The organism is Sphingobacterium sp. R2 (assembly GCF_040760075.1).
GTDB lineage: Bacteria > Bacteroidota > Bacteroidia > Sphingobacteriales > Sphingobacteriaceae > Sphingobacterium.
This window is the reverse complement of record NZ_CP142884.1, coordinates 922743-1038085: the sequence shown is the minus strand read 5'-3', so window position 1 is coordinate 1038085 and position 115343 is coordinate 922743. Positions and strand designations below refer to the sequence as shown.

The 115343-nt window shown below is 39.7% G+C and carries 98 protein-coding genes and 1 tRNA gene (2 of these 99 cut by a window edge); 54 read left to right on the top strand and 45 right to left on the bottom strand.

Going from position 1 to position 115343, the window contains the following annotated elements:
- Positions 1 to 397, bottom strand: partial view of an Lrp/AsnC family transcriptional regulator gene (locus VXM68_RS04285; protein ID WP_046673117.1) — the 5' portion only. The gene continues 74 nt to the left of window position 1, outside the view; only the first 397 of its 471 coding nucleotides appear in the window; it begins with the start codon at positions 395 to 397; the stop codon falls past the left edge of the window.
- A 331-nt stretch (positions 398 to 728) separates the two neighbouring features.
- Between VXM68_RS04285 and sufB the strand changes: the two genes are divergently transcribed.
- The 3 genes from sufB (at position 729) to sufD (ending at position 4369) form a co-directional block, all read left to right on the top strand.
- Positions 729 to 2180 (top strand): Fe-S cluster assembly protein SufB, encoded by a 1452-nt coding sequence (gene sufB / locus VXM68_RS04280; protein WP_293957259.1) that lies wholly within the window; start codon positions 729 to 731, stop codon positions 2178 to 2180.
- Positions 2181 to 2243: 63 nt separating this feature from the next.
- Positions 2244 to 3002: a Fe-S cluster assembly ATPase SufC gene (gene sufC / locus VXM68_RS04275; protein ID WP_367210558.1), complete on the top strand. Its 759-nt coding sequence runs from the start codon at positions 2244 to 2246 to the stop codon at positions 3000 to 3002.
- A 59-nt stretch (positions 3003 to 3061) separates the two neighbouring features.
- Positions 3062 to 4369 (top strand): Fe-S cluster assembly protein SufD, encoded by a 1308-nt coding sequence (gene sufD / locus VXM68_RS04270; RefSeq protein ID WP_367210557.1) that lies wholly within the window; start codon positions 3062 to 3064, stop codon positions 4367 to 4369.
- Between the two features lie 571 nt (positions 4370 to 4940).
- On the opposite strand, the gene VXM68_RS04265 is transcribed toward sufD, so the two are convergent.
- Positions 4941 to 5013 (bottom strand) — tRNA-Gly (locus tag VXM68_RS04265).
- A gap of 59 nt (positions 5014 to 5072) precedes the next feature.
- Positions 5073 to 6617 carry an NAD(P)/FAD-dependent oxidoreductase gene (locus tag VXM68_RS04260; RefSeq protein WP_294186004.1) on the bottom strand — a complete coding sequence of 515 codons (1545 nt, stop codon included), beginning with the start codon at positions 6615 to 6617 and terminating at the stop codon, positions 5073 to 5075.
- Between the two features lie 160 nt (positions 6618 to 6777).
- Here VXM68_RS04260 and VXM68_RS04255 point away from each other — a divergent pair, with 160 nt between their 5' ends.
- The 5 genes from VXM68_RS04255 to VXM68_RS04235 all read left to right on the top strand — a co-directional run bounded on the left by VXM68_RS04255 (position 6778) and on the right by VXM68_RS04235 (position 10653).
- The gene (locus tag VXM68_RS04255) at positions 6778 to 7362 is read left to right on the top strand and encodes a LemA family protein (RefSeq protein WP_367210556.1); all 585 of its coding nucleotides are present in this window, start codon (positions 6778 to 6780) and stop codon (positions 7360 to 7362) included.
- A 142-nt stretch (positions 7363 to 7504) separates the two neighbouring features.
- Positions 7505 to 7933, top strand: coding sequence for a TPM domain-containing protein (locus tag VXM68_RS04250; protein WP_367210555.1), 429 nt, complete (start codon positions 7505 to 7507; stop codon positions 7931 to 7933).
- Positions 7934 to 8075: 142 nt separating this feature from the next.
- Entirely contained in the window at positions 8076 to 8879 is an 804-nt protein-coding gene (locus VXM68_RS04245; protein ID WP_367210553.1) for a YgcG family protein, read from the top strand.
- 74 nt (positions 8880 to 8953) lie between these two features.
- Positions 8954 to 10093, top strand: coding sequence for a TlpA disulfide reductase family protein (locus VXM68_RS04240; protein WP_293957253.1), 1140 nt, complete (start codon positions 8954 to 8956; stop codon positions 10091 to 10093).
- 113 nt (positions 10094 to 10206) lie between these two features.
- Positions 10207 to 10653, top strand: coding sequence for a hypothetical protein (locus VXM68_RS04235; protein ID WP_293957252.1), 447 nt, complete (start codon positions 10207 to 10209; stop codon positions 10651 to 10653).
- Between the two features lie 192 nt (positions 10654 to 10845).
- On the opposite strand, the gene pfkA is transcribed toward VXM68_RS04235, so the two are convergent.
- The 4 genes from pfkA to VXM68_RS04215 form a co-directional block, all read right to left on the bottom strand.
- Positions 10846 to 11820 carry a 6-phosphofructokinase gene (pfkA, locus tag VXM68_RS04230; RefSeq protein WP_209578388.1) on the bottom strand — a complete coding sequence of 325 codons (975 nt, stop codon included), beginning with the start codon at positions 11818 to 11820 and terminating at the stop codon, positions 10846 to 10848.
- Between the two features lie 201 nt (positions 11821 to 12021).
- Positions 12022 to 13728, bottom strand: a complete 1707-nt coding sequence (locus VXM68_RS04225) for a protein-disulfide reductase DsbD family protein (RefSeq protein ID WP_367210552.1) — start codon at positions 13726 to 13728, stop codon at positions 12022 to 12024.
- A gap of 86 nt (positions 13729 to 13814) precedes the next feature.
- Positions 13815 to 14264, bottom strand: a complete 450-nt coding sequence (locus VXM68_RS04220) for a protein-disulfide reductase DsbD N-terminal domain-containing protein (RefSeq protein ID WP_293957250.1) — start codon at positions 14262 to 14264, stop codon at positions 13815 to 13817.
- Positions 14265 to 14420: 156 nt separating this feature from the next.
- Positions 14421 to 15191 (bottom strand): biotin--[acetyl-CoA-carboxylase] ligase, encoded by a 771-nt coding sequence (locus VXM68_RS04215; RefSeq protein WP_312329960.1) that lies wholly within the window; start codon positions 15189 to 15191, stop codon positions 14421 to 14423.
- 47 nt (positions 15192 to 15238) lie between these two features.
- On the opposite strand from VXM68_RS04215, the gene rsfS reads away from it, so the two are divergent.
- From rsfS to VXM68_RS04195, 4 genes are read left to right on the top strand one after another with little or no spacing between them, the layout of a single operon-like run.
- A complete protein-coding gene (gene rsfS / locus VXM68_RS04210) occupies positions 15239 to 15613 on the top strand; it encodes a ribosome silencing factor (protein ID WP_367210551.1) in 375 nt (124 codons plus the stop codon).
- Between the two features lie 44 nt (positions 15614 to 15657).
- The gene (gene ftsH, locus VXM68_RS04205; RefSeq protein WP_293957248.1) at positions 15658 to 17739 is read left to right on the top strand and encodes an ATP-dependent zinc metalloprotease FtsH; all 2082 of its coding nucleotides are present in this window, start codon (positions 15658 to 15660) and stop codon (positions 17737 to 17739) included.
- A gap of 53 nt (positions 17740 to 17792) precedes the next feature.
- Entirely contained in the window at positions 17793 to 18440 is a 648-nt protein-coding gene (locus VXM68_RS04200; protein WP_293885165.1) for a lactate utilization protein, read from the top strand.
- An 8-nt stretch (positions 18441 to 18448) separates the two neighbouring features.
- On the top strand, positions 18449 to 19072 hold the full coding sequence (locus VXM68_RS04195; RefSeq protein WP_293957247.1) for a rhomboid family intramembrane serine protease: 624 nt from the start codon (positions 18449 to 18451) through the stop codon (positions 19070 to 19072).
- Here the strand turns inward: VXM68_RS04195 and VXM68_RS04190 are convergent.
- A complete protein-coding gene (locus VXM68_RS04190; protein ID WP_367210550.1) occupies positions 19069 to 20613 on the bottom strand; it encodes a YifB family Mg chelatase-like AAA ATPase in 1545 nt (514 codons plus the stop codon). The two genes, VXM68_RS04195 and VXM68_RS04190, sit on opposite strands and share 4 nt — an antisense overlap.
- 234 nt (positions 20614 to 20847) lie before the next feature.
- Between VXM68_RS04190 and VXM68_RS04185 the strand changes: the two genes are divergently transcribed.
- Positions 20848 to 21117, top strand: coding sequence for a YtxH domain-containing protein (locus VXM68_RS04185; protein WP_293957245.1), 270 nt, complete (start codon positions 20848 to 20850; stop codon positions 21115 to 21117).
- A gap of 49 nt (positions 21118 to 21166) precedes the next feature.
- On the opposite strand, the gene VXM68_RS04180 is transcribed toward VXM68_RS04185, so the two are convergent.
- Entirely contained in the window at positions 21167 to 21304 is a 138-nt protein-coding gene (locus tag VXM68_RS04180) for a hypothetical protein (RefSeq protein WP_367210549.1), read from the bottom strand.
- Between VXM68_RS04180 and VXM68_RS04175 the strand changes: the two genes are divergently transcribed.
- Together VXM68_RS04175 and VXM68_RS04170 are read left to right on the top strand one after the other, a co-directional pair.
- Positions 21303 to 21722: a hypothetical protein gene (locus VXM68_RS04175; RefSeq protein WP_367210548.1), complete on the top strand. Its 420-nt coding sequence runs from the start codon at positions 21303 to 21305 to the stop codon at positions 21720 to 21722. The two genes, VXM68_RS04180 and VXM68_RS04175, sit on opposite strands and share 2 nt — an antisense overlap.
- Complete coding sequence (locus VXM68_RS04170; protein ID WP_294185976.1) at positions 21712 to 22215, top strand: hypothetical protein; 504 nt, start codon at positions 21712 to 21714, stop codon at positions 22213 to 22215. The genes VXM68_RS04175 and VXM68_RS04170 overlap by 11 nt, the downstream gene beginning before the upstream one ends.
- Before the next feature lie 28 nt (positions 22216 to 22243).
- On the opposite strand, the gene VXM68_RS04165 is transcribed toward VXM68_RS04170, so the two are convergent.
- Complete coding sequence (locus VXM68_RS04165; protein ID WP_367210547.1) at positions 22244 to 23167, bottom strand: GDP-L-fucose synthase family protein; 924 nt, start codon at positions 23165 to 23167, stop codon at positions 22244 to 22246.
- Between the two features lie 203 nt (positions 23168 to 23370).
- On the opposite strand from VXM68_RS04165, the gene trmB reads away from it, so the two are divergent.
- The 5 genes from trmB to VXM68_RS04140 all read left to right on the top strand — a co-directional run bounded on the left by trmB (position 23371) and on the right by VXM68_RS04140 (position 31857).
- The gene (gene trmB, locus VXM68_RS04160; protein ID WP_367210546.1) at positions 23371 to 24027 is read left to right on the top strand and encodes a tRNA (guanosine(46)-N7)-methyltransferase TrmB; all 657 of its coding nucleotides are present in this window, start codon (positions 23371 to 23373) and stop codon (positions 24025 to 24027) included.
- 638 nt (positions 24028 to 24665) lie between these two features.
- Entirely contained in the window at positions 24666 to 27932 is a 3267-nt protein-coding gene (locus VXM68_RS04155; RefSeq protein ID WP_367210545.1) for a SusC/RagA family TonB-linked outer membrane protein, read from the top strand.
- Between the two features lie 11 nt (positions 27933 to 27943).
- Positions 27944 to 29482: a SusD/RagB family nutrient-binding outer membrane lipoprotein gene (locus VXM68_RS04150; protein ID WP_294185968.1), complete on the top strand. Its 1539-nt coding sequence runs from the start codon at positions 27944 to 27946 to the stop codon at positions 29480 to 29482.
- Between the two features lie 64 nt (positions 29483 to 29546).
- Positions 29547 to 31037: a DUF5689 domain-containing protein gene (locus tag VXM68_RS04145; RefSeq protein WP_294185966.1), complete on the top strand. Its 1491-nt coding sequence runs from the start codon at positions 29547 to 29549 to the stop codon at positions 31035 to 31037.
- A 124-nt stretch (positions 31038 to 31161) separates the two neighbouring features.
- Positions 31162 to 31857 (top strand): DUF937 domain-containing protein, encoded by a 696-nt coding sequence (locus VXM68_RS04140; RefSeq protein ID WP_367210544.1) that lies wholly within the window; start codon positions 31162 to 31164, stop codon positions 31855 to 31857.
- Between the two features lie 128 nt (positions 31858 to 31985).
- On the opposite strand, the gene VXM68_RS04135 is transcribed toward VXM68_RS04140, so the two are convergent.
- The 10 genes from VXM68_RS04135 to VXM68_RS04090 form a co-directional block, all read right to left on the bottom strand.
- A complete protein-coding gene (locus VXM68_RS04135; protein ID WP_293957236.1) occupies positions 31986 to 32972 on the bottom strand; it encodes a rhodanese-related sulfurtransferase in 987 nt (328 codons plus the stop codon).
- Positions 32973 to 33067: 95 nt separating this feature from the next.
- Positions 33068 to 33283: a DUF3820 family protein gene (locus tag VXM68_RS04130; RefSeq protein WP_046673143.1), complete on the bottom strand. Its 216-nt coding sequence runs from the start codon at positions 33281 to 33283 to the stop codon at positions 33068 to 33070.
- On the bottom strand, positions 33283 to 34038 hold the full coding sequence (locus VXM68_RS04125; RefSeq protein ID WP_367210543.1) for a glycosyltransferase family 2 protein: 756 nt from the start codon (positions 34036 to 34038) through the stop codon (positions 33283 to 33285). Before VXM68_RS04125 ends, VXM68_RS04130 begins: the two co-directional genes overlap by 1 nt.
- A gap of 5 nt (positions 34039 to 34043) precedes the next feature.
- Positions 34044 to 34958, bottom strand: a complete 915-nt coding sequence (locus tag VXM68_RS04120) for a sugar transferase (protein ID WP_367210542.1) — start codon at positions 34956 to 34958, stop codon at positions 34044 to 34046.
- Positions 34959 to 34961: 3 nt separating this feature from the next.
- On the bottom strand, positions 34962 to 35834 hold the full coding sequence (locus VXM68_RS04115; protein ID WP_367210541.1) for a glycosyltransferase family 2 protein: 873 nt from the start codon (positions 35832 to 35834) through the stop codon (positions 34962 to 34964).
- On the bottom strand, positions 35835 to 37295 hold the full coding sequence (locus VXM68_RS04110; RefSeq protein WP_367210540.1) for a lipopolysaccharide biosynthesis protein: 1461 nt from the start codon (positions 37293 to 37295) through the stop codon (positions 35835 to 35837). It abuts the gene before it with no gap.
- Positions 37296 to 37318: 23 nt separating this feature from the next.
- Complete coding sequence (locus tag VXM68_RS04105) at positions 37319 to 38062, bottom strand: DeoR/GlpR family DNA-binding transcription regulator (RefSeq protein ID WP_046673148.1); 744 nt, start codon at positions 38060 to 38062, stop codon at positions 37319 to 37321.
- 64 nt (positions 38063 to 38126) lie between these two features.
- The gene (locus tag VXM68_RS04100; protein WP_367210539.1) at positions 38127 to 39230 is read right to left on the bottom strand and encodes a hypothetical protein; all 1104 of its coding nucleotides are present in this window, start codon (positions 39228 to 39230) and stop codon (positions 38127 to 38129) included.
- 120 nt (positions 39231 to 39350) lie between these two features.
- Entirely contained in the window at positions 39351 to 40076 is a 726-nt protein-coding gene (locus tag VXM68_RS04095; RefSeq protein WP_209578414.1) for a YebC/PmpR family DNA-binding transcriptional regulator, read from the bottom strand.
- 2 nt (positions 40077 to 40078) lie between these two features.
- Positions 40079 to 41026 carry an NAD-dependent epimerase/dehydratase family protein gene (locus VXM68_RS04090; protein ID WP_209578416.1) on the bottom strand — a complete coding sequence of 316 codons (948 nt, stop codon included), beginning with the start codon at positions 41024 to 41026 and terminating at the stop codon, positions 40079 to 40081.
- Between the two features lie 574 nt (positions 41027 to 41600).
- Between VXM68_RS04090 and VXM68_RS04085 the strand changes: the two genes are divergently transcribed.
- Positions 41601 to 42590 (top strand): aspartate-semialdehyde dehydrogenase, encoded by a 990-nt coding sequence (locus VXM68_RS04085; RefSeq protein ID WP_209578418.1) that lies wholly within the window; start codon positions 41601 to 41603, stop codon positions 42588 to 42590.
- Between the two features lie 446 nt (positions 42591 to 43036).
- On the opposite strand, the gene VXM68_RS04080 is transcribed toward VXM68_RS04085, so the two are convergent.
- Both VXM68_RS04080 and VXM68_RS04075 read right to left on the bottom strand, forming a co-directional pair.
- A complete protein-coding gene (locus tag VXM68_RS04080) occupies positions 43037 to 43528 on the bottom strand; it encodes a hypothetical protein (RefSeq protein WP_367210538.1) in 492 nt (163 codons plus the stop codon).
- Positions 43529 to 43533: 5 nt separating this feature from the next.
- Positions 43534 to 45030, bottom strand: coding sequence for a hypothetical protein (locus tag VXM68_RS04075; RefSeq protein ID WP_367210537.1), 1497 nt, complete (start codon positions 45028 to 45030; stop codon positions 43534 to 43536).
- A 52-nt stretch (positions 45031 to 45082) separates the two neighbouring features.
- Here VXM68_RS04075 and VXM68_RS04070 point away from each other — a divergent pair, with 52 nt between their 5' ends.
- Entirely contained in the window at positions 45083 to 46201 is a 1119-nt protein-coding gene (locus tag VXM68_RS04070; protein WP_367210536.1) for a clostripain-related cysteine peptidase, read from the top strand.
- Between the two features lie 226 nt (positions 46202 to 46427).
- Here the strand turns inward: VXM68_RS04070 and def are convergent, their stop codons facing one another.
- On the bottom strand, positions 46428 to 47654 hold the full coding sequence (gene def, locus VXM68_RS04065) for a peptide deformylase (RefSeq protein WP_367210535.1): 1227 nt from the start codon (positions 47652 to 47654) through the stop codon (positions 46428 to 46430).
- Positions 47655 to 48284: 630 nt separating this feature from the next.
- On the opposite strand from def, the gene ruvX reads away from it, so the two are divergent.
- Both ruvX and ybeY read left to right on the top strand, forming a co-directional pair.
- Entirely contained in the window at positions 48285 to 48698 is a 414-nt protein-coding gene (gene ruvX / locus VXM68_RS04060; protein WP_209578422.1) for a Holliday junction resolvase RuvX, read from the top strand.
- 48 nt (positions 48699 to 48746) lie between these two features.
- Positions 48747 to 49175, top strand: a complete 429-nt coding sequence (gene ybeY / locus VXM68_RS04055) for an rRNA maturation RNase YbeY (protein ID WP_046671590.1) — start codon at positions 48747 to 48749, stop codon at positions 49173 to 49175.
- Between the two features lie 143 nt (positions 49176 to 49318).
- Here the strand turns inward: ybeY and VXM68_RS04050 are convergent, their stop codons facing one another.
- On the bottom strand, positions 49319 to 49738 hold the full coding sequence (locus tag VXM68_RS04050) for a nucleoside-diphosphate kinase (RefSeq protein ID WP_209578426.1): 420 nt from the start codon (positions 49736 to 49738) through the stop codon (positions 49319 to 49321).
- A gap of 279 nt (positions 49739 to 50017) precedes the next feature.
- On the opposite strand from VXM68_RS04050, the gene VXM68_RS04045 reads away from it, so the two are divergent.
- The 5 genes from VXM68_RS04045 to galK all read left to right on the top strand — a co-directional run bounded on the left by VXM68_RS04045 (position 50018) and on the right by galK (position 55549).
- Positions 50018 to 50866: a 4-hydroxy-3-methylbut-2-enyl diphosphate reductase gene (locus VXM68_RS04045; RefSeq protein ID WP_294185097.1), complete on the top strand. Its 849-nt coding sequence runs from the start codon at positions 50018 to 50020 to the stop codon at positions 50864 to 50866.
- Positions 50867 to 50957: 91 nt separating this feature from the next.
- Positions 50958 to 51992: a ferrochelatase gene (hemH, locus tag VXM68_RS04040; protein ID WP_294185098.1), complete on the top strand. Its 1035-nt coding sequence runs from the start codon at positions 50958 to 50960 to the stop codon at positions 51990 to 51992.
- A 12-nt stretch (positions 51993 to 52004) separates the two neighbouring features.
- A complete protein-coding gene (locus tag VXM68_RS04035) occupies positions 52005 to 53279 on the top strand; it encodes a metallophosphoesterase (protein WP_367210534.1) in 1275 nt (424 codons plus the stop codon).
- 67 nt (positions 53280 to 53346) lie between these two features.
- Complete coding sequence (locus tag VXM68_RS04030) at positions 53347 to 54426, top strand: UDP-glucose--hexose-1-phosphate uridylyltransferase (protein WP_367210533.1); 1080 nt, start codon at positions 53347 to 53349, stop codon at positions 54424 to 54426.
- Positions 54398 to 55549 (top strand): galactokinase, encoded by a 1152-nt coding sequence (galK, locus tag VXM68_RS04025; protein ID WP_367210532.1) that lies wholly within the window; start codon positions 54398 to 54400, stop codon positions 55547 to 55549. Before VXM68_RS04030 ends, galK begins: the two co-directional genes overlap by 29 nt.
- A gap of 82 nt (positions 55550 to 55631) precedes the next feature.
- Here galK and VXM68_RS04020 read toward each other — a convergent pair whose 3' ends face one another.
- The 5 genes from VXM68_RS04020 to VXM68_RS04000 form a co-directional block, all read right to left on the bottom strand.
- On the bottom strand, positions 55632 to 56822 hold the full coding sequence (locus tag VXM68_RS04020) for a PLP-dependent aspartate aminotransferase family protein (protein WP_367210531.1): 1191 nt from the start codon (positions 56820 to 56822) through the stop codon (positions 55632 to 55634).
- 199 nt (positions 56823 to 57021) lie between these two features.
- Complete coding sequence (gene mfd, locus VXM68_RS04015; protein ID WP_294348508.1) at positions 57022 to 60357, bottom strand: transcription-repair coupling factor; 3336 nt, start codon at positions 60355 to 60357, stop codon at positions 57022 to 57024.
- Between the two features lie 291 nt (positions 60358 to 60648).
- On the bottom strand, positions 60649 to 61233 hold the full coding sequence (locus tag VXM68_RS04010) for a hypothetical protein (RefSeq protein WP_367210530.1): 585 nt from the start codon (positions 61231 to 61233) through the stop codon (positions 60649 to 60651).
- A gap of 82 nt (positions 61234 to 61315) precedes the next feature.
- Complete coding sequence (locus VXM68_RS04005) at positions 61316 to 62608, bottom strand: HAD-IB family phosphatase (protein WP_293957219.1); 1293 nt, start codon at positions 62606 to 62608, stop codon at positions 61316 to 61318.
- A 172-nt stretch (positions 62609 to 62780) separates the two neighbouring features.
- Positions 62781 to 63752, bottom strand: a complete 972-nt coding sequence (locus VXM68_RS04000) for an NAD-dependent epimerase/dehydratase family protein (RefSeq protein ID WP_293957218.1) — start codon at positions 63750 to 63752, stop codon at positions 62781 to 62783.
- A 105-nt stretch (positions 63753 to 63857) separates the two neighbouring features.
- Between VXM68_RS04000 and VXM68_RS03995 the strand changes: the two genes are divergently transcribed.
- Both VXM68_RS03995 and rmuC read left to right on the top strand, forming a co-directional pair.
- Positions 63858 to 65045, top strand: a complete 1188-nt coding sequence (locus tag VXM68_RS03995) for a formimidoylglutamase (protein ID WP_293957217.1) — start codon at positions 63858 to 63860, stop codon at positions 65043 to 65045.
- Positions 65046 to 65258: 213 nt separating this feature from the next.
- Positions 65259 to 66581 carry a DNA recombination protein RmuC gene (gene rmuC, locus VXM68_RS03990; RefSeq protein WP_367210528.1) on the top strand — a complete coding sequence of 441 codons (1323 nt, stop codon included), beginning with the start codon at positions 65259 to 65261 and terminating at the stop codon, positions 66579 to 66581.
- A 90-nt stretch (positions 66582 to 66671) separates the two neighbouring features.
- Here the strand turns inward: rmuC and VXM68_RS03985 are convergent, their stop codons facing one another.
- A complete protein-coding gene (locus VXM68_RS03985) occupies positions 66672 to 67748 on the bottom strand; it encodes a DUF4407 domain-containing protein (RefSeq protein ID WP_367210527.1) in 1077 nt (358 codons plus the stop codon).
- 168 nt (positions 67749 to 67916) lie between these two features.
- On the opposite strand from VXM68_RS03985, the gene VXM68_RS03980 reads away from it, so the two are divergent.
- The 5 genes from VXM68_RS03980 to VXM68_RS03960 all read left to right on the top strand — a co-directional run bounded on the left by VXM68_RS03980 (position 67917) and on the right by VXM68_RS03960 (position 74147).
- A complete protein-coding gene (locus VXM68_RS03980) occupies positions 67917 to 70028 on the top strand; it encodes a M3 family metallopeptidase (protein WP_367210526.1) in 2112 nt (703 codons plus the stop codon).
- Between the two features lie 119 nt (positions 70029 to 70147).
- Positions 70148 to 70468: a hypothetical protein gene (locus tag VXM68_RS03975; RefSeq protein WP_367210525.1), complete on the top strand. Its 321-nt coding sequence runs from the start codon at positions 70148 to 70150 to the stop codon at positions 70466 to 70468.
- Between the two features lie 250 nt (positions 70469 to 70718).
- On the top strand, positions 70719 to 72722 hold the full coding sequence (dnaG, locus tag VXM68_RS03970) for a DNA primase (RefSeq protein WP_294185121.1): 2004 nt from the start codon (positions 70719 to 70721) through the stop codon (positions 72720 to 72722).
- Between the two features lie 9 nt (positions 72723 to 72731).
- Positions 72732 to 73088, top strand: a complete 357-nt coding sequence (locus tag VXM68_RS03965; protein WP_367210524.1) for a YraN family protein — start codon at positions 72732 to 72734, stop codon at positions 73086 to 73088.
- A gap of 30 nt (positions 73089 to 73118) precedes the next feature.
- Positions 73119 to 74147, top strand: coding sequence for a glutaminyl-peptide cyclotransferase (locus VXM68_RS03960; RefSeq protein ID WP_367210523.1), 1029 nt, complete (start codon positions 73119 to 73121; stop codon positions 74145 to 74147).
- Between the two features lie 424 nt (positions 74148 to 74571).
- Here the strand turns inward: VXM68_RS03960 and VXM68_RS03955 are convergent, their stop codons facing one another.
- Positions 74572 to 75594 (bottom strand): Kelch repeat-containing protein, encoded by a 1023-nt coding sequence (locus tag VXM68_RS03955; protein ID WP_367210522.1) that lies wholly within the window; start codon positions 75592 to 75594, stop codon positions 74572 to 74574.
- Positions 75595 to 75597: 3 nt separating this feature from the next.
- Positions 75598 to 76962 (bottom strand): DUF4270 family protein, encoded by a 1365-nt coding sequence (locus VXM68_RS03950; RefSeq protein WP_367210521.1) that lies wholly within the window; start codon positions 76960 to 76962, stop codon positions 75598 to 75600.
- Between the two features lie 119 nt (positions 76963 to 77081).
- On the opposite strand from VXM68_RS03950, the gene VXM68_RS03945 reads away from it, so the two are divergent.
- Together VXM68_RS03945 and VXM68_RS03940 are read left to right on the top strand one after the other, a co-directional pair.
- Entirely contained in the window at positions 77082 to 78515 is a 1434-nt protein-coding gene (locus VXM68_RS03945) for a sensor histidine kinase (protein WP_367210520.1), read from the top strand.
- A gap of 122 nt (positions 78516 to 78637) precedes the next feature.
- Positions 78638 to 79312: a response regulator transcription factor gene (locus VXM68_RS03940; RefSeq protein WP_367210519.1), complete on the top strand. Its 675-nt coding sequence runs from the start codon at positions 78638 to 78640 to the stop codon at positions 79310 to 79312.
- A gap of 40 nt (positions 79313 to 79352) precedes the next feature.
- On the opposite strand, the gene VXM68_RS03935 is transcribed toward VXM68_RS03940, so the two are convergent.
- Complete coding sequence (locus VXM68_RS03935; protein WP_367210518.1) at positions 79353 to 82094, bottom strand: outer membrane beta-barrel protein; 2742 nt, start codon at positions 82092 to 82094, stop codon at positions 79353 to 79355.
- 217 nt (positions 82095 to 82311) lie between these two features.
- Between VXM68_RS03935 and VXM68_RS03930 the strand changes: the two genes are divergently transcribed.
- Together VXM68_RS03930 and VXM68_RS03925 are read left to right on the top strand one after the other, a co-directional pair.
- Entirely contained in the window at positions 82312 to 82854 is a 543-nt protein-coding gene (locus VXM68_RS03930; RefSeq protein ID WP_293884240.1) for a TetR/AcrR family transcriptional regulator, read from the top strand.
- A 265-nt stretch (positions 82855 to 83119) separates the two neighbouring features.
- Positions 83120 to 84826, top strand: coding sequence for a glycoside hydrolase family 3 protein (locus tag VXM68_RS03925; protein ID WP_367210517.1), 1707 nt, complete (start codon positions 83120 to 83122; stop codon positions 84824 to 84826).
- Between the two features lie 93 nt (positions 84827 to 84919).
- On the opposite strand, the gene VXM68_RS03920 is transcribed toward VXM68_RS03925, so the two are convergent.
- Complete coding sequence (locus tag VXM68_RS03920; protein ID WP_367210516.1) at positions 84920 to 86467, bottom strand: glycoside hydrolase family 10 protein; 1548 nt, start codon at positions 86465 to 86467, stop codon at positions 84920 to 84922.
- Positions 86468 to 86682: 215 nt separating this feature from the next.
- On the opposite strand from VXM68_RS03920, the gene VXM68_RS03915 reads away from it, so the two are divergent.
- From VXM68_RS03915 to VXM68_RS03890, 6 genes are all read left to right on the top strand, one after another.
- Complete coding sequence (locus tag VXM68_RS03915) at positions 86683 to 88110, top strand: L-serine ammonia-lyase (protein ID WP_367210515.1); 1428 nt, start codon at positions 86683 to 86685, stop codon at positions 88108 to 88110.
- Positions 88111 to 88182: 72 nt separating this feature from the next.
- On the top strand, positions 88183 to 88995 hold the full coding sequence (locus VXM68_RS03910; RefSeq protein ID WP_294185142.1) for an MBL fold metallo-hydrolase: 813 nt from the start codon (positions 88183 to 88185) through the stop codon (positions 88993 to 88995).
- Between the two features lie 378 nt (positions 88996 to 89373).
- Entirely contained in the window at positions 89374 to 90090 is a 717-nt protein-coding gene (locus VXM68_RS03905) for a DUF4198 domain-containing protein (RefSeq protein ID WP_294185143.1), read from the top strand.
- 112 nt (positions 90091 to 90202) lie between these two features.
- Entirely contained in the window at positions 90203 to 92629 is a 2427-nt protein-coding gene (locus VXM68_RS03900; RefSeq protein WP_367210514.1) for a TonB-dependent siderophore receptor, read from the top strand.
- A gap of 372 nt (positions 92630 to 93001) precedes the next feature.
- Positions 93002 to 93280, top strand: a complete 279-nt coding sequence (locus VXM68_RS03895; RefSeq protein ID WP_367210513.1) for a hypothetical protein — start codon at positions 93002 to 93004, stop codon at positions 93278 to 93280.
- A gap of 6 nt (positions 93281 to 93286) precedes the next feature.
- Positions 93287 to 94930, top strand: a complete 1644-nt coding sequence (locus VXM68_RS03890; RefSeq protein ID WP_367210512.1) for a PepSY-associated TM helix domain-containing protein — start codon at positions 93287 to 93289, stop codon at positions 94928 to 94930.
- Between the two features lie 257 nt (positions 94931 to 95187).
- On the opposite strand, the gene VXM68_RS03885 is transcribed toward VXM68_RS03890, so the two are convergent.
- A complete protein-coding gene (locus VXM68_RS03885; RefSeq protein WP_367210511.1) occupies positions 95188 to 96603 on the bottom strand; it encodes a PLP-dependent aminotransferase family protein in 1416 nt (471 codons plus the stop codon).
- Positions 96604 to 96605: 2 nt separating this feature from the next.
- Positions 96606 to 96977, bottom strand: a complete 372-nt coding sequence (locus VXM68_RS03880; RefSeq protein ID WP_294348444.1) for a hypothetical protein — start codon at positions 96975 to 96977, stop codon at positions 96606 to 96608.
- Positions 96978 to 97402: 425 nt separating this feature from the next.
- Between VXM68_RS03880 and VXM68_RS03875 the strand changes: the two genes are divergently transcribed.
- The 3 genes from VXM68_RS03875 to VXM68_RS03865 all read left to right on the top strand — a co-directional run bounded on the left by VXM68_RS03875 (position 97403) and on the right by VXM68_RS03865 (position 98537).
- Positions 97403 to 97600: an AAA family ATPase gene (locus VXM68_RS03875; protein ID WP_367210510.1), complete on the top strand. Its 198-nt coding sequence runs from the start codon at positions 97403 to 97405 to the stop codon at positions 97598 to 97600.
- A gap of 22 nt (positions 97601 to 97622) precedes the next feature.
- Positions 97623 to 97805 carry an AAA family ATPase gene (locus VXM68_RS03870; protein ID WP_294185161.1) on the top strand — a complete coding sequence of 61 codons (183 nt, stop codon included), beginning with the start codon at positions 97623 to 97625 and terminating at the stop codon, positions 97803 to 97805.
- 300 nt (positions 97806 to 98105) lie between these two features.
- The gene (locus tag VXM68_RS03865; RefSeq protein ID WP_367210509.1) at positions 98106 to 98537 is read left to right on the top strand and encodes a DUF4143 domain-containing protein; all 432 of its coding nucleotides are present in this window, start codon (positions 98106 to 98108) and stop codon (positions 98535 to 98537) included.
- Positions 98538 to 98569: 32 nt separating this feature from the next.
- Here the strand turns inward: VXM68_RS03865 and VXM68_RS03860 are convergent, their stop codons facing one another.
- The 3 genes from VXM68_RS03860 to VXM68_RS03850 form a co-directional block, all read right to left on the bottom strand.
- On the bottom strand, positions 98570 to 99067 hold the full coding sequence (locus tag VXM68_RS03860) for a hypothetical protein (protein ID WP_367210508.1): 498 nt from the start codon (positions 99065 to 99067) through the stop codon (positions 98570 to 98572).
- A gap of 32 nt (positions 99068 to 99099) precedes the next feature.
- Positions 99100 to 100260 (bottom strand): HEPN domain-containing protein, encoded by a 1161-nt coding sequence (locus tag VXM68_RS03855; protein WP_367210507.1) that lies wholly within the window; start codon positions 100258 to 100260, stop codon positions 99100 to 99102.
- A gap of 127 nt (positions 100261 to 100387) precedes the next feature.
- A complete protein-coding gene (locus tag VXM68_RS03850; RefSeq protein WP_367210506.1) occupies positions 100388 to 101164 on the bottom strand; it encodes a hypothetical protein in 777 nt (258 codons plus the stop codon).
- Positions 101165 to 101352: 188 nt separating this feature from the next.
- On the opposite strand from VXM68_RS03850, the gene VXM68_RS03845 reads away from it, so the two are divergent.
- From VXM68_RS03845 to VXM68_RS03835, 3 genes are all read left to right on the top strand, one after another.
- Positions 101353 to 101769: a hypothetical protein gene (locus VXM68_RS03845; RefSeq protein WP_293957191.1), complete on the top strand. Its 417-nt coding sequence runs from the start codon at positions 101353 to 101355 to the stop codon at positions 101767 to 101769.
- Positions 101770 to 101797: 28 nt separating this feature from the next.
- The gene (locus VXM68_RS03840) at positions 101798 to 102178 is read left to right on the top strand and encodes a hypothetical protein (RefSeq protein WP_293957190.1); all 381 of its coding nucleotides are present in this window, start codon (positions 101798 to 101800) and stop codon (positions 102176 to 102178) included.
- 215 nt (positions 102179 to 102393) lie between these two features.
- Positions 102394 to 103614, top strand: a complete 1221-nt coding sequence (locus VXM68_RS03835) for a hypothetical protein (protein ID WP_367210505.1) — start codon at positions 102394 to 102396, stop codon at positions 103612 to 103614.
- Between the two features lie 181 nt (positions 103615 to 103795).
- Here VXM68_RS03835 and lipB read toward each other — a convergent pair whose 3' ends face one another.
- The 4 genes from lipB to VXM68_RS03815 all read right to left on the bottom strand — a co-directional run bounded on the left by lipB (position 103796) and on the right by VXM68_RS03815 (position 109117).
- Positions 103796 to 104491 (bottom strand): lipoyl(octanoyl) transferase LipB, encoded by a 696-nt coding sequence (gene lipB / locus VXM68_RS03830; protein ID WP_075995011.1) that lies wholly within the window; start codon positions 104489 to 104491, stop codon positions 103796 to 103798.
- 63 nt (positions 104492 to 104554) lie between these two features.
- On the bottom strand, positions 104555 to 105745 hold the full coding sequence (gene hflX, locus VXM68_RS03825) for a GTPase HflX (RefSeq protein ID WP_293889339.1): 1191 nt from the start codon (positions 105743 to 105745) through the stop codon (positions 104555 to 104557).
- Between the two features lie 516 nt (positions 105746 to 106261).
- Entirely contained in the window at positions 106262 to 108367 is a 2106-nt protein-coding gene (gene recG, locus VXM68_RS03820; protein WP_367210504.1) for an ATP-dependent DNA helicase RecG, read from the bottom strand.
- Positions 108368 to 108403: 36 nt separating this feature from the next.
- Complete coding sequence (locus tag VXM68_RS03815) at positions 108404 to 109117, bottom strand: hypothetical protein (protein WP_367210503.1); 714 nt, start codon at positions 109115 to 109117, stop codon at positions 108404 to 108406.
- A gap of 208 nt (positions 109118 to 109325) precedes the next feature.
- Here VXM68_RS03815 and VXM68_RS03810 point away from each other — a divergent pair, with 208 nt between their 5' ends.
- Both VXM68_RS03810 and VXM68_RS03805 read left to right on the top strand, forming a co-directional pair.
- Positions 109326 to 109607 carry an AAA family ATPase gene (locus tag VXM68_RS03810; protein WP_367210502.1) on the top strand — a complete coding sequence of 94 codons (282 nt, stop codon included), beginning with the start codon at positions 109326 to 109328 and terminating at the stop codon, positions 109605 to 109607.
- Positions 109577 to 110518 (top strand): AAA family ATPase, encoded by a 942-nt coding sequence (locus tag VXM68_RS03805; protein ID WP_367210500.1) that lies wholly within the window; start codon positions 109577 to 109579, stop codon positions 110516 to 110518. The genes VXM68_RS03810 and VXM68_RS03805 overlap by 31 nt, the downstream gene beginning before the upstream one ends.
- A 135-nt stretch (positions 110519 to 110653) precedes the next feature.
- Here VXM68_RS03805 and VXM68_RS03800 read toward each other — a convergent pair whose 3' ends face one another.
- On the bottom strand, positions 110654 to 112324 hold the full coding sequence (locus VXM68_RS03800) for a RagB/SusD family nutrient uptake outer membrane protein (RefSeq protein WP_367210499.1): 1671 nt from the start codon (positions 112322 to 112324) through the stop codon (positions 110654 to 110656).
- 10 nt (positions 112325 to 112334) lie between these two features.
- Positions 112335 to 115343, bottom strand: the 3' portion of a protein-coding gene (locus VXM68_RS03795; RefSeq protein WP_367210498.1) for a SusC/RagA family TonB-linked outer membrane protein. It continues 51 nt past the right edge of the window; the window shows 3009 of its 3060 coding nt (coding positions 52-3060); its start codon lies off the right edge, out of view — the gene reads right to left on this strand; its stop codon occupies positions 112335 to 112337.

The following is a 115343-nucleotide window of genomic DNA, read 5'->3' as shown; positions in this document are numbered from 1 at the left end:
AAGGGATTTTGGATATTTTTTCCATAATAACGCCTTCATAAGCTTTGATATCTTTCACGTAAACTTTGAGGATGAAATCGCAATTTCCTGTAACGTGGTGGCACTCGGTTACTTCAGGTATCATTTTTACTGCGGCAACAAACTCCGGTATCGCATTGTGTGTATGGAAGTCGAGTGAGATTTGAATGAACGATTTGATTCCAAGACCTAACTTCTCTTCGTCTACAAACGCATGATAACTTTTGATGAAGCCTGAATTTTCCAGCTTTCGCACGCGCTCTAATGTTGGAGCGGGAGAAAGTCCAATGCTGGAAGCGAGCTGCAAATTTGTTATACGACCATTCTCTTGTAATAGTTTAAGAATTTTTAAATCTGTTTTGTCCGGTGCAAAGGGCATATCTTAAGTCTTAATAATCAATACTATTTGTAAATATACAAAATTAAATTTGGAAATTTAAAAATATACAAAATTATTAATGATTAATAGATTTTAGCTATAGAATTAGTTGTTCCCTATAGCTTTAATCGATGGAAAATCATTTGACTGTCATAATCGTTTGAAATGTGTTCATTTTAATTAAATAGAGTGACAAATATCATTTTTTATTAAAAATGCTAGCGTATAGCCGTATAAAATGCTGTTTTATTGGCTTTGAAATTGTAACTTTGCAGTTCGATAGGTGGGGAGGTGAAGCCCTCCCAAATTAGTTAAACCGTGAGAGCGCAATATGAGTACTAAAGACGACGATTTGTTAAAAGAGCTGGAGCTCGAAGAATATAAATACGGGTTCACGACAGATATTGAAATGGAAATTGCAGCCAAAGGCCTTAGTGAGGATACGGTGCGTTTTATTTCGGCAAAGAAGAATGAGCCTGAATGGTTATTGGAGTGGCGATTAAAAGCTTTCCGTCATTTCTTGACGTTGAAAATGCCTACTTGGCAAAATTTTAAAGCTCCTGAAATTGATTTTCAAGAGATTTCTTACTACGCAGCTCCTAAAGCAAAACCACAGCTGAATTCAATGGATGAAGTTGATCCTGAATTAATTGCTACTTTCGAGAAATTGGGGATTCCTTTGGATGAGCAGAAAGTATTAGCTGGGGTTGTTGCCGTAGATGCTGTCTTTGATTCAGTATCCGTCAAAACAACGTTTCGTGAGAAGTTAAAAGAACAAGGAGTCATTTTCTGTTCATTTGGTGAAGCTGTGCAAGAGCACCCAGAGTTGGTAAAAAAATATTTAGGCACAGTTGTCCCACAGACAGACAATATCTATGCGGCCTTGAATTCTGCTGTTTTCTCCGATGGTTCATTTGTTTATGTCCCAAAAGGAGTAAGATGTCCGATGGAATTATCGACCTATTTCCGTATCAATGCACAAAATACTGGACAGTTTGAGCGTACGTTGATCGTTGCGGATGAAGGGGCTTATGTATCTTATTTGGAGGGATGTACAGCGCCTATGCGTGATGAAAATCAACTGCATGCTGCAGTCGTTGAACTGATTGCGGAACGCGATGCGGAGATTAAATATTCAACAGTACAGAACTGGTATCCTGGTGATAAGGATGGAAAAGGCGGGATTTATAATTTTGTGACTAAACGTGGAATCTGTAAGGGGGACAACAGTAAAATTTCCTGGACTCAGGTAGAAACTGGTTCTGCAATTACGTGGAAATATCCGGGGGTGATTTTAAAAGGTAATAACTCGATTGGTGAATTTTACTCTGTGGCCATGACGCGTAATTATCAGGTGGCCGATACAGGTACGAAAATGATTCATTTGGGCAAGAACACAAAATCTAAAATTGTCTCTAAAGGTATCTCTGCCGGTAAGAGCCACAACAGTTATAGAGGTTTGGTAAAGATTGGACCGAATGCAGACAATTCGCGTAATTTTACACAATGTGATTCCTTATTGATTGGTGATAAATGCGGAGCGCATACGTTCCCTTATATCGAAAATAGAAATAAGACGGCTAAGTTAGAGCATGAAGCGACTACTTCTAAAATTGGTGAAGACCAAGTATTCTATTTGAATCAGCGTGGTATAGATTCAGAAAAAGCTGTTGGTCTAATTGTCAATGGTTATGCGAAGGAAGTATTAAATCAGTTGCCGATGGAGTTTGCGGTAGAGGCTCAAAAATTATTGGCAATTTCATTAGAAGGTTCAGTAGGATAGATAAAAAAACATTGGAAATGTAGTTTAATAATACTGCATTGTACCATACTCAATACGAATAAAATGTTAAGCATTAAAAATTTACATGCGTCTGTAGAAGACAAACAAATATTAAAAGGGTTAAACCTAGAAGTAAAAGCTGGAGAAATTCACGCGATTATGGGGCCAAATGGTGCTGGTAAAAGTACTTTGGGCAATGTATTGGCTGGACGTGAATCGTATGAAGTAAATGGAGGTTCGGCACTATTGGATGGTATAGATTTATTGGATCTTTCACCCGAGGATCGTGCACGTGAAGGGCTGTTCTTGGCTTTTCAATACCCTATTGAAATTCCGGGTGTATCGAATATCAATTTCTTGAAGACAGCTGTAAATGATATCCGCGAATACAAAGGGCTTCCTCCGATGGAAGCAAAGGAATTTTTACAGATGGTTAAAGACAAGCAAAAATTAGTAGAGTTTTCAGCTAATTTAGCTAACCGTTCTTTAAACGAAGGGTTTTCCGGCGGTGAGAAAAAGCGTAACGAGATTTTTCAATTGGCCATGTTAAATCCAAAATTGTCTATTTTGGATGAGACGGATTCTGGTTTGGATATCGATGCACTTCGTATCGTTGCAAACGGTGTGAATCAATTGCGCTCTAAAGACAATGCTTTTATTGTTATTACACATTACCAACGTCTGTTGGATTATATCGTTCCAGATTTTGTTCACGTATTGTATAATGGCCGTATCGTGAAATCGGGACCTAAAGAATTGGCTTTGGAGCTCGAAGAAAAAGGATACGATTGGTTAAAAGAATATGATACACAAAACGCCTAATCTTTTACCTGAGTAAATAGGATTGGAAGAGAATTTTGGCGATTTGATTAAAAAATAACATGAGTACATTAGTTTCAGAATCATTACTTCAACAAGTGTTGGGAGCATACAATGAGCAAGGCGTTTCGGACGAACCTTCGTTTTTTGTACAGGCCCGTCAACTTGCATTCGAGCGTTTCGAAGCAGCAGGCTTTCCCACCGTTAAGAATGAAGAATGGAAATATACAAACATCCACAGTATTATCAATAAGTCCTATGCGCTTGATGTTGATGTGGATATCGAAGGTTTAGACTTTAGTGCTGGTGAGATCCCTAAGCTGGATGCCTATCGCATTATCTTGGTAAATGGCCAATATGTATTGGCAGTAAGCGAACTAGAGAGTGTGAAAGGACTTTCGGTTGTTCCTATGGATGAGGCCGTGTCGGACCCTGCTTTTGAAGCGCATTTTGCCAAGTATGCCGATAAGTCAGACAATATTATGGTAGCGCTGAATACCGCTGCTTTCACGAATGGTGTTTTTATCCATGTAAAGAAAGGCACCGTAATTGATAAACCCATTCAGATTATTCATGTGGCAACAGGTAAGGAGGATTTCTTTGCACAAACACGTAATTTGATTGTTGTCGAACCAAATGCAGAGCTAGAGTTGATCGAAAGCTTCATCACTGCAGATGGTACTGCAAATAACGTTCACAATAAGGTTTCTGAGATTATCGTTAAAGAGAATGCAAAGATGCAACATTATTATTTGCAACTCGCTGGATCTGTAAGCCGATACTTTAATCATACAGAGGTACACCAAGAAAAATATAGCCTTTATAATAATTACAATTGTAATTTCCCTGGAGCACCATTTATTCGTAATAATATCAATGTACGTTTGGATGCAGAAAATGTGGAAAGCCATTTATATGGCATTAACTTAACTGCTGGAGAGCAACTGGTCGATAATCATACTATTGTAGATCATCTTAAGCCGCACTGTGAGTCTTACGAATGGTATAAGAATATTACGCAGGATAAATCCGTTGCTGTTTTCAATGGGAAAATTTTTGTTCGCGAAGATGCTCAAAAAACCAATGCTTTTCAACAGAACAATAACATGTTGATGTCAGATAATTCAGCTGTGTACACTAAGCCACAGTTGGAGATCTTTGCAGATGACGTAAAATGTTCGCATGGGTGTACGATTGGTCAGTTTGACAACGAAGCGCTGTTTTATCTAAGAGCAAGAGGGATTGGTGAAGAATCTGCACGTATCCTGTTGGTTCATGCCTTTGCATTTGATGTAACCACACGTTTCTCTAACGAAATTGTTCGGAAATATGTTGAAGAGCTTGTAGAGGAAAGCCTGAGAACAAGTTAAATCCATATTGGATTATACTGATTTTAAAATATGGCGTTTACTAATGAAGTAGACGCCATATTTTTTTTATGCGACCGATGGAATCGTAGTCATTATATCAATTGACATTTTCCTTCTTGTTGCTTTTAGTTGGATGGAAGAGCTTGTAATTGTATTGAGAAGAAATGCCCAAAAGATGTTGTACATCGCGGGGTATATATGGTATGATGCATGGGGACCAAATTCGCCCTTCTCACGGTGTTACAACGGATCTTAGTCGGAGTTTTAACGTTACTTGTTCGCTTGTAACCGAAGAAGCACCGAGCAAGCACCGAAGAAGCACCGAGGAAGTGTCGAACAAGATACCCATTAGGTCTTTCTTTCTTCCCTAGATAGAATCACAATTGAAATTTATATTTTCTTTGGTACCCGGTCGAAGTTTTGCTAATACTTCTTTCGTAAATTTAAACTCAAATTTGGCAAGGAGAGAAACGAAAGCGTTACTGGATGTAAATAGAAGGAAAAGAGACTATTATTAAAAGGAGACTATTATTAAATGCAAAAAGCTTCCAAATTTTGGAAGCTTTTTTAGAGCGAAAGACGAGATTCGAACTCGCGACCCCAACCTTGGCAAGGTTGTGCTCTACCAACTGAGCTACTTTCGCGTTGATGCTACAAAAATAACGCATTCATTCGTATTCTGCAAGAGAAAAAGCAAAAAATGTTAATTTAAATCGATCGCATCAACGCAATTAATACCATCTATTGCAGCAGAAATGATACCTCCGGCATAACCAGCACCCTCACCACACGGATAAAGCCCCTTGACCTGAGGATGTTGTAAATCTTCTTTATTTCTAGGAATACGGATCGGTGAAGACGTACGGGATTCGACCCCAACCAAAATAGCTTCATTGGTGTAATAACCTTTCATCTTTTTGCCAAAGATAGGCAAAGCACCTTGTAAGGCTTTGTGAACAAAAGACGGCAATACTTCGGTTAGGTCTGCGGAGGCTGTTCCGGGTTTGTAAGAATTCTCTGGTAAGTCGAAAGACACCCGACCTTCGACGAAATCAACCATGCGTTGTGCTGGAGCAATCAGGTTGCCACCGCCTATCGCAAAAGCTTTTTGTTCAATCTCCTTCTGAAAATTGAGTAATGCAAACGGATCTGTTTGTGCGTCGGCAACATCCGCTAGGTTTATTTGGATAACAGTGCCTGAATTAGCGTGCGGGTTATTTCGTTTAGATGGGGACCATCCATTGACAACAATTTCGTTTAAATCAGTCGCACAGGGAGCAATGACACCTCCAGGGCACATGCAGAAAGAAAATACACCACGGTCATTAACCTGTTCCACTAAGCTGTAATAGGCAGGCGGCAAATGCTCGCTTCTAACCTGACAGTGGTACTGTGCCTGATCAATAATTTTCTGAGGATGCTCGATGCGCACTCCTAAAGCAAATGGTTTGGCTTCAATCAGCCAATTATTACGGTGGAAAAGCTCGAAAATATCGCGAGCAGAGTGCCCTGTCGCTACGATAACGTGATCGGCTTTGATGTGTTCGCCACTGGCTAACTTGACGCCACGAACTTGCCCAAAAGATTCTAAAATGTCGTCCACACGCTGGTCAAAGTGAAATTCACCACCAAACTCAAGGATACTGTCGCGCATGGCTTCAATAATATGCGGTAGTTTGTTTGTGCCAATGTGTGGTCGGGCATTGACTAGAATATCTGTGGTGGCACCATGAGAGACAAATAGTTTGAGAACTTTGTCTACATCCCCCCTTTTATTGGAACGTGTATATAGTTTTCCATCCGAGTATGTCCCCGCGCCACCTTCACCAAAGCAGTAATTCGATTCGGGATTTACAATGCCTTCACGATTTAGCTTCGCAAGATCACGTCTACGGTCTTGTACTTTCTTACCACGCTCAATGACAATTGGTTTGAGGCCACGTTCAATGCAGCGGATCGCGGCAAATATACCAGCAGGCCCTGCGCCTACAATAATAACCGATTTTCCATCTTTGACAGACTTGAAATTATTTTCGTAGATTTCAGGGATAGGCAGTTCATCGATGTAGTAAATAATGCGGGTGCGATAGATTACCTGCCTACTGCGGGCATCAATTGAACGTTTTCTGATTTTGTATCCTTTGATTTGCTGGGGTTGAACGCGTAGGGTCTTTATACCTTGTTGTAGAATATAGTGTCCATCCTCCATTTTTTCAGGTGGTATCGCAATTTCAATTTCTTTTTGCATAGTGTAAGGGGCTGGGTTTTTATCCCAAAACCGATACAAAGTTAATGAATATTGACTATTTGGAGATTTGGAAATAAAAATATTCTTATCTTAGTAAGAGCTTGGTATATGCTTTGATAGTGTAACCGTATAATTTGAATAGTATTTAATTCTTTGAACAATGAAAATTAAAAGATTTTTGGTCGCCCTATGTGGTTTATTTGCATTAGTATCCTTAAACTCCTGCGGCTATAATACAATGGTCTCGCAAGATGAGAATGTTAAAGGAAAATGGGCACAAGTTGAAAATGCGTATCAACGTCGTGCAGATCTTGTTCCGAATTTGGTCAATACCGTAAAAGGAGCGGCAAAACATGAAGAAAGCACCTTGACCGCAGTTGTTGAAGCGAGAGCTAAAGCAACCTCTGTAACGATTAATGCGGATGATTTGTCTGCAGAAAATATCGCTAAATTTCAAAAAGTTCAAGACGAATTCAGTGGTTCATTGAGTCGCCTTTTGGCTTCCGTTGAAGCTTATCCTGACTTAAAGGCGAACCAAAACTTTTTGGAACTTCAAGCGCAATTAGAAGGTACTGAAAATCGTATTTCGACAGAGCGTAGAGCCTATAATGAAGCTGTACAGCAATATAACACAACAGTACGTAGCTTTCCCAACAATTTAATGGCCGGCATGTTTGGATTCAAAGCAAAAGGTACATTTACCGCTGCTCCAGGTTCTGATAAAGCGCCAACGGTGTCATTCTAAGCAACTTGACAGCAATGAATGGGACGATGGATGATGCGGCTTTCGTAGAAGCTCATCATCCATTTTTTTTCGTTTCTTAATTAGGAAATATTTTTTGGACATCGATTAACCTTTTGGTTACTCGTTAAAGAATATATAGATTATGGCTTTAAATTTTGAAGAACAAGATAAAATCGTACACGCCATTAATGTGGCCGAGAATGAGACTTCTGGTGAAATCCGTGTGGTAGTCGAAAATCATTGCCCCGATGAGGTACATGATCGCGCAACTTATTATTTTTCCAAATTAGGCATGTATAAAACAGTATTGAAAAACGGTGTTCTTATTTATATTGCATTGGAAGATCACAAGTTTTCCATTATTGGAGATAAAGGAATTCACCAGCGCGTCGAAAGCGATTTTTGGAACAGTACCAAAGATCTGATGGTGGCTGAGTTTAAGGAGGAGCGTATTGTTGAGGGCTTAGTTAGAGGGATCGAACATGCAGGCAAACAGTTAGCAAAATTCTTTCCCCGAGAGCATGATGATATCAATGAACTGCCCAATGATGTCGTGTTTGGGGATCGTTAATAATCAACTAACAAGCGACAGCCGCGCAGCTAATGCTTGTGTCATAAATGAATAAAAATAAATAGCCCCGAAACTTCGAGGTTTACCGATCTCGCCGATAGAAGCACGATGAATTGCTTAAGGCGGACAAAAAAATAATAGAATGAAATTTGTATTGAAATTATTTTCCCTGATTCGAATAACCGCTTTGGCAATATTGCTTTGCACATTGTCCATAGCTTCCGTATCGGGCCAAGATTTCCCGGAAGCACCAAACAGACTTGTCAATGATTATACCAATACGTTGACAGCGAATCAAAAGCAATTATTGGAACAAAAGTTACTGGCTTTTGAGGATTCTACATCTACGCAAATCGCGGTGGTTATGATGAATTCTACGGGAGGCTATGATATTTCTGATTACGCAGTACGATTAGCGAAGAAATGGGGAATTGGCAATAAAAAATACAACAACGGTATTTTATTGTTGGTCGCACTTGGGGATCGCGCGGTGACCATTCAGACTGGATATGGGATAGAGGGAGCTGTTCCCGACGCGATTGCCTACCGCATTATCGAGAATGATATTAAGCCTGCATTTCGTCAAAGAGATTATTACAAGGGAGTGGATGATGCGACCAGCTCCTTAATATCCTATACAAAGGGTGAATATAAAGCTGATCCAAAGCAACCAAAGGGAAAAAGCTCGGGATCTGTTATGTTCGTGATCATTATTGTGATCATCTTAATTGTTATTTTCTCGAATCGAGGTGGCGGCGGCGGTGGTGGCCGGCGCGTCATGAATGGGCGTGGTGCTTCTGATGTATTTTGGTGGACATTGCTGAGTGGCCTTGGTGGTGGCGGCGGACGAAGTGGTGGCGGCGGATTCGGTGGTGGATCGGGCGGTGGATTTGGCGGATTCGGCGGTGGTGATTTTGGCGGTGGCGGTGCATCTGGCCGTTGGTAACATCTTTGCTAAAAAATGTTAAATAGCGCTTCCATGAACTGGAAATGTTTTACATTTATGTGGAGTATATAATTATGAAAAAGAGAATATTAATGGGTTTAAGCTTTTTACCAGCCATATTAATGGCGCAAGAAAGCTACACAGTGACAGGGAAAGTAAACGCTACTTCGGATAAAGCGAAGGTGTTTATGCAATACATTACCAATGCAACCCGGCAGACAGATTCTGCGATGGTCGTAAAAGGTGAGTTTAAGTTCAATGGGCAGGTGGCCTCACCAACCAAAGGTATGATGATCTATTCACCAGAAGGCTTATCTTTTGCTGAACTTAGAAATAGTCAAAAGCAGCCTGAAACGGCACAGCTATATCTTTCTAAGGGAGTTATCAAAGTCGATGCAACCAAAGGGTTTAAAGATGCAACTATTTCGGGTACAACGCTCAACGATGATCTCATGCAGTATAGGGCTTTTGTAAAACCTTATTCGGACGCATTCGAAGCGTTGAATCAGCAATATTATGCTGCTTCTGATACACAAAAACAGGATCCTAGTTTCATTGAAAGTTTACAAAAGCAAGCTGGTGAGATTTCTGAAAAAATGGAAAAATCAGATGCAGAATTTATAAGCAAAAACCCGAAGAGCTGGTATACATTGGATTTATTGTCTGACAATCTCAATGGGGAGAATGTTACTGAATATGTAACCTCTTTCGAAAAATTATCTCCGGAATTAAAAAGTTCTGAAAAAGGGAAGGAGTTGGCTGATCGTATTCAGAAATTGAAAGCCGTGGCTGTTGGTGCCATAGCACCGGACTTTACGTTGCCGGATACCACAGGGAAAAATATTTCCTTATCATCTTTAAGGGGTAAATATGTCTTGTTGGACTTTTGGGCAAGCTGGTGCGGTCCTTGCCGTCACGAGAATCCGAACGTGGTCGCAGCTTTCAATAAATTTAAAGACAAAGGTTTTACAGTATTTGGTGTATCTTTAGATAATCCTGGTAAAAAGGATGCATGGGTGAAAGCCATCCATGATGATAATTTACAGCAATGGCCACATGTTTCAGACTTACAGGGCTGGAAATCTGCTCCGGTCAAATTGTATGAAGTGCGTGGTATTCCACAAAACTTCCTGATCGATCCGTCGGGCAAAATTGTCGCATCAAATCTAAGAGGTGAAGCGTTGGAGACGAAGCTGGCTGAATTATTGAAATAACTTAATTTGTTTTCGGTCGCCATGAGACCTTTAATAGCCCCTAATTGTTAAACTCACGTGATATGAGGATGCAATTAGGGGTTTCTTCTTAAGGAAACAAAAAAATTATAATAATGAATAAGATAGTATTTCTGATTATATTTTTGTGGAGTGTGATTGCCTCGTGTAGTGGTGATAAAGTTAAGGGTGTTCCTGTTGTCAACTTAGAAGCACTTCACGCCATTCCTCTGGATCATTCTATTGATCAATTGGCGAAGGACACGACCTTTATTGACGTTACGCTTCCACCAAATGCCAGAATCGATCAGCTCTCCCAAGATGAACTGGGAAAACTAAAAGCTGCTGCCTATCGCTTTTATCAGCATGTCACCTTAGAAGATAATCAATATCGCGTTAACCTTAAAAATCCTGAGGTTTTGCACTTATCTGATCAGGTGGTTCGAGCCTATGAACAAGCTATAAGTAATACGAATCATTTTGCTGACTCGATGGCAAAAGCAGGTCAAGCCATACAATTGCCCCCTGTGTCTGAGCAATATCTAAATAATTTGCTTAAGTAGTCGTTTTTATAAGATCGTGTGCTATAGTAAGTTTTGTGTTAATAAAGCTAAAGTAATTAAGAAGCAAGTAAGTTTCCTCTATAGTTGCAATAGTGTTTTGAGGAGATCTGTATAAAGTCAAAAAAAAGTGGCTATCCAAAAGGTTGGACAGCCACGTTCTTTTTATATTAAGCCAAGACTAAACGATATCTCTTACAGCGAAAGGATCTCGATGATACGAAGCAGATCTTCGTTCATTTTTACATGGTGTTTGATGGCGCTTTTAAAAGGAGTAAATCTTACCTCACTGCAGATTAGTCCGGCCATTTCACCTCTGCGGCCTTGTAGTAAAGCCTCTACGGCAGCTACGCCAAGCCTGCTTGCTAAAACACGATCCATACATGTTGGACTTCCACCACGTTGAATATGTCCTAAAATAGAAAGCCTAACATCGTAATGTGGGAAATTTTCCTTGATTTTTTCTGATACAACCATACCGCCTTCTTTATCACCTTCAGCAACGATAATGATACGGGATGATTTATTTTTACGCGTCTTGTCGAGCCTTTTCATGATTGCGTCATAGTCCACTTCAAACTCAGGAACCAAGACTGCTTCGGCGCCGGTACTGATTCCTGAACGGACGGCAATAAGACCTGAATCGCGTCCCATTACTTCTATCACAAATAGTCTATCGTGAGACTCGGCAGTATCTCGAATTTTGTCTACGGCTTGTATAACAGTATTAATAGCTGTATCATAGCCAATAGTAAAGTCTGTGCCGGCCAAATCGTTATCGATCGTTCCTGGAAGGCCAATAATAGGGAAATCAAATTCTTCAATAAATTTGGATGCGCCCGTAAATGTACCATCCCCGCCGATAACCACCATGGCATCAATACCGTGGCTGCGTAAGTTTTCATAAGCCTGTTTACGTCCTTCTATCGTTTTAAAGGCTTCGCTACGGGCAGTTTTAAGGATAGTGCCGCCACGTTGTATGATATTCGCTACAGATTTGGCATCCATCGGGACAATCTCTCCATTAACAAGGCCATCATAACCTCTTCTTACGCCAAATACTTCAAGATTATTGTAGATTCCTGCCCTAACAACAGCGCGGATACCAGCATTCATTCCTGGAGCATCTCCTCCAGATGTCAAAACAGCAATTTTTTTAATGTTACTCATACGTACTCAAACTTAGCTATTTTCAAGCGTATATACAATTATATTTCCTTTATTACCAGTTGCCAATAATGCTATTGGCTACTGGTAATGGCTTTTTTCAACCACTTTAGTTCGGGTTAAGCTAAAGATAATGCAAATTTAATAATTACCTAATCTGCTCATGTATGCTATTCTTTTCGAATCTCTCCAATCGTATACCGACTATTTCTTTGCCTTAAAAGCGTCAATTCCACTTTGAAGGAAAGCAATATATTCTGTAACGTTATAGTTTGCGCCTGTTTTCGGAACCAATACGGTTCCAGATGAATCGACGATCACGTATAGTGGTTGTGAATTGCTGTCGAAAGCTGATGCTTGGAAATCACTGTTTTTGTTTCCTATAGTTTTGATTTTTTTGCCACTATATTTTGAAACGAATTGTTCGTTTGCCGGTAATTCTGTTTTATCATCGACAAATAATTCAGCCATAATAAACTCTTCTTTCAATAGTTTGGCAACTGCGGGATCAGTCCATACATTGGCTTCCATTTTTCGACAATTGACACAATTCCAGCCTGTAAAATCAATTAATACCGGTTTATTCTGTTCTTTTGAAGCTGCGAGAGCCTCTTCATAATCATAATAAGGATCAAATCCTTTTGGTGTGCCCCGTTCATGAAAGATATCAGCGTATTTTTTAACCTTGCCATCATTGTGTGCAGGAGTGGCTGCCATTCCTGCCGACAGGTCAAAGTCCTGTGTTGCCGAAGGTGGCAAGAAGGCTGAAATTGATTTTAGCGGAGCTCCCCATAGGCCTGGAACCATATAGACAACGAAGGAAAATACAATGATTGCGAGAATAGTTCTCGGTACAGAGAGGAATTTTAATTCGCTGTCGTGTGAAAACTTGATCTTTCCAATAAGATATAAGCCCATCATACTAAAGATAGCAATCCATAGCGATAAGAATACTTCTCGATCCAGCCAATTCCAATGGTAAGCCAAATCTACATTTGATAAGAATTTCAGCGCCAGTGCGAGCTCTAAGAACCCAAGTACAACCTTGACCGAATTTAGCCAGCCACCTGATTTTGGTAGGGATTTTAACATCGAAGGGAACATCGCAAACAAACCAAAGGGAATTGCAAGAGCTATAGAAAAACCAAGCATACCGACTGCTGGACCTAAGCGTTCTCCTTTTGAAGCCGCTTCGACCAATAAGGTGCCAATAATGGGGCCAGTACAGGAGAAAGAGACCAGTGAAAGGCTAAATGCCATAAAGAAAAGTCCCACAAGACCGCCTTTGTCGGATTTGGCATCCATTTTATTGACGAAAGAACTTGGTAGCGTGATTTCAAAAGCACCAAAAAAGGACGCGGCAAAAACAACCAATAACAGGAAGAATAGGAAATTAAATACCCCGTTTGTCGATAAAGCATTCAAGGCATCTGAACCGAAGGAAATCGTAATAATCATTCCCAATGCGACATAAATCACAATAATAAAGAGGCCATAAAGGAGAGCCTTACTGATACCGCTTGCGCGGCTTCCAGCCTGTTTTGTGAAATAACTTACGGTAAGGGGGAGCATTGGAAATATACAAGGCATGAGCAGCGCTGCAAAACCTCCTACTAAGCCGGCAATAAATATGCTCCAAAGTGATTTCTTTCCCGTTTCTGAATTGCCTGAGGAGGCGTTTTTTTTAGCTGGCGCGATTTTACTGCTATCCTGGCTAACCATCGTGTCGGGTGAGGCTGTAAAATTAAGGTCTTCCGGTACTGCTTCAACTGCATTAGATGTATCCGGTGATGATTCAAATTGAAGTCCTTCTGTACTTACTAAGCTATCTTGAGTCGATGCAAGCGCCGCTTTTGTTAATGAAAGACTGAAAAATGCAATAAGAAGTAAAATGAATGTATTTTTTAACATGTGTATGTATTTCAGATGTTAGGTTCAAAAATAAAAAAAGGCGATGAGAATCGCCTTATTAATTTATCCGTATATAATCATTTTTACTATTTGATTGTCACAGCAAAAGCATATTCATCTGGAGGAAGACATTGTGAAGCGTCACATGCTTGCCACTCGACTGTACCTTTAACTGTTGCAGTACCTTTGTTTAAAGTTACTTTTTGTTGAAATATCACTTCATTTGTAAAGTAACCTACATCCATTTTAAATACGTCTTCATGTTTGATTTTTGGTTTTGGCTCAGCAGTTTTACCAACCACGGTATAATCAGCCGCTTTAGCAAAGGTGAAAGAAGTTGGAATAGGTCCCCCATCTTTTATATTTTGTGAATAAATGTGCCATCCATTTTGGATGGTAGCTTTTACATATACGACAGCTTCTTTGTTATTTAACTTTTTGCTGGCCACTGTCCATTTTACTGGTTTGTGAATTTGAGCGAATGCTCCCGTAACTGCAAAAATCACTGCAGTCATTAACAGTATTAATTTTTTCATCAGACTTTAATTTGTTCTTTCCTTTTTCCGCTACAATTATTGCAGTGTGTTATTTTATTAGATACGTTGGGTGAATAAAGGTTTAATCACGCTTTTGACAAAGTTAGAACAAAGCTTTGATATTTCGAAAATGGGTTCTCCTTTTTTTGTAAAAGATTAAGAGATAAGATGTGTAATCTCTTTAATGTCAAATTCTTGTAATCGGTTATCTAATAAAATCTTTAGTTTACCTTCGGCAGATACCTGCTGAATGATTCCTTTTCGCTCGCTTCCTGCGATCAAAAATGGTTTTTCTTCGCCTTTCCAGAATAATAATTCGTTGTATTTGTTTAGTTGATAGTGGGATCCTTTGTTAAAAAGGTTCAAATATTCCTGTTGTATGCTTAGATACAACTCATGCGCTAAATTCTTTATGTCGTAATCGGCTCGATCGGTTAGGCATGCTAAAGAAGTTATTGTTGATGTTGTGTCAAAATTAGTTTGATTAATATTAATCCCTATTCCTATGATAGCGCTATTGATATTATGGCCTTTTAATGAATTTTCAATTAAAATGCCGGCTATTTTCTTTGAATTGATGTAAATATCATTGGGCCATTTTACGGCTACAGGCTGCTCAATTTTAGTTTTTAACCAGTTGGCGGTGGCAATGGCGATAGTAGCCGAAAGTGAGAATTGTTGCGCTATTGGTAAGAAATAGGGCCTTAAAAGGATAGATGTCGTGAGATTCTTCCCCGGTTCACTGATCCATGAGCTTCCTCGCTGGCCTTTACCTTGGAACTGTTCTTCTGCTAAAATGGCAGTCCCTTCCGCTAGTGGCTTGAATTTTGACAATAATTCCCTGAGATAATCGTTTGTAGAGGCGACTTTGTCAAGATATATTGTATTTTGGCCAATGATAAGTCCCGAAATATTGTTATTTTGCAAACTGAAAGTATTAAATAAATATTAAGTCAAAACTATCATATTTTTTAATGAGTAAAAATAAAAGTACAGAATTGTCCCAACGTCTATCAGAAATTATCGTTTACGGTATGCAAGAAAAGAAAGCAAACGAGATTGTTCGTTTGGATTTAAGAGATCTTCACAGTTCTGTTTCTGATTATTTTGTTATTTGTCATGCTGATTCCAACATTCAGGTCAATGCGATAGCAAAAAGTGTCGAAGACGAAGTTTTCAAGACATTTGGTCAAGAACCCCAATATAAAGAAGGACAATCCAATGGTGAGTGGTTGATTTTGGATTTTGTGGATGTGGTTGTACATATCTTTAAGACCGAAAAGCGAGCGCATTATGGTATCGAAGATTTATGGGGAGATGCAGAGATTCAGCATTTCCAAAGCGCCTAATTGTCTTCAATTAAAATTTATCAAGAAAATATAATTACGATATAATGAAAAAAATCCCGAGTAGTAAGGTAAGCCCAAAACCGCCAAAGTTTAATTTTGTGTGGCTTATGATTGCCATGTTTTTAGGTTTTTTTGCCTTACAGTACGTTTTTGGAGAAAACCCAGCTAAGGAAATTAGCTATAGCGATTTTGAGACACGCATGTTGAACACGGGCTCTGTAGAGCGCCTTGTCGCTTATAAGAAGAATGATCTTGTAGAGGTTGAGGTGTATCTGAAGAAAGGCTGGAAGGATAACCCTAGTTTTAAGGATGCTGTAAAGACCTCCGATCCTTTACCAAGTTTATCTGGGCAAGAGGACAAAGGACCACAATATATTTTTAAGGATGCTTCTCCTGATGTTTTGGAGAAAAAGTTAGCTGCCTCGCAAGCTGAGTTAGCACCTGGTACACCAAAGGTACAATTAACGTATGATGACCGTTCTAATCCATGGGCTAGCTGGTTTATCACCTTTATGTTGCCATTATTGGTGTTGGCTGCGATCTGGATTTTCTTGATGCGCCGTATGGGCGGAGGTGCCGGCGGTGGTGGCGGTGCTATCTTCAATATTGGTAAATCAAAAGCTCAATTATTTGATAAAGAGGCTCAGATCAATATTACATTTAATGATGTGGCGGGTCTTGAAGAGGCGAAGCAGGAAGTGATGGAAATTGTCGATTTCTTGAAAAATCCGCGTAAGTATACAAATCTTGGAGGTAAAATTCCTAAGGGAGCATTGCTTGTAGGGCCTCCAGGAACAGGTAAGACATTGCTAGCGAAAGCTGTAGCTGGTGAGGCTCAAGTGCCATTCTTTTCACTTTCGGGATCCGACTTTGTGGAAATGTTTGTGGGAGTGGGTGCATCTCGTGTTCGTGATTTATTTAAACAAGCTAAAGAGAAAGCGCCTTGTATCATTTTCATTGATGAGATTGACGCAATTGGCCGTGCTCGTGGCAAGAATTCAATGATGGGTGGAAATGACGAGCGTGAAAATACGTTGAATCAATTGTTGGTTGAGATGGATGGCTTTGGCACGGATTCGGGTGTTATTATTTTAGCAGCTACTAACCGTATCGACGTATTGGATACCGCATTGTTGCGTCCGGGACGTTTCGACCGTCAAATTTCGATTGATAAGCCAGATTTGATCGGACGTGAACAAATTTTTAAAGTGCATCTTAAGCCGCTGAAATTGTCGGCTGAGGTTGATGCCAAAAAATTATCTGCACAGACTCCTGGTTTTGCAGGAGCAGAAATTGCCAATGTATGTAATGAGGCCGCACTTATTGCTGCCCGTAAAAATAAACCGGAAATTGATATGCAAGATTTTCAGGATGCAGTTGATCGCGTGATCGGTGGTCTTGAGAAAAAGAATAAAATTATCTCTCCGGAAGAGAAACGTATTGTGGCTTATCATGAAGCTGGGCATGCTATTGCTGGCTGGTTTTTGGAACATGCAGATCCTTTGGTTAAAGTATCTATTGTTCCACGCGGTGTGGCTGCTTTGGGATACGCACAATATCTTCCCCGCGAGCAGTTTTTATATACGACCGAGCAGCTTATTGATAGCTTATGTATGACCATGGGTGGTCGTGTAGCTGAAGATATTACTTTTGGAAGGATTTCAACTGGTGCTCAAAACGACTTGGAGCGTATTACGCAGCTTTCGTATGCAATGATTGCGATATACGGTATGAATGATAAAGTGGGAAATGTTTCTTTCAGAGACAGCTCGGAGGCATCGTTCCAAAAGCCATATTCTGACAAAACGGCAGAGTTGATTGATGCAGAGGTTCGTAACTTGATCAGCGATGTTTATGCACGTACTAAACAGTTATTGCTGGATAAACGTGAAGGACTGATCAAAATAGCAGAGAAGCTATTGGAAAAGGAAATCCTCTTTCAATCGGATTTAGAAGAGATACTAGGGAAGCGTCCATTTGAAACCAAAACTACTTACGAGGAGTTTGTGAATGGCGCCGATGGTGGTGGTGTGCCACAAACAGATTTACCCTTAGATATTCATCCTGACGAAGCGCGATCCAGCGATGGTCCGAGTTCAGACAATCCGTCAAAAAAATTGAATTAATTTGAATGTTGCAGCGCTAGATGATTCTAGCGCTGCATTTATATATTTGCGCCATGAACGTGAAGAACGCAACTGCAAAGGAGGTAATGTTAAAACGGGTACGTCAGGCATTACTACAAAAAAATGATAATCCCCATCCGAACTTTAAGGAAACTGCTCTTTACCATGATGAAGATGAATTAGTGGATCTTGTTTTCGTGCGTGAATTGACCGCTGCGGGAGGCAAATTTCTATATTGTGATGGCGAGATTGGTCTGATTGAAAATTTGATTTCGTTGACCGAAGTAAATAGCATTAAAAATATCTATGCTTGGGAACAAGGTATTCAGAATTTACTCAGTCCTTATGGTTTTCCCTTTTTGAAAACAGAGAAGGATTTTGAATTGGCAAATGCCAGTATCACCTCCTGTGAGGCTTTAATAGCTCGTAATGGAAGTGTTATGGTGAGTAATGCAAATGCTTCCGGACGTCGGCTGAGTATATATCCCCCCATTCATATTGTCGTTGCCAAGGCTTCGCAATTGGTCTGGGATTTGAAAGATGCTTTGGCTTATATGCAGAAGCGTTACGGTCAGGAGATTCCGACAATGATCTCTACCATTACTGGTCCGTCCAGAACGGCTGATATTGAGAAGAGGTTGGTTTTGGGAGCACATGGCCCAAAAGAACTTTATGTTTTACTTTTAGAGGATCGATTCTAGAAATTATTATGCTATTAACTTATTTAACAGAAACGCCTGTTGCGAGTATTATCTTTTTTTTTACGATCGCCATTAGCGTCTATACTTTTTCACACGAACAACTTTTCGGCAAACTGATGTTGCATCCCTACAGTATTGCCCGCAACCGCAATGTCTTTACGATCCTGACCAGTGGTTTTGTACACAAGGATTGGGGACATCTGCTGTTTAATATGCTTACTTTTTACTATTTTGGATTTGGTTTAGAAGGTATACTTGCTGCTGCAAGTCCCTTTGGTCATATCTTATTTGCTGTTATTTATGTAGGCAGCTTGATTCTGAGCGATATACCAACGATCGTACAGCAGAAAAATAATCCAGGTTACTATAGCTTGGGTGCTTCAGGTGCTATCTGTGCGGTGCTGTTTAGTTATATTCTTTTCGATCCTAAGGTGACCATTGGGGTTATGATGATTATTCCAATGCCAGCTTACTTATTTGCATTTCTGTTTTTAGGTTATTGTGTATGGGCCTCCAAGAAGGGACATGACGGTATTAATCACGATGCTCATTTCTTTGGTGCGCTGTCGGGACTAATCCTGACAATCATCTGTTTTCCTTGGGTTGTCAAACATTGTCTGGCACAGTTCTAAAATTTTCCGTTCCAGGTTTCCCGATCTAAATTTCTGTATTGGATAGCTTCAGCAATATGGTGGTTGTCGATTGTAGCGCTATTTTCCATATCGGCGATTGTGCGGGCAACCTTCAGTATTCTATCGTATGCTCTTGCGGATAGGCTTAGACGCTCAATTGCAGTTTTGAGCAATTTCCTTCCGGCTTCATCAATCTGACATATTTCTCGCGTTAATCGGGTACTCATTTGCGCATTACAATGTACGTTTGGGAAGGATTTAAAACGTTCTTTCTGGATTTCGCGTGTCTGAATGACCCGACGGCGCACCGTACGGCTATCATCTACAGAGCGTGTCTTACTCAGTTCGTCAAATAGCACGGGGGTGACTTCGATGTGCAGGTCTATACGGTCTAAAAGTGGCCCGGATATTTTGCTTAGATAACGCTGCACGGTGTTAGTGCCGCAGATGCATTCTTTCTCTGGGTGATTGAAATATCCACAGGGGCAAGGGTTCATGGCAGCAATCAGCATAAAACTTGCGGGATACTCGACGGTAAGTTTAGCCCTTGATATCGTAATTTGACGGGATTCCAGCGGCTGACGCATGACTTCGAGGACACTCCGTTTAAATTCTGGCAATTCGTCAAGGAATAATACGCCATGATGAGATAAAGAAATTTCACCCGGCAATGGATTTGAGCCGCCCCCTACCATGGCTACATCGGATATTGTATGATGCGGAGAGCGAAAAGGCCGTGCAGTGACGAGGGAGTCTTTCGCCTTTAGATTTCCAGAGACAGAGTGTATTTTGGTCGTTTCTAGCGATTCGGCCATATTGAGCGGGGGAAGGATCGTTGGTAGTCTTTTTGCCAACATGGTTTTTCCTGCGCCTGGCGGACCTATTAAAATAAGATTATGTCCACCGGCTGCTGCGATTTCCAGCGCTCGTTTGATATTCTCCTGTCCTTGTACATCAGAGAAATCAACATCATAAATTGCCGTATCATCCTGGAAAAACGTTTGTATGTTAACTTTTGTAGGCTCGATTGTTACTGTATTATTGAGGAATCCCACTACTTGGGTCAGATTTTCTACACCAATAACATCGATTTCAGTGACTATAGCTGCCTCTTTTGCATTGGATCTAGGTAATATTATTCCTTTAAATCCTTCTTTGCGCGCCTGTAATGCAATTGGTAGAACACCACGTATGGGTTTAATACTTCCGTCTAACGATAGTTCGCCTAAAATAAGATAGTCTTCCAGATGGATATTTGTAATCTGCCCAGAAGATGCTAATATGCCGATTGCGATTGATAAGTCGTAACTTGAACCTTCTTTACGAATATCTGCGGGTGCCAAGTTGACAACGATCTTTTGGCGAGGCATGTGAAGTTGACAGGAATTAATGGCACTTTCGATGCGTCTTAAGCTTTCTTTAACGGCATTGTCAGGCAGGCCAACGATATAATAATGAAGGCCAGTAGATACGATTACCTCAACGGTAATTGTGCAGGCATTTATCCCATAGACGGCGCTGCAATAGGTCTTATTTAGCATAATTTTTATAATCGATTGATTTAAAGATACTAAAAAATTGAGTAAGTTAGTAATTGTGGGGTGAAATATTGATATCAGATATAAGATTACCAAAAAAATCATTATATTGTTAATATAGTTCCCTATTAATAATAGATAAAAAGCATTGTTTGGCAAACGATTTGCTTTGATAATTGTATTATTAACGAGGACTATATTCGTCTTAATAGAATTAGAACTTTAAAACAAAAAGAAATGAATGACACAAGTAAAGTAGCTTTGGCGTTGTTAGCCGGTCTTGCCGCGGGTGCCGCTTTGGGAGTTTTGTTTGCTCCAGACAAGGGATCAGATACAAGAGATAAAATAAATGATTCATTGAGCGATTTGAGTGATGCTATTCGTGAAAGAGCGGAGGAGCAATTTGATCAGTTGAATGATTTTAAAGAGAAAATTGTTTCTACATTGAAAGGTAAGTTGAATCAGGCAGAAGATGTGCTGGATGATGATATCATCGAACATGCATAGTTTGCAGATTATTCAAAAGAATAATTGGTGTAGAGTACATATTATCAGGCTATTTCGCGACATAGCTGTGTACGATAACTGCACGCTCTTCATAAGTATAGAGTAGTGCTGTGCTGCGGTAATCAGATACAGCGTTTTCGTTTTTTTCGTTATGGGCTGAAGTAGCCTGAATAAATTTTAAATGCATGGAAGAAGAAAAATTTTCACTTAGTGGTACGTTTCAAAAGACCAAGGAGTATATTGACTCCCAATTTAAACTTGTCAAATTAAAAACCATTGAACGTTCTTCTCGTTTAATTGCGAGTTTAGTGGTGGATGCAACTAAGCTTATTTTTAGCTTATTTGTTCTGTTTTTCTTATGTTTAGCGTTAGGTTTTTGGCTTGGTGAGTTATTGGGGAGCTATTCATTGGGTTTTTTGGCAACAGCGGGTATCTTTTTAGTGATCATTATCTTAATACGGGTTTTTGAGCCTATGCTGGAATCAAAATTTATGGATCTTTCCATTCGACGTTTTTTGGCTAAATGGAACGATGAAATTGAAGAAGAAGAGGAAGAAATGCGTACAGAAAAATTTGATAGAGAAAGGGCTACAAATGAACAATAAACAGACCAAAATACGTAATTTACAGGAACTTAAAGCTGAAATATTGCGCTTAAAAACATTAAAGAACGAGCAGGAAATCTACCTAAAGGCTCAGTTTACTTTGCTTAATAATAAAATAGAGGCCCCCATCCGTTTTTTCAATACTTTGAAAAATAATATCCCTGGCGCGAATATTATACAGCAGATGTTTGCTAAGAGTAATAATCCAGATTCTGATTGGTTAACAAAGATTTTACGTATCGGGGTACCCTTTGTAATGAACCGATTGTTTCTAAAAAATACAGGTGTTTTTAAAAAGGCGCTCATGTTGTTGTTATCGGAGCGTGCAGTAGGCCAGATCAATCAAGATAAGATTAGTGGTCTTATTGGAAAGTTAACGAGTTTTATTCGACCTAAAAAGAAGAAAAAGAATAAATTTGCTCAAGCGCAAAATGCAGCTATAAAGGATGAAGTCAATGAATACGGCATTCCTTCTTATAGTGAGACTTACTAATGAGGTGTTATTTTTGCTATTTGGCGATTTATTTTTGCAAAAAATCAGTGTAAGCGAGTTGAATACCCTCCCGAAGGTTGACTCTGTGCTTCCATCCGAGTGCATGTAGCTTTGATACATCCATGAGCTTGCGTGGTGTACCATCGGGTTTAGAACTGTCGAAAGTAATATTACCTGTGTACCCAATTACATCTTTAATCATTTCTGCGAGATCCTTTATACTTATATCTTCACCTATACCGATATTTACAAATTGCTTTTCGTTGTAATGATTCATTAAGAAGACACAAGCGTCTGCTAGGTCATCAGAGAATAGAAATTCTCTTAAAGGTGTTCCTGTACCCCAGATAACAACCTCATCTAAGTTATTGGCTTTCGCTTCATGAAATCTTCTAATCAACGCCGGTAACACATGTGAATTTTGCGGATGGTAATTGTCGTTAATTCCGTAAAGATTTGTTGGCATTACGGATATATAATTGCAGCCGTATTGATCCCGGAATGCTTCTGCCATTTTTATACCTGCAATTTTGGCGATTGCATAGGGCTCATTCGTCGGCTCTAGGATGCCTGTTAGCAACATGTCTTCTTTTAAAGGCTGGGGGGCCATCTTTGGATAGATACAGCTGGATCCTAAGAACATTAACTTTTTAATATTATTGTCGTAGGATGATTTGATGACGTTATTTTGAATGGCTATATTTTCGTAGATAAAATCAGCGCGATAGGTATTGTTAGCCATAATCCCACCAACCTTAGCGGCAGCGAGAAAAACATAATCAGGTCTTTCTTCCTTGAAAAAGTCAGCTACTGCTTGTTGATTGCGAAGATCTAATTCTTGAGATGTCCTAGTAACGATGTTGCTGTATCCCAGTTCTATTAATTTGCGATGTATTGCTGATCCGACCATTCCTCGATGGCCTGCTACGTAAATTTTAGCGTCTTTTTCCACGATAAGTTATTGAGTTTTGCAAACTTAGATAAATTGCTTTTTATATGCAATATAAATCGCCCGTATGAAAGTGATTTATTGATTGCTCTTTCTTTAGTCTATTGGCTTCATGATTTTTCGCCAATCAATGGTATGTTTCCTAGGATAATATTTATTTTTTTAAGCGGGAATATAAGGTTATTTTTGCGGGATATTTATTGAAAATGGGAAAAGACAAACTACGTAAATTTGCTGAAGTTGCTACTTTTGAAAATGTAATTCAACTTGACGCAGGCAAAGAATATAAAGGAAAATGGGCTGAGAAGCAATTTGGTAACAATAATCCGGTTGTTTTGGAGCTTGCTTGTGGTAAAGGTGAGTACACTGTTAATCTAGCAAGATTGTTTCCGGAAAAAAATTTCATCGGTATCGATTTTAAAGGTAATCGTATTTGGCGTGGAGCCAAGACAGCTTTGGAGGATGGCATTCGGAATGTTGCTTTTCTTCGAATACAAATTGAGACTATTCTTGAACATTTTGCTGAAAATGAAATTGATGAAATTTGGATTACCTTTCCGGATCCTCAGCCTCAGGATAGCCGGGAGAAGAAACGGTTGACTGGACCTAAGTTTTTGGATCGCTATAAAATTATCATGAAGCCCGAAGGGATGATGAATCTGAAAACGGATAATGATGGTTTTTATGCCTATACATTGGAGCAGATTGATCTACGGAATCTGAAAAAATATAAAGAAACGACAGATCTTTACCATTCGGAACTAGTGGATAATGTTTTATCCATTAAAACATATTACGAACGGAAGTATTTGGCGCATGACAAGAACATTAACTATGTGAAGTGGAGTTTTGAAAAACGATAACGAATAAATTTACTTCAAAATAGAAAGTCTAAACGAAAGTTTGGACTTTTTTTGTTTTCTTCCGGAGGTGTGGATCTAAAGGCCTGATCGCTCGATTTTAAGCCTTATTGGCAGCTGCGCCCTTGGTGGAATCTATTTTTTCGTATTATACATGAAGGTTGTCTCATGCTTTCTGTATTGTTTGCATATTGTAGTATATATATTTAGTGAGAAGTCCTAATAGCTGCTAAAAGCAGCTGAGAAATTTGCTTAAAACTTTCTTGGAATACCTTCTTCCCTACAGTTGCAGTAATTTTATATGTCCTTTAGGTTCACTTGACTCTTGTGTTGTGTGTTCTGATGTGCGGTTTTAAATAATTTCGATTTATTTCGTTTTTTAAATATTATTAATTATTTTCGATTTGGAAAATAAAAAATAACCAAAAGAAAGAGCACTTTATAGTGTGCCTAATGCGTGATAATCCCTTCATAGTGGGCTTCAAAGCATTTTACTAAAGATTGAAACAGTAATAGTGTGCCTAAAGGAAATGCTATTCGAAATAATTGTTAACAAAAAGAAAACATTAAGTTAAAGCAAACTTTTTGTTAGGGATATATTTTTGTGCCAAATTGAAAATTAACAATTTACACCAATAACTATGTTTAGTATTAACCCTATCCAAATTAATCTAAGGCACTCCTCCTCGAAAGTGCTATTTGTGGCCTTAGCAATTGCCTGCAATATGGATGTAGCTGGGGCAGCGGTTCCATTAGAACGGGGCCACGGCGTTTTTCATTATTTTAATCAGGGGAAGATTAAAATCAAAGGAAAAGTTGTCGATAATAAAACGAAGGAGCCATTGGCTTCAGTATCGATACTTTCAGGTGGGGTGACGAAGGGTTCTACGGATCGAAATGGTAATTTTGAGGTAGATATCGAAGCTGGGGGGAAAGTCCGTTTTCAGATGATCGGATATGAGGCTCAAACAAGGGCATACGATGCTGCGCAAACAAATGTTCACATTGGTTTAAATCCAACATCTGAAGCACTTGATGAGGTTGTGGTCACTGCATTGGGGATTAAAAGACAAGAGAGAGAGTTAGGGTATGCGACAACAGTCGTGAAAGGCGAACAATTAACTGATGCACTTTCCAATAACTGGAGTGACGCGTTGTCGGGAAAAGTGGCTGGATTGAATTTAATGCGTTCAAATGCTGGTCCTACGGGGTCTACCAAAATTATTTTGAGGGGTGAGACGAATTTGAATGGAGACCCTGGGGCATTGATCGTTGTTGATGGTGTCGTTGTAAATGAAGGAAGCGGACGTAAGACGGCAAATTTGGGCGAAAGTACTTATGGTACAGGATCCGATAATATGCCTGCTGACTACGGTTCAGGTATAGATGATCTCAATCCGGAGGACATAGAAAATATAACGGTGCTAAAAGGTGCCAGTGCTGCGGCCTTGTATGGACAACGTGGTGCAAATGGGGCTATTATGATCACAACGAAGTCTGGTGCAAAAGGTAAAAAAGGTATCGGGGTTACAGTAAATTCCAATACTTCGCTTGAAGCCATTAACCGTATGCCTGATTTACAGTATGAATATGGACAGGGATTGGATGGTGCTGATTATTATTCTTATGGTACAACAGAAGATGGTACAAGCACTTCGGGGACAAGTTCCTCCTACGGGCCGAAATTTGATGGTCAATATTTCTATCAATATGATCCGGTTACACAAAAAGTCGGAACGGAACGAACGCTTTGGCGTCCGTATAATAACTTGAAGTCTTTTTTTGATGTCGGAAAAACATTCACCAATTCGGTGAGTATAGACGGTGGAACAGATAAAACATCAGCCCGGTTTTCAGCGACCAATGTAAATAATACCTGGATCGTTCCAAATACGGGTTATAAAAGGAATACCGTAGCGTTGTCGGTCAATTCAAAAGTAAGTGATAAGCTTCAGATCAATGCTAAGGTAAATTATACGAATAAATGGTCTGACAATCTGCCGGGAGCTGGATATGGAAACCAATCTTTGATGTATTGGTTTATTTTCTGGCAGCCAAATGCGGATATGAATTGGTTGAAGGATTATTGGGTGCAGGGGGCAGAGGGACAGAAAATCAAGTATCCATTTTCTTCCTATCCCGAAAATCCGTATGCTATATCTCGAGAGTTTATCAATGGTACTGATCGCCAGGGTGTAACGGGGAATGTTCAAGCCAATTATCAGTTTAATAAACATTGGAATTTGATGTTGCGGAGTTCTTTGGATATGGCTTATGAGAATAGAGAACAAAAAAGGCCTTACGATGCGGGGGCAAAAATGCCTTATGGTAGTTACCGAACCCAGTCCATTTCATCGCGGGAAACCAATTTGGATTTTTTATTAAAATATGAAAATGAGATAAACAAAGATTGGAAGGTGTCCGGAACAGTTGGCGGTAGTACGAATGATAATCGTTATCATAAAGATGAAATGCGTGCAGATTCTCTCACGTATCCAGGAGTTTATGTAATGGCCAATGCAAAAGGACCTATTCTTAACTTACCTTATAAAAGTCATGTGCAAAGAAATGGTGTCTATGGACTTTTTACTGCAGCCTATAAGAACTTCTTATATTTAGACGGAACTTATCGTATTGACTGGGCAAGTACATTGGCGTCTGCAATGGCACCAGATAAGAAAAAATATTTTACTTACCCATCCTTAAATGCAAGCTTAATCGCTTCAGAATTATGGAAATTGCCAAAGGTTATTAATTATGCGAAACTGCGGGGTTCGATTTCAGGTGTGGGAAGTGGTGGAGATGATCCTTATATAATTGATTTTTCTTATGAAAATGCTGGTGGCCAATATCCTGGCGGGCTACAGGTTCCAACATTGATTGTAAATCCTTACTTGCAACCATTACGTACACAATCCATCGAATTTGGTACAGAGGTGCGTATGTTTAAGGATAGATTTGGTTTTGATTTTGCTGTTTATCAGAGTAATACACGGAATCAACAATTGAGAAGGACTATTGATGCTTCTACCGGTGGTAGGCAGAAAGTTGTCAATGCAGGAGAGGTTAGAAATAAAGGGATAGAATTGGCCATGGATGGTACTCCAATTAAAATGAAAGATGGGTTTAATTGGAAAGTATTCGCGACATTCTCTATGAATCAGAATAAAATTATGTCCTTGGCAGACTCGGCTATGATTCTTCAGACAGGACCTGTAGCAGGTGGTCAGTTAGTGGCGAAAGTAGGTGGGTCAATGGGCGATTTATATGGTATTGGTTATAAAAGATCTCCAGATGGACAAATTATTTATGATAGTAAAAGCGGTGTCGCCTTATTGACCGATGATGTGGTTTACTTAGGGAATACGATTCCTAAAGGAAAAGTAAGTTTAGGTAATGAATTTAGATATAAAGGTTTCCGACTGAATTTATTGTTTGATGCACAATTTGGTGGGGTTGCCCATTCCTTGACGCATTATAAATTGGCAGAACAAGGAAAAACAAAAAATACCCTACCAGGACGTTATAGTGGAATTATCGGAAATGGTGTCGTGCAAAATCCGGACGGTACTTATCGTAAAAATGATATCATTGCAACCAATGTGGATGAATATTACCGCTCTCATTACGGGCAGGATAATGCGGAAGGAAGTACCTTTTCTACAAACTTTATCAAGTTTAGGGAAGCTCGATTTGATTACTCCTTTTCAAAAGCTTTTGTTAACCGCTTGAAATTACAAAAGGCCTCAGTCGGTGTTTATGGAAGAAATCTTGTGATTTGGTCAAAATGGCCAAACTTTGATCCGGAATTTGGTACGTTGTCGGGGACAGATATTGTCAAAGGATTTGAAATTGCTCAATTCCCTTCTACGAGAACTTACGGTTTTAACTTAGTTGTAGGCTTTTAACATTATAGACAATGAAACAATCTTTCAATTTCATAGGCATGATCCTAATTGCGATTGCAACGTTTTTGCAATCGTGCGATAAAAATTTCGAAGACATTAATACAAACCCAAATAACAGTGTGAACGCTTATCCATATCAATTAATGCAGCCTGCATTTAGGGATCTCGTTGCATCTAATATGTCTCGTAATCGCTCATTAAATAATGAGTTGATGCAGATAACGGTCAGTATAAGCGATGGTGAGTACCGCATATTCCGTTATGATATACGTAATACAGTTTCTGATGGTCCCTGGAATTCCATCTATCCAGAACTAAAAAATGTGAAAGAAATTTACAGATTAGCGGATGGTGGAATCAATGATAATGCGTCCTACCGTGGGATATCTTTAATTATGCAGACTTGGGGATTTTCTATTTTGACGGATACTTATGGCGATATCCCTTACTCGGAATCCTTAAGGGGATTGGGCGAAGACATCTTAGAGCCTAAGTTCGATACGCAAAAGGAAATTTATTTAGATTTCTTTAATAAATTAGATTCTGCCAATGTATTGTTGTCAAAAAATATGGCAATCAAAGGAGAATATGATCCCATTTATAATGGAAATGTTAGCAAATGGCGCAAGTTTGGAAATTCGTTATTTTTACGGTTATTACTCAGGGTCTCCGGACAATCAGATCCGGCAGTTGCTACATTTGTCCGTTCAAAAATTAAAGATATTCTAGTTGATAATGCATCTTCTTATCCTGTTATGTCAAGTAACGATGATTCGGCTATTCTGCGCTGGACGGGTATGTCTCCCTTGATTTCTCCATTCATGGATGTCAGAGCACAGGACTTTCGCCAGGCATCTTTAGCAAATTATTTTATTGATCATCTGGTTGCTTGGAATGATCCACGGATTAACATTCCTACATACGGTTCAAACGGAGTGAATCGATTGGGAATAGCACCGGTGAGTGGAAATTTTGTCGGTATTCCAAGTGGTTATGCTGCGGGTGAGGGGTGGGAACGTCAGTCCTATTTCTATTCGTACGATCAAACTGTGAATAACCTTCCAGTAAAGACAATGATGAATGAACCGTTGACAGGAATGATTATGAATTGTGCAGAATTGCAGTTTATCAAAGCGGAACTCGCATTGAAAGGATTTTATACGGATAAGGCGGGCGATCTTTATAAAGACGGTGTTATGAAAGGTATTACGACTTGGCTTCCCACTTATACCGAATCTATCGAGGATTACTTAAATAATGGCGATATAAATTGGGACGAAAGCTACAGTTTTGAGAAAAAAATGGAAATGATTCATCTACAAAAGTATTATGCACTATTATTTGTAGACTGTCAGCAATGGTTTGAATTTCGGAGGACAGGCTATCCTTTGTTACCAAAGGGAACTGGCTTAAAAAATGGCGGGGAGATGCCTGCCCGTTTGAAGTATCCAATTTATGTCCAATCGGCAAATCCAACAAACTATAAGCTAGCTATCGCACAGCAAGGTGCTGATGAGATTAATACGAAAGTATGGTGGCAGAGACGATAATAGCTTTTATAATTTTAATGCGTAGATAATGAAAAAATATATTTTTTACATAATAACGGGATTCATGAGCGCGCTAGCTCTCGGCTCTTGTAGCAAAGACGGAAATTATCCAGGTGGGGTAGTTAGTTCGTATATCGGTATTTTTGACGTCAGGAACATTTATAAAGGACAACCTGTACGGATCAATCAAGATAATTTGGATGGATCTACAACAATTGCAGGTGTTGTTGTTTCAGATCATCGGGAGGGAAACTTTCCTGATGGCTACCTGGTTATACAGGACCGTAGACGCTTGCGCCAGTTGCGGGGTATAACGATCCCCTTAGGGAAGGCTGCGGAAAATTATGTGATAGGAGATTCCTTGGAAATTAATATCGTTGGTAGTGAACTGACAAGGGAAAATGGCATTCTTCAGTTAAAAAACGTTGCGGAATCAAATATTGTAAAGATCGCTTCGGATCTGCCAATTCCCAACAATCGCGTAACAGCAAAAGATATTTTGGCAAATCCAGATAAATATGAAAGTACGTTGGTTGCGATCGTAAAGGGCGGTTTTAACCCATTGCCTGCCGCCGGAGATATTCTAGAAGGGCAGAAAACCCTGAATGATGGGTTTGGTAATTTAAATTTGGAGACCAAATCATCGGCAAAATTTGCTAAAAGGAATTTAAGTGTTTTGGCGAATTATTTTGGCGTGATCTTTAATAAACAGGATGCTGAAGGTAAACTCATTCCTTATGAGGTTTTGCGTAAAGAATCGGATATTCAGGAGCTGAGTTCGGTGATTGAACATACCCCTGTGGCTATCTCTGGTTTTGCCAGCGATGTAAAAGGTGGCGATGGAAATTATGAGTATGTTCAGCTTCTGGCAATTGAAGATATTGACTTCTCGAAGACGCCCTATGCTGTCATTGTTAGTAATAATGCGAATGCATCCACGCCGACAGGTGTTCCTGCCAAAGGCTGGGCAACTGGAGGAATGCGGACGTACAAACTGAATATTACTTCTGGAACTGTGACAAAGGGTCAGTATTTCTATGTAGGCGGGAAATATAAATTGATCAATGGCTCAAGCTCAACGGATATTTCTAATGCAAAATGGGTCGTAAATTATGATTACGTTGCAAAAGATGGTTTTGATGGTATAGGAACCAAAACCGGTGGACTTATGGCGAATAGTGGTAACGCATTTGGTATCGCCGTATTTAATACCACAACGGTGACGGAAGCAACAAAACCGGTAGATGTGATGTATATCTCAGGGGGCGGTGCATTGACGGATGGAACGAAAGGTTATCGTATTACAAATAATGATTTTTACGATGTTATCGATCCACTATCTTTAAAGTCCCAACCTTTTTTTATGGCGGGAACCAATAATATCTTTCTAAAATATAATACAGCTGATGTGGGTTATTTTGTGAGTTTGGGAGGGGTATATAATACGTCATTAGCGAGATGGACATCTGCACGGTCTCAGAATAATATAGAGATGACCAAGGCTTCCACATTGAGTGAAATCGAAAATGAATTGTCAACTAAAATTGAACAATAAACGATATAAATAAAGGGGCTGCGGCCCCTTTATTTATGGTATAGATGGCATGCCGTTAGCTAAATATTGGTAGAGCTAAAACATATTTTTATTATCTTCATTATATAACTATAAACGAAGACTTATGAACTTAACAGATTTAGTTACAGGTGGAGTAGGTTCTAAAGCGATAGAGACTATTTCAAAAATTACTGGTGTCAGTGAATCTAAAGCAAAATGGATAGTAGCGGCGGCAGTTCCTTTGATGATTGCAGCATTGAATTACAATGCGAAAAACAAAGGGCAGGCGGAAAATATTGACAATGCCATTGATCAGCATAGCACTAGCGGGATACTCGATAAAATTGGCGATCTATTCGGACAGGGAGGAGCGGAGCAGAATGGATCTGAAGATGGCAATAAAATTGTCAACCATATGTTTGGCCAAAATACTGAAGTCGTGACACAGAATATTGCGGATAAAGCGGGCTTGAGCTCTTCTCAAGTGACAGGCGTACTGGCCACACTTGCTCCAATCGTAATGGGGTATCTAGGACAACAAAAGCAGGCTTCGAGTGGCGGAGGGATTGGTGATCTAATCGGTTCTGTATTAGGTGGCGGAAGTCAGCAAAGTGCAGGTGGCGGTATGTTGGGTGGTATATTAGGCTCTTTTTTAGGCGGTAGCCAAGAAGAACAAGCGCAAGCAACTAAGCAACCGGCATCGGGAGGTGGTGTTACCGACATGTTGGGTGGATTGGCAGGTAGTTTTTTTGATAAAAATAACGATGGACAGGCGAAGGGAAATATTCTTGATTCGATCGCCGGTATGTTTGGCAAGTAAGCTGTGTTCGACTATTATTCGTCATGATAAGAAGCTTGTATGGGATTAAGCTAAGATGGTGCAGATCCTAAACAGGAAGCGGTCGGAAGTTCTACACTTCCGACCGCTTCTTGTTTGTTCAATTTGTATTAATCTTCGGCCGATACTTTCGGTGGAAAATTTTTATGTTTTCTTTTGCTGATTTTATCAATATTGACGGGTTGAGGAACCTTGACATAATATCCTGTTCCGTCATATTCACGCTTATTGGGATTTTCCTTACATGCTGACGAACAGCATCCATCCATTTCCCAGCCGCACTCATCACATTGTGTGAAATGCTCATTACAGGTCGGGTTGGCACAATTGATCATTTTGGTGGTTTGCTTGCCACAGTTAAAACAAGTTGATACCACGGATGGATTGACAGAATTTACATCGACAGTAACGCGATTGTCAAAGACGTAGCATTGACCTTCAAAATCTTCACCACCGGCTTCCTTTCCGTATTTGATAATGCCGCCATGTAATTGATAAACATCCTCGAAGCCTTCTTTTAACAAGAGAGCAGATGCCTTCTCACATTTGATACCGCCTGTGCAGTACGTTAATATTTTTTTTCCTTTATATTGTTCGAGCTCTTTGATTTTCTCCGGGAACTCGCGGAAGTTGTCAATATCTAGGGTAACAGCATTTTTAAAATGACCAACATTGTGCTCGTAATTTGAGCGTACATCCAATACAACCACATCCTCTTGGTCTTTCATGGCCAAGAAATCCTTAGGTTCGAGGTGCACACCGGTTTGACGGTTGGGGTCAATTTCTTTCGGATCACGCAAACCAGAGTGAACGATTTCGGCTTTGTAGCGGCAGTGCATTTTAATGAATGACGGTTCTTCGACATCGTCAATTTTAAATTCTGTTTTGTTAAAACGTCCATCTGCATAAATTGCATCCATGTAGCTTTTACATGCTTCAATAGTGCCGGAAACAGTTCCATTAAGACCTTCGTCAGCTACAATGATACGGCCAACTAAACCCAGTGATTTACAAAATTCTAAGTGATCTGATGCAAATTTTTCGGCATCCTCGATAGGGCTGTAACAATAGTACAGCAAAGTTTGATATTGTGTCATGATATTCATTGATACCGCTGCAAACGGCGTTTAATGCTAAAAATAAATTTAGTGCAAAGCTACAAAAAATAATAAGTGGAATAAAATGACCTTCGTCATCTTTTCTTTAACGGTTCGAGCAGGTATTCCAAGCCATTAAGCTTTATTTCATAGAGTGTCGCTAACTGCTGACCTAGTTTTCCCTTTGGAAAGCCTTTTTGGTTATACCAGACTAGATAGGGCTCAGGAAGGTTACATAACGTGTAGCCCTGATATTTACCAAAGGGCATCTTTACTGTAACAAGTTCGGTTAAAATTTCAGGATTTAACATTAGTCTTGAGGTTTTCCATAATTAAGACGGTACCAAATAGCTTTTAGTGCGATGATGCCATGATTAAATAAATTGGGAATGGTCCCATAGTTTTGTTTGAAAATAGCAAAGCGCTCTTTCAAGGATTCCTTATGTCTTTGCTTTGACATTCCGCCCACAAGATATCGGGCTACATATTGCTGTGCATTGACTGATTTTTTAGCCTTTTTGGCACAACGAATAACCCAGTCAATATCAGCACATAATTTATAATTGAGATCGTATGGCTCGGCAATGTCGCGTTTGATATAGATGGCCTGATGGCATATATTCATACCATAGCGAAAGCTTTTCCAGTTAAAATGAGCTGGGATTTTATGTCTCCGTTCACCAACAATATTCCGGTGTTCGTCTATAAGTATAGTTTCGCCATAAAGAATATCGGCGTTGTCACTCAGCTTAGCTAGGTTCTCAATGCTGTTGAGATCATATATTTCATCACCGGAATTTAGAAAAAGAACATAATCACCTGTTGCTAATGCTAATCCCTTATTCATTGCATCATAGATCCCCTTATCCTTTTCGGAGAGTAGAACGGTGATTTTATCCCTGTATTTTTGGATGATCTCTAATGTCCCATCAGTTGATTGTCCATCAATGACAATATACTCTATATGATCATAGCTCTGATTGACAACAGATTTCAGGGTGTGTTCTATGTCACGCACATTGTTGTAAACGACAGTTATAATCGAAAATTTAGGATGAGCAGACATGTTTTTTATGTATTGAATTTATTCATTTTCTTCTTCAGGAATCGGATGCCACGGTTGAATAAAGATCCTTTCCGATGTGCATAGAAATACTTGATGGCCTCATAAGCTTGCTTGTTTTCTGAAATTTCCGTCGGAAAATACCGTACAGGGCTTTCTGCTAGTGTAACCTGATAAGTTGCTTCCGCAGCTGTATGTGTACCCGAACCATCGTTGCCAATATTCTGTGTCATCGAATTCCTTGGATACAAAACTAACCCATTTTTTTTGAATACAGAAGCATACCAGCGTATCGCCCAAGAGTTGATCTTTCCGGCCTTAAATTCCTGCACTTGTTTCCAGAAGTTTTCTTTACCCTCGATACTGAATTGATGTATCTGCTCGGGCGTAAAATCCGATACAAGTTCATCAATATTCGGATTGAAATGTTGCCAGGCGCGGTCCCAGGTTGCCCAGCCCCAACTATTGGCGACCCGAAAAAAGAAGGTCTCAGGCAGTTTATTTAAATCTTTTAGCGGATAACCATAACCGCTGATCTCCATCACTTGATCTTCATCTTCATAACGCGTAAGGGCTTGATTAAAATAATCCAGGGCAAACGCAGAAGTTTCCAGGTCATCTTCTAAAACAATAATCTTTCCATGTGCATTGACCACTTTTGTAACACCATCGATTACATTGGCTGCCAAACCCCAATTTTCTGTTCGTTCGACAATAATAACTTCTTTGAAGTTCCAGGACTCGTTGATAATCTTTCGGACTTCAGTAACAGCTTGAACAGATTTTTCGTTTTTTGCAGCATCCGAATAGATGTAAAGTGTAGTCTGGTCCGCAAGTTTATTCTTTTCTAAAGCTGAGAGCGTTCTTATCGTATGATCAGGACGATTGTACACAAAAAGTATGACTGGAGCAATACTGTTCATTTATCAATAGATTTTGTTGTATGCTTTTTTGTTGCTTAGACGAGTACGATAAACTGCTCCCGATTTGCCCAGCAATCTAAAAGCAATGTTTAAGTAGCTTTTTGCTTCAAAAATATGACCTTTAAAAATTGAAGCTCCCATTTTCTTCAGACTCGCCAATACGGCCATCGAAAAAGCTATTACAAAAGTATAATTGATATTGCAATATTCAGTCAGATGATAGACATATTCGCTTTTCATAAAAGCTTTACGGTCTGTTTTGCGCTGCTGCCTATCGTGATAAGCTTTAGCTTCTTCTGCCAAAACAATGTTTAATCCGTGGTAATTGATGCGGTTGGCATAATCCTTATCTTCCCCGTAATGAAAAAAGATCGGTGCGAAACCGCCGACTTTTCTGATAACTTTGTTGGGGATAAACCAAAAGGCGGCATTGACAAAAGGACAGATCCGATACGAATTTTTGGTGATGGCATCTTTTGTGTAATCAGCAAAGCCATGGTCCAATGTGGCTTCTGTACCATCGTGGTGAATCGGTGAGATAATGCCGATATTGCTTGTATTAACCTTGATTAAATTGGCGATACAGTTCCGATCCACCCAGGCATCTTGGTTGACCAAAAAAGCATAATCATATTCTTCTTTCAATACAATGTCAAGTCCGATGTTGTTGGCCTTTCCAAATCCCAGATTTTTGGAACTTTCTATTAGTCTTATTGTCGGGTAAGTTTCTTTTATGATCTGAGTGGTATGGTCTCCCGAATTGTTGTCGACAACTAAAATATCTGTAGGGTAGCTCGAATCCAATAGACTGGGTAAGCACTTGTGGATCCAAGGCTCAAAATTATAAGAGACGATTATGGTGAGAATCCTGGCCATCTATTTTTTTCGGATAACTGTTAGGCAATAGTGGAATAATTCCAACAAAATGCTGGGTTTAAACATTCTATTAACGATGATGTAGATACCTACAGCAACTCCAATTGTACTGACAAACCGAAGATAGAGGTTAGGAATAGCGGCGGTGGCGTAATGAGCTGTTAGGCAGCTGATGGTCGCCAATAGTGCATAAGCAAAAATATCCCCTAGAAGGTAACGGACTGAATAGTTCATGTACGGTTTGGCTGATGCATACCAAACAAATATCCAAAGGGCGTTTAATCCCGAGGTTAATCCAATAAGCAGTTCTAAACCTAAGGATTTGCCAAAGAAGAGGATAGCGATTTGCAGCAAACCAAAAATGACTATATTTCGCATATATACTTGAGGTTTTCCCTTGCTAATGATGAGGTTAGAAAAAACGTTGCTAACAGAATCAAATGCCGCTCCAATACAAAATATTTGAAGAAATATGGCACTTTGCGCCCATTTGTCGGTGATCGCAATGGAAATGAAATCCTGTGCTACAGTGGTTAAACCCAATAACATGGGAAATGCCAAAAAAGCAGTAAAAGAAATTAGTTTGCGAAAAACCCGAACTTGTCTATCCTTGTCATCTTCTATCTCCTTTAAAATCGGCTGTGTCACGTTATTGACCATATTGGTCAATATATTCTGGGCCATGATGCTCCAGCGATTTGGATTAACGGTGTAACCTAATTCTTCTGCGGTATAATGACGCCCTAAGATTGCCGCATAGATATTTTTATTCAGGTTGATAAAGATGTTGGTAACCAGTATTTTACTGCTAAATCCTAAAATGTCACGAATGGGTCGGAAATCGAACTGGAAAGTAGGCCTAAATTTGGAAAAATACCAGAATCCGAGCATATTAAAGCCACTGTAGGATACAATTTGAATAGCGTACGCCCAATAAGCATAATCTTTATAAGCAAGATAAACCCCGACCACATTGGATACAATAAGTGCAAAAGTGCCCGTAATAACGCGTTCTTTTATTTTTAGATTTCTGAAGAGGTAGGCGTTATGGGCGATACCAAAACTTCCTAGCCAAAAGGACAAAAAGGTAAACCTGCTTAGTTCTATAAGTACTGTTTGATTATAATATAGAGCGATAAGAGGAGCTGCGAAAAATAAGACGATATAGATGAATGTTCCAATCCCGACACTTGTCCAGAAAACAGCATTATAATCCTTATGTTCAACCTGCTTTTTATTGACGATACCGTAAACAAACCCACTTTCTTGAAAGGCAGAAGCTAGAACGGAAAAGATAGTGATCATCGCTACTAAACCGTAATCTTCCGCTGTTAGTTTACGGTTTAGTAGGATACCGAAACCAAATCCCAAAAACTGCTGTATGATGCTGGCCATGCCACCCCATAAGAGTCCTTTCGTCGTTTTTGATTTTAAAGAGTCCTTTTCCTGATGAGATGACATGCTAAATTAAATGAGCGGCAATATTAAAGTATTGCAATTGTATTCGCAAATTCTTTTAGTGAAACATCAGTTGGATTGACATCGGTAATTAAATAAGAAATATCACGTAACGGCACAACTTTCATTTTTTGAACTGAATTTAGTTTCTCAGCAATACTTAAAATAGCCACTTTTTTTGAGCATTTAATCATCGCACGTTTGATTTGTACCACCTCCCAGTCGGAGTCGGTCACTCCGTCTTCTACGGAAAGAGAATTTGTCCCCAATAAACAAAGATCGACTTTAAGATCCGCCAATTCATTAGCTACCTGGGCTCCGGAAACAATGTTTGTATTGCGTGAAAGTTTTCCGCCAACTAAAATGACTTCAAGATTTGGCTTTTCGGCCAATTCTAGGGCAACTAATGGACTTATAGTAAAAAATGTACACTGAAGGTGATCGGGTATTGTTCTTGCCAATTCGATTAAGGTTGTCCCGCCGCCGACTAAAACAGTCATTCCATTGGAGATTAAAGTGCTTGCTTTCTTGGCAATTTCTTTTTTTGCCTCCTTGGCATATACGTTTCCATCCTGAAAAGGGAATTGAAAAGATTTTGATAATGCCCCACCATAGACTTTTAGAACTTTTCCATTCTCGGCGAGTTCGTTTAAGTCACGTCTAATTGTATCTTCAGATACATTCAATTGAACACTTAGATCTGACGATAAAACTTTGTTATGTAGGTTAATCTGATGTATAATGAATGCTTGTCTTTCTTCCTTTAACATTGGTCTTTGGTTTTTAATCGGAATTTAAAAATAATTAAAAAAATCAGTCTAAATGTAGTGAAAATTATTCTTCCTTTTTGTCAATTTTTGTTACGCCAGCTTTGAACCTCGGTTTGAAGCCTGTGGGTTTACTGGCAGCGGGTTCCTGTGTTTCTGTGCTGCTGTTTTCACGTTCAGCTTTTACGCTGTTATCTAACTTAATTTCGTCTTTCGTATCGGGCAGCTGTGTCTGTTCAGAAGTTTCCGTTTTGGTTATGCCAGCTTTGAACCTCGGTTTGAAGCCCGTGGGTTTACTTGCAGCGGATTCCTGTGTTTCTGTGCTGCTGTTTTCAGGTTCAGTTTTTACGCTGTTATCTAGCTTAATTTCGTCTTTCGTATCGGGCAGTTGTGCCTGTTCAGAAGATTCCGTTTTTGTTACTCCAGCTTTGAACCTTGGTTTGAAGCCTGTGGGTTTTGGAGCGGCTGTTATTGCCTCGTCGGCTTTTTCTTCTGGTACAGATGTGTTTGCGGCTGCGTCAGGAGCTTTAGTAACTCCTGCTTTGAACCTCGGTTTGAAGCCTGTGGGTTTTGGAGCGGAGTTTGTTGTCTCGTCGGTCGTTTCTTCGGATGCAGATGTGCTTGCGGCTGCGTCAGGAGCTTTGGTTACTCCTGCTTTGAACCTCGGTTTGAAGCCTGTGGGTTTTGGAGCGGAGTTTGTTGTCTCGTCGGTCGTTTCTTCGGATGCAGATGTGCTTGCGGCTGCGTCAGGAGCTTTGGTTACTCCGGCTTTGAATCTCGGTTTGAATCCCGTCGGTATTGAATCAGGAGTGGATTCCGCTGAATCAGTTATTTCCTTTTTGGATGTTGCGTTGATTTCATCTTCTCCGGCTGTAGACGGAGCCTTGAATCGCGGTTTAAAGCCTGCTGGTTTTGCGGTATGAATACTGGAGGTCTCGGATGCTGTATCAGTGATAACCTGCTTTACAATAGGTTTTGCAATGACAGTTTCCTCCTCTGCTAGATGGAAACTTTTTCGGAGTTTATTGAACCAAAACTTTTTGCTGTGGTCAAAACTCTTTTCCCCCATAGCAGAATAATGCGCTTTAAACTCTTCAAATAAAGGTTTATCTGCAGCTTGTAAAGCTTTTAAATCAATTTTCTTTTTTATGAAAAATTCTTCAAAAGTCATTCTGATACGAGTTTGATTTAGTCTATTACAAATGTAGTAATTTTTCTGACGGTGCTGGGTGGGGTTTTAAATAAAAAAGAGCGACTAGCGCTCTTTTTTATTATTTGATAGATTACTTAACTATGCCATATTATGGTATACAGCTTGAACATCATCATCTTCTTCGATTTTATCGATCATCTTTAAGACATCCGCTGCTTGTTCTTCGGTAATATCTGAATGCGATAAGGCGATGCGTTCCAATTTCGCAGATTTCACCTCAATTCCTTTCTCTTCCAGTAATTTTTGCATATTACCAAAGTCTTCAAAAGAAGTTTGAACGACAGCAACATCATTTCCCTCTTCATCAGATTCCACGTATAATTCTTCTAAGCCTCCATCGATCAACTCTAATTCCAACTCTTCTAAGTCCAGTTCTTCTGTTGCAGCAAAACGGAAAATGGATTTGCGGTTGAAAATAAAATCCAGTGATCCTGTTTTTCCTAGTGAACCACCTGCTTTCGTAAAATAGCTGCGGATGTTTCCTACGGTGCGGTTGGTGTTATCTGTCGCAGTTTCAATTAAAACAGGTACACCATGAGGGCCATAGCCTTCGTATACATATTCTTCATAACCCTTGGAATCTTTCTCTGAAGCACGTTTGATTGCGGCTTCAATACGATCCTTGGGCATATTAACAGCCTTGGCATTGTGTATTGCTGTACGAAGTCTCGAGTTGGTTTCGGGATGAGGGCCGCTTTCTTTAACCGCCATAGCGATTTCTTTACCTAAACGTGTAAATTGAACGGCCATTTTGGCCCAGCGTTTGAATTTCCGCTCTTTTCTGAATTCGAAAGCTCTTCCCATTGTTATATTTTGTTTTTAAGATTTTCAATCATGTCGACCGTCATCTTTTGGATGTCAAATTCTGGCGTCCAATTCCAGTCTTTTCTTGCATAGGAGTCATCTAGACTAGCAGGCCATGAATCGGCAATCTGTTGTCTCGGATCGTTCTCTACGTAAGAGATTGCAAAATTAGGAAGAATTTTTTTAATTTCTTGTGCAAGTTCTTTTGGAGTAAATGTGATACCTCCAAGATTATAACTGTGGCGAATGCTTAGTCTTTCTTTTGGTGCATCCATTAATTCGAGTGTACCCCGAATGGCGTCCTCCATGTACAACATCGGTAATGCTGTGTTTTCAGATAGGAAGCAAGCATAGGAACCGGTTTTTAATGCTTCATAAAAAATGTCTACTGCATAATCCGTTGTACCACCTCCTGGTTCAGTTTTCCAAGAAATGATGCCAGGATAACGGAGGCTGCGAATATCAAGACCACGGTGTTCTTGATACCATTCTATGAGGCGCTCGCCTGCAAGTTTGCTGATACCATAAATTGTGTTTGGATCCATTACACAATATTGTTCTGTATTATTTTTTGGAGAATGCGGTCCGAAAACAGCAATTGAGCTTGGCCAAAATATCTTCGAAACTTTATAGCTCACAGCTAAATCAAGAACATTTAATAAGCCATTCATATTCAATTCCCAAGCTTTTTCAGGGTACTTCTCTCCTGTAGCCGAAAGCATAGCCGCTAGTAGGTATACTTGAGTAGGTTTATATTGTTGAAATAATTTCTCAAGTCCATTTTTGTCAAGAACATTAGCGATTTCGAAATTTTCGTCAGGGCTTTTAATCTGTGGTTCTCTAATGTCAGTGGTTACAACATTCTCTGCACCAAACTTTTTGCGCAATGCGATAGCTAATTCTGTGCCGATCTGGCCATTTGCACCAATGATAATAATGCTTTCTTTCATTTGTAAGTTTAATTTATGAAGCTACTACTTTTACCATCTTGAGTGTCCATGCTCAACAGTATAAAGGAATCGCTCCGCTCATTTGTTCCCATCGATTAGGACAGGATCTAGCCTGACATAATTTACGTTTCATCGTGTAATGAAAATGAAATTTCAACCATGGCGGTTTATGATGCAAATATAAAGGCTTTTCAGTATCTATCAACTGTTAGATGCTGGATGATGTGTGTAAAAAATGTTAATTTATAGACTCTTGGGGCTGTTTTTATGAGATTTTAAACTGTTTCAATCGTTTGTTCTTTTTTTTTGAATAAGCAGCGAAAATTTTTACTTTTTTTGAATTGCTTTAATATTAAATTTTATCGGCTGGTACGTGATGTAGAGATCGTTCTTCGGCAATTAGCGCCAATAAACTCTAAATGTTGTGACATTTTTAGTAGAGGGACTAATATTTTGTTATTTTAATAGTGAAATTGCTGAATATTTTTTAAATTTGAAGAATTCATTCTTCGAGAATCAACTAAAAAAAAATCAAATAACAAATTTTATATACACAATTTAAACACAGACAAAAATGAAAGTGGCAGTAGTCGGCGCAACAGGCCTTGTAGGTACTGAAATGCTAACCGTGTTGGCGGCGCGAAATTTCCCAGTAACAGAATTAATTCCAGTAGCTTCAGAGCGTAGCAAGGGTAAGGAAATTGAATTCAAGGGAAAGAAGTATAAGGTGGTGACTCCATCTGAGGCTATTGCTTTGAAACCTGATGTTGCTTTGTTTTCCGCTGGCGGTGATACATCGAAAGAATTTGCGCCTAAATTTGCTGAAGCTGGAATTACGGTGATCGACAATTCTTCGGCTTGGCGTATGGATCCTACAAAAAAACTGGTGGTTCCGGAAGTAAACGGTGATGTGTTATCTGCTGACGACAAGATTATTGCAAATCCAAACTGTTCGACGATACAAATGGTAGTGGCATTGAAGCCATTACACGATAAATATAAAATTAAGCGTGTGGTAGTTTCGACTTACCAATCTGTGACAGGTACGGGTGTAAAAGCCGTCAACCAATTAATGGATGAGCGTGCCGGAAAAGATGGTGAGAAAGCTTATCCTTATCAGATTGATCTCAATGTAATCCCTCATATTGATGTTTTCCAAGAAAACGGCTATACAAAAGAGGAGATGAAAATGATTCTTGAAACAAATAAAATCATGCGTGATGATTCTATTAAAGTCACTGCAACGACAGTGCGCATTCCTGTAATGGGTGGACACTCTGAGTCGTTGAATATCGAATTTGAAAATGACTTTGATTTGAATGATGTACGTGCAGCTTTAGCGGCACAAAGTGGTTGTATTGTTGTTGACGACCCATCTTCACTCCAATATCCGATGCCGAAAGATGCACATGGTAGAGATGAAGTTTTTGTTGGACGTATACGTCGTGATGAATCTCAACCTAATACCCTTAATATGTGGGTAGTAGCGGATAACTTACGTAAAGGTGCTGCAACCAACGCCGTCCAAGTAGCCGAGTTATTAGCTGAAAAAGGATTGATCTAACTCAAGTAGATTCCATAATAAATATGGAGCCCTCATGATTACGTTCATGGGGGCTCTTTTTGTGCGCTTAGCATGGGTATAACTCTAGGGTGCAAGTGCCGAACAAATCTTTATAGTTGGAAGCGTTAGCTCAAGACAAGGGTGTCCCCCGTTAGGCGGAGTCTGAAGGAAGTCATCGGCATAGTCTCGGTCTGACTAGAACATGGATAATTGCCATACTCGGAACAACATTAACGAATACGCACTTTACAAAACTAGGCTACGAAGGATTTGCGGATTAGTATTACTGGATAACAACACATCAAACGACGTTATTCTAACAAAACGTCTTGGTACGGATCCATATGCCGGGTGGTGTGAGAGGACAGATAGCCAAATAATGGCTATCTTCCTGCTCGATTTGGACAATGTATCATTGGCAGCTATTAATTATAGAGCAATACCTCCTATTTCCATGAATATCCAATCCCGATGCCAAAATATTGATATGCAGCTTCTCTATCTAAATTAGATCTTAGAGGGTTCCATGTTATTTGTCCTGTAAATCCCTTTGTTCGGGGTGAAAAACGATAACCAATGTCAGGAATGAAAATCGTTCTTGTCGTATTGATGGGTTCAGCATCCAGGGGATATATTCTGGAGAAAACAAATGCCACGTTTGCCCCCAAAAGGAATTGATGTTGTCCTTTACCAAACAGGTAGTTGGTTCCGAGTACTACTGATACTTTGTGGTCACTATCGTCGATCATATCTATAGAACCTAAACCAGCATTTACTCCGAACCCATCGTTCTGTTCTTTAAAAATTCTTGTATCATATTTTAACCCAATTAAAGGCGTTGTGCCTAGTACATTAAGCGTTGCTTGTTGTCTTCTTTGCGCCATTGAGGTACTAAAAAGAATACAAGCCGATAAGGTCATAAAATAGTATTTGAGCATAGTTGTTAGCTTTTGTTTTTAACCAATACGGAAGTTTTCCATACCCCATTTAGTTTTCCTGCACCAAAGGCTGCTCCAGATATTATCTTAGGGGTATTGGAAGGTTTTGCATTGATGTTAAGGTTATTAATACTGTTGCCTGATACACCAATCATCATGGTTTGAAAGCCAAATGTATATTCTATTTTGGCTCCAGTACTAGTCTTCTTTTTTTCTATCAGTGGTATTGTAATGTAATTATTGCTAGGAATTGCAAAACTGAATCTATTGGATGTCGTAATATTATTGCCCAATTGACTCTTCACATAATTTGTAAGGGTTTGAATAGCATTATTTTTTTGTTTATTTAAAAGATCTGAATAAACAGATTGTGGATTATTTAGAAAATCTTCTACAATATTTCTGATATTGTATGGAAGATTTGGAATAGATAGAATATCGGTTAATCGATAAAGATCAAATGGATCATCATCAATCTTTATTGTGAAAAATTTTTTCAAGTATGGATTTGCGCCATTATCTAGTGGATTTTTAGGAGTATTATTTGGCAAATTAGCAAATGAAGGTAGATTATAATCCAACGTCAGGTTAACAAATCCAGCTCTCAGTTCGTCATAGTTTTGTAATGTTCTCCAGCCAAACCAGTATTTCTTTTTATGGTCGATTCTTACAGAAGCTTTTACGTAAGAAAAGATTAAAAAATTCTTAGCTTTTAACTGAACAACTAGTCTATCCTTGGAACCAAAATCATTCAGTACTTCGCCATTTTTTTGTGTGTATGTATAAACTTTTGCATTAGAGAAGTCCAACCCTTCAAAAACAGAGGGAGCAAAATAATTTGAATAGGAAAAAGAAGTTGAATTATTCGCGGAAGTTGAGTTGCCTGACGGTGTATTGCTAGACGGAATGAGGGGGGAAATAGGGCTATCTGCATCGTCAATATGGTCTATTGGGGCATTGTCATACAGATTCTCCTCTATTCCGTCTTTATAATAAACCCCATTACCCAAATAAAAAATTTTATCTTCTTCATCCACAAGAGTAGCGAGGTTTAGATTTGGTTGAGCTGCAATTAAGAATTCAGGAATAGGTTCTTCGTCTGGTTCTGGTTGAGGTAATTGATTTATTAGATCTTCATTCACACTGATATATTGTCCCATATTCTCAGATTGTTCATTTAACGAAAAAAATGTCCCAACATTGGTGACTTTATAGGTTACATCAGCAATTGAGACTTCGGCATCCTCATTAAAAACTGATGCAAAAGCATCATCTTCAACTAACATTTCAACTGGCGCATAGATCTCTGACTGGGCTGAATTTCTAAAGGAAACATTGTCATTATATTTTTCTAGGTAACTGTTAAAATCTTCTAGAGATGCAAAAGTCTTCTTGGGTTTCTTTTGACTTAATTCTACTTTAGGTTCAGGAACTTCAACCTTTTTGGCACAGGATGAGATCAATAAGCTCGTGAATACAAGCATAACATATTTTTTTTTCATAATTTAAATTTATATTTGCGTTAATAAATAATGTTTAAATATACAAATTTAAATGTCAAGACTATATTATCTTATTCTCATTTTTCTAATATTTTTCTCTTGCGGTAAAAATAATGAGGAGCAGGGAGATTTAAATGATTATATATCAATATTCTATATGTCTGGGAATAATAACCTACGATATGACATCGAAAACGCTATTGTCAAATTGCAAAAAGGATATACACCCATAAAAGGTAAAAAGATTCTAGTTTATATAAAAAACAGCGATAATTTTTCATATATATTAGAAATAAGAAATAGCAAGATGAGTTCTATTAATAGCGACACTATAAAGGTTTACCAAAATAGGAATGCTTCTGATCCCAGCCATCTAAAAGAAGTATTATCGGACGTGAAAAAATTATATCCATCAACAAAGTACTCTCTTATTTTATCTTCGCATGCGACCGCTTGGTATCCGCCCACCACCGTAAAATTCAAATCGTTTGGTTTAGATCAAAATCAAGAATTGGAAATTAGAGATTTTAAAAACTCATTAAAAGATATAAAATTCGAATATATCATTTTTGATGCTTGTTATATGTCCAGTATTGAGGTTCTTCATGAAATTCGGAATAGTGCAAAATATGTTGTAGCGTCTCCATCTGAAGTTATTTCCTATGGATTTCCATATGAAAAAATCGCTAACAGGTTGTTTGGAGGAGTGGATGACTTGAAAATTATTTGTGACGAGTATGTAAATTATTACGAATCTTTAGAGGATAAGTATAAATCTGCTAATGTTGCATTAATTGACTTATCAAAAATTCAGAAATTTACTGCCTATCTTAAACCTTTATTCATAGATCATTTAGCGGAAAATATCAGTATTAAAAGCGTTCAACAATTAGTGTTTGATGACAATATTGATTTAGAAGCTTACGACTTCCTAGACTTAATAAAAGCAAGTACTATCGACATAAAAAAAGTAAAGCCAAAATTAGAAGAACTGGTTCTTTATAAGCGATATACTGTTGCATTTAATGGTAAAAGAGTTAACAATTTCTGTGGATTAAGTATTTACTATCCTTTTAAAAATAAAAAAAACATTTTCTACAATAACTATTATAAATCATATTCTTTTTATCAGGATAGTGGGATATCACAATTTTACACTAATATTCTATAAGATAGTAAAGGCCTTTCATCGACGTGGGGCGGGCTTTTAATCTATGTGATAATTACATGATTTTAACTTTCTCATGTGTGAATTATGTAATTTAAGCGTAGTTTTCATACTTTCTGCACAGAAGTTCGTCTTTATTTATCATAATGAATTTTAACTCGTGGAGAAAAATACCAGATAGTGTCCTCTATTGAATTATGGTAATAAATGTACGTCACATGATAAGTGTTTACGGCATCAATGTGCTGGGCTTGATAGAAAACTCAATCTTATCATTTAATGGGGAGTATGCTTCTTGACTTTGCTCTTCGAGTCGATCCGGAAACAAGATCCCGAAGAGATGATCGGTTTCGTGTTGAAAAATAACAGCAGTAAAGCCTTCGATATTTTCTTCGATCACTTTCCCTTCTTTATTGATGTATTGCAAGCGGATCGCGTAACTCCTCAATACGTCTTCTTTACGGTTAGGAATAGAAAGGCAACCTTCGGCACCCGTACGTTTTAATTTGGAGCGCCATAGAATTTTAGGATTGATATAGAACTCAAAAGGTTGATCTGGTTTGTCAAATCGCTGTACCCAGATTAGATTTTTATTTATACCGATTTGTGGCGCAGCGATGCCTACTCCAGGGTGATTGGGATCACGTACCGTCGCAAACATTCTTTTGGAAAGTGATTCAATCAATGGGTCGTTGTATTTGACATCAGTGCTTGTCGCTTTTAAAACTTTCAGATCTTTTTCGTCCGTTGTCTGCAATACACGAAGAATTTCATTTTCACCCCCAGATGAAATGATTTTCTTGTCGGCAGCACTGAATTCCTGGCCTGCATTAAGATTGACCGGCCTTTCGTTTTTTGACTGATGAAATGCTTTTTCTCCTGCCATAATTTTTGTTTCTAAATTGTTTTCAACTGGGGGAACCGGACAACGGTAACCGTTACTATAAGCGCAATAGGGGTTATATGCTTTGTTAAAATCTATCTCAACGTTGTCTCCTTTTATATCTTCTGTGGATAGATCAATATATCGGCCACCACTATAACTTTCCTGGCCATTTGTTAAATCTAGAAATGGCAAAAATAAATGCTTTTTGTATGCTGGGTTTTGAAATAATGCGACGCTTTGGTAGACATTCAGTACACGTTTTTTACCTTGAAGGATAAATGTTATGATTCCGTATCTTTTGTATTCATTGCTTGTGCCGTCGTAGGTCGGCATCCGAAAAACTGGTTCATCAAACAGAATATCAATTTTGCCCTTGACTTTGTAGCTGACGTCTACAGGAAAGTAATCCAAAAATGCCACTTGATCTGATTTCAATGGACCATATTGTTCTTTCGCCAATTCAGCGGCTTTTTCTTCACGAAGAGTGGTAATGTATTGCTCGTATTTAGTTTGTGCATGCGTATTTAAGCATAAGGCCAACAGGAAACTGGCGACAAGTGTTCTTTTCATTTGTTTAAATATCTTTCTGTCCGATTTTTATGATTTAATACTGTGCCACTTCTTGCCAACATTAGAATTTGACTAAGCGTAAAGGAAGAGATTATAGTTTCAAAAATCAATATCTTTTGTCGTAGCAAAATCGACAATCAAAGTTATTACTTGATTTCGACTATTCAAAACGTTGTTTTTCATTGTTTAACACCGTTGTGCCCAATCTTAATGAGTTGAAATTTGACGTATTCAACTATCCATTTCCATGCAATAGCTGTGTTCATTTGCCCAGTGAGTCAATTTCGCTCTCAAGATCGATGTCTCCAAGCCTAAAATCGTCATTGGGATTTGATGAGGTATATACTGGTATAATAAAGATCTGTATGTTTCTACATTACCTTAGGATTTGTATGGCTATAAGTTAGATTTTAGTTAGGGTTTGCTTAGGTTTTACCTATACTATACCTAAACTAACCCTAACTAAACCCTAAATTAAACCTAAGTAAACGTGAAACTAAATAGGACACATAAGAACGTTATTTTAGTGTAAGTAATTTAATCCGATTTTGTTAACGTATAAATGGAACTTCATGCATATATCTCCCAATACTCATATCTAAATTGTACTTTTGTAAAAAAAACATATCCATGAGACTGATGGCATTTGATTACGGTACAAAACGAATAGGGGTTGCAGTGACCGATCCAATGCAAATTATTGCGACGGCATTGACGACTGTACATCCGGAGGATATCTGGACATTTCTAGCAGCGTATTTACAGACAGAGCAGGTAGAAACTTTTGTTGTCGGCAAGCCGCGTCAGTTGGATGGTACCGACTCTGAATCCGCACAGCATGTTGTCGGTTTTATTCGAAAACTGAAAAAGACTTATCCAGCCATTGCTGTTGCTGAAATAGATGAGCGTTTTACTTCTAAAATGGCTTCTGCGGCGATCGCGCAAAGTGGGAAAAAAAAGAAGGACCGTCAACAGAAAGGGTTGATTGATACCGTGTCTGCAACAATCATTTTGCAAAGCTACATGGATAGCCGCAATTTTTAGATACACAACGACTAATACGTCAAACAAGAATGAATAAAAAATAGAAGGATGAAGAGCATATTATTTTTTACCGAGGATACGGATTTCAAATTAAAAGAAAAGGGAAAGATTCGCCAATGGATTGCTGATGCCATCAAAGGAGAAGGATTTAAACGTGTTGGCGAATTGAGCTTTATCCTTTGCTCGGATGCTTACTTGCTTGAAATCAATAAGCAATATTTAAATCACGACACCTATACTGATATCGTTACTTTTGATTCTTCCGAATATGATGACACCATCGCCGGCGATATTTTTATTAGTGTGGAGCGTATTCAGGAGAATGCTGAAAAGTTTAAGGTTGATGTGCGTGACGAGCTTCACCGGGTTATTATTCATGGTGTCATGCACCTGTGCGGTTATCCCGATAAAAAACCGGCAGATAAAGCCAAGATGACCGCCAAAGAGGATGAGTATCTTGGTAAAAGAAACTTTTAAAGATTCCTACGCGGCTTTTTAAACTGCGACTACTGGTATGAGAACGGAATTGAACGCTGGAGCTTGTCGAGAGAGTGGAGGGCAAAACTAAAAAAAGGTCTTTACAAATTTTGTAAAGACCTTTTTTTATGTTGTTCTAAAGATTAAAATCTTTCAAATTGCGAGAAGAAGAAGTTACCCTCGATAGCAGCATTATCATCTGAATCAGATCCATGAATAGCGTTTGCATCGATTGATTTTGCATATTTATTACGGATTGTGCCTTCAGCCGCATCAGCAGGGTTAGTTGCACCGATCAGTGTACGGAAATCTTCAACAGCATTGTCTTTTTCCAAGATGGCAGCAACAATAGGACCTGAGGTCATAAATTCCACCAATTCACCATAAAAAGGACGCTCTTTGTGTACTGCGTAAAATGCACCAGCTGTCTCTTTAGAAAGTTGAATGTATTTCATTGCGATGATTTTAAAACCACCAGCAATGATATCGTTTAAGATTGCACCGATGTGACCATTCGCTACAGCGTCAGGTTTGATCATCGTAAAAGTTCTGTTAGTTGCCATTATTTTAATTTTTATGCAAAATTAGATAAATTGCATTTCATATGCAATATCCTTACGATTCAGATATACACAATTCTTGATAAACTCAATAGGTTCTTACGATTGAAATCTTTGTGTGTCACTTCCGATCGCTATTGGTGTTGAGATAAATGTTTCTTTCTGATCCGTCACCATTGTCTTTTTTGCGCAGCTGGTAACAAGCTTTACAATTTATGGATTGTAGAAAAGTAAAAGAACAATTGATCTAAGTTCAATATGAATATGTAACTTTGTGATATTATGGCATTAAATCTAACAGTAGACATCGATAAGGATTCAGGCTTTTGCTTTGGAGTAGTATACGCTATTGATATGGCGGAAGAGATCTTAGAAGAGGATGGTTATCTTTATTGTTTGGGAGATATTGTTCATAATGATGAGGAAGTTACTCGATTAAAAGCAAAAGGTCTCCGAATTATCGATCATGCTGCTCTTCCCAATTTGAGCAATGAAAAGGTATTGATCCGTGCCCACGGAGAGGCGCCAGAGACCTATCGTATTGCTTTGGAAAACAACATTACCCTCATAGATGCCTCTTGTCCAGTGGTGCTCAAGCTGCAGAACCGTATCAAAACGTCGTTCGATCAAGAGGAGAAAATTTTAATCTTCGGTAAGCATGGACATGCTGAAGTGATTGGTTTGCAGGGGCAGACGAATAATGAAGCCCTGGTTTTTCAGGATATTTCCGAGCTGGATCAAGTCGAGTTGCCATCTTCATTTACACTATATAGCCAGACAACAAAAAGTGTGGATAAATTTTATGCAATCAAAGACGAGCTTATCAAACGTGGGTATGAAGTGAAGGCAAATGATACTATTTGCCGCCAAGTGTCCAATAGATATGAAGATCTTGGAGCTTTTGCCAAACAATATGACAAAATCGTTTTTGTGTCAGGCAAAAAATCGTCCAATGGAAAAGTGCTTTTTGAAGTCTGTCAAAAGGCAAATCCAGCTAGTTATTTTATTTCTGATCCAGCCGAATTGGATGCATCGGTCTTTGCTGAGAATGATCGTATTGGTATTTGTGGCGCCACATCAACGCCAATGTGGTTGATGAAAGATGTGAAGTCAACTTTAGAAGCCCTATAAGAGCAATTACCCGTCACAGATATTTCATAATTCTAAGGTTTAGATCCTGGGTGTATTCTTGGTGTATTCTTTTTGTGTAGCTTTGTAAGCTATGAGCAATAAAGGCAAAAAAGGTATTCTTTTGGTACAACTGGGTACACCTGATAGTCCCACTACTCCTGATGTTAGAAGATATTTAACGGAATTTTTAATGGATCCGCGTGTAATTGATATCCCTTACGTCCAACGAACGTTGTTGGTAAAAGGAATTATAGCACTGACACGTGCTCCAAAATCCGCCAAGGTATACGAATCGATCTGGGATAAAGAAACTGGGTCACCTTTAATGCATTATAGTGTCCTGCAGCGTGACCTGCTTCAGAAAGCGTTGGGAGATGAATACCATGTGGAATTAGCGATGCGCTACCAGAATCCATCGATTGAGTCTGCTTTGAAAAATATGGAAGGTCTATTGTTGGAATCTATTCGGGTCATCCCTTTATTCCCTCAATATGCCTCAGCCACATCGGGATCAGTGATAGACCGTGTTATGGAATTAATTCGCAAATGGAATTATTTGCCAGAAATCAGTTTTGTCAGCAATTTTTGTACGAATGAATTAATGGTAGAGACCTACGCAGATCATGCCCGCAGGCATGATTTAGAAAGTTTTGATCATTTTGTTTTTAGTTATCATGGCCTTCCTGTGCGGCAGCTTGGAAAAGTTGATCCTACAGGTCAGCTAAAATGTCCCGAATCAGGCTGCGAGTCCTGTAAAGTTACAGTTAATTCATACTGTTATCTTTCTCAATGTTATGCAACAACACGCGCTATTGCTACCAAACTAGGTTTAAGAAAGGAGCAATATTCGCAATGCTTTCAATCCCGTTTGGGTAAAGAACCCTGGATACAACCGTATACTTCCGATTTATTGCATGATCTTGCCGCCAAAGGATATAAGAAATTATTAATTTTCAGTCCTGCCTTTGTAGCGGATTGTATCGAAACTATTGATGAAATTGGCGTGGAATATGCTAATGAATTTAAGCAGTTGGGTGGAGAAGAGGTGTGTTTGGTAGAAAGTCTTAATGATGACCCCAAATGGATTGAATCTTTAAAACAAATGGCACTCAATGCCAAAAATTAAAACCGGTAAAAGATGTTGTTAATAAACGCGTGTGTATTACTCCTGTTAGATTTTTATATTTTCTTTGCGCTCCGTGCTACGAAGATTAAGTTCCCCAAAACAAAAGTATTTTCAATCCTCTGGTGGTCTTATTCTGCTTTGCTTCTACTGGGTGTTTTTATCTCCGCAAAATATAGTATTCCTTTAATCGTAAGATCTGTTATCTTGGTCGCCTTTTTTCTAACGGCGGCATCCAAGATATTTTTCTTTTTGATTCTGTTAATTGATGATATCCGACGTGGCGGTGTATGGGTAAAACGTCTTTTTATAAAAAAGAAATCGGTCGATGATTTGGTTGAAAACGCCGGTGATCCTTTGCCAGAAAATCCAGTCAAAGGAATTAGCCGATCTGAGTTTTTGACCAAAGCAGGTATTCTAGTTGGCGCCTCGCCCTTGATCCCGCTGAGCTGGGGTATTATTTCAGGGGCTTACGATTATCGTGTCAGAAGGGTTCCTTTGTATTTGCCTAATTTGCCCAGGGCATTTCACGGCATCACGATAGCGCAGATATCGGATGTGCATTCTGGATCTTTTTACAATAAGAAGGCTGTCAACGGAGGGATTGATATGCTATTGAAAGAAAAGGCTGATGTGACGTTTTTTACTGGAGATATTGTGAATGCACAAGCTTCCGAAATGCGCGGTTATCAAGATATTTTCGCGCGTGTAAAATCTGATTTAGGCGTATTTTCTACATTGGGTAACCATGATTATGGCGACTATTATTATGGTAAAGAAGATTCTCCTGCGAAACGTAAGAACCTACAAGATGTGATCGATGTTCATAAAACCATGGGCTGGGATCTTTTAATGGATGAAAATCGTAAAATTAAAGTAGATGGGGAAGAACTTTGTATCGTAGGTGTTCAAAATTGGGGTACAGGTCGTTTTCCGAAGCATGGTGACATTCAGAAAGCTTTAATGGGCACCGAAGAACAGCCTGTTAAGTTATTGTTATCGCACGACCCTTCTCATTGGCGTGCTCAGGTATTGGATACAGATGTGGATGTGATGTTTGCCGGTCATACGCATGGTATGCAATTTGGTGTCAGGTCTGAAATGTTGCAATGGAGTCCGGTACAGTACATCTATAAAGAATGGGCGGGACTGTATCGCGCAAAACAAAACAAACGACTATATGTCAATGTTGGTTATGGCTTTTTAGGTTATCCAGGACGTGTTGGCATTCTTCCTGAAATTACCATATTCGAATTGTTAAAAGCGCAGGACCCGAAGTTTAAAGCATAAAAATCCCCTTTGACTTTTCAGTTAATATAGCTATAATTGTGTATTCTGTACACCAGTTATACATGACATGCAATCAACTTTAAACTTTGGGGACTCTCCCCACACACGCGTTAATATTCTTACCGGGGAAAAAGTACTTGTGTCTCCCCATCGTAGTAAAAGACCATGGCAAGGACAAGTGGAAGATCTCCCGGGAGATAACAGACCTGAATATGATCCGAAATGTTATTTGTGTCCCACCAATCAACGGGCAGATGGCGATATCAATCCAGACTATAAAGAAAGCTTCGTTTTCGTGAACGATTTTTCAGCTTTATTAAAAGACACAAGCCACCAGGAATTTAATGAGGACGAATTGTTTGTCGCAGAGACTGAAAGAGGGATCTGTAAAGTCATTGCATTCACGCCCCGCCACGATCTCACTCTGCCAGAAATGGACCAGGAGGCAATAAAAGCTGTAGTGGATCTTTGGCAAAAAGAGTTTGTGGATCTTTCCAAGGTTGAATGGATTAAATACATTCAGATTTTTGAAAATAAAGGTGCAATTATGGGGTGCAGTAACCCCCATCCACATGGACAGATTTGGTCACAAAACCATTTGCCTGTAGAAATTCAAAAAGAATGTGTTCAGCAGCAGAACTATTTCGATAAATATCAGCGCACCATCCTGTCAGATTATATTAAAGCCGAACTAAGAAAGCAGGAACGAATTATCGACGAAAATGATTCATTTGTTTCTCTAGTTCCTTTTTGGGCGGCTTGGCCTTATGAGACGATGATTGTCAGCAAACGCTCTATCCAAAACATTGCAGGATTTGACGATAAAGAAAAGGCCGATTTTGCAGCTATACTCAAGCTTTTGACGACACGTTACGACAATCTTTTCAAGACATCTTTCCCTTATTCCGCTGGAATGCATCAGTCTCCAGTGAATGACGGCGACCATCCCGAGTGGCATTGGCATATGCACTTCTATCCACCATTGCTGCGTTCTGCAACAGTGAAAAAATTTATGGTCGGCTATGAGATGTTAGCAAACCCCCAACGTGATATTACACCAGAAGTTGCCGCTGAACAGTTGCGAAATTGTTCGACAGTACATTATAAAGCTAAACAAGATGATAACAAAGGATACAATAGTAAATAAATTTAAAGAACACTATCAAGAAGAACCGCTTGTAGTTTCTTCCCCTGGACGCATTAATATTATCGGCGAACATACCGATTACAATGATGGCTTTGTATTGCCTGCAGCGATTGATAAGGCAATTTATGTTGCTGTAAGTAAGCGATCGGATGATAACATTTTGCTTTATGCGGAAGATTATAAAGAACGTCATGAGGTAAAACTAGCAGAGATTGCAATCTCAGAAAAACACTGGCCAAACTATATCCTCGGAGTAGTTGATCAATATCAGAAACGCGGGGCAGCATTAAGTGGATTTAATCTATATATCGATGGAGATGTGCCGCTAGGAGCAGGCTTATCATCTTCGGCAGCTGTTGAATGTGCGGTAACCTTGGCCCTCAGCGAATTGTTCAATCTGCAGATAGAGCGACTTGATATTCCTCAGATTGCGCAGAAGGCTGAACATACATATGCCGGCGTGATGTGTGGTATCATGGATCAGTTTGCATCGGCTTTTGGTAAAGAAAAAAATGTTATTAAGCTAGATTGCCGTACGTTAGGATTTGAGTATGTCCCGCTAGATCTGAAAGGATATGAAGTTGTATTATTGAATACTAACGTAAAACATTCATTGGCATCCACCGCTTATAATACACGCCGAGAGCAGTGCGAGCAGGCTTCTGCATGGATACAGGAGAAATACCCTGAAGTCAAAAACTTGCGTGACGTAACTGTCGGGATGCTAGATGAATTGGTGAAAGAAAAAGATGCCGATATTTACGCGAAAGCAAGTTTTGTTGTCCGTGAGAATGAGCGTGTAGAGAAATCTTGCGATGCACTACGTTCTGGCGATGTTGTTCAGTTGGGGAAATATATTTTCGAAAGCCACGAAGGTTTAAGCAAAGTATATGAAGTCAGTTGTGCAGAACTAGATTATTTAGTAGATTATGTCAAGCAGTTTCCCGAAGTGATCGGAGCCCGAATGATGGGCGGCGGCTTCGGCGGCTGTACCATCAATATTATTAAAGAGGGGGTATTGCCTTCCATTTTGCCAACACTCGAAAAGGAGTACAAGCAGAAATTTGATAAAGATCTTTCGGTGATTCAGGTCAGGATTGCCGATGGTACTCGTGTACTGTGATTGGATCGTATTAAAGGGGGGATAGCAAGTTCATGTTATCCCCTTTTTTTGTTATCCGCGATAACGATCTCATGAATAGACCCTAGTTAATCTGGTCCAAAGCTTGTTTTAAGTCGGCGATTAAATCATCGATATGTTCGATCCCAACGGAGATGCGTAGCATTCCAAGTGTGATTCCCGAAGCTTCTTTCTGTTCCTTTGTATGATGGCGTCCCCACATACTCGCAGGATGTACAATAAGGGATTCAACCCCACCCAAACTAGCAGCGTTGATAAATATCTGCAAACCATTGATGAGTTTCTGTGCATTTAAAAATGCCTCCTCCTCATCTTTACCCTCGACATCAATGCAAAGCATGCCCGAAAAGCCTTTCATCTGTTGCGCTGCAAGCTCATGTTGTGGATGATTGGGTAATCCAGGGTAACTGACTTTTTTGATTTTTGGATGTTGATCCAAAAATTCGGCCAGCTTCATCGCATTTGTATTGATCTGTTTGACCCGTAGACTTAGCGTTTTCAATCCGCGTAACAATAACCACGAGTCAAGCGGTGCAAGTGATGCACCTAAAGCGACAGACCGTTTCCATACACCCGCAATATAGTCTCGCGTGCCACATACGATACCTGCAGTGAGATCGCTATGTCCGCCCAAATATTTCGTAGCGCTATGGATAACCACATCAATTCCAAAATCTGTTGGTGTTTGGTTAATGGGGGACGCAAAGGTATTATCGACCATGCTCTGAATCCCATACTTTTTGGCGAGTTCTCCGATCGCTTTGAGATCAGTGATATAGAGATTGGGATTGGATGGAGTCTCTATATATATCAGCTTGGTATTTGTCTGAATGGCATTTTCAAAAGCTGAAATATCCGTTTGATCCACAGCAGTAACTGCAATGCCGTAATCCGTTAAGAATTCCTTAAAGAAAATAGCCGTTCCGGAATAATGTGCGTGTTGTGCGACAATATGATCTCCCGATTTAACGATAGCCAATATGGCCGTACTGATCGCTGCCATACCAGTTGCAAATACCAGTGCATCCTCTGTTTTTTCCAACTTCGCTAAGATGGTAGCCACTTGACTATTCGTTGGATTGCCATGGCGATGATAAAAATAAGGATGCTTTGGTTCGGTAGCGGCTTTAATATACTCCATTGGATCTGGGTCTGCAACGTAGGTTGATGTCTGATAGATTGGAGTGGTTACTGCAGATGTCTGGTTGAATTGCTGTCCTTCATGAACGAGGATCGTTTCAGTATTGCTTGTCATGCTAATGGTGTTTATTGATGCTTATGATGCCTTAATCCTCCATACGAAGATTCCTCAATAGCGAGCGTAAGTAAATTTCCATTTGTGTGGAAGTACTTTTGGTGCTAGTCGGAATGAATAAGGCGTTTCCTGCACACCAAATATAAATAAAATCTACAGAAGGAGTAGATTTTATTTATACCTTGGAGATTTAAATATCTTATAACATTTCTCTCAAGAGGTTCAGTGCATATCCAATGGTATTCACATTGTTCAACGCCAAACGGAGCTGGCCTTTAACTTCTTTCAAGTTGCTGATCTCTGGATGGTTTTGTACAAAAGACAATACGCGGCCAAATTGGTCTGACTCAAAGTAGCTTGATTTAGGATTACTGACAAAGTAAGCTTTCAGCGTCTGTTTTTTGTAAGCTATTTTTTCGAAGCCGATCGTTTTACCAAACCACTGCAAACGGAGTGTATTGAATAATTCAAATACTTCACGTGGAATAGGACCAAAGCGATCTTCAAGCTCCTGCTCAAAGGCTGTCAATTGCTGCTCGTTTTCCAGTTTGGACAGTTCGGTATACAGATTATATCGCTCCGTAATACTTGTCACATATTCGTCGGGAATTAATACCTCGAGGTCGGTATCAATCTGTGTAAAGGACACATATTTTCGTTCTTTTTCATCGGCGAATACTTCCGAAAATTCGTCTTCTTTAAGTTCTTGAATTGCCTCGTCTAAGATTTTATGATACATTTCAAAACCAATTTCGGCAATAAAACCCGATTGTTCACCGCCTAGGAGGTTTCCTGAACCACGTATATCCAGATCGCGCATGGCAACATTAAATCCAGAGCCCAGTTCCGAAAACTCTTCTATTGCCGAAAGTCGTTTATAGGCTTCCGACGTTAAAGTCGACAATGGCGGACTTAGTAAATAACAGAAGGCCTTTTTATTGGAACGACCAACCCGACCGCGCATTTGGTGTAGATCGCTCAGGCCAAACATATGCGCGTGATTGATAATGATCGTATTGGCATTTGGAATATCAAGACCCGCTTCAATAATCGTAGTTGCAATTAAGACATCGAAATCATGGTTGATAAACTTGAGCATCACATCCTCAAGCTCATCGCCTTCAAGTTGGCCATGTGCAACACCTACCCGTGCTCCCGGAACCAGCTTGCGAATCAAATTGCCCAGCTGCGGAAGATCTGCGACACGATTATGAATAAAAAATACCTGTCCACCACGATCAAGTTCGTAACTGACGGCCTCTCCAATCAGTGTTTCATTGAAAACGTGGAGTTCGGTCTGTACAGGCTGCCGGTTGGGCGGCGGAGTAGAGATGATACTCAGATCGCGGGCTCCCATCAATGAAAAGTGCAATGTTCTTGGAATAGGTGTTGCTGTCAGTGTCAGCGAATCTACATTCGCACGCATAACTTTCAATTTTTCCTTTACGGCAACGCCAAATTTCTGCTCTTCATCAATGATCATCAGGCCAAGGTCTTTAAACTTAACATCTTTGCTCACAAGACGATGTGTGCCTATAATAATGTCTATTTTTCCTTCGGCAAGCCTTGCTAAGGTATCTTTAATCTGTTTGGTCGTTTTAAAACGATTGATGTAGTCTATATTGCATGGAAGACCTTTCAGTCGCTCCGAAAATGTACGGAAATGCTGCAGTGCAAGGATTGTCGTCGGTACGAGTACGGCAACCTGCTTACTGTCTGCTACAGCTTTGAAAGCCGCACGGATGGCAACTTCCGTTTTTCCAAACCCGACGTCCCCACAGATCAATCGGTCCATTGGATGTGGCGATTCCATATCCTTTTTTACATCGGCAGTAGCTTTCTCCTGATCGGGCGTATCCTCGTAAATAAAGGAGGCTTCCAATTCATTCTGTAAGTAGCTATCGGGTGAAAAAGCATTTCCGTGCTGTGCTTTGCGTTTGGCATAGAGCATGATTAAGTCACGCGCAATATCTTTTACCTTTTTCTTGGTTGTCTTCTTGAGTTTGTCCCATGCATCCGTGCCCAATTTATTCATTTTGGGAACCGTACCTTCTTTTCCAGAATATTTTGATATTCGGTTTAAGGAGTTGATGTTCACATACAAAAGATCATTATCTGCATAGATCAGACGGATCATTTCCTGAGATTTACCGTTAACATCTACCTTTTCCAAACCTCCATATCGGCCGACACCGTGGTCAATATGGGTAATAAAATCACCTGGTTTGAGATCCCGTAAATCCTTCAGCGTAATTGCCTGCGAACGCTCGTAAGCCTTCTTACGTTTGTATTTATAATACCTGTCAAATATTTGGTGATCCGTATAGCATGCCAGTTTTAAACTGTCGTCTCTAAAGCCCTCCCGTAAGGCTTTATGAATCGGGATGAAGGTTGCCGATTTGTCAAGATCTTCTAGAATGGTATAAATACGCTCAACCTGTTTCGTTGAATCTGAAAAGATAAGGTTTTGGATGCGTTGGTCTTCATTCTCCTTGAAATTATGGATTAAAAGATTAAAATCTTTATTGAAAGAGGGTTGCGGATGGATATCGAACTTAAAGGTATTCTCTGCTTTATAAAAGAATTGTTTGCCGAATTCGACGATCGGGAATTCAAAGAATAAGGCATTGAGATTCTTCTCATCTGTAAACTCATGGGCTGGGTTATGCCATTCGGGATTATCCTTTTTCTGCTTATCTGTTAGCCCCACCCATAATTTTTCCGCTTTCTTTAACCCATCTTTTACAATATCTAAAGTGAATTGAGCGTCTTTTATCCAGATCGTGGCGCCCTGATCAATATATTCTAGCAGCGAAATGTGCTGTGATGTCAAGAATTTAGCCTGAACGTTAGGAACAATGGTTACTTTGTGGATCTTTTTGACGGAAAGCTGCGACTCAATGTCAAATGTCCGTATGCTTTCAATATCGTCGCCAAAGAATTCAATACGGTAAGGAAGATCGTTCGAAAAAGAAAAAATGTCTACGATGCCTCCTCGTATCGCAAACTGTCCAGGCTCATACACAAAGTCTACGCGATCAAAATCATATTCAATCAAGAATTCATTGATGAAATCAATACTTAAAGCAGTATTCTCTGTTATTTCCAACGTATTCTTATCCAAATCACTTCGGTTGATTACTTTCTCCGCAATGGCCTCAGGGTACGTAACAACCATTTTAGGTAATTCTGAGGTATGATTAAGCGAACTTAAAGTCTCTGCACGCTGCAATACGTTGGCAGAGTCGGTCTGAGTAAAATCAAATGCTTTTCGATAAGACGAAGGAAAAAAAAGGACCTGCTTATCCAGCAGGCTTTCCAGATCGCTTAAAAAATAAGATGCGTCTTCATGGGTCGGTAAGATAAACACCATTGGACGTTCCTGTAAGTTGTAGGAAGATACCGCTATAAATGCATCAGATGAGCCAATAAGTCCTTTAAGCTGAATCTTCGGATTTTTGGATTGCATAGCCTTGGTTAGCGACTGGACGGATTCGCTTTGACTGTATTTTTCTAATATTTCTTGAATTCCCACGAGCAAAAATTTCGAATAATTGCGAATTTAGCGAAATACTATTAAGTATTAGGTATGAAGTGCTAAATTTTTTGGTAAAAAAATAGCAGGTCTGCTCGTGATAAGGGTGTGGTTTTTGTCCGGACTAGATTAACTAACCGATGAGTCTTGACGAACGTTATCTCGCCAGGTAAAAGGTATAGGCGAAAGCGAGTAAAACTAGCAATGTAGCTAAATAAATTAATTTATATTGCTCGTAAGCAGTAACGTGGAAGGATCCAATTTTAACGCGGTTTTTGCTATTTCTCATAATTAACTTAGGTCGATATCAATCTTCTGTTCACTAATATAGCTTTTTAGCGTCGTATTACCAAAGGCATTCAATGTATTTTGGAAATCTTCCCGATAGTCGAACTGAAAGTCCTCATGAAGTTTACTGTATTTGCCGACCGCATGCTTTATACGCCCTGTGATATATTTATGTAATTTGTGCGCAGCAGATTGATAAGAGGAATCAAAAAGTCTGTCGTAATCCACGATCGTTCTTTTCAGGATATAGATCCGAAATTCCACCTCACTAACTTTATCCTTAGTGACTTTTTCGTGTTCATTGACTAGGCCACTAGCCTGTTTGACAAGTTTACTGAGCCCAATAAAATTACTGTGATGGGGCGTATTGCCAATTTGGCTTACACTAGTATCGAACAGTTGTGCCAATTGCTTGCGTAGTTTTTCAATACGTTCCTCCAAGTCATCTGCATTCTCCAATAATTGGAAATGCAATTGTTTGATCAGCATTTTGTCCTTGCTTATCAGACGTACGAGAAGCTTGTCTTTCTCCTTTTGTGGCAAGTCAAGAACAGCCTTCTTTAATTCGGGATCCTGATGTAAGGACATAACGCGTTTTTTTTATGTGAAAGAGAGCGGTTGAAAATATAATTCAGGCACCGATATGGGGAGCCTGAATTATAGCAATCGTTTAATATAAGATTCTAAATTTTATTGTATTCTCGATCTGTTTGAGTTGTTTCAAAAGATCTTTATCGTATTCTCCTTGTATATCTGTTACCGCATATCCGATGTCACTTTTGGTCATTAAAAATTGGGCAACAATATTGATGTTGTTTTGAGCATATACCTTGTTGATTTGTGCCATGATTCCAGGAACGTTTTTATGGATATGGAGCAATCTGGTTACCTGTTTCACTTTGGGTAGAATCAGATTCGGAAAATTACGGCTAAGGTACGTGTCGCCATTATTAATAAATTCAGCCATTCGACGAGGAATAAACTCTGAATTCTTCTTTTTATTTTTCTTGTCGTCGAAAACGACAATACCTTTGGCGTTACAGATCTCCTTATTGATGTGACCTTTGATATCGCCCAAATACCCGATCGTTTTTAATTTGTCAGCCTGCTGAAGCAGCTCATCACTGATGTCAATATTGCCGCCCAATAGTAGCATACCGACATCTTTGATATACTTTTCTTCAATGGTATCCTTTATCCGAATTGAAAAGCCATCTCTTTTCAAGATATGCGCTGCTATTTCTGGTACATCGCCCACGATCAAACATAGGATACGATTCTTGGGATAGGATATTGCACGGGGAAGATCATTGACATACAGGAACTCGTCAAAACTTGGTGTAATGAAATCGGCTTTATCAGTCACGCTTTTACGTTGAATATTCTCAGTGAATGCAAAAAACTTTTCAATTAACCCCGACTCTTTTAATTGGAAGTCGGAATATCCGTCGCCTATGCCAAATAATTTTCCTTCAATTTTTAATTGTCTCAATAATTGCACTTTTCCACCTTCATTTGATAGTGGATTCTCTTCGTCAAAACCGATAATATTGCCTTTTTCATCGAATCTGAATGTGTTGGCATAGATATTTTCCGTCTTTATATGGTAAGGGGTAACGACAGGTGTTATAAACTCTTTAAAACCACCTGAAACAATCCATGCGGTATCAGCATTTTTTTTGAAGAATTCACGATTTCGCGAAAAAGAAGTTGATACCTTCTTTTTAAGATGTGAAACAAGTTTATCTAGATGAGTTTTATTGGCATTTAAGAGTTTTACGCGGCCGGCCAAAGCTTCGCGAAAAGATAGTTTACCCTCCATCGCGAGATTGGTATACCGCTCGATTTCCAGGTAGATAGCCTCGCGATCGGGATGATTTTCCAAAGAGATTCGTGCAAGTTCATCAAGCGCTTCTACTTGCGTAAATGTACTATCAAAATCAATGATGTAGTAGTTTTTCATTGTATTATTTTTTTATGAAACAATGGTGAATAATGCATCCAAATACTGATCTCCCATATCGGCATTTCCCTTAAAAAATATTGATTAAAGGAAATAAAAACTAGTTAGGGGATCGTTATTGGATGTCTGTTACGCACGATGAATCAAGGTTTGGTTGTTAATATGTTATAGTTTACTGTTTGTTATATAATGCTGCAATTTCTTTTAAGGTTTGTTCCAAAGGGCGATAACTGTGATTAAGAAGTGCTTGGATTTTAGCATTGGAATACTGCAATTTAGCGCTGGAAGCAACTGCCGTTTCTTTTGTTAAGGTTGCATTTGATTTTTTAAATACGGAAAGCAAGCTGGATACTGTAGACGCAATTTGAAGCATCGTTTCTGACACTTCGATTGTCGGTTCAGGCTTGTTCATTAATACACTTGCCACACTCAAAAGATCTTTGTTGCTAATATTCAGATTATTGATGATATAGCGTTCCGCAGTAACATCCTCTTTTTCCATCAACTGAATCATGATTGAAGCAACGTCTTCTACATCAACAACGCCAACGCTTCCTGTAGGATAAAATCGTAAGCCTTTATCGATCTTCGAAAATATAGCTCCAGAGCCTTTATCGCTAGCGGAGGCTCCTAAAATTAAAGAAGGATTCACAATAACTGCATTCAAACCTTCTGTTATACCGCGCCACACCTCCATCTCTGCCTGATATTTGGATAGCGAATAGTTAGATGTCAGTGAATTGTGTTCCCATTGATCTTCTTCGGATACAGGAATGTTGTTCCTATTTGTACCCAAAGCGGCAATAGAGCTTACATGTAAGAGACGAATGCCCTTTTCAAGGCAAAGGTTGACTACGTTTGTCGTACCTTCAACATTCACCTTAAAGAGTGATTTAGCATCCTTTTTTTGGTAGGAAACCATTGCAGCACAATGATACACTTTGTTGACCCCTTCGAGAGCATCCTCGAGTTCAAAATAGTTGTTGATATCTGCGTCGATCCACTGAATCAAAGAAGAAGATAACAACGGGGTAGGAATAGTCGATTGAGCTCTTTTAATGGCAATTACGTCAATTCCTTGGTCTATCAACTGCCTAATTAGTGTAGACCCTAAAAAACCTGTTCCTCCAGTTATTAATATCACTTGATAAAGATACTGTTAAAAATAATGTTTTCAAAAGTTAGTTAATAAATGGATATTTGTGTGAATTGTATCTTGAAAAATTAGATATTTTACAAATTATAGCTTATGTCATCACTGTCCGTATTCTTTCGTCCAATTTCAGTTATAAGTTTTGCACCCGAGCATGGCTTCTTAAGTTCTCAATTAGGAAACGTTATTCAAGCCTATGAATCAGAATTCCCAAATTGGGAAGGAGATAAAAAGCCACACTTAGCTATTGTTGGGGTAGAAGAAGACCGGGCTTCACTGAATAATAACGGAACAGATAAAGCGCCAGATGCTGTACGAAAACATCTATATGCGCTCTATCAGGGAGATTATAAGATGAACATCGTTGATCTGGGAAATATCAAAGCCGGCAATACAATTCAAGACACCTATATTGCTTTAAAATCCGTAGTTGAAGAGTTGGTGAAAGAAAATATTGTCCCCATTATCATTGGAGGAGGGCAGGATCTTACTTATGCCCAATATTTGGGGTATCAAAATTTGGAACGGAAAATAGAACTAGCGGTTATCGATGCACGTTTTGATATTGATCAGGAAAATGCTGAAAATGTAAGCTTAACCTCTCGCTCTTATGTAAATCATATTATTCTACATCAGCCAGACTATTTGTTTAATTTGAATTCCATAGCCTATCAGACCTATCTCGTCAGTAAAGAATCTATTAATATGTATGATAAGCTATTCTTCAACGCAACACGAGTAGGGATGATTGCTGGTAAAATGGATCAATCAGAGCCACTCATTCGCGCAGCCGACCTCATTAGCTTTGACATTGGTGCTATTCGATCTTCCGAAGCGCCAGGGAATGCCAATGCGATTCCGAATGGCTTATATGGCGATGAAGCTTGCCAACTTGCACGTTATGCTGGGATGTCAGATAAATGTTCTTCCATTGGTTTTTATGAATTCAATCCAACATTTGATCCAATGGAGCAAACAGCGATGTTAGTATCTCAAATGATATGGTGCTTTATTGATGGCTACTATAACCGTAAGCAAGATACGCCTTTGTATCCCAAATCATCTTATATCATCTATCGTACGACACTGGAACACGAAGCGCACGAGTTGGTCTTTGTAAAGAGTAAAAAATCAGACCGTTGGTGGATTCAAGTTCCCTATTTTGGTTCAAAATCGGTCAATGAACGCTATTATCTAGTCCCATGCCGGTATGAGGACTACCAATTGGCGATTTCTGGCGAAATGCCCGACTTGTGGTGGAAAACACATCAAAAATTGCAATAATGGCTTTGAATGAAATCTCGCAATTATACTTTCCGATAGAGGGCAACTTCGATTATGAAAATTGTTGACACGCTGTGTGCACTGATAAACGACTAAACTTTATTGCTCTTTACAATCGTGCTCAACCCTTAGGGTATGGTCAGTTATATGTAATTAAACGTGATGGCAAAATATGATTAAGGATAATTTTAGCCATCTTAAGAAATACAAATCATGGAAATAGTTTTCTTCGCAGGAATCGTCTTGTTGTTAGTCATTTTGATTGTCTTGGTGCTAAAAAGGAATAACCAAGCCACTATTGGGCCTGGATACAGTAAAGAAGTGGAAACACTGAAAATTGAACTCGCTAGATCCCAACAGCGGGAGCAAAGCTTGTTGGAAGAGCGTTCGATGCTAAGAAATGAACTGGAAAAGGAACGAGAAAATCTTTTGATTGCCGAACGTTCTTTAGAAAGTACACGTTCATTTTATGAAGCGCAGCTTGATAAATACCAAGAGCAAAAGAATGAAATCGCCGAAATCAAACGACAGTTCAATAATGAATTTCAGGTTATAGCCAATAAAATATTGGAAGAAAAGACACAGAAATTTACAGAAACTAACCATCGTTCACTGGGCTTGATCTTGGATCCATTGAAGGAAAAAATCAAATTGTTTGAAGAGAAAGTCGATAAAAATTACAATCAAGAGGCCGCGGAAAGAAATTCTTTAAAGGGAGTTGTCCTTCAGCTGGTCGAACAGAGTCTTAAAATTAAAGACGAAGCCAATAGCTTAACCAAGGCATTAAAAGGGGATACCAAAAAGCAGGGCAATTGGGGTGAGGTAATTTTAGAGCGGGTTTTGGAGCGTTCGGGACTTATGCGCGATCGCGAATTTAGATTACAGGTCTCTCTGATGGATGCCGAAGGAAGAAGAATGCAACCCGACGCGATTATCGACCTTCCTGAAGATAAACATCTGATTGTGGATTCAAAAGTTTCGCTGATTGCCTACGAACGTTGGGTCAATGCTGAGACGGACGAGGACCGCGCAATTTTCGCAAAACAACATGTACAGTCTGTGGAAAATCACGTGAAAGAACTTTCCGCAAAAAACTATCACGAGTTATATGGTATAGAATCGCCGGAATTTGTCCTGCTGTTTATGCCGATTGAATCTGCATTGAGTATGTCCGTCGCTGAAAAACCGGATCTATTCAGCGATGCTTGGGATCGTAAGGTTGTCATCGTTAGCCCTTCGACATTGTTGGCGACATTGCGTACTATCGCCAGTATCTGGAAACAGGAACGTCAGACCAGGAATGTAATTGAAATAGCGAAAGAAGCAGGGAGCCTCTACGATAAATTTGTGAGCTTTCTGAACGATATGGAACAGGTGCAAAATCAGTTGGAGCGCGCATTAAAAAGCCATGAAGATGCAACTAAAAAGCTCTCTACAGGCGCTGGGAACGTGATCGGAAAAGTGGAGAAATTAAAACGTTTAGGAGCCAAAGCAAATAAACAGATCGATTCCAAATTTTTAGATGGGGAAGATTAACAAAAACGGGCTTGCCGAAAGGTAAGCCCGTTTATAATTTTTAACCGTGCAAAGCAAAGCCTGCTCTGCTAACTTATGCTAGAGGTTTTGCTAAAGCTCTTTCATCCGTTTATTGATGGAAACATCCACATAGGTATCCTTTAAACGATCTACAGCTTCTTTTTGAACAGTGACATTGGTGTCTGATTCGTAATCATGAATAGTTCTTTGGTTTTGGACTTCGTTGTCATAAGGATCCTTTCCTGCCAAGAGCTTGACGATTACCGGAAGACATTCGAGGAAGACAAAAAGCAGCGCAATAAAAAACACAGCATTTGCATTAGATTCGTTGACCTTTCCATTGGCATCGTACCTTAGATTGCCCAGCGCAGAATTACGGTCTGCAAAACCAGCGACATTGACAGCGCTGTCCAGCGAAGCGTTGGATAAGACTTTTTGGTCTAATATCCCTTCAAATTTCTGTTTCTGACGTATTGCATTTTGTTGGGTCGTTATCTTGTTCCGTAAAGTGTCCAAATAGCTCTCTTTTTTCTTCAGCTCTTCTTCTTTCATTTTGGCATAAGGGCCATATCCCATGACACCGGATGTTTCAGTTGTTTTGTTCCCGAATATCTCGTAATTCAATTTTGTACGATCATTTTTAATACTGGCTTCCAATGAATCCCGTTCGACCGTAATCGCTTTTAAAAGCGAAACCTCATTGGCATATTTCTTATTGAAAGTACTGTTGAGCGTGTCGATTTTAGCGCGTTGATCGGCGAGAAACCGTACTCGGAGGTTTTCCCGGATTTCTTTGTCAAAGATTTTTAACTCTAATGGCCTTGAGATTACCAATCCAATCAAAATAGCCAATAGAATTCGAGGGAGAGCCTGTAACAGTTGCATAACGCCACTTTTCGATTTATTTATACTCAGGACAATATAGCGATCCATATTAAATATCGCTAATCCCCAAATGATACCAAATACAAGGGCTAATAGCCAGTCAAATGCTCCCCCACTAAATACAAAATACATGGCATAGCCACCAGAAAGGCTGGCAAATAATCCCGTGAAAAAAATAGTAGCACCTATGGCTGTGTACTTACTATGTTCTTCTGGATATTTTTCAAGAGTTTCTTGATGCACTCCGGCACATCTCCAAAAGAAACGGTTAATATCGCTCATTAAAATATTTTTACTCAAATTGACATATTATTTTTAACAAGATTGCGAATAAGTTTTTGTTTTACAATAGGATGACGTTTTTCCCTCCTCATTTTACAGTGCGCGTTCGAAGCCATTCATTTGTCTAATTTTATTATCTTTGAAAAATAACAGGAATAATCAGATAATATGAAGAAAAGACAACTTTTGCCCTTCTTTGCGATAGTGGCAACTGCATTTGTTGGTTGTGAGGAAAAAAAAGTGATGACAGATAATCCTCTTTTATTGGCTTATGAGACCCCATTTAATGTCCCTCCTTTTGACAAGATCAAAACAGAGGATTTTAGGCCAGCTTTTGATGAAGCTTTAAAAGTACACAATTTGGAAATTGACACAATAGTCAATAATTCGGATAAAGCAACATTTCAAAATACGATAGTTGCACTTGAAAATGCAGGTAGGTTGTTGAACAATGTATCTACTGTATTTTATAATCTAAATAGCGCCAATACAAATGACAGTATTCAGGCAATAGCAAAAGATCTAGCGCCTATTTTATCCAGTCATTCAGATGAAATCTCGATGAATAGTAAATTATTCGACCGTATTAAAACCGTATGGAGTAGTCGAAATACATTGGGACTTGATGAACAGGATAATAAGCTCCTGGAGGAAACTTATAAGAGCTTTGTACGTTCTGGAGCAAATCTTAAAGATGCCGATAAGGAAAAAATGAAAAAGATTAATGCTGAACTTTCAACATTAACAACCCAATTCGGACAGAATTTGCTTGCTGAAACAAATGCGTATATGCTCGTCGTTGATTCAGCTAGTCAATTGGAAGGATTGCCAGAGTCGTTGAAAACAGCGGCTGCAGAGGAGGCCATAGCAAAAGGTAAGAAGGACAAGTGGGTTTTCACTTTACAGAATCCTTCCATTATGCCTTTCCTACAATATTCAAAAAATCGCGAGTTGAGAAAGCAGCTTTGGGAAGCATATCAGCTTCGCGGAAATCAAGATAATACAAACGATAACAAAGCAATTATTCAAAAAATTGTCAACCTTCGTCTTCAGAAAGCAAAATTGTTAGGCTATTCATCCCATGCAGCCTATGTGCTGGAGGAGTCCATGGCCAAGAATCCAGCCAATGTATACGCGTTGTTAAATAAGTTATGGAGTCCAGCGTTGGCGAAAGCAAAAGGTGAGGAAGCAGATATTGCGAAAGAAATAGCCGCTGAAGGTGGGGATTTTGCAGTTGCACCTTACGATTGGAGATATTATACCGAGATTATTCGCAAAAAGCGTTTTGCCTTGGATGAGGATGAGATTAAACCATATTTAAGTTTGCCTGCCGTCCGTGAAGGCGCATTTGGTGTAGCTAATAAATTGTACGGTTTGACATTCGTAGCTTTAAACAATGTCCCAACGTATCATAAAGATGTGGAAGTATATGAAGTAAAAGATAAAGACGGTTCACATTTAGGTCTTCTATACGCTGATTTCTTTCCGCGCGAGTCTAAACGCGGTGGAGCTTGGATGACCTCTTATCGTAGCCAGTCAACAGAAGACGGAAAACGCGTCGCGCCAGTAATTTCTATCGTATGTAACTTTACAAAGCCAGTAGGAAAGAATCCAGCACTTTTAACATTTGATGAGGCTACTACGCTGTTTCACGAATTTGGGCATGCGTTACATGGGCTCCTCTCCAATGTGAGGTACAGATCGATGGCCGGGACTTCCGTACCACGTGATTTTGTTGAACTGCCTTCGCAGGTGATGGAAAATTGGGCAGCTGACCCAGAGGTGTTAAAAACATATGCTAAGCATTATAAAACCAAAGAAGCAATGCCAGATTCATTGATTCAGAAAATGGAAAAGGCCGGTACTTTTGATCAGGGATTTGCAACCGTTGAATATCTTTCTGCCGCGTTGTTAGATATGGATTACCATGCTGCGACCAAGCAGATTTCAAAAGACATCAATGGTTTTGAAAAAGCAGCAATGAAAAAAATAGGTATTATTGATGCGATTATCCCACGCTATAGAAGCACGTACTTTCAACACATCTTCGCAGGTGGATATTCAGCCGGTTACTATGCCTATATTTGGTCTGAAGTATTAGACTCGGATGCTTTTGCAGCTTTCAAGGAAAAATCATTGTACGATCAGGTAACAGCAGATTCTTTCCGCAAAAACATTCTTGAAAAAGGCGGTACAGATGACCCTGCCAAAATGTACCGCACGTTTAGGGGGGCGGATCCAGATCCAAAATTTCTATTGAAGAAGAGAGGTTTAAACTAATCTTTAATAACTAAAAGGCGATATAGAAATATATCGCCTTTTTTTTGTTGATGCACTTGTTATTATAAAAACTATTCTTACATTTGAATATTATTTATAACAAGTCTAAATAAATAGATATGTGTGATACGAAGATACTAAGCCAAAGAGGGAATACCCATATCAGTGTTTGTCTCAAGTGTCAAACCTATTACATCTGGCAACAAAGTTTTGTACTGACATTTACAAGGAATAAGTTTGTTGATTTTTTGAATATGGCGCGAACTGCGGGTGATGAGCTCTTTTTTAGTTCTTTTCCGGACGGCGAATTTCGATTGATCATGAAGACACCCTATCCAGATATTGTATTTTCATTTGACGAGGAACAATGGCAAAATTTTCGAGATGCACTCCAAGAATCTTATTACATGAACGAGTTTTATGGAATGCTGAATAATTAACGTAAAAAGTCCTGTTGCATCGCTTGTGTTTCATCTCTCTTTCCTTATGCGTTGACAACAGGCACAAACAAAACCCTCAGTTATACTTGCATAAGTTGATGCGAATATATCCTGGGGGTTCTTATTTATAACTGTAATTCTTTTTATGTTTCCGAAGTATTATGATATAAGCAAATTGATGGTGCTATTCAATATAACGGCATAGCTTTTTAAAACATTTTATCTAATTTTACATTAAAAAGCAAACGGTTTGATAAAGCAGGAAGTTATTGACAAAGTACTGGAAACAGCACGGATAGAAGAGGTGGTGGGCGACTTCGTTGATTTAAAGAAACGGGGTACGTCTTTGATTGGAAATTGCCCTTTTCATCATGAAAAGACGCCTTCCTTTCACGTATCTGTTTCGAAGGGTATCTATAAGTGTTTTGGATGTGGTGTTGGTGGAGATTCCCTTAAATTTGTGATGGAACTGGAAAAGTTTTCTTATCCGGAAGCCATCCGTTATTTAGCCGATAAGTATTCGATTCAAATAGAAGAGGTTGAGCGTTCTCCTGCTCAGCTTGCAGCACAAGATAAAAGGGAAAGTCTATATGTACTGAGTGCGTGGGCCGGTAAGTTTTTTGCCGAGCAGCTCTGGAAAACTGAAATGGGGCAGGTCATTGGACTTAACTATTTTAAGGAGCGGGGCTACACTGAGGATATCATTAAGAAATTTGAATTGGGCTATTCGCCGGAGGAATGGACAGCATTGGTCGACAAAGCACAAGTAGCCGGTTTTCATCCAGATTATCTAGCAGCAAGTGGCCTGGCCATTGAACGTGACGACAAATCCTTATATGACCGCTTTCGTGGTCGGGTTATGTTTCCTATACATAACTTGACGGGCCGTGTCATTGGCTTCGGAGGGCGGACGCTAAAGACCGATAAAAAGATTGCCAAATATGTAAATTCTCCTGAAAGCGAAATCTACCATAAGTCCGATGTGCTGTATGGATTGAATTTTGCCAAAAAGGCAATTATGGAGGAGGACAACTGCTATTTGGTAGAGGGCTATGCTGACGTTCTTTCTGTGCATCAAGCTGGAGTAGAAAACGTTGTTTCCTCCTCTGGAACGTCATTGACAACCGGTCAGATCAAACTTATTTCGAGATTTACAAAGAATGTCACCATTCTTTATGATGGCGATGAAGCGGGTATTAAAGCTTCTTTGCGTGGTACGGACATGTTGCTCCAAGAAGGCTTAAACGTCAAAGTATTGCTTTTTCCTGATGGAAATGACCCCGATTCTTACGTGCAGAAGTTTGGTGCCGCTGCTTTTAAGGATTATGTCAAATCCAATCAGCAGGACTTCATTTTTTATAAAACGAATATACTGCTTCGCGATGCCAGCAACGATCCAATAAAAAGAGCAGAGGTTATTCGTGATGTGGTCGAAAGTATTGCATTGATTCCTGATGAGATCAAGGTCTCTGTTTTTATACGCGAGTGTAGCAGCTTATTGGATATCGAAGAGCGCATTTTATTGGCCGAGCTCAATAAGATAAGACTCAATAGAGCAAAGAAAGCAGATAAGGATGCCGCTCGCAAAACCCAGGCACCGCCACCAAATGCAGGTATGCCGCCCATGGGGATGGATGGCCCACCGCCTGATTTCTTCATGACCGACGACGAGCGGGGTGGAGTTGCCCCTATGGAGTCTATTGAGCAGCCGGTACAGCTGACGTCGGAAATTCTCCAGGAACGCGAAATTGTACGTATTTTAATCAACTATGGCGACTATCTAGCTACTTGGGAAGGCGATGGAGATATTCCTATAGCAGGCGTATTATTGGGAAATATAAGCGACATTGAGTTTAAAGACAAAGCAGCAGCCTATATTTTGAAAGTGTATCGAGAGGCTGCAGCAAAGTACGAGATTCCTGATGCTAAGCAGTTCTATTCCAACCCGGATCCGTCAATCTCGGATTTGGCAATTAATAGTGTCGCCAGTAAATATTCGCTCAGTGAAAATTGGAACGACGATAAGCGTAAAATTTATGTAACGCAAGAATATGAGCATTTAAAACCGCTTGTTGTTACGGCGATCTATCGAATTAAAAAACGTAAAATTGAAACCGAAATGCATCATATTCGTGAGGAGATGAAACACGAAAAAGATGAAGCAAATTTGGAAGTCCTTATTTTCAAATATCAGAAGCTAAAAGAAGCTGAAAGGTTGTTGGGCGGGTTTCTGGGAAATACTATTGTAAAGTGATCAACTGTTATGGCCAAGCATCTTGAAACGGGCAACTGGGGTGAACAAATGGCGATGGAATACCTCATAGAGAAAGGCTATAAAATAGTGTTAAGAAATTGGCGATTTAAGAATTTAGAGGTAGATTTGATCGTGAGGGACAAGGATACACTAGTATTTGTTGAAGTTAAAACACGGTCGGGAACTGATTTCGGCGAACCTTACGAATTTGTAGATGTAAAAAAGCAACGTCGACTGATTCGTGCTGCCCAGGCTTATATCCTTAAAACCCATTACATCGGTGAGCTTCGATTTGATGTTGTCGCCATAACGAGAACCCACAAAGTTGCACTCCATTATATCAAAGATGCGTTTTGGGATAGTTGATAATACGTACTTATAAATAATTATACATAGATGAGAAAAATCACTTATTTTATGGCAATTGCAGCACTTGCTTTTGCTTCTTGTAAGTCAAAAAAATCCAGTTTGGAATTTGCATCTCCTGGAGCAAATCAAGCTGTTTTAAAAGGTGCTCAAGTGCAATTGAAACTAAAATTTGAATCAGTGACAATGGACTCTGTAGCTTATTTTGTAGACGATAAACACGTGGGCTCATCAACCGACACCACAGCGATTACAGTAGATACAAAAGACATGGCTTATGGTACACGGAATATTTCCGCTTTGGTGTATAACGCCGGAAAGCCTGATTCCGTTTCCAGTACCTTTTACGTTGTGCCCGCAAGTGCAAAAAACTATGGATTTGAGATAGTGAACAAATACCCGCACGATACTACAGCATTTACACAAGGTCTGCAGTTTGCAGATGGTATTCTCTATGAATCGAATGGGCGCTATGGCGAGTCTAACCTGAGAAAAGTTGATCTAAAAACAGGTAAAGTACTGAAAGAGATTAAATTTGATGAAAAGACATTTGCCGAAGGAATGACATTGGTTGGTAATAAGTTATTTATGTTGACTTGGCAACAAGGAGAAGGGTATGTCTTTGATAAAAACTCTTTTGTAAAAGAAAGCTCCTTTAAATATGAAAATAGTAAAGAAGGTTGGGGTCTAACCTACGATGGACAGCACTTGATTAAATCTGATGGCTCCAATAAGCTATACTTTTTAGATGCAACAACCGGTAAGGAGTTGAATGCTATCGGAGTTTACGACGAAGCTGGCCCAGTGGATGAACTTAACGAACTAGAGTATATAGACGGAAAAGTCTACGCAAATGTCTATCAGAAAGATGTTATTGTTATAATCAACCCACAAACCGGAGCCGTAGAGGGGCGGATTAATTTGGTGGGTATTTATGAGCATACGTCGGCTTACGATAATGAATTGAATGGCATCGCTTATGATGAGGCCGGCAAACGCCTGTTTGTTACAGGTAAGCTATGGAATACGTTGTACGAAATCAAAACCATTGAAAAATAATTAAGCATTCTTCTATTTTGATCTTGTTTTAAAGGTTGATAGCCTCATAAGCTTATATAATATCAGAATCCTTGTCAACTAGTCATGGCAGGGATTTTTTCGTTCTTACTCTTATTTGCGTTCGTTATAAAGGGAATGGGCCTACTTTTAATTTCTGTCTTTTGTATATTAAACTACCCAAAGACGAGTAATGTTTTTTTAAGTGATGGCGTCAACAATGTGTCTATCCGACGGAATACTAATGAAGAGAGGAAATCATGCTATTTCTAATAGGGTCGTCGGACATAAGCTGTTTCAGATGATATTGTAGCAATATCAAAAGTTAGCTTCACATCCTTTCTAGTCAATAGAAGCTATTACTTATTATAAAAAAAGGAATGAAGTTCCAAACTTCATTCCTTTTTTTATAATGATTTTATTGTGATTAATAAATCGGAGTAAACATCCATGTATCATCAAAGCGAGAAGAACCGTTTAGTCCTGTAGTGATGTAACCGTTGTTTCCTACGGCGAAACCAATTGCATCCTGACGTGCCGAACCAGCAAATGCGCCGTTATCATTTGTCCAATAGTCACCAGAAATATTATATTTCCATGTGCTGTTGATTACGGCATTTTTGTAACCGCCAACAACGAATGGAGTACCATTGATTGCGAAAGCAGAAGCATTTGAACGAGTCAAATCGTAAGTATATGAATCATCTGCTCTATTTAGATCGTTCAATTTAGTCCATTTGCTACCATCAAATTTATAGAAATCTTTTGGGTAAGAACCGTTAGAGATACCACCACCTACATAGGCTACATTATTGACAACGAAAGAAAATGCCGCTTTTCTTTTTGCAGAAAACGGAGCATCACTGATTGCCTGCCATGTGTTAGCTGCTGGATCATATTTGTAGAACTCATTCGTATTCGTTGTTCCGCCATTAATGACAGTTTCTCCTGTTCCAACATAAGCAGCACCATTTAAGGTAAAAGCTACTGCATTTGATAAAGCAATAGGAAGTGGAGCAATACTTGACCAAGCACCTTTTCCGTTATCAGCTGTAGGGTCAAACTTGTAGAAATCTTTTAGGTTATTTGTCCCGTCATTTCCGCCACCAACATAACCGATATTACCAATGGAAAAACCGATGGCACCGTTTCTCTCAACACCTGTGAAAGGTGCTTTTTCAGCCCAAGTATCTGATGCTGCATCATAAGCATACGTGTCTTTCACACGGAAAGGTTTACCACCAGCATTACTTGCTAGACCAGTAGTGACATATGCAACATTATTTATCAAAAAGCTAGCAGCAGATGAAGTTTGTGGACCTTTAAAAGCAGCTTTTGCAAACCATTCGTCTGATTTGGTCGAGCTGTCGTCACTTTTTTTACAAGAAGAGAAAGTTGTAACTGTAAATACAAAAGCTAATAAAACGAGTAGCCAATTTTTCTTGTTCATAAATTATTGAAATTTAGTATAAAGGATGTTTAATTTAATTTTTGGATCATTCTCATTATCTTTTGCCAATATTAATCTATTTCCAGTTGAAAACAAACCCGATGTTGGTAAAGATAGATATAATGAAGTATTATTGTATGCTGTTGTTTTAATTTTTGTTAAATATTCAATAAGATTGAACGTATATTTTCCATTGGAACCAAAATCATCGCCGCGTACCAATGCTGCCTGTTGTGTTGTTGTCGAATAAGGTGACGTTAACAAACTAATCGGATTCCCATTATTGCTTGCCACCATTAAGACTAAACTTTGGGGCTGGTCGAAAATCGTTGCAGATCCATTAGGGACTTCTATAACGAGTTCAGCTTTATTAATTGCTATTGACGGATTGTTCACCAATTCCAATAACGTTGGAAATTCAATTTTTGCTACAACACCAGTTGATCCCTCTAAAAATACATTTCCATCGGTCTTTTCACTGGAAAGCTGGGGATTTGCTAAGGTCAACGGCGCAAATTTTGTTGCAGAGCGATCTGCTTCAATTTGATTGTACTGATAAGATTTATTATCAATGGAGAAATATTGTTTACCAACAGACTTGGTACCTTCATTATTCAGGAACGAATAGTGAACCTGTAAAAATACGGTATCTTTAAATCCGATCAACGCCGTGCTGTTGTCTGGTACAAGGGCTAAGCCTTTAAAATACTCTTGAAAACTTGTGCTGTTCTGAATCCGGTTGTCATTATTTTTGATCATCGTAAACAGCTCATTGCTAATTGTACTGTTAAATCTGAAAAATAAAGAGTCTGCCGATTGTATCCGCGGTTTAAAAGTGAGTTCTGCCAAAGGCGTATTTTCATAAGCAAACTTTTGTTTGCTGAATATTGCAGCTGAGGTGACAAAAACAGGACGCTCATCAACAGGTTTGGTGAGATCAATCTGTGTTTGGGTAATTTCTTCCGTCACACGATGCACCGAAATCTTTTGTAACTGCGTTGTATCCCCATAGGAGTATTTATTTGGTGTTAATACTAAAGTGACCGAATCCAATACCGCATCATCAGGAATAGAAGCACTGCTTATCGTTCCAATCCCCAGTCGCATATAAGCCGTCGATTTCATGCTGCCTGTAACTGCATTGGTATTTTTCCCAACAAGCATTGTCCCTGTAGCGGAAGTGGGAATGTCGTCCAATTGATAAGTAGAAACTTTGGCGGAAACGGTATCAATAGGTACTAAACCGATTGTTTCGTCTCTCGAACTATCCAATGAGAGCGAAATGTCTTTATTACAACCAACAAAAGCGGCCAATGTAAAAAGTGGAAGTAAAAATTGTATACTACGTCTCTTAAAGTCTTTAATCATATTAATTTTTGAATAGTGCAAAAGTAATCAATGACAACTGTTAATCAGTGTTATATTTTGTTAAATATGGTTAATTACCACAGCGATTGCAAATCTAGTAATTTAAATTTGTTTTAGTTATGGGTAGAAGATTTAAATTACTGATCAGTTTGATCGTTTTAATCGGGTCAGGAATTACTGTAGTTTTGGGGATTTGGCTCTATGGAAGTTATACCAATCGTCGGGATCTATTCCTATCCACTGCTGAGCGTTCACTCTTCAACGCTGTTCAGGAGGCGTACCAAGCACGCAATGGAGATCGGCAGTTAGATGGCCCCGAGGCTGATCGGAACCGCTTGCTCCAGGATGTAAAACAAGAGCTTTCGGGATTATTACCCGCTTCAGAGCTTGATAAGGCTTTACAACGAGTAAATACCGAACGGCCTAAAAACGAGCGTTTTGATCGTGAGAGCCACAATAGGAGAGAAAAAATATTTCCTAAAAATCGCGAAGGACAGGGCGCAATCATTCCACCCTTTTTGTTCCGTGACTTTGATATGAATACAGCCAATCTGAATTTGATCGAAACAAAATTCAAAGAATCTTTAAACAACAAGAGCATATCGGTGCCATTTGAAATGGCTATTGTGACTATTGCACATGATCAAATTAAAGATGTGCGTCGCAAGTACCGAGATGCGAACCTCGCCTGGACGAGGCCTATGATGGTCAATCCGCAAAAAAATGAATTTTTAGTGATCAAATTTCAGGAGGATTGGAAGTATCTGTTGTATAGCTTGAGCTGGCAGCTACTCATCTCGTTGCTATTGATAGGGCTGCTGCTGGGCACATTCTTCTATTTAATGAAAACCATTCTTACCCAAAATAAGATGGCCGAACTCCGTAAGAATTTTGTCGATAACATGACACATGAGCTTAAAACACCAGTATCTACCGTTATGGCAGCCATAGAAGCTATACAAATGTATGGTGTAAAGGATGACAAGGAAAAGTTGAACCGGTATCTGAATATCTCCAAAAGAGAGCTTGAACATCTGTCCAATATGATCGAAAAGGTGCTTCAGATGGATATTGATGCCAACAGAGGGATTGTTCTACAGCGTTCGGATTTCGATCTTGTCGCTATGGTGAAAGGAGCTATTGAAGTTGCCCAGCTGAATAAAGCTAAAAATGTTGATTTTAACCTTATTGTGATACCGGATAAGATCATGATCAATGGCGATGAAGCCCATTTAAAAAATGTGGTTAATAATTTGCTTGAAAATGCGATAAAATATGCTGGACAAGAAGTTTATATTGAGGTGGAAGTGAAGGAAATGAAGGAAAATATCCATATTCGTATTACCGATAATGGCAAAGGGATTTCTTCCGAATACCATAATCAGATTTTTGATATGTTTTTTCGGGTTCCGTCCGGTAATCTACACGATGTAAAGGGATTTGGTTTGGGACTTGCCTATGTCAAGCAGGTGGTCAAAAGACACGATGGGAAAATTACTGTCGACAGTGAGCTTAGCAAAGGAAGTACCTTTCGTATTCTTTTACCTCATTAATACGTAGTGATATATAGGTCTGAAAGCAAATGCCATTATTTAATTGGCTGTTTTCAGGTCGATCGCACTAAATGAGTTTTTGAAAGAGAACCAAAATTTATTTTGATTGAATCATTTACGCTATGATTAAAATTTTATATGTAGAGGATGAGCCGAGCCTCGGAATGATCGTTGCCGATAGCCTAGAAGCCAATGGTTTCCATGTCACCCATTGTTGTAATGGGCACGAGGCCTTGGAAGCGTTTATAGAAGTAAGACCAGATATTTTGGTTGTAGATGTCATGATGCCCGTCATGGATGGCTTTACACTGGCGACAAAGATAAGAGAATCTGATACCCAGGTGCCCATTATATTCCTGACGGCCAAAGTACAGACAGAGGATGTTGTCAGGGGATTTCGTTTAGGCGGGGATGATTATGTCAAAAAGCCATTTAAAATCGAAGAACTTGTCGTACGCATAGAATCCCTATTAAAAAATAGTCCAAAGATGCTATTCGGTCAGAAACTGATGATCGGAGACTATAGTCTAGATAGCTTAAAGCATCAGTTAACTTATCAGGGTGAGGTACTCAAGCTATCTTTCCGCGAAAGTGAACTGCTGCGAAAGCTATACGAGCATAAAGATAAAGTCATTCCACGGGAGGATATTATGCGGGCTTATTGGAGCCATGATAAGTATTTTACGGGGCGGAGTTTAGACGTGTTTATCAGTCGCATACGCAAATACCTCAGTCAGGATGAGCGGATCAAGATTACCAATGTCAGAGGAGTGGGGTATATGCTTACCGTCGATTGAGTGATGTGTTCCACGTGGATTGATCTAATGGGCATTTAGGTTAACGACGATTTTTCATCACCGATTTTCCGCCAAGCCCACGAATATGATAAGTGAAACTTAATACCGCGTAGCGCGTTATGGCATTGGACTCCGAAACGCGTATCCAAAGATCGTTGACCTGCTGATTGATATTTTTATTGTCATTAAATAGATCAAATACCGTGAGATTGATTTCGGCGTTCCTGCGCTTAAAGAGTTTTTTGCCCACAGAAACGTTCCATAGCAAACTTGTTGTACTCGGTGAATTCAGGATACTACCATTGTATAGGTAGTTGAATGTTGAATTGAGTGTCCATGTTTTTAATAGGGTCAATGCAATGGAATTGCCAATGGTATGCTTATAGGACGAATAATTCGATTTCTCGCTTGCGGAGTTCTTGGAGAAGGCGAGGTTTCCATTGTAATCTAATCCAATGATAACGTCTTTACTGAATGCTGAATTGACACCGATGCGTTGACTTATCCCATATGTTTGCGCATTGACCTTTTCCAGATTCAACAAAGTGTAATTCTGGTTGAAATACATATTGTTGTTCAGATTTAAGTTGAGCTTCAACGGTTCAACGCGATACCCAAGACTGTTCTGCCATTTCAGGTTATAAACTCCATCGAAGTTTTCGGGCGTGATATACTGTCCTCCCGGTCCCAATACGACGTCTTCCGTGATTGTAAATGCCGAATCTGTGGTGAAAATGGTATTGGAGATTTTATGTTGAATAAAATCTGCTGTAAAATTAGAGGTGAAGCTTTTGCCGGTGCCCTTATTGATTGATCTGAATTGCAAGACAAGGTTATGGTCATACTCCTGTTTAAGATTTGGGTTTCCGGAGCTGATACGAAGCGGGTTTTGATTGTCTATAAAATCCTGCAATTGCTCGATTGAAGGTGTGTTAGTCTTCGTATTATAACGAAACTCAATCCGTGTGTCCTTATTGAAATTATACTGGAAGTTCAAATTAGGCAGCAGACTGGTAAAGTGACTTTTTGTTGTCAGCGTATTGGGGAATAATTTGTCATTGACTTGCGCTGCAGTCTGATAATCTAAGCCAATCTGAAACCTTATGCTGTCTTTTTTGCTAAATAAGTAGGAGACACCACCGCTATGGTAGACAAAATCATTTCGAAATTCATTGGAAAGACGGTTTTTTAATTCCCCGAGCTGACCTGTTTCAGCTAGGAATCCATAGGTCTTCCGGTCCGAATAACGTGCAGTATTCCGAAAAGTATAATTCCCCTGCACTCGGGAATATTTACCTAACATTTCTGTATAGGCAATTTTGGAACGAAAACCATTATTGTCACCAAGGGAATAATTTCTGTTGTTGACGGTATCGACCCGGCTGAATAGACCATCCTTATAATACGAGTTTAGCGCGAAATTTTCAGCATGGCTTTTATTGCTGCTAAATGAACCATTGATATTAAAACTGATGGTGCGACCTGGTTTGTTGAGTCTACGCATATACGTGAGGTCTCCGCCCCAGTTGAAATTTTCTCCAAAGCTCTTATTCCTGCGGTCAGAACTATTTAGCATCTCGGCAAGATTTAATAAGGTATTACCCATAGAGCTACTGTTCCTGTCGTTATTTTGATAGGAGAAATTAGGTTGAAAGTCCAGCTTTTGAATAGAATCTATCTTCCAGTTTGCGCGGACCGACAGTGCATGGTTGTTGCTGTAAGTATTGTTAAATTGATTCTGATTGTTGATTTGGTTTGCCCGGTTGCCTGCAGTATATTCTGTTTTGCTTTGGCTGAGTACATTGTTGTCGGTATAGTTGTAGGTGTAATTGGCATTGAAGTCCATCCGGTCATCAAAAAAACGGTCCAAATAATTAAAGCCCGCATTGAATCGTGTCGTCACCCCCTGACCAGTGCGGCCTCTTGTGTTTCCGCGAGGGGCAAAACCATTGGGCTGATTGACATTGTTGGTATTGATGTCAATTGAATATTGCCGTTTAGGATTCATTTTGGTTACCTTTGTATTGATGGCATATTTTTGGTCAGGACCTGCCCCCCCAGAGAGCTTGCCGAAATAGGATTTTCTTTTATCGGGTTTGGTGACAATATTGATCACTTTCATCCGTTTTCCATCATCAAAACCACTAAATTTCGCTTGTTCTGTTTTATCATCAATGATTTGGATCTTAGCAATAACATCGGCAGGAAGATTTTTCAACGCCACTTTAGGATCTGTGCTGAAAAACTCCCGACCATCAATAATAATCTTATTGACGGACTCACCCTGAGCTTTAACATTGCCATCGTCATCAATTTCAACCCCAGGAATCTGTTTGATCAATTCGTCGGCATCTGCAAAATCTTGTGTAACATATTTCTTCGTATCAAATTCGAGCGTATCCCCTTTAACCTGTATACTGCTCGCAGCGATGTTGATTTCATCCAATACAATTTCAGCGCTACTGAGTTTGAACGTAAGGTCAACGGTTTTACCAAGTAGCTTAACGCGGCGAAGGTCTGTCGCATAGCCCATCGCTTGTGCTGTAACCAAATAGTCGCCGTCGACAAGTTTGCTGCTGCTAAACTTGCCTAAAATATCTGTAGGAACCTGAAATTTAATTGAATCTTTCACCGCGATGAACGTGATACTTGCAGCTTGGATAGGGCGTGATGTTCTATCATCCAGCAGCGTGCCCGTAATATAGTGCTGGGCTAGGACATTTTTTCCCAATAACAACATACTGATCGCTAGAAGTGAGATAGTCCACAAGTTGATCTTCATTGATTGAGCCGCAAATGTGTTTTAATATTCGGTTAATGGTTACATAAATTGATTTGTCAAAAATAGGGTACTATTTGTTACGAATTATTATCATTTTGGTTACAATAGCCCCAAGGGAATAGAAAGATTAGATATATTTGCAGTGAAATTAAAAGTCAGCTAAACAAAACCGTATAGCAGATGTAGTGTTATATGGTTTTGATAAAAGGAATAAAAGATGAAAGAAAGTGTTTTGAGTAGAAAAGAGCGTATTATGAAAGAAGCATTGCTGCTTTTCTCAGATCAAGGCTATACAAATACCTCTACCAAAACGATTGCCCAAAATGCTGGCGTCTCTGAAGCGTTGATCTTTAAACATTTTGGAAACAAAGATGCGCTGTTGGTTTATTTGATTAAATCAGGATATCGCAAAGTGCTTACCCATCACCGCGGCATGATGACCTATCGCGAACCAAAAGAATTTCTGCGCACAATGATCAATCTCCCAAGTAAGCTGGTGAGTGCAGAACCCATATTTTGGCGATTGCAGGAGCGTTTGTCTCATCATCCATTTTCAAAACAGCAGCATGAACAGTTTATGAAACCGGTCCAGCCCATTATTCATCGTGCTTTTAAAGAATTAGGTTATGAAAGTCCTGAGTTTGAAACTGAGTTCTTATTGCTGATCATAGATACCTTATGGAAAAAAGAAGCTATCGGAGAATTGGAGAATACCATGGAACTGACCCTGTTTTTAGAGAAAAAGTATAACCTGATTTAGCATAGAAAATTCAATGAGTGGCTTTTGCCAAAAAACTGTTTTGTTGATCGTGGGATTCAATTGTCGCCTCGCATTTTATTTCCTTTAATTCATCGCGTCAGTACCTTTGCTGCCCCTCCAAATCTTGTGGAAACTTTTTACAGCTAATGATCTTATGAAAATGCCGTTTTATGCGTTTTTAAATAAAAATATTGCAGAAACAATTTCTTATTCTCCAAAATAATAGCGTTCTTAGTACTTTTAAATACATTATACAAACTAATTTATGTTCAAAAAATTCGGTCTGGCAATATTGGCATTAGTCGGCACAATTCCTTTCTTGAAAGCTCAGGATAAAAAAGATTTTGTGCGCTATATTAACTCTCAGCATGAATGGGTAGATTCGGTATTCAATACTTTGACACCAAAAGAAAAAGTTGCTCAGTTATTTTTAGTTCGTGCACACACCAACCTGGGCCAAAAGTATATTGACTCCGTCGCACAGGTGATACAAGACGAGCATTTAGGGGGGCTGGTCGTATTCCAGGGCGGTCCAGTACGACATGTAGACATGTTTAATCGGTATCAGTCACTATCTAAGGTTCCTTTGATGATGACATTTGATGGCGAATGGGGTTTGGGTATGCGCATGCCGGACTCTACTTTGTCATTTCCTTATCAAATGACATTAGGCGCCGTGCAGGATAATAAGTTAATCTATCGTATGGGGCGTGAGGTTGCCTTAGATTTTCATCGCATAGGGATGCATTTTAATTTTGCGCCCGACGTAGATATCAACAATAACCCCAAAAATCCAGTAATAGGTATCCGTTCTTTTGGTGACAATAAATATAATGTGACCCAAAAGGCAAGGGCTTATATGGAGGGTATGGTGGATGGTGGAATATTGGCTTCCATCAAGCATTTCCCTGGTCATGGAGATACCGACGTGGATTCACATTACGATCTGCCGCAGCTTCCTTTTGATAAAAAGCGATTGGATAGCCTTGAAATGTATCCTTTCAAAGAGCTGATCAAAGCTGGTGCTCCCGCTGTTATGGTGGCTCACATGAATATTCCGAGTTTGGACGACACTCCTAATATGCCATCCTCTATTTCCAAGAAGGTTGTTACCGATCTTTTACGTAATGAACTTGGATTCAAAGGACTAACCGTTACAGATGCGATGGACATGAAAGGCGTGAAGAAATTTTTTCCAAACGGTGAAGCCGATGTACAGGCCATTATTGCAGGCCATGATCTACTTGAAGTGTCGGAAAATAGCAAACGGGCAATCGATTTAATAATAAAAGCGATTGAAGCGGGACGTATTTCCCAGGCCGATATTGATGCGCGCGTCAAAAGAGTGCTCGCCGCTAAATTATGGCTTGGTTTAGATAAATACCAGGCAACTGTTTTACATAATCTATACAGTGATCTACACCGTGCCTCGGCAGTTCAGCTTATTGATGAACTTTCAGATGCAGCAATAACCGCATTGAACTCGACAGAAAAATTGAAGTCATTCAAGAAAGATTTACCCACCGCTATTATCAATATCGGAATCACCGCCAACCAAACTTTTCAAAATGAATTAGGAGCTGCGCTGACCAATGAAACACAATATTTCATCACTGATAGTATGAGTAAAGATGACATTAAGCGTTTGACAAAAGAAATTAAAAAGAATAAGCAGTTTATTATCGCTGTACACGATACAAGACTTCGTCCGCGCCCAACGATGGTGTTAAATAAAGATGTGCAAGGGTTGATGAAGAAATTTGCAAAAAAATCAATCTTGACCTTATTTACTAATGCTTATGCATTAAATGATTTTGAAGCGGCAAAAAAGGCGAAGACCATTTTGCTCGCCTATCAGAATGATGCATTCATGCAGAAAGCAGCAGTAAAAACGATTTTAGGGCATAATATCCCGAAAGGCAAGCTCCCTGTAACAATTAATAAGAAATTTAAATACGGGCAGGGCAAATAAAGTTTATAGCATCACCCAAAAAGCGCCTCTTCCCAAAATGGTCTCCCTGCAAAGCAAAACCATTCAGGAAGGGGTGTTTTTTTAAAGTTTAGTTTAATTCTCTTCGATGGCTGTCCTACTATCAGACGGCTTACTTTCATTTTTCATTCGGTCTATTGCCGTCACGACATATTTATACTGTTGGTGCGGTTTGATGTCGTCATCGGTATACTGAAGCTTATCTCCGTCAAAGGTGATAAAGATAATTTTTCCCGGATCCTGGATGCCGACTTTTTCATCGAGGTTGAATCGATAGATTACATAACCATAGGCAGAGTCCCCATCGCTTGCCATATCTGGCTTTTGCCAAAATAGGGTGTTCATTTTAGCATTGGGCGATTTTTTCACTAAAAGACCAAAGGGTGCATTCGGTGGAATACTGTCTAGCCAAGGCATCGCAGGTGGTAAAGCAGGGCTTCGGTATAGTTCATTCCGCATAGAGTCCTGCAACCCAGCGAGGTTATCCGTAAGCGATTTGGAACTAAAATAAATACTTCCTTCCACATTGTGTTCCTCCCTTAAGTGGCGTACCTGTCTCGGAATTTGACTTCGGTCTGTCCAGCCGATCTTATTTTCGGTAACACGGTAAGCACCATGGCCCACATAAAAATGGCGGCCATAGGTGTGTTTCTGCCACCAGTCAACTAAGATCTCATACGCCGCTGCTCGATTTTTGAAAGGAAAATAGATCTGCGGATTGATATAATCGATCCAACCTTCCTGCATCCATTTAACACCATCAGCATATAACTCCCGATAAGCGCTCAGTCCGCGGGTCTCCGAACCAGCACTATTGTTTTCTTTGTTGTCCCATACACCACAAGGACTGATACCGTATTTGACATAGGGCTTTACCTTTTTGATAGCAACACCAAGGTCGCGTACCAAAAGGTTGACGTTGTTGCGTCGCCAGTCGTCAATTTTTTCAATCCCATTATTATATTGACCAAAAGTAATCTGATCCGGTACGGGCGTATTTCTGTTATCAGGATAGGGGTAGAAATAGTCATCGAAGTGGATTCCGTCTACATCGTAGTTCTTAACCACATCCATAATCACATCAATAATATATTTACGTACTTCGGGAATCCCGGGATTGAAAAGTTTTTTGCCGGCATAAGTGAAGAACCATTCAGGGTGACGCTTGGTAATATGGTCTTCCGAAAAATGAGCGGGATTTAACGTAGTTGAAGCACGATACGGATTGAACCAGGCATGAAGTTCCATTCCTCTCTTGTGTGCCTCATTGATTGCAAATTCCAAAGGATCATAAAATGGAGAAGGTGCCAATCCCTGTTTTCCCGTTAAGTATCTACTCCAAAGCTCTCTGCCTTTTGCATAGAAGGCGTCTGCCGCAGGACGCACTTGCAGAATAATCGCATTCAGTCCCGCACTACGATGCTGGTCCAGTAAATCAATAAATTCCTGTTTTTGCTTGGCAACATTATTGCCAGCCTTCACGGAGGGCCAGTCTATGTTACCTATCGTTGCAACCCATACACCGCGAAACTCCCGCTTAGGGAGCTGCTGAGAATGCGATCTAATCGAAAAGGAACAAATAAAAAATGTAAAAAAAGAATATAAAACTGTTTTTCCCGTCATCCTATAAATTATAGCCAACAAAGATAGGGAAGCATTTCTTACTTTTTCGCTAAAAAATGTAAGATGTTTGTTGGATACTTGCTAAAAGAACGTGAGCTTGGTTTTCAAATTGATAATAATGCAATTGCAGGTAACATTGTACTTTATTTGTACTAATTTAGATGCGGTTTTTAATAAAGTAGTGACTTGATCGGCTGACCGCAATAAAAAAAATTATGAGCAAAGAACAGATTTCCGTTTTTGATATGTTTAAGATTGGTATAGGACCCTCTAGTTCACATACCTTAGGACCGTGGCGTGCAGCGCAGCAATTTACCGCAGTACTCAAGTCAAATGGTGTATTAAACGACATCGAACAGGTTAAAATTTTGCTTTATGGTTCTTTAGCTAAGACGGGGGCTGGGCACGGTACTGATATTGCTGTTCTATTAGGATTGAGCGGAGATGATCCCGTCACCTTTGATGTTAATCAAGTTACGCCGAAAGTGGACCATATCAAGGCAAGCCGTGAACTCCAAGTCGCTGGGGAACGAACCATTCCATTTTCCTACCCGGAAGATTTACTTTTTTTATATGCCGAAAGCTTACCTTTTCATCCGAATGCTGTTACTTTTCAGGCTTTTCTATCCAATGGGAAAGCAATTAGTGAAACCTATTATTCTATAGGTGGTGGTTTTGTCGTGCAAGAAAATGATACCGAAGGTGTTTTATCGGAAGTAGACCTTCCATTTCCTGTAGATACTGCGCAGGAACTCCTGCATTGGACAATGAAAACTGGATTGAAAATTTCCGAGCTGGTCCTTGAAAATGAATGTGCATGGCGCGAAGAGAGCGAAACGCTAGCGGGGGTATTAACTATTTATCAAACGATACAGGAGTGTATCTACCGTGGCTGCCATACAGGAGGGACATTGCCCGGAGGACTAAATGTCGAAAGAAGAGCGGCTAAGCTAAATAAGAAATTAATGCAGGGGCGTACCTATCGGGATTATACGTCTTGGGTAGGCGCAATTCGTGAAGGAGGACAAAACTTTCAATATATTCTGGATTGGGTAAGTTGTTTTGCGCTTGCCGTCAATGAAGAAAACGCATCTTTCGGACGTGTGGTAACAGCCCCTACTAACGGCGCATCAGGTGTTATCCCGGCCGTATTGCAGTATTATATCACATTCCACGACGGAATGCGTGAAAATAAAATTATACAGTTTATTCTTACAGCATCTGAAATTGGTTCAATTTTTAAAAAAAATGCAACCATTTCTGCTGCAATGGGAGGCTGTCAGGCAGAGATCGGGGTTTCCTCGGCCATGGCTGCCGGAGCGTTGACCGAAGTGCTGGGTGGATCGCAGCGCCAGGTGTTGATGGCTGCCGAGATTGCTATGGAGCATCATCTCGGATTGACATGCGATCCAATCGGTGGGTTAGTTCAGATCCCATGTATTGAACGCAATACAATGGGTGCTATTAAAGCGATCACTGCTGCACAATTGGCGTTACAATCGAACCCGGATAAAGCAAAGGTTAGTTTGGATACTGTGGTCAAGACGATGTGGGAGACGGCTCTTGATATGAACGCTAAATATAAAGAAACAGCCGATGGCGGACTTGCCGTCAATATTCCTTTGAGTTTGCCCGAATGTTAATGATTGTCTGAGTCTTTTTGTTTTTTGTATCTTTGAGGCGTTAATATATATTCTTAAAAATAAAGTCTACGAATGAAATATTGCGCAATCGCCTCTGGAAGTAATGGAAACTGTTATTATGTCGCTAAAGATGATTCTGCTATTTTGATAGATGCTGGTATCAACAGTAAACATATTCACCTTCGGATGTATAATTTAGGTATTTTACCCACGCAGATCAAAGCAATTTTCATTACTCACGAGCATTCTGATCATATAAGGGGGCTATCTGTATTCGCTAAAAAATATAATCTACCGGTTTATATCACTAAAGGTAGTTATGAGGGTACCAGATTGCAGCTTCCATCTCATTTGGTCCATCTCATAAGTCACGATGAAGTTGTCGAAATAGGGGGGCTCAAAGTGTATGGTATTCCCAAATATCACGATGCCAAAGAACCGTGCAGCTTTCTTGTTTCGGATGGAACATACAATATTGGGATATTGACCGATATAGGACGCCCCTGTGAAAATGTACAACATGTTATCCAGCATTCTGATGTATTGCTTCTGGAATCAAATTATGATGAAGATATGTTGCGGATAGGCCGATACTCCTATTTTCTTAAAAATAGGATTAGTAGTGGATGGGGCCATCTTTCAAATCGGGTTGCCGTTGAACTTTTTAATGCCCATAAAACAAAACGTCTTAAACATCTTATTCTTACTCACCTCTCGGGTGAAAACAATACGGTTGATCTTGTACAGCAAACGTTCGAACCGCATTGCGAACACATCAAGCTCCATGTCGCAACGCGGTATCAGGAAACTGAGTTGTTCGACCTAAAACATGTGCTCGAACAACATTTAGCTGTATTTTCAATGCCTGCGGCCCTTTCTTCTTAAACTTTTCTTCCATTCGCCCCGCAGTTTTTCTTAACCCAAGAAGATAAAATACTGTAAAATAAAAATTATACTTGATTTAAAAAGATTTCCTGTTATATTTGCTCTGTTTTTAATCAGTCTAAATTACATCGGTATAATAAAAGACTGCTAACAAATACCATGCAATAGACGGCAATCTATTACATGGTACAAATCTACATACAGCGGCAACTGCATGTAGGTGACTGAAACAGCACGCTGTATCAGTTACTCCCGATATACGATATGGAAGAATTTACAAGATAACGAATTTTATCATTTATTCGTTGTTGGACTCCAACAAAACCTGGAATTCTCCCATAATAAGTTGAAGAAAAACTAAACATCAATCAACATATTATGAAAATTTTAATTTCATTCTTTACCTTTTTAGCGGTACTGCTGTGTAGTAATAATGGTTATGCACACGCACTCTGGATTGAAGCATCTTCTTATGGGATAATCAATCAAGCCCATGAAGTAAAAGTATATTATGGTGAATTTGCAACAAACGAAAGAGATCAGGTCGACAAATGGTATTCCGACGTGAAAGATTTTTCGCTCCAATTGCATGCTCCGGGAAAGGAATCCGTTACGCTTCAGCTGACAAACAAAGGTGATCATTTTAGCGGTTCATTTCAACCTGACGTAACCGGAACCTATTTTCTATCCATTGTCAAGGCACCTAAAGATTTGGGTGGTAAAACGAAATATGAATTTTCTTCGCTTGTACCGGTTATCGTTGGAAAGCCGACAGTACTTGATTATAGCGTCGTAAAAAATCCATTGCAGATTGAGCTGTTAAAAGCGAATAACTTAAAAAAGGGTCAAAGCTTACAAGCAAAGATCACCAGTAATGGCAAAGTTGTGCCTCAAGCCAAAGTATCCGTTTTTTCTGCGACAGGTTGGGGGAAAGAGTTTGTTGCCGATGAGAATGGCCTGCTAACATTTGATGCCCTCTGGTCAGGTCCTTATGTTTTGGAAGCAAGTACATTTGCTGAGGTTGCGGGTGAACATGCAGGGAAACCCTATGCGTCTGCATGGCAGGGTAGTACGACTTTTATTACCGTGAAATAGCTGCAGACGCGAAATATGCTGAATAATCAAAAGGATCCATTTGAAACATCGAAACAGTAATGGATCCTTTTGAAAAAAGAAGATCTAAAAAAACATCTACCATACTACATTCATGAATAAAACTTTATCCTTTTTAGCCATTCCTTTGATAAGTTCGGTTTTCTCTGTTGCGCAGGCACAGACGAACAAAGTTATTGAAGGATTTCTTATCAATGAAAAATCTGAGCCCATTTCCGGAGCGACCGTAAAATTGACGAATACTGGCATCACGACAAGTACGGACAGTAAGGGACACTTTATCTTCGATAAGCTTGCTTCGAAGACCTACCATTTGGAGGTTAAAGCGATCGGTTATAGCAAGCAGACCATGCAAGTTGTATTGGATGATGAGCATATACAGTTGGGGCAAATTAGGATGAAGGATCAGTTCGAGTCTATAGATGAGGTAACGGTCTATGGTAAATACTATGAACACTATAAATTCGATAGTATATCGGGGTCTTTGCGTCTTAAAACACCAATCTTGGAGTTGCCGCAGAATATACAGGTTATTTCATCCGATTTAATGGCCGATCAGCAAGTATTTGACATTGTCGATGGTATCACCCGTAATATAAGCGGAGCAACACGCCAAGGTCACTGGGACAACCAGTACGCTAACATACGTATGCGCGGATCTAAGATTCCAGCATTTCGTAACGGTATGAATATCGAGGCATCATGGGGGCCAACTGCCGAAGATGCGAGCATGATCGAACGAATCGAGTTTGTAAAAGGACCAGCAGGTTTTATGCTAGCGAATGGCGAACCAGGAGGTTTCTATAATGTAGTTACCAAGAAACCAACAGGGAATACTAAGGGATCGGCGACATTTAATGTGGGAAGTTTTAGTACCTATCGCGCCGCGGTTGATTTTGATGGTAAATTACGGAAAGATGGCAAGTTGTTATACCGTTTAAATATGGCTGCGCAGCAAAAGGATTATTTTACAAAATACAACTACAACAATCGTGTTGTTGTGGCACCAGTTGTGACTTATAAGGTCGATTCTTTGACGAGTTTAACATTTGAATACACCTATCAGGGATCCACTTATCTGGCAAATGGTAATTATACTTTTTCGCCTAAGGGATTTGCTGATCCAGATATTTCCAATGATTTTTTCTATGGTGACCCTTCCATGGAACCAGGTAAGCTTAAGGACCACAGTGCATATGTTTATTTAGATCGAAAGTTGAACGATCGCTGGAAATTACATGCGCAGATGGCCTATTTCAATTTTGATATGAAAGCGACAAGTACTTGGTTGAATTACATGACAGCGAATGGTGACATGCCTCGTTATTACAGTATTGCGGACGAGCATGGAGAAAATCGCTTCGGTCAGGTTTCTTTAAATGGAGAAGAATATACCGGTAGTGTTCGTCACCGAATATTGGTCGGAGCGGATTATGGAAATAAGAAGTTTTGGGGCGATTTTGGAACTTTACTCGCTGAAATTCCAGGTACGCCTTTGAACGTCTATAATCCACAATATAACATTCCGGGAACAGTTTTTCCTGTTGTTGACCGATCAAAGAACATCAAGGTGCGCGCCGGAGGTTCCAACTATGTGAATTTAACTAGCTATATGTCTTTCTACGCACATGATGAGATGGCTTTTTTAAATGAAAAGTTACGTCTTTCTTTAGGATTGCGTTATACTGTGGCAGAAACGCTGGGAAAAACAGTGGGCACGCAGGTAATACCAGACCAAAATGATAAGGCATTTTCTCCACGTGTCGGGTTGAGTTATTCTATTGACAAATCGACAAGTGTTTATGGGTTATTTGATCAATCTTTTGTTCCTCAGGCTGGTTCTGATTGGGAAGGAAATCCTTTCAAGCCGGTTCGTGGGAACGATCTTGAAGCTGGTGTGAAAAAAGAATGGGGAGGTGGAAAGTGGATATCGACTTTAAGTGCCTATCAGATAAAAAGAAAAAATGCACTAGCTGATGATTTTGATCATCCAATACCAGGAAGTACAAATAGTTTCTTTAAAATAGCTTTAGGTGAGACAACATCGAAAGGTATCGAGTTTGATGTAACTGGCGAAGTGCTACCCGGATTAAATGTGAACGCCAACTATGCGTTGACGGACTCTAAAATATCAAAAGATTCAAGAGAAGAGAAGATTGGTGATATTACGCCAAATACTGCAAAACATACTGCCAACGCTTGGGTATCCTATCGTTTGCAGCAGGGTCCGTTGAAAGGTATCGGCTTTGTCGGTAGCGTTCAAGGAATGTTTGATCGTGCTATCGGAACCACAAAAGAAAGTAATTTCAAGAATTATTTGCGAACCGATGGTGGTATTAGTTACCAAAAAGGCAAATATAATATCTCTGTAATGGTTAATAACTTGTTGGACAATAGAAAGCTGCTTACAGCAGGCTCTATCACAGCAAAAAATGCTAAAATAGCAGAAAGTGTGAGCTATTATACCTATATCGTAGAAGCGCGACGTAATTTCCGTATGGGAGTTACCTATAAGTTTTAAACAAACGATCTAGCTAAAATATATAACTGATGTATAGTACATTGCTTATCGTGATACTTTGTGGAACCTATCTTTTTTACAGTTCAAGTAAAAAAGTGAAGTTCGGGCCTAGACCACCTTGGCTAGAAAGAATGTGCGCACAAACGAAGTTTGTGCGCATTTTAAGCATATTACTGCTACTCATTCCCTTTGCCGTCGTGCTTTATCTGCAAGGTTTCGGAGCGGGCTTTTTTGCTTTTTTTGCTTACTTCATGTGCATGATGAGTCTCGTGGTTTTATTGAATCCTTACCGCTATTTTAAATTGTATCCGATATTGGGCCTCTATTTGTTTAGCCTTTGTGTTGAATTGTTGATTTCCTAACCGATAAAATATGCCTGCCAATAAAAAATACCTCAGTACGCCCTTTCAACGGTTCCTGAAAATTACAGCCGGTTTTGTCGGTGGTTATGTTGTGATGCTCTCATTTCACGTCTTAGTCACACATATTTTTGAGAAAAAAGATGTTGTTGCTACAGCGTGTCTCACCGGTTATCTATTATGGGCAATATTGCTCTTATTGGCCTTACTTGCTAAGAGTGGATGGAAGATATGGGGGATATACTTGCTTTTGGCAGCAATTTTCTCTTTGCCTTATTTCTTTAAAATGTAATTCGTCATGAATAACCGAAATTATAATATTTACTTCAATACACATACGATCAGTGGCATTACCATTTGTGCTATCCTCTATGTGATATTTTTTGCGGGTTCATTTGCATTTTTTAGACATGAAATTGCTGCCTGGCAGAATAATACATCCTATAAAACCTACCGTGAAGATCATCAAAACTTTGACCGATTGCTAGATTCAATCAAGGGGCAGACCAATTTACACGGACGTGATGTCACCTTTTATATGCACCGCGAAGGCACCGCAGCTTATGTGGCACTCAGTGCATCTAACGACACAATCATAAACAAAGAAAATTTAGCCAAGATAACGCCTGAACAAAAAGCTGCAAAGAAAAATAGCCGAAGAAGAGGAGGAGAGGATGATTCGAAAAACTTTACCTACAATTTCGCCAACAAAAAATATGGTGATTATGTGCAGAATTACGATATGGGAGAGTTTTTATTCCGTTTACATTTCTTGGCCCAGCTCAATCAAGTACCGATTAGGGTAGGCATAGCACCATTTGGTTATCTTATTGCAGGCATAACCGCTTTTATTTTTCTATTTGCTCTTATCACTGGGTTATTGTTACATTGGGATAAGATTGTATCAAACTTCTTTGTATTCAGGCCTTTCAGCAAATGGAAAACAGTATGGACCGATATGCATACGGCATTGGGTGTTATCGGTTTTCCATTCCAATTTATCTTTGCCGTGACCGGAACCTTTTTGATTATCAATTCGGTATTGGCTTTACCACTTAGTAAGCTGCTTTATGACGGTGATCAACAAAAAATGTATCAAGATATAGGTGTTAGTGCGGATACAAATTTCCCATATACCTATAAGCCCCTTGAGGCACATGTTAAGATCGCTCCATTTTTGGATTTGGCAAAATATAAATGGCCAGAATCCGATTTTCAGCGCATCACGATCAAAAATTACGCAGATTCCAATATGCATGTTGCCATGGAGCTTGAGCCGCATTTCAATAAAAGTTTTGCTGGTTCGGGTATATTATCCGTGCGAGTTGCCGATAATACAATTGTTACCGAAAAATCCCCTGTAAGCCAAGCTACCTATGCAGACGGGGTCCGCAGCATTATATATCGGCTGCATTATGGCGATTATGGAGGCTACCCGCTAAAGATGGTGTACTTTATTTTAGGAGCTATGGGCTGTCTCGTTATTATCTCCGGTATACTGATCTGGTTGGTAGCGCGTGACAAAAACAACGTAATTCCACGAAAACGAAAATTCAATTTCTGGGCGGCCAATATTTTCACGGCAATATGTCTGACGATGTTACCTGTCACTGCATTGACTTTCATTGCTATTAAATTGAGCCCAGAAGTCAATCAGGATTTTATTTACCGAGTTTATTTCTACAGCTGGCTCCTATTTTCACTGTATTACATTATCCGGAGAAGCATACGCAGAACCAATCGCGAAACCTTGCTGGTTGGAAGCATATTGGCATTTTTTATTCCACTTGTCAACGGTTTTATGACTGGTAACTGGATCTGGGATACCTTCCGCAATGGACAGCGGGATATTTTTGTCGTCGACTTTTTATGGCTGATGATCGGTATAATTGGTGTAATCGCCTATAACAAGACTAAAAAATTCTTTGAGACGATTCGTTAACAAGGATTCCTTTCTCTCTGCGAGGTGAGTACACTTTGTTTTTTAATTCCCAGCGCGCCCACAAGGTGCCCTTCGAACGTTTATAGGATACAGGTTAAATACCTTTAAGGTCAAGATCTGGGTAGACAACGCGGCGCGGCGCAGAGCAAATCTTATCCAATCATACCAAACTGATGATCGCGGAAATGTTTAATACAGTGTTGACCCGTGATGGAAACGTAGTTATTTTCCCAAAGAAGGTCTCAATGGTATTCCTCTTACAATACAGCCTTAAAAAATCGGCCGAGGCGCATCAGATCCTGTGCCGTCTTTTCGTTCCAGTCCACCGCATAGTTAAGCCGAATACAGTTTTTAAACTGATCGTGCTGCGTAAACATCCTTCCCGGTGCAAAACTCAACTTTTGCCTGAGCGCATAATCGTAGAGTACCGTTGAGTCTATCTTTTTGTCCAGCTCTAACCAAAGTACAAAGCCACCTTCTGGCTGCGACATTTTGGTGTTTTCCGGAAAATGGGCCTCAATGCTGTTTCTGAAATTGACATAATTGCTGTACAGTTTTTTTCTCAAGCTGTTAAGGTGATGGTCGTAACGGCCAATCTGTAAGAATTTAGAGACCGCCTCTTGATAAATTGCAGGCTGCGAAATCGTCTGTATGAGTTTTTGTTTTAGGATCTTATCCTTGTATTGTCCGGGTTCAACCCATCCGAGCCGAAAACTGGGGGCTAATACTTTGGTAAATGATCCACACCACATCACTAGTCCCTCCTCGTCAAAATATTTGCATGGTCTTGGCCGCGACGAACCGAAATAGATGTTCCCATAGAGGTTGTCTTCAATCAATGGAATATGGTGGTGTGCCAGCAGTTTCACAAGCTCTTTCTTGTGTTCTTCAGGCATTAGTGCGCCCAATGGATTGCTAAAGTTGGTGACAAAACAACAGACATCAATTTTATGAATAACTTTTTTCAGTGCATCCAATTCAATTCCCGTAATAGGGTGGGTAGGAATCTCGATGGTTTTGAGACCCAGTAGTTGAAAAGCCTGAATAAAGCCGAAATAAAGGGGACTTTCTACCGCTATGGTGTCGCCGGGTCTAGTGACGGCACGAAGGCAGCTGTAGATGGCATTCATGGCGCCCGACGTGATAATAAGATCCTCGTCACTTATTTTTCCTTCAAGTACCAATGACCATTTGGCAATTTCTTTCCGTAAGCTCGGACTTCCCTGTACCTGTCCATATTGATCACCATAATCATGCAGTTCATGAACCGACTCTATAATGCATCGATTGAGTTTCTGAATCGGAAGTAATGATGCACTCGGTAAACCCAGTGAAAAGCGTGTAATTTCCTTGTCTTCCAAGGAGTGGAAAACTTTATCGATCAATGCCGCGGGATCTTGTTTCTTTTCGTCGATTTTGAAGGTAGAAATGGAGGGAATCGCCATCCGACGAAGACCAGACCGGCTAACGAAATAACCTGATTTAGGGCGTGATTCAATGAGCGATCGACTCTCTAGTTCCATATAGGCACTTTTTGCCGTATTTAAACTTACATTGTATAATTTCTGAGCGCTGCGGACAGAAGGTAAACGATCGCCATATACCAAGGAACCATTTTTGATCTGGTTTTCGACAATATTGGCTATTTTTTTATATAACAGTTGCTGTTCCATCCTTATGCTAATTTACTGTTTCTGTTTTGATTTAACCAGTTATTATATCGGTGGATTCCTTTTCTGAGCGATTCTTCCGAACCAAATAGGTCCATCAACTGCTGCTCAAAGAAGGATTGCGCTTTGTCCATAAATACGTTGGAAAGCGTATCCGAAATAGGACCCTCGTAGGTCATTTCGACCGACAGTAAATTCTTTTTGCAGAGTATTACAGACGAAAAGGCTTTTAATTGATTGCCTTGGTCGAGCACCAGGAAAGGCATGCTTATGCGTACTGTATCTAACTGCTTTTTGTTTTGTATTTCTTTGATAAGCGCTAAATCAGAAAGTTCCACTTGTCTGATCAGATACGGTTGATGTGCAGTTGTCGCCATTAGAATAAATCTTTTTGCTAATTTAAGAAGGGTACAGGATGCTGTTTAGGTACAGAGTGCCGTTAAAATAGGGGTACAGAAAAAAATTAGGTTGTCCTGTGATTTTTGTAATTTCCATTTGAGATCTTTACACTATTCCCACTTTACCCGTAGTTACGATTGATCCGGATGTCATCTTTCTCGTTTTTCTGCCGCCCTTGCTTTGCGAGGCTTCTTGGTCAATTTTGTTTAAGGAGATGAAGAAATGGTGGCTTTCCATCTCCTAGTTACATTCTTCGATAAATATTTTGGTGATTTCTTTAAGGCTTCGACTGATAAATTCTGGGGATCTCATCGTATTTAAGGCAGTATTTAATAGTATACAAAAGTTTTATGATATTATAATTCACCAAAAGTCATGCTTTTTGGTGAATACAAAATGTACTATGATACAGCGATTAATCAAAAATAAGTTGGAGCAAGCACTTTTTAAGGGGAAAACTATCCTACTAATTGGTCCGCGGCAAGTAGGTAAAACTATCCTGATCAAAGAGATACTTTCTGGTGACGATTATTTATTTTTGGATGGGGATGATCCCTTGGTAAGGACTTATCTCAACAATCCTAACACCAAAAGAGATTGAAACAATTATTGGTCAAGCTAAAGTGGTATTTATTGATGAAGCACAGCGTATCGAAAATATTGGTTTAACAGCAAAAATTATACATGACCAATGTAAAGATGTACAGCTTATCCTCAGCGGATCCTCGGCGCTTGAGTTGAAAACCCATACACATGAGCCATTGACAGGACGTAAGAGAGAGTTCAATCTTTTCCCTATTTCTTAGGCAGAATATGAGCATAGTATTGGCTTTCTTAATGCTGCAGGCGATCTGGAAACTAGACTGGTTTCTGGATTTTATCCAGAATCGATTACTAGCCGCGGTGACGAACGGGAAGTACTCAATGAGATCTCTTAAAGTTATTTGTATCGGGATATTTTGACCTTAGCGAATATAAAAAAACCAGAAGTTCTCGAGAAGATCCTTCAAGCCTTAGCCTTTCAAATTGGATCCGAAGTGAGCTATAATTAAATTGCCCAGCTTACAGGAGTTGATAAAAACACTATTGCCAATTATATTCATCTCTTGGAAATTTCTTACATTATATTCCCCTTGACTTCCTTTAGCCGAAATCTGCGTAATGAGATAAAGACAAATCGAAAAATATATTTTTATGACAACGGAATCCGCAATGCTGTGATACAAAACTTTAATCCAATAGAATTAAGAGATGATGTGGGTGCACTCTGGGAGAATTTTCTGATTTCAGAACGCTTAAAACACAACAGTTATAACCGACGTTTTGTCAACAAATACTTTTGGCGAACAAAACAGCAGCAAGAAATCGATTATGTAGAAGAAGCGGACGGCAAAATAACCGGTTACGAATTTAAATGGAATCCTAAGGCGAAAGCAAAAATACCGTCAAATTTTGTACAAGCCTATAACGCAGATGTTCAGGAAATCTCAAAGGATAATTTTAGAGCGTTTATTGGTCTTGAAAAATCGTTGAAATAAGGGTGCTCAGGCTTCTTTTTTGATAGCCCGTTCTATTCAACTTGTTCGACCAGCTGTTGGTTAGAAATTTTCTCAAAATAGCTTTCCATCTCTTGGTTACACCTTTCTATAAACGTTTTTGTGCGTTTTTGCAATTCTATAATTGTAAGTGGATCTCCTTTATAATTTGCATTGTGCGTAAATTGTTGTTGTGCTTCCGTAATGTTTTTAAAGGCCTTAAGTGGCTCTTCATGGTCCAAGCAAAATGTGGCGTAGGCATCAGGAACTATCAATTTGCAGAGTTGCATGAGGAAAGTGAGATTGATCCGTTGCGGTTTGTATTGAAGTACGGTATTGATTACGCCAAGACAAACTTGTTGCAGCGCTTGAGATAGCATATAATATATGGCCTCGATGCTTATTGCTGAGTAGTCTTCCTCACAAGGTAAATATAATGTGCGCGCGTTATTATAGCGCGTCTTCCATTGTTGACGTACATAACCTAGATTTAGCTGTGGGGCAACGATGCTTTCCAGATCGATATTGGCCATGGATGTATTTTGCAACCAGATATCGCCCGCTTTCAGGAGCGAAAGAAAAAGGGATGACCCTTTGAAAACTGTTTGCTGAAAACAGCTGAGTTTTCCAGGGCCAGCGTGAGCGATACATTGTTGGGAAGCATATCTGTTATGAGCTGCGTTAGATTATTGATCTCGCCATTTAAAGTCTCATAAGCAACAAAAATATAGTAGGAATGGGTGATATGGTTCTTTTTAGCTCTTTGGAGCGCATTATGATATTTGTGATGATCAGAATCATAACCGAAACATACGACTAACGCAGGAGTGCAATAGCGCTCGATAGCGTTTAAAATGAGGTCTCGATAATTGGCATTACAATAACTTTTCTTGTATATTTCATTGTTATTTTTGGAATTTTCAACTTCGATATTGGTCACTACGATTGGTTTAAGTTTTGACTTAATTTCTTTGAACAAAATAGTGGAATAATCGTAGATCCAATTTAATGTATTGATAGCAATCTGATAGGCTGTTTCTAATACATCTTCGTCAATAAAATAGTCAAAGTGATATCGATAGTCAATGTAAGCCTTATTAATTTTCCCCAAAGCCTGTTTGTTTTCGTCATTATCAGCTAGTGTGCCGAGCCGATCGTCGAAAGCTTTGAGATAGTTTATATGATTTTTTAGCGAATGCGACTTTTTATCCTCAACGACGAGGATGTTTTCTGCTGTTCGAAATGCAAGTTCTAGAGCTTGGTGTAGCATAAATGCTGCGTGTGCATGATTTTTATGCTCGAAATAGAAATTGTAACCATCTATAAAAGATCGAATCTTGCCCTTTTCCTTTTCGATATATGTTCGTGTTTTTTCCATGACTTCGTCACTTTTACTATCTGGTAAGACAAGGGGGATGTCTTGCACAGGATTCTGATAAATGCGATTTTCAGGTTGGCAAATAAGGTATGCCCGACCTAAACCTTGATCTATTTTTTGTTGTATTTCGTGCGTAAAGTTCACATTGATATATACATTGGGGTATGTGCCAACAGTTTTGTTTATAAGGCTGTTGGCATCGGAAAATCGAATTCCGGCATTTGAGGTAAGATTGACCTGTAACATTTGATACTTTTTACCGTCGTGGTCAAAAGTCCATTGGTAAATTTCATCGACGGCAACAGCACGAAGGATTGCTTCGATAATAGGGTTAATATCGGTGTTCATAATTAATTGGTTTGGTGTTGTTGTAACTCATCATAAATAGTTTATCATTTCACTGCATTCATGAATTCGTTACAATTTGGTATTATAGATTATGCGGGTTTCATCGATCTTTGGTACTTAAAATGCGTTAGTTAATCGTTTCTAAGTTGCTATTTTCGCTTACGGGGATTTCTGATGTGCCCAAGCCTTGGCTGTCTTCAATATCATTACTACTTTTCTGCGCTTCTTTTTTAGCATATTTTTTATCAATACTTTCTTCCATCATTTGCCGTAATATAGTTTTCTCTTTGGTAGACTGATGAGGTTCATCATTGATAGCTTTTACATAGCATGGAACATTTAAGGATATTCCCTCATCTTTATAGATATAGTATAGGGCAAATGCAAGTCGCATCAGCAATTCTCGTATGGCCATAATTTGATCACCAAAATATTCGTAGTTACGATAGTCGGATACCGTTAGATAGTGCATGATATCATCCATTGTATCGTACCATTTTTGAAGAGATTGGTACGAGAAGAACTTGCTGATGGTGTCAGAAGGATCTATATGTCCATGGGTCGTATATTCCAGTTTAAATACGTAGTTGTGGTAGTCTTCTTTTGTCGAAAAGAAATTCAATGGCTTTTTTTGTATCGGGAGTTGACATTGGTGAAAAATTACATAAGCCACCTCAATCTGTTTGATCATTTCTTTGCAATGGTATCCGTTTTCAGCAAAATTGCGGTTTCCCATTTCGGGGACAGTTGCTGCGTTGACAAAAAGCTGAATATTATTCATCCAACAAATAATATCCGTTTCATAGCGATAGAAATCCCTGATATAGATCATTGGATTTTTGACTATATCCTTGCATAAATAGCGAAAATGTTTCGCTTTTAGTTTCTTTTCCGTATTTTTCATCAGATTATAATTTTTTAGTCGATGAAACCGATACTAGGGCAAATACTGATCCGTGCACTGATCTAACGCCTTTTTGGTTTCGTATTTAAGGTTTTTGATTAAAATGTTGTGTTTATAATTATCAATAGTGAAGCTAATTTAAACACTAATTTTCGATTAAACAAATTTTATATTGATAATTATTGATTATGAGTTCTTTTTTAACGAGAATTAAAGTTATAGCAGATAGAGAAGGACTGAGTGTAACAGCCTTCGAAAGTGCCGTAGGAGCAAGTAGAGGTGTATTTACACGTGCTTTAAGTAATAACACAGACGTACAGGCAAAGTGGCTAGTGAGTATTGTTGAAAAATTTCCAGCGTACTCATCAGAATGGCTATTAAAAGGCGAAGGTGAGATGTTAAAACCTATTCATGCTCAGGAGGAAGATGAGGGAGGCTATGTAGCTAATGAGGCAGATGGTTTAACTAATGCAGTGGTCAATTCATTGAAACAGGTCATATCGTCACAAAATATCACTATTAAGTCTCAGGAGAAGACAATTATTTCGCTAGAGCGATTATTGTCTATCCAAGAAAAGGAAATAAAGTCTTTAAGAAACAAGTAAACCACAAACATTTTAAAAAGAGGCAAAAGTGAATGTAAAGGAACGTGTGCTGCTGATCGCCGAAACCAAATGCATCAGCAAAACCGAATTTTTCAAAGACTTACAACTTTCCTATGCAAACTTCAAGGGAGGGCAGAAAAATACCGCACTCAGTTCCGATGCCATGATCGCTATATTGTCCAAACATCCCGATATTAGTCCCGCATGGTTGCTCATGGGCGAAGGAACTATGATGCGAAAGGATGAGAAGAGAGCGCTCAGTGCTCTACCTGCAGAAACAGCGCATGTCACTGCCGAAGGCCTTGGTATTTATAAGCAGCTGGTTAATGCCTTAGAACAAACGGTCAAGGCACAAGAAAAAACAATCCTATCATTGGAAGGACAGGTGAGCTTACTGCAACGCAAATAATGACATCCAGTAGTTTATACATCTGATCGTTCCCTACCTCAAAAAAATACCTGATTCACGTGATTTCATTGGCCCCTTTTTTGTTTAATTTGGTTATCGAAAAGGTGTTTGTTTAACTGACAACTGGGAAGGCTTCTGGTGCATTTGTAAAAGGGATATTGCCTGCTGTTGATCGCGATACAATGATCAACCTTTACTATTCAAAGAATTAATTTATGTCGAAAAAAGTATTTGTTATATGCTGTCTGCTTTTAGCTTGTTTTGTGCATCAGGCAATAGCACAATCAGCAGGTCAGCGACCAATGTATACCTCAACATGGGGACACCTCTACCGTGAAGAAAGAAACAGTAAAGACCTCTTAGGAATCTTTCCGACAGAAGCACCAGTATATCTATTGGACTCCACCAATATGCAATATAAGGTGCAAGTAAGTAATGGAGATATCGGATTTATAGACCGTCAGCCTCTGAAAAGTGCCATGAATGGAAAAAGGTCTGCTGGCGAGCCAAAACAATATTTCTATTGTGGAACAACAGATGCCCAATGCCCACATTTCTATGTGCAGGTGTCACAATTGCGCGTGCGTAAGGCTCCTAATACAACAAGTACCGCTGTGCGTAGGGCGAGGCTCAATGAAATGGTATGTGTCGATTATGTGCCGCTGTATGCTGACGGATGGGTGTATATTGGTGACCACTTTCATAAGCGACCTGAATATATTCAGATGAAATATCTGGGTGCCCAACTCACCTATGAAAAGGTCTTAAAAGATTACTTGGACGTCAAAGGAAAGGATCAGGAAAAGGAGTTGGCGGCGGTAGGCCGTCTACGGGAAATAGGCTGGACCAAGTATTCCAAATTGAAAGAAGCCCTTACTTATTGGAAGGAAACCTACGCCAAAGCAGGAGTAGTGGATCCCAAAGTTGATATCGATTTTGAATTGGTCTTGGCTGATAAGTTTCACAATGAACTCCAGTCTGAAGTATATGCCAAGAAACTAAAAGCTTTAAACACTCATTTCGAGTGGAAAGGCGTGTCTTTATTTGACGGAAAGATCACAGATGCTCAAATGAAGCAACTGGCTTTACAACGGGTTTCCGAAGTTCCGGATATGCCCGAATGTGGGTGGGAGCCACAGTACTATTATAAAACACCCAATATGATCGTCGCCTTTGAAAAAAATAATAAAGGGCGAGTGGTGGGTAGTTTGTACCAGCTATTTTTTAGTGCTGGCGAAACCATTGTCATGGGGAGTGAGCGGATGGATGCTAATTATGCAGAAAAAGACTTTGTAGACCACTTTGGCGACCTGCTTTCGGCGAATTGGATCACTGATCCGCATGTATATTATATCCAGAACGGCGATGCGGGATTATTTATATTCAGATTTGTTGATGGAAAACTGGCCAGCTATGAGTGCATGTATTATTGTTAATACGCCGAAATTGTGTAGGGGTCAAGTATAGATTTCCAAGCGTTTGAAAATATCTTTCATTTGTGATGTTAGCAAGGATTTTATTAACGAGTAGAAAAAGGGATGCTCAAAAAATAAGGCCCTTTGAAGGGAATTAAAACTCCGCTTTCAAAGGGCCTTTGGATGTTATTGAAATCTTAAATTAGACTACCTGCATTTCAAAGAGTTTTGCAATATGTCCTTTCAATTTTTCTTTCACGTCTTCCATATCGACTTCTTTGCCAAGTTCCCGCTTTAAAGATGTTACATCCTTATCGTCGATACCGCAAGGAATGATGTTGCCAAAATAGTCAAGGTCTGTGTTGACATTGAATGCAAAACCATGCATGGTCACCCAGCGTGAAGCGCGAACCCCCATCGCACAGATTTTGCGCGCCGTCGGTTTATCGGGTTCTATCCATACACCGGTAAACCCGGGATATCTCCCGGCTTCGATACCGAAATCAGCACAGGTCAGTATGATGGCCTCTTCCAGTGTACGCAGATAAAGATGGATATCGGTAAAGAAGTTGTCGAGATCCAGGATCGGGTAACCGACAATCTGTCCCGGACCGTGATAGGTAATGTCGCCACCCCGGTTGATCTTATAGAATTTGGCCTCTTTCTCTTCCAGTCCTTTTTCATCTAACAGCAAATACTCCTCGTGCCCGCTTTTCCCTAAGGTATAAACATGGGGATGTGCTGTAAAGATCAAGTAGTTCGGGGTACTGGTTGCTGTTGCGTTGACCCTATTGTCATGTTTAATGTCCAATACGCCCTTAAAGATGGATTCTTGTCTGTCCCAGGCTTCCTGATAATCGACAAGCCCCCAATCTTGAAACTGCACCTCTTTGTTCATTTCGTATTTTTTTAAGCTTGTGAATGGAACATAAGGCCCCATTCACAGCATTGTTTTTAAAAATTAATACAATAAGTTATTGTATGGATAACGTTCATTGTGCATCTTCACAATGATATCGTACAGTTTTTGTTTGAACTCTTCAATATTCGTTTTATTTGTTGCTGATAGGAAGATTGCGGGATCTGCATTTTTTGCCATCCATGAATTACGGAAATCATCCAACGTGACCTCGATCTCTTCGCCATCATGCCCTTCTTCAATAGCCGGTTTGTAAAGATCAATCTTGTTAAATACCGTAATCACTGGTTTGTCCAATGCCTTAAGATCTTTCAATGTCTCATTTACCGCCTGGATATGGTCCTCAAAGTTGGGGTGTGAGATGTCGACTACATGGATCAAGACATCGGCTTCCCGAACTTCATCCAATGTGGATTTGAAACATTCCACCAAATGGTGCGGTAGTTTACGGATAAAGCCGACAGTATCTGAAAGCAGGAAGGGGAGGTTGTCTATCACAACTTTGCGTACTGTAGTGTCGAGTGTAGCAAAAAGTTTATTCTCGATCAGTACGTCAGACTTGGAGATCATATTCATAATCGTCGATTTTCCTACGTTGGTATAACCTACCAAAGCTACACGGATCATCTCACCACGGTTTTTCCGTTGCGTCTCGTTTTGCTTGTCGATTGCTTTTAGGCGTTCTTTGAACAAAGAAATTTTGTCCAGGATGATACGTCTATCGGTTTCAATCTGTGATTCACCCGGACCACGCATACCAATACCCCCGCGCTGACGTTCCAAGTGGGTCCACATACGGGTCAGACGTGGTAAAAGATATTGCAATTGGGCCAATTCTACTTGTGTCTTTGCCTGTGCAGTTTTGGCATGTCGGGCAAAGATGTCCAAGATCAGATTGGAACGGTCCAGTATCTTGCGTTTTAATTCTTTCTCAATATTACGCAGCTGCGAAGGTGAAAGCTCATCGTCGAAAACAACGATGTCGATTTCTTCCGCTTCGACGTATGCTTTTATTTCTTCCAGCTTTCCACTACCGACAAAGGTAGCTCGGTCAGGGAAACCTAGTTTCTGTGTAAACATACCTTTGGTTTCACCACCGGCAGTCTGCACCAAAAATTCAAGTTCCTCCAAATATTCCTTTGCTTTTGTTTCCGTTACGCTTGGGGTGATGACACTCACCAAGACGGCTGTTTCGGGTTTTATAGCTGTATCGTGTATTTTAAATCTGGCCATTTTGTACTATTAAGTCTTTTAAGTGAAATCGAAAGGTGATTGAACAGTGCTGTGCAAGCTATTTATTACCTAACTCTTGTTATTCATTCACTTTTTTAATTATTGTTCAATGAGCCCGAAAGCTCGATGTTTGTTTGAAAAGGTAAATTTAAGAATTTATGTATTTGTACACCACACAAGACTGATGCCGATTATGACATAATTCTCCATTAACCAATAAATTTCCTGTGATTTGCTTACCAGGGCAACTCAAAATATGTAAGCGTTCGGTCGCCATCTTTTGCCTAGTAAAAGAAGGGATATTTTTCTATATCATGTTCATAATGATGCAAAAGTAAATAAATTTGGTTTTATATACAAAAAAGTTAAATTGTCTTCAAACGCTAATTAATACCAATTCGTATCCTATGTATGTTGATAATCGGCCTTAAGATTCCACTGCGCTCTGTTTATTCACTTAAATACGTTATTAGTTTATTTGTTGGCCCCGTTTTTTATTTCGAAAATGACATGCGGTTAAGAAATCTTGTCCCAGGCAATGCCATCTGATTTTCTTGCGAGGAAGCTTCGGAGCAACTGATTTTTTTCGCTCTGGAGTGTTGGATCTTCGTTGAAGATTTCAATGACGGTGTTACGGCATTCCGTTAGCAACGCTTGATCGGTGGCCAGATTGGCCATTTTAAGGTCAAGCACACCCGACTGCTGTGTCCCGGATATATCGCCCGGCCCACGAAGCTGCAGATCCACTTCTGCAATTTCAAATCCATCGTTGGTGCGCACCATGGTATCCAGCCTTAATCGTCCTTCTTTGCTTAGTTTATTCCCCGACATCAGGATACAGAAAGACTGTTCAGCACCACGGCCCACTCGGCCACGCAATTGGTGCAGCTGGGATAGCCCAAAACGTTCGGAATTTTCAATGACCATGACCGAGGCATTGGGAACATTCACGCCGACCTCAATAACGGTGGTAGCAACCATGATCTGCGTTTCGTGTTTGACAAAGCGCTGCATCTCAAAGTCCTTATCTTTTACGGGCATTTTACCATGAACAATGCTGATCTTGTATTGAGGTAGCGGAAATTCGCGTTGCAAATTTTCTAGTCCTGCTTCTAAATATATCAGATCAAGTTTTTCGCTTTCCTTAATGAGCGGGTACACTACATAAACCTGCCTGCCTTTGGCAATCTCCTCACGCATAAAACCAAACATTCGCAAACGCGAACTTTCAAAAAAGTGGACAGTCTTGATGGGTTTACGCCCCGCAGGTAATTCGTCTATCACGGAGATGTCCAAGTCGCCGTACATGGTCATCGCCAATGTCCGTGGAATTGGTGTTGCTGTCATGACCAGCATGTGTGGTGGAATGACATTCTTGCGCCAGAGTTTGGCCCGCTGTTCTACACCAAAACGGTGCTGCTCGTCAATAACAACGAAGCCCAGGTTGTTGAATTTTACCTTGTCCTCGATTAGGGCGTGGGTGCCAATTAAAATATTTAAGCTGCCATCTTCCAGTGCCTGGTGGATCAAACGGCGTTCTTTCGTACTAGTGGAGCCAGTGAGAAGCTTTATCGTAACAATATCGTCGCCAACAAGATCTTTAAGTCCATGATAATGCTGGGTCGCCAAGATTTCTGTCGGAGCCATCATACAGGCCTGAAATCCATTGTCGACAGCAAGCAACATGCTCATGAGGGCAACAACCGTTTTCCCGGATCCAACATCGCCCTGTACCAGGCGGTTCATCTGTGCACCTGTATTGGTATCCATACGGATTTCCTTCACAACGCGCTTTTGCGCTCCTGTCAAAGGGAATGGAAGACGTTCATTAAAGAACGTGTTGAATTTTTCACCGACTTTATTGAACCGCTGGCCTCTGAATTTCTGTGTATTCAGCTGCTTGTTGTTGAGCAGCTTGAGCTGAATAAAGAATAGCTCTTCAAATTTGATGCGTTTGATGGCTTGGTTCAGCTCCTTTTGATCGCTTGGAAAATGGATGGAAGCGAACGCCTGTTGCCTGGAAATGAGGCCATGTTTAGCAAGCACATTCTGGGGAAGCGATTCATCAATACTACGGAATACGGTTTCCAATGCAGTTTGCTGCAAGCGTTGGATCCCTTTGGTATCTAGATTGAACTTTTTGAGTTTTTCTGTCGACGAATACACCGGCTGTAAACTCATGTTACCGATCTGTTTAACCTGCGGATTATATAAATCCATTTCGGGATGCGTAATGGAAAGCTGCCCATTGAATTCGCTCGGCTTGCCGTAAATAATATAGGCTGAGCCGACTTTTAATGATTTTTGGAGCCATGGGATGGACTGGAACCAGACCAATTCCATGGAGCCCGTTTCGTCTTTGAAAGAACCGACAAGACGTTTCGTTTTTTTCTCGCCCACGAGTTGTAGCGAAACCAATCGCCCCAGTACCTGTGCCGCCATCATATCGGGATGAAGTTTCCGGATTTTATGAAACTCCGTACGGTCGATATAACGGAAAGGATATTGCGTCAATAGATCACCAATGGTAAACACCTGTAGCTCTTTTTTGAGTACATCTGCTTTTTGTGGACCTACACCTTTGAGGTATTCTATGGGGGTAATTAAACTTAATTCAGCCATTCTTCTTGAATGGCTAAATTACGAAAAATTTAATTTTTACGATTTATATACTTCTACAAAAGGTTTTCCATCCTTGCATTGAACTGGTCTGGCCATATTTGCACAGCCGCCTTGACAGGTTGTTTTCTCCAAACGCAGCTTGTTCTCCATGAGACGGTTATAGAGCGCTATTTTTTCTTTCATCTCGGTTGATCGAATGGTTTTGTGTACCGCAATTCCTTCCATACAGCAGCCTGTGCGTAAAAAATAGCTGGTCCAATCGTTTGGATTCGAACAGGACACATCTTTATAGAACTCTTGCAGCTCCTTGTATCGTTTGGGAAGTTCTATATTGATTTCCGCAAGGGATAGATCGTTTGCAAACCGGAGCTTCGCTTTACCATTATGACAATATTTTCCCAGCGGCGGATTGGGAGCTGGCATAAATGAGTTTTGGAGCACTGGAGTAAATATACCTTCACGTTCAACTGCTTTATTTCGCTCATCTTGATAATGATCTAATTCGAGCTTCAATTTTTCGAATTGGTTTTTTAGTGAAGAATGCACGAGGAAATATGTATAATATGGATGCTGTACAATTTCAAACTCTTCAATATTTGTACAGGGAACAGATTCAAGCAACGTGTTAAGTTCCTTGGCTTTTGCATTGACTTGCTCATTCCAATACTCGTAAGATTTAGAATTGTCTTTCGAACAGGCAAGGAAAAGTATAAATCCAATAATCGGGAGTATAAAGATTGCTTTCTTCATGTTTGGTTTTTTTGGTTTTTTAACTAAACGGGTAGTTTTTGATTTCTGCTACAAGATCTCCACTAAATTTTTGTTAAGAGAAATTTGATTTTGAACTCTATTGCGCATAATTTTCCTTAGATTGTAGGTTTGAAACAACAATATGTTGGTAAAAATGTAGTTTTAAAACAACAAAATTTAGTTATTTTTGTAATAAAGAAACGACAATATGGAAACTTTGATCAATTTTCAAGATATTCTTTTGCAGGGCATCAACAATGATTTCAGGAGATACATTCATGAAAAAATTAACTGGAATCAACGGATGATAGGGATCAAAGGTGCACGTGGGGCAGGTAAGACGACGATTTTATTGCAGCATATGAAATATGATCTGGGCGCATTAAAAGATAAAAGTCTCTATATTACCGCTGATCATACCTGGTTTTACAACCATAGTTTATTAGATACCGCAATGGATTGGTATCAACAGGGGGGCAACTCCTTCTGATTGATGAAGTACATAAGTATCCTAACTGGTCCAGGGAACTCAAAAATATTTATGATGGGATTCCCGGTATGCGCGTTATATTTTCGGCATCATCGGCTTTAGACATCTATCGTGGTCAAGCCGATTTAAGCAGGCGAGTGGTGAGCTATACATTGGCAGGACTTTCTTTTAGGGAATATCTCCAGTTCTCGGGAGTGGCCTCATTCTCTCCGATAACATTTGAAGACATTCAAAAGCAACATCGCGAGATCAGTGTGAATATTACTTCCTCCATAAGACCGCTGCCACTATTTGCAAAGTATTTGCGATCGGGTTATCTGCCTGTATTTACCGAAGGTGAAAACGAATATTTGCCTAAACTAGAGCAAATTATAGATGCGGTCGTTGATATTGATCTTGCTTACATTGCATCCTACAATGCTGGTACGGCTGTGAAAGTAAAACGCTTATTAGCAGTAATAGCAGAATCCGCTCCTTTCAAGCCTAATATTTCCGCCTTAGCAGCCAAAATGGATATCTCCAGAGATCGCATATTAGAATACATCTATCAATTGAAGGACGCAGGACTCTTAAATGTTTTATCCGCACAAGGGAAAGGCGTATCGCGGCTACAAAAGCCGGACAAACTTTTCTTGGAAAATACCAACCTTTCTTATGCAATTCACCCAGATCCAAACCAAGGAAATCTACGGGAAACTTTTTTATTGAATCAATTGCTTCATGCAGGGCTGGAAGTATCCGTACCGCAGACTGGAGACTTTTTAGTCGAGCAGGTTCATATCGAAGTGGGCGGTAAAAATAAAGGTAGTCAGCAGGTTCGAGATACCGATCGTTACTTGATTGCGGCAGATGGTATAGAAACAGGTTTTGGCGCAAAGATTCCGCTATGGTTATTCGGATTTTTATATTAGTATTCCCGCTGGATCATTGACCCGCTTCCCACATTGGGATCTTGCGTTGAACAGGACAGTAAAAATTATATAAAAACGGGGCTATTCAAAACTTGAATAGCCCCGTTTGAGAATTTATCCCGGATGATCTCTTGATTAGAAATTACCCTTATTTACATCCCACCAAAGTCTGGTACCGCCGTTGTCAGGTCCGCCCAACAAGGAGATTGCAGATTGTACTTCAGCTGCATTTGTATTGTATTCATTTTGTGGGAACGGTAAACGACGGATCTGTATTTTAGTATCGATCAGTCCACCGCTATTGTTGACAACAACTGGGAATAGACGTGGATATCCCGTACGGCGGAATTCACTCCAAGCCTCTTGTCCTTCAGGGAAGATCGCCAACCATTTTTGGGTGATAATACGTTCCAGTTTTACTTCGTTAGAAGCTGCATCATCCCATTTTACTGTAAGAGCACTTGGTGAATCAGCGTTATTCTTCGCATTGAAAGGATCTTTGTAAGCTGCAGCCTTACTGGTATTATCATTGAGGTAAGTGCTCAATCCTGATGTTACACCCCATTGAGTAAAGGAAGTTTCCACTCCTTTTTCATAAAGTGATTGCGCTGTTCCACCGGCATTGTTCCAACCTCTCAATGCTGCTTCCGCACGAAGGAAGTAAACCTCAGCTGCGGTCATTAATACCGGTGCTGTTGTTGCCACGAAAGTTGGTGTTGTACCTTCGGTATTCAATGCCGATAGCTTTTGGTATTTGTCTTTTTCGATACCGTCCGCACCTGTGCGGATACCGATGTATTGACCAGCAAAAGCCGTTGTTGATGCATCTTTAGTAACGGGTGACATATATTTCGGAAGACGAGGATCTTTTAATCCAACCATATAGGATGAAAGTGATGCGTTGATCCGTGTGTCGGCCCAGTTTTGGGAAATAAACCAAAGTGGGTTGCTATACGTTCCATCCGCCGGTATAGTAATCTTGAAGTTTTCGCTGTTGCTTTCCAATACACCACCATTTGCCGGATCCAGTGCTTTCTCAGCTTGTGTTTTTGCTAAAGCAGCATCGACTTTAACCAAACGCATTGCCAAACGCAGGCGCAGTGAATTGGCAATTTTCAACCAATTTGCAAATCTGACCTGATTATCTGTATTCGGAAATACAAGATCGATCTGGTCGATTTTAGCCGCCATTGGGCTATCCGCTTTGTATGATTTCAATGCGGTTACAGCCTCATCGAGCTCTTTAAAGAAAGCAGCATATACATCGGATTGTTTGTCGTATGGAACGGTGTTGGAGGTGCCTACTTTACTATATGGAATAGGTCCATAGATATCTGTAACACGGCTCGCCGCTTCCACTTTGATGACCAATGCCGAACCCCATAGTGCTGGATAGGTCTCTGCAAGGCCATTGCTTTTTAATTTTTCAATGGATTTAATAACGTTAAGATAAAGCACTTTAAATGGTTCACCATTCCAGCCGTTCACCATAGCATAATTCAGGTTGTTCTGACCGCTATTAAACGGCGTAGGAGACATGAAGTAGCCCGAAAAAACGTCTGCATTCAGGTTTTGTTGTACTTGATAAGAGTTGGGATCTCCCGCACCGGAAAAATTGTAAATAGACATCTGTGCATTTTTTAAAAAAAGCACAAGATCTTGTCCGTCCCCCTTTAAATCTTCATCGGTAAGCCCAATATTATTTTTGTTGTAATCCTCAAAATTCTTTGTACAGCTGGTCATTGTTGCTCCAAGAAGTAACATGGCCAAGGAGAATTTGGATATATATTTGATATTAAAATTCATTGTTGATCGTTTAGAAAGTTGCATTTAGTGTAAGTCCGTAATTGCGGGTTGCAGGCATCATAAAGATATCTACACCACTCAGCGAATTGCCTGTTGACATCGTTACTTCAGGGTCGAATGGTGCTTTTTTCGAAATGTAGAATAGGTTTCTTCCTACAGCATTGACGCGTAGTTTTTTGAAGAAACTATCTTTGATATTGAAGTCATAGCCGAAAGTTAATTCGCGCAGTCTCACAACCGTTCCATCGTAGATGTATTGGCTACTGACAGGACCTATACCACCCGTTGATGTGTACCATTTCTCTGCATCGACGACAGCAACAGGAGTTCCATTCGGTGTAACACCGTTTACGGCAACTCCACCATTTGCACGAGCGGCTCCAGTTGCTTCTGATACGCCATAACCATCCATCACAGATTGTGTAATTGACATTACCTCGTAATTAAACTTGCCGTCAATCAAGAAACTTAAATTGAAGTTTTTGTAATTGAAACTATTGTTCCAACCCATTTGCCAAATTGGATTCGAATTTCCAAGCTTAGTATAAGCATTGGTTTTTTGAGGAATACCATCTTCTGAAATAATAATCCTTCCTTCAGCATCCCGTACAAAATCCTGTCCATAGATATCGCCAAAAGAACCACCTACCTCAAGTTTGGAAGCAAAGTTATTTTGATTTTCACCAGTTAAACTAAACTCAGGAACAGCATCAGCTAGCTTTTTTATCTTGTTTTTATTGTAGGTGAAGTTGACACTTGTTGTCCATTTGAAATCCTCATTTTTGATCGCATCCAACGATACCAATGCTTCTACCCCTTGGTTTTGAATGTCACCCGCATTAATCGCATACTGTTGGTTTAACGAAGCTTGGCTAGCAGCGACTTTGAAGAACTGGTTCGTTGTGTTTGTTTTGTAATACGTAACATCCACATTCAAACGGTTATTCCACATGCGCCATTCTGTACCAATTTCAAAAGATTTCGTTTTTTCGGGCTTTAATGTTTTCAAGAACGCAATGTCATTTACTGTCAATACAGCGTATGGATTAACCGTGTTCGTTAATAAACTGGTGTAAGGAGGTAAATCATTCCCCACTACTGCATACGAACCACGAATCTTGGCCATATTCACAAACTCAGGTAAGTTTAATTTGTCATTCAATACGATGCCCAATCCTGCAGAGGGGTAGAAGAAAGACTTTGTACCTGTGAAAGCTAATGTACTGGACCAGTCATTCCTTGCAGTCAGATCCAAATAAATCCAGTTGTCGTAGGCTAAGTTTGCTGATGCAAATACCGATTGTAACTGTCTACGATTAGCCGATAATGTGGAGGTGACAGGCGTTGTCGTATTTTGGATAAAGAATTGATTTGGGATTTTTAACCCGTCAATACCTGTATTAAAATCCACACCTTCGGTTTTCCAGTCGGTGATACTTGTTCCGACCAATCCTGTGATCTGAAACTTATCGGTGACATTAAAGTTCATGTTGGCAACGACATCACCGTATTGTTGTGTAATGGTGGTATTTGTATAATTGTAATTACCATTTACTTTTCCAAGGGGATTTGGTGTGCTCGCATAGACTTTACGGTCCCAAACCTCTGAGGTGCGATCGACGCTTCCCCTAGCCTGAATACTGATCCATGGCGCTACTTTATATTTTGCACTACCGTTTAAAAGCAAGCGGTTGCGGGTAGAGCTTGTTGGATTCCTGTTGACGATCCACCATGGATTCTGTTGTGTTGTGGGACTATCACTTAGGCTGAACCAGTTTTGTTCGTTCAGATTGCGGCTTGGATTGAACGTTTCGTAATTTTTAAAATCCGCAATATTTAAGCTGCGCGGTAACAAATAAGTTCCTACCAGTGGGTTATAATAAAATCCTGAACTAGGGGCATTATCCAATTTTTGTGTAATATAATTGGCGCTTCCTTCAACGGTCAACCTATTATCAAAAAATGAAGCACTTTCCTTGAGATTGAAGTTATGACGCATCAGGTCGTTTTCTGGAAGAATACCTTTTGCCAGTGTATTAGCATAAGAGAAGTACGTTTGATTTTTTTCGTTACCTCCGGACAATGTCAATGAATTGGTGAAGTTGCTACCGGTACGGAAAAATTCACCTACATTATCATAGTTGGCGCCATTCGTTTTGTCGCCCCAGCTAAACACACTGGTATTACTGTTTTTTCCACCCGAACCTTGACCATATTGGTTTTGGAATTTAGGTGTCGATACAGCCTGTTCGATCTGTGCACTTGATGAGAAGTTGATCGTTGTGCGACCTTGTTTACCTGATTTTGTTGTGACCAAGATAACGCCATTGGCTGCTTGGCTACCATATAATGCCGCCGCAGATGCTCCTTTTAATACAGAGATGTTTTCGATATCTTCAGGGTTGATCAATGAAATAGGATCGCCACCATCACGTTGTCCACCGAACACGTTGTCTGGCTGACTGGCCAATGTCTGGTTATTGATTGGGACCCCATCGACAACATAAAGTACTTGGTTGTTGCCAGAGGCCGACTTGTTACCACGCAAAATAACTTTCGCCGAGCCACCTGGTCCAGAAGAGCTGGAGGCAATATTAACGCCGGCTACTTTACCGTTTAAATTATTCGCCAAGTTGGTACTTTTGACTTTGTTCAATTCGTCCCCATTGACCTGTTGCGTAGAGTATGTTAATGATTTCTGTGCACGGCTAATACCTAGAGCGGTGACCACGACACTTTCCAACTGCTGTGTTTGTTCTTCTAAACTTACAGTTACTGTCGTTTCTCCAGGGCCCAATGTTACCGTTTTGTTTTCGTAACCGACTGTACTAATGTTTAATATGCGATTCTTCTCGTCGACATTGATCTGAAATGCGCCTTTTACATCCGTAGAACTTGCATTGGAAGTGCCCAGTACTTTAATTGTGGCGCCTGGAATAGGGGCTTTGGTTTTAGCGTCAACAACCGTTCCCTTTATCTGGTTGGTTTGCGCATGCAATAAGGATGCTGAAAAAAGCAT

Coding starts and splice junctions, on each gene's coding strand:
- sufB (WP_293957259.1), top strand. CDS start 729: ATGAGTACTAAAGACGACGATTTGTTAAAAGAGCTGGAGCTCGAAGAA.
- sufC (WP_367210558.1), top strand. CDS start 2,244: ATGTTAAGCATTAAAAATTTACATGCGTCTGTAGAAGACAAACAAATA.
- sufD (WP_367210557.1), top strand. CDS start 3,062: ATGAGTACATTAGTTTCAGAATCATTACTTCAACAAGTGTTGGGAGCA.
- VXM68_RS04260 (WP_294186004.1), bottom strand. CDS start 6,617: ATGCAAAAAGAAATTGAAATTGCGATACCACCTGAAAAAATGGAGGAT.
- VXM68_RS04255 (WP_367210556.1), top strand. CDS start 6,778: ATGAAAATTAAAAGATTTTTGGTCGCCCTATGTGGTTTATTTGCATTA.
- VXM68_RS04250 (WP_367210555.1), top strand. CDS start 7,505: ATGGCTTTAAATTTTGAAGAACAAGATAAAATCGTACACGCCATTAAT.
- VXM68_RS04245 (WP_367210553.1), top strand. CDS start 8,076: ATGAAATTTGTATTGAAATTATTTTCCCTGATTCGAATAACCGCTTTG.
- VXM68_RS04240 (WP_293957253.1), top strand. CDS start 8,954: ATGAAAAAGAGAATATTAATGGGTTTAAGCTTTTTACCAGCCATATTA.
- VXM68_RS04235 (WP_293957252.1), top strand. CDS start 10,207: ATGAATAAGATAGTATTTCTGATTATATTTTTGTGGAGTGTGATTGCC.
- pfkA (WP_209578388.1), bottom strand. CDS start 11,820: ATGAGTAACATTAAAAAAATTGCTGTTTTGACATCTGGAGGAGATGCT.
- VXM68_RS04225 (WP_367210552.1), bottom strand. CDS start 13,728: ATGTTAAAAAATACATTCATTTTACTTCTTATTGCATTTTTCAGTCTT.
- VXM68_RS04220 (WP_293957250.1), bottom strand. CDS start 14,264: ATGAAAAAATTAATACTGTTAATGACTGCAGTGATTTTTGCAGTTACG.
- rsfS (WP_367210551.1), top strand. CDS start 15,239: ATGAGTAAAAATAAAAGTACAGAATTGTCCCAACGTCTATCAGAAATT.
- ftsH (WP_293957248.1), top strand. CDS start 15,658: ATGAAAAAAATCCCGAGTAGTAAGGTAAGCCCAAAACCGCCAAAGTTT.
- VXM68_RS04200 (WP_293885165.1), top strand. CDS start 17,793: ATGAACGTGAAGAACGCAACTGCAAAGGAGGTAATGTTAAAACGGGTA.
- VXM68_RS04195 (WP_293957247.1), top strand. CDS start 18,449: ATGCTATTAACTTATTTAACAGAAACGCCTGTTGCGAGTATTATCTTT.
- VXM68_RS04190 (WP_367210550.1), bottom strand. CDS start 20,613: ATGCTAAATAAGACCTATTGCAGCGCCGTCTATGGGATAAATGCCTGC.
- VXM68_RS04185 (WP_293957245.1), top strand. CDS start 20,848: ATGAATGACACAAGTAAAGTAGCTTTGGCGTTGTTAGCCGGTCTTGCC.
- VXM68_RS04175 (WP_367210548.1), top strand. CDS start 21,303: ATGGAAGAAGAAAAATTTTCACTTAGTGGTACGTTTCAAAAGACCAAG.
- VXM68_RS04180 (WP_367210549.1), bottom strand. CDS start 21,304: ATGCATTTAAAATTTATTCAGGCTACTTCAGCCCATAACGAAAAAAAC.
- VXM68_RS04170 (WP_294185976.1), top strand. CDS start 21,712: ATGAACAATAAACAGACCAAAATACGTAATTTACAGGAACTTAAAGCT.
- trmB (WP_367210546.1), top strand. CDS start 23,371: ATGGGAAAAGACAAACTACGTAAATTTGCTGAAGTTGCTACTTTTGAA.
- VXM68_RS04155 (WP_367210545.1), top strand. CDS start 24,666: ATGTTTAGTATTAACCCTATCCAAATTAATCTAAGGCACTCCTCCTCG.
- VXM68_RS04150 (WP_294185968.1), top strand. CDS start 27,944: ATGAAACAATCTTTCAATTTCATAGGCATGATCCTAATTGCGATTGCA.
- VXM68_RS04145 (WP_294185966.1), top strand. CDS start 29,547: ATGAGCGCGCTAGCTCTCGGCTCTTGTAGCAAAGACGGAAATTATCCA.
- VXM68_RS04140 (WP_367210544.1), top strand. CDS start 31,162: ATGAACTTAACAGATTTAGTTACAGGTGGAGTAGGTTCTAAAGCGATA.
- VXM68_RS04135 (WP_293957236.1), bottom strand. CDS start 32,972: ATGACACAATATCAAACTTTGCTGTACTATTGTTACAGCCCTATCGAG.
- VXM68_RS04130 (WP_046673143.1), bottom strand. CDS start 33,283: ATGTTAAATCCTGAAATTTTAACCGAACTTGTTACAGTAAAGATGCCC.
- VXM68_RS04125 (WP_367210543.1), bottom strand. CDS start 34,038: ATGTCTGCTCATCCTAAATTTTCGATTATAACTGTCGTTTACAACAAT.
- VXM68_RS04120 (WP_367210542.1), bottom strand. CDS start 34,958: ATGAACAGTATTGCTCCAGTCATACTTTTTGTGTACAATCGTCCTGAT.
- VXM68_RS04115 (WP_367210541.1), bottom strand. CDS start 35,834: ATGGCCAGGATTCTCACCATAATCGTCTCTTATAATTTTGAGCCTTGG.
- VXM68_RS04110 (WP_367210540.1), bottom strand. CDS start 37,295: ATGTCATCTCATCAGGAAAAGGACTCTTTAAAATCAAAAACGACGAAA.
- VXM68_RS04105 (WP_046673148.1), bottom strand. CDS start 38,062: ATGTTAAAGGAAGAAAGACAAGCATTCATTATACATCAGATTAACCTA.
- VXM68_RS04100 (WP_367210539.1), bottom strand. CDS start 39,230: ATGACTTTTGAAGAATTTTTCATAAAAAAGAAAATTGATTTAAAAGCT.
- VXM68_RS04095 (WP_209578414.1), bottom strand. CDS start 40,076: ATGGGAAGAGCTTTCGAATTCAGAAAAGAGCGGAAATTCAAACGCTGG.
- VXM68_RS04090 (WP_209578416.1), bottom strand. CDS start 41,026: ATGAAAGAAAGCATTATTATCATTGGTGCAAATGGCCAGATCGGCACA.
- VXM68_RS04085 (WP_209578418.1), top strand. CDS start 41,601: ATGAAAGTGGCAGTAGTCGGCGCAACAGGCCTTGTAGGTACTGAAATG.
- VXM68_RS04080 (WP_367210538.1), bottom strand. CDS start 43,528: ATGCTCAAATACTATTTTATGACCTTATCGGCTTGTATTCTTTTTAGT.
- VXM68_RS04075 (WP_367210537.1), bottom strand. CDS start 45,030: ATGAAAAAAAAATATGTTATGCTTGTATTCACGAGCTTATTGATCTCA.
- VXM68_RS04070 (WP_367210536.1), top strand. CDS start 45,083: ATGTCAAGACTATATTATCTTATTCTCATTTTTCTAATATTTTTCTCT.
- def (WP_367210535.1), bottom strand. CDS start 47,654: ATGAAAAGAACACTTGTCGCCAGTTTCCTGTTGGCCTTATGCTTAAAT.
- ruvX (WP_209578422.1), top strand. CDS start 48,285: ATGAGACTGATGGCATTTGATTACGGTACAAAACGAATAGGGGTTGCA.
- ybeY (WP_046671590.1), top strand. CDS start 48,747: ATGAAGAGCATATTATTTTTTACCGAGGATACGGATTTCAAATTAAAA.
- VXM68_RS04050 (WP_209578426.1), bottom strand. CDS start 49,738: ATGGCAACTAACAGAACTTTTACGATGATCAAACCTGACGCTGTAGCG.
- VXM68_RS04045 (WP_294185097.1), top strand. CDS start 50,018: ATGGCATTAAATCTAACAGTAGACATCGATAAGGATTCAGGCTTTTGC.
- hemH (WP_294185098.1), top strand. CDS start 50,958: ATGAGCAATAAAGGCAAAAAAGGTATTCTTTTGGTACAACTGGGTACA.
- VXM68_RS04035 (WP_367210534.1), top strand. CDS start 52,005: ATGTTGTTAATAAACGCGTGTGTATTACTCCTGTTAGATTTTTATATT.
- VXM68_RS04030 (WP_367210533.1), top strand. CDS start 53,347: ATGCAATCAACTTTAAACTTTGGGGACTCTCCCCACACACGCGTTAAT.
- galK (WP_367210532.1), top strand. CDS start 54,398: ATGATAACAAAGGATACAATAGTAAATAAATTTAAAGAACACTATCAA.
- VXM68_RS04020 (WP_367210531.1), bottom strand. CDS start 56,822: ATGACAAGCAATACTGAAACGATCCTCGTTCATGAAGGACAGCAATTC.
- VXM68_RS04010 (WP_367210530.1), bottom strand. CDS start 61,233: ATGTCCTTACATCAGGATCCCGAATTAAAGAAGGCTGTTCTTGACTTG.
- VXM68_RS04005 (WP_293957219.1), bottom strand. CDS start 62,608: ATGAAAAACTACTACATCATTGATTTTGATAGTACATTTACGCAAGTA.
- VXM68_RS03995 (WP_293957217.1), top strand. CDS start 63,858: ATGTCATCACTGTCCGTATTCTTTCGTCCAATTTCAGTTATAAGTTTT.
- rmuC (WP_367210528.1), top strand. CDS start 65,259: ATGGAAATAGTTTTCTTCGCAGGAATCGTCTTGTTGTTAGTCATTTTG.
- VXM68_RS03985 (WP_367210527.1), bottom strand. CDS start 67,748: ATGAGCGATATTAACCGTTTCTTTTGGAGATGTGCCGGAGTGCATCAA.
- VXM68_RS03980 (WP_367210526.1), top strand. CDS start 67,917: ATGAAGAAAAGACAACTTTTGCCCTTCTTTGCGATAGTGGCAACTGCA.
- VXM68_RS03975 (WP_367210525.1), top strand. CDS start 70,148: ATGTGTGATACGAAGATACTAAGCCAAAGAGGGAATACCCATATCAGT.
- VXM68_RS03965 (WP_367210524.1), top strand. CDS start 72,732: ATGGCCAAGCATCTTGAAACGGGCAACTGGGGTGAACAAATGGCGATG.
- VXM68_RS03960 (WP_367210523.1), top strand. CDS start 73,119: ATGAGAAAAATCACTTATTTTATGGCAATTGCAGCACTTGCTTTTGCT.
- VXM68_RS03955 (WP_367210522.1), bottom strand. CDS start 75,594: ATGAACAAGAAAAATTGGCTACTCGTTTTATTAGCTTTTGTATTTACA.
- VXM68_RS03950 (WP_367210521.1), bottom strand. CDS start 76,962: ATGATTAAAGACTTTAAGAGACGTAGTATACAATTTTTACTTCCACTT.
- VXM68_RS03945 (WP_367210520.1), top strand. CDS start 77,082: ATGGGTAGAAGATTTAAATTACTGATCAGTTTGATCGTTTTAATCGGG.
- VXM68_RS03940 (WP_367210519.1), top strand. CDS start 78,638: ATGATTAAAATTTTATATGTAGAGGATGAGCCGAGCCTCGGAATGATC.
- VXM68_RS03935 (WP_367210518.1), bottom strand. CDS start 82,094: ATGAAGATCAACTTGTGGACTATCTCACTTCTAGCGATCAGTATGTTG.
- VXM68_RS03930 (WP_293884240.1), top strand. CDS start 82,312: ATGAAAGAAAGTGTTTTGAGTAGAAAAGAGCGTATTATGAAAGAAGCA.
- VXM68_RS03925 (WP_367210517.1), top strand. CDS start 83,120: ATGTTCAAAAAATTCGGTCTGGCAATATTGGCATTAGTCGGCACAATT.
- VXM68_RS03920 (WP_367210516.1), bottom strand. CDS start 86,467: ATGACGGGAAAAACAGTTTTATATTCTTTTTTTACATTTTTTATTTGT.
- VXM68_RS03915 (WP_367210515.1), top strand. CDS start 86,683: ATGAGCAAAGAACAGATTTCCGTTTTTGATATGTTTAAGATTGGTATA.
- VXM68_RS03910 (WP_294185142.1), top strand. CDS start 88,183: ATGAAATATTGCGCAATCGCCTCTGGAAGTAATGGAAACTGTTATTAT.
- VXM68_RS03905 (WP_294185143.1), top strand. CDS start 89,374: ATGAAAATTTTAATTTCATTCTTTACCTTTTTAGCGGTACTGCTGTGT.
- VXM68_RS03900 (WP_367210514.1), top strand. CDS start 90,203: ATGAATAAAACTTTATCCTTTTTAGCCATTCCTTTGATAAGTTCGGTT.
- VXM68_RS03895 (WP_367210513.1), top strand. CDS start 93,002: ATGCCTGCCAATAAAAAATACCTCAGTACGCCCTTTCAACGGTTCCTG.
- VXM68_RS03890 (WP_367210512.1), top strand. CDS start 93,287: ATGAATAACCGAAATTATAATATTTACTTCAATACACATACGATCAGT.
- VXM68_RS03885 (WP_367210511.1), bottom strand. CDS start 96,603: ATGGAACAGCAACTGTTATATAAAAAAATAGCCAATATTGTCGAAAAC.
- VXM68_RS03880 (WP_294348444.1), bottom strand. CDS start 96,977: ATGGCGACAACTGCACATCAACCGTATCTGATCAGACAAGTGGAACTT.
- VXM68_RS03875 (WP_367210510.1), top strand. CDS start 97,403: ATGATACAGCGATTAATCAAAAATAAGTTGGAGCAAGCACTTTTTAAG.
- VXM68_RS03860 (WP_367210508.1), bottom strand. CDS start 99,067: ATGGCCAATATCGATCTGGAAAGCATCGTTGCCCCACAGCTAAATCTA.
- VXM68_RS03855 (WP_367210507.1), bottom strand. CDS start 100,260: ATGAACACCGATATTAACCCTATTATCGAAGCAATCCTTCGTGCTGTT.
- VXM68_RS03850 (WP_367210506.1), bottom strand. CDS start 101,164: ATGAAAAATACGGAAAAGAAACTAAAAGCGAAACATTTTCGCTATTTA.
- VXM68_RS03845 (WP_293957191.1), top strand. CDS start 101,353: ATGAGTTCTTTTTTAACGAGAATTAAAGTTATAGCAGATAGAGAAGGA.
- VXM68_RS03835 (WP_367210505.1), top strand. CDS start 102,394: ATGTCGAAAAAAGTATTTGTTATATGCTGTCTGCTTTTAGCTTGTTTT.
- lipB (WP_075995011.1), bottom strand. CDS start 104,491: ATGAACAAAGAGGTGCAGTTTCAAGATTGGGGGCTTGTCGATTATCAG.
- hflX (WP_293889339.1), bottom strand. CDS start 105,745: ATGGCCAGATTTAAAATACACGATACAGCTATAAAACCCGAAACAGCC.
- recG (WP_367210504.1), bottom strand. CDS start 108,367: ATGGCTGAATTAAGTTTAATTACCCCCATAGAATACCTCAAAGGTGTA.
- VXM68_RS03815 (WP_367210503.1), bottom strand. CDS start 109,117: ATGAAGAAAGCAATCTTTATACTCCCGATTATTGGATTTATACTTTTC.
- VXM68_RS03810 (WP_367210502.1), top strand. CDS start 109,326: ATGGAAACTTTGATCAATTTTCAAGATATTCTTTTGCAGGGCATCAAC.
- VXM68_RS03800 (WP_367210499.1), bottom strand. CDS start 112,324: ATGAATTTTAATATCAAATATATATCCAAATTCTCCTTGGCCATGTTA.